Below are 115,343 nucleotides of genomic sequence, written 5' to 3'. Positions count from 1 at the left end.
GAAGTCGGTCAATTCGCTGCGTTGCTGCATGACGTAGGTGGGAATCCGGTGCGGTGACGACATCGGCTGAGGGTCCTTCGGCGGGTACGTGGGCGCGAATCATCTTGCAGGCAAGCCCGCGACGCAGCAAGCAGTCATACGATGACGTGAGCATCGGTAATTTTTTCCGCTGGAGAATGGCATTTCGCCTGTCCAAAAAACCAAAAGCCCTACCAAAACGTATTTCTGTTTTATTTCAATTGCTTATCAGATTCAGCAATCAGAATGGCGCTTACCGTTTGAAATTTTTTTCTTGGACAGGTTTAACCAGCGCTCCCGTTATAAGAAAAAACGTTCTAACCCCTGGCTTGATCTGAGGATGTTGTACGACCACTGTAATAGCCAACGCAGCCCAGCCTCCTCCAAAAACAATCAAAGGTGTGCACGTCATGATCCAGCCATTGCCCCTCGCCGCCCCTCCCGATCCCGCCGAACCGGCCTGCCGTGAGACGTACCTGAACGTCTGACGCCGGGCCTTCGTGCCGTTGCTTTTCAATGCCGATCTGTCTGCCCCGACGCTTGTGGGCAAGGCCTTCGGCTGCGCGAAAACCTCTCGACCCTTCTAACAATAACGAGGTCCGACCATGTCCAATTCCCATGCTTCTCAAGCCAGTGTGCCGCCGGTTATTGCCGGCGCGCGCGACGCCGTGGTGCCGCAACGCCTGCCCTCGCGACGGCGCTGGTTCATGTTGTCGCTGTTGCTGATCGCGACCATCATCAACTACATCGACCGGGTCAATATCTCGATCGCCGCACCGTTCATGGCCAAGGATCTGGGCCTGGACAAGATCGAGATGGGCCTGATCTTCTCCGCGTTCGCCTGGACCTATGCGCTGGCGCTGGTGCCGGCCGGGTTCATCGCCGACCGCTTTGGTTCGCGCTTCACCTACGGGGTGTCGCTGATCAGTTGGTCGACGGTCACCGTGTGCCAAGGCTTCGCCACCGGTTTCGCGTCGCTGTTCGGCCTGCGTCTGGCGGTCGGCGCCATGGAAGCTCCAGCGTTCCCGGCCAACAGCCGCGCGGTGACGGTGTGGTTTCCGGCGCGCGAACGCGGACTGGCGAGCAGCATTTATGTCTGCGGCCAGTACCTCGGCACGGCGCTGTTCACCGGCGCGCTGCTGTGGCTGGCGACCACCTTCGACTGGCGCCACGTGTTCTATAGCACCGGCGCACTGGGCATCGTGTTCGGTGTGTTGTGGCTGTACCTGTATCGCGATCCGCTCAATTGCAAAAAGGTCAGCAAGGCCGAATTGCAGTACATCGAAGCGGGCGGCGGTTTGGTCAAAAGCAGTCAGGAACGCACCCGTTTCAACTGGCGGCAGATCGCCGAACTGTTTAGCTACCGTCAGGTCTGGGCGATCTGCATCGGCAAGTTCGCCAGCACCTCGGCGCTGTACTTCTTCCTGACCTGGTTCCCCACTTACCTGATCGAAGAACGCCAACTGACGATGATCAAGGCCGGGATCTTCGCCGTGTTGCCTTTCGTCGGCGCCACCGTCGGCATCCTGCTCGCCGGGATCGTCTCAGACGGATTGATACGCCGCGGCTACTCGATGTCATTCGCGCGCAAGTTGCCGCTGGTGGTCGGGTCGATGCTGGGCATGTCGATCGTGCTGGTGAATTTCACCGACTCGAACACCATCTGCATTGCCGTGCTGACCATCGCTTTTTTCGCCCAGGGCATCGCCTCGTCTTCGTGGGCGGCGGTCTCGGAAGTCGCGCCCAAGGAATTGATCGGCCTGACCGGCGGCATCACCAGCCTGGCGGCGAACATCGGCGGCATCGTCACGCCGATCGTGATTGGCGCCATCGTCCATGCCACCGGCTCGTTCGCCTGGGCGTTCTGGTTCATCGGCGGCGTGGCGCTGATCGGTACCCTCTCCTACTCGCTGCTGCTCGGCCGGCTGTACCGCATCGAACTGAAACCGCGCTGAGCGCAACAGCACCGTTTTCTCCAAGCCGAAGCGGCAATCGTCCAACTACATCGACGCGCGCCGCCGTAGGCTGATCTCACACACAGGACCTCACAGGATGAACATGACTGAATACGTTTTCACTCCGGATCTGCCCGCGACCTTGCCGGTGCTGGGCAGCGCGCAACGCTTTCCTGTCGGTCGGGTGTTTTGTGTCGGTCGCAACTACCCGTGGCCGGACAGCCAGGGCCAATCGCGCCAGCCACCGGTGTTTTTCATGAAGCCGGCGAGCAACGTTATCGACGCCGTCGGTGAAGTGGCCTACCCGCCGCTGACCGATGAATTCGTCCATGAAATCGAACTGGTGGTGGCGATTGGCGAAGGTGGCGCGAACATTCCCGAAGACCAGGCGCTGGCCTATGTCTGGGGCTACGCCGCCGGGCTCGACCTGACCCGCCGCGACGTGCAACTGGCGGCCAAGAGCAAGGGCCTGCCATGGGAAGGAGCCAAGGTTTTTGATGGTGCCGCACCGATGACGGCGATAGTGCCGGTCAGCCGCGGCGGCCATCCCGAGGGCGAGTTGTGGCTCAACGTCAACGGCGAGGAACGCCAGCGCGACAGCCTCGACAACCAGATCTGGTCGGTCAGTGAAGTGATCAGCCGCATCTCTCGTTCGGTGGCGTTGCGCGCCGGCGATCTGATCATGACCGGCAGCCCGGCGGGCGTCGATGCGCTGCAACCCGGCGACCTGATCAGTGCTGGCATCGACGGCATCGGTCAACTGGAAATGCGCGTCGGCGCTCGCCCTCAGCCATTTGCATAAGGAGTACCCGAGCATGTCCAATTCTTCACCGCTAAAGGTCGCGCTGGTCACCGGTGCCGGCAGCGGCATCGGTCGCGCCGTGGCGCTGGGCCTGATGGCCGACGGATTCACCGTGGTCGCCGCCGGGCGCCGCGCGGAACCTTTGCAAGCGCTGGTCGAACTGGCGGCGAGCGAAGGTCACCAAGCGCTGGCAGTACCCACTGACGTGCGCGACCCGGCCAGTGTCGACGCGCTGTTCGCAACCATTGCCGAGGTCTACGGACGCCTCGACGTGGTGTTCAACAATGCCGGGGTCAATGCCCCTGCCGTGCCGCTGGATGAACTGACGTTCGAGCAGTGGCGCAACGTGATCGACACCAACCTCAACGGGGTTTTCCTGTGTGCCCGCGGCGCCTTCGGCCTGATGCGCCGCCAGCAGCCACAGGGCGGACGCATCATCAATAACGGTTCGATTTCCGCGCACACGCCGCGCCCGTTCAGCAGCGCCTACACCGCAAGCAAACACGCGGTGCTGGGCCTGAGCAAATCGCTGGCGCTGGACGGTCGCGAATTCAATATCGCCTGCAGCCAGATCGACATCGGCAATGCGTTGACCGAGATGTCCGAGCGCATGACCCGCGGCGTGCGCCAGGCCAACGGCAGTATCGCTGTCGAGCCGATGGTCGACGTCAAGCACGTCGCCGAGGCCGTGCGCTACATCGCTGGCCTGCCGCTGTCGGCCAACGTTCTGAACATGACCGTCATGGCCACCGCCATGCCGTTTGCCGGTCGCGGTTGAGCCGGCCTTTTTATTCGGTAAGTGAGGTTTACATGAAGCCCGAAGTCTTGCAGTTGAGCCCGATTCTGATCCCTGAAATCAACGCCCGTCTCGATGAACTGTTCACCGTCAGACGCTATTTCCAGCAGGCCGACAAAGCCGCTTATTTGCGTGAGCACGGCGCCAATATTCGCGGAGTGATCACCGGCGGGCACACCGGCATCAGCCAGGCGTTGATGGCGCAACTGCCGCGGCTGGAAGTGGTGGCGGTCAATGGTGTCGGCACCGACGCGGTCGACCTGGCGTACGCCCGTGATCGAGGCATTCGCGTGACGGCAACCATCGGCGCGTTGACCGAAGACGTCGCCGACCTCGCCATCGGTTTGCTGATCGCCGTGTGCCGTGGACTGTGCACCAGCGATCGCTACGTGCGCTCGGGTGAATGGCCGCACAGCCCGACGCCGCTGGCGCCGCTGCCACTGGCGCGACAGGTATCGGGCATGCGCATCGGCATTGTCGGCATGGGCCGGGTCGGTCGTGCAGTGGCCAGCCGCGCCGCCGCGTTCGGCTGCCCGATCAGTTACACCGATCTGCAGCCGATGAGCGATGTCAGCCACACCTTCGTCGCCGATCTCAAGCAGTTGGCGCGCGACAGCGACGCGCTGATACTCGCCGCCGCGGCCGACAAGGCTGAAGCGATTATCAACGCTGAAGTCCTGCAAGCGTTGGGCAAGGGTGGTTATCTGATCAACGTGGCGCGCGGCAAACTGGTCAACGAAGCGGATCTGTTGGCGGCGTTGACGGCCGGCGAAATCGCCGGGGCCGGGCTGGATGTGTTTGTCGATGAGCCGAATGTGCCAGAAGCCTTGTTCAGCAACGAACAGGTGGTGCTGCAACCGCACCGCGCCAGCGCCACCTTGCAGACGCGTACGAGGATGGGCGAAATGGTGGTCGCCAGCCTGCTCGACAGCTTTGCCGGCAAGGTGCCGCAGGGGTGTGTCACCGGGTAAGCGCCGCGGCTGAAATGGCAGCCCTGCACCAGCCCGAGCGCCCCAACCTGATCATTCCCACGCTCCGCGTGGGAATGCCTCTTGTGACGCTCTGCGTCACGCTTCTGGACGCAGAGCGTCCGGGGCTGCATTCCCACGCGGAGCGTGGGAACGATCAGGTCGACTCGGTCGGCTCCCTCTCCCTCTGGGCGGTCCGACGTTTCGGGAGGGCTGGGGTGAGGGGCTGCTGTTGACGCGATTGACCGCCGCCTCACAAGGTGTAAGAAATCCCCACCTGCACCGTCCGCGGCGCGCCCGGATAGGCGTAAACGTTGCCGAACGCCCCTTCCTCATAATCACGATCAAACAGATTCTTCAGATCAAGGTTGAGCCGCACCTTGTCGTTGACCTTATAAAAGCCCAACAAGTCGACCACCGTGTAGCTGCCCATCGAAAACGCGGTATTGGCGGTTTGCCCGGCGCGTTCGTCGACATACTTGAGCCCGGTGCCGAGGCCCAGGCCTTTGAGAGCGCCGTCCTGGAATTCATAGACGTTGAGCAGACTGAAACTGTTTTGCGGAATGTTCAGCAGGCGTGTGCCGGAGCGGATCGTGTTGTCCTTGGTCACTTCGGCATCGACATAGGCATAGCCGCCGATGACCCGCCATTCCGGGGTCAGGTTGCCGGCGACGTTCAGGTCGAAGCCACGGCTGCGCACCTCGCCGGCCGCGACGCTGAAGGTCGAGTCGACCGGGTCGGTGGTCAGCACGTTGCGTTTTTCGATCTGGTAGATCGCCGCATCCACGCTCAACTGGTGATCCAGCGCCTCCCACTTGAGGCCCATCTCATAGGACTTGCCTTTCTCCGGGGCAAAGCCGCCACCGACGCGGCTGGCGCCGGTGTTGGGTTTGAACGAGCGCGCGGTGTTGGCGTAGACCGCAAGGGTTTCGGTCAGATCGTAGGTCACGCCCAGCCGCGGGGTCACCGCGTTATCCGCAGCCTGCCAGTTCTTGCCGCCCGGCACGTAGGTCTCGTAGTCGTGTTCGAAACGCTCGAAGCGCGCCCCGGCCAGCACTTTCAGGCGCTCGGTCAATGCCACCTGATCCTGGACGAAGGCGGCGTAGGTCTTGAGGTTTTCCTTGTCGTGGGTCGGCGTGCGGGTCAGGGCCGGGCGCGGCTGGCCGTAGACCGGAGCGAAGATGTCGATCGGGTAGGCGCCGACCGCACCGCTGGAGCGCTGGATGATCGACTTGTAGTCGTAATCTTCGTATTCGATGCCGGTGAGCAAGGTGTGCTGCAGGCCGCCGGTGCTGAAGTGCCCCGTCAGATTCAGCTGGGTGTCCTTGTCGGTCCATTCCAGCTTGCGGTAGTTGAAGTTGCGCCCCAGGGTGCGACCGTCAGCGGCGATGCCGTTGGCTTCGATCGCGTTGCCTTGCAGCGAGCCGTCGAGCCACTGAAAACCGCCGCCGAGGGTCCAGTCGTCGTTGAGCAGATGCTCGAAGCGCAATTGGGCCATGTTGTTGTCGTTGTGCAGTTTGCCGACGTCCTTCTCGCCGAAGAAGGTATCGCGCGAGGCGGTGCCGATCTGCTTCGGATAGCGCGTTACGCCACGGTCGAGCGGCGCATTGTTGCGCATGAAATCGCCTTCGAAAATCAGCTTGGTCGCGTCGGTCGCCTGCCAGCTCAGCACCGGCGTGATGCCGTAGCGTTCGGTCTCGACGTGATCGCGAAAGGTATCGCCGCCCTCGCCTACGACGTTGAGCCGATACGCCAGGCGCCCCTCTTCATCGAGCGGTCCGGAAGCATCGAGGGTGCCGCGTTTCATGCCTTGGTCGTTGAGCTGGCTACCCAGGGTGACAGTGCGCTCGGCCAGCGGTTGTTTGGACACCACATTGAAGGTGCCGCCGGGATCGCCGCGACCGTAGAGCGTGGTCGCCGGGCCGCGCAGCACTTCCAGACGTTCGATGGTGTTGGCGTCGGGCATGTTCGGGTAGCCGCGGTTGATCGGGAAACCGTTGCGATAGAACTCGCCGGTGGTGAAGCCGCGCACGGTGAAGGTGGTCAGGCCCTGGCCGCCGAAATTGTTCGCGCGGCCGACGCCGCCGGCGTAATCCAGGGCGTCCTGCAAGCGCGTGGCACCGATGTCCTCGACCGCATCCTTGGTCACCACGCTGATCGATTGAGGGGTTTCATGAATCGCCGTGTCGGTGCGCGTGGCACTGGCCGAACGCGTCGCGCGATAACCCTGCACCGGGCCGTCGGCCCGTTCGTAATCTGCCGTGCCGACCACATCGGTGGCGTCCAGCTCAAGCACTGAGGAGGTGGAATCGGCCTGTTCGGCCCACGCAGAAGAAGACAACGCCTGCAGCACGCAAATGGAAAGCAGAGTACGACGCATGAAAAGGAAACCTTTACGAATAGGCCAGAACGGATGGCAGAACTGCCAGCGAAACGGCGCGCATGGTATACCAGTGCAATGCGTAATTGAAACTTATTCTTATTTGTAATGTTGGTCAGGATTGCTGACTGCCGGGGTTTCGAATCAGTGGCCCAGTAGCTGCGTGGTCATCGCCATCGAGGTTTGCAGCGACTGCCCGGTGCGCTGCAACTTGTTCAACAGACTGGCGCCCAGCCACAGTTGATACAGGGTTTCCGCCAGATGCCGGGCATCGCCCTTGGGCAGGCTGCCGTCCGCCTGGCCCTGTTCGAGGCATTCGGTGATCCGCGACACCACGCGCTCGGCACCATCACGCAAGGTCAGGCGCATCGACTCGGAGAGGTCGGCGACCTCAGCGCTGAGTTTCACCACCAGGCATTCATCGCCGTGGCCTTCGAGGGTGCAGCGGTTCTGCCAGCCCTGCCAGTAATCCATCAGCCGCTCGTAGGCGTTGAGCCCCGGCAGCGTCAGGCGGCGCTCCATGTCGGCGAGGTAGCCGACGAAGTAATCCTCGAGCAGCGCCTGGCCATACAGCTCTTTGGATTTGAAGTAGTGATAGAACGAGCCCTTGGGCACACCGGCGGTCTGCAGGATCTCGTTGAGGCCAACGCTGGTGAAGCCCTTCTCGGCCATCATCCGGTGGCCGGTGTCGAGCAAGTGTTGGCGGGTGTCGTCGTAGGTCGGTTTCATGGGGCGCGAATTAGCTGGCAATAGACCAGTCGTATGCTGAGAAGGAAGGCGAGTTTGCCATAACTGACAACGAAAAAACCAAAGATAAAAAATTACTAGACGACTGGTCTAATTGAGATCTATGCTGCGCCCCGACAAACGATTTCTGCCGGGTGCCAGCGATGGGCGAATCCCTCTCCCACGAAACACCTGACTCACACAAAGGTGCGTTATGAAAATCCTGATGGTGCTGACCTCTCACGACCAACTGGGCAACACCGGCAAGAAAACCGGTTTCTGGCTGGAAGAATTCGCCGCCCCCTATTACGCCTTCAAGGACGCCGGTGCCGACGTCACGCTGGTCTCGCCGGCCGGTGGTCAACCACCGCTCGATCCGAAAAGCGACGAGCCCGGCGCGCAGACCGCTGAAACCGATCGCTTCCGCCAGGACCCGGCCGCCCAACAGGCACTGGCAAACACAGGACGCCTGGCCGAGGTCAGCGCAGACGATTTCGATGCGGTGTTCTACCCAGGTGGCCACGGCCCGCTGTGGGATCTGGCCGAGGACAAGCACTCGATCGCCCTGATCGAAGCCTTCGACCGCGCCAACAAGCCGCACGGTTTTGTCTGCCACGCACCGGGCGTGCTGCTTCATGTGGTTCGGACCAACGGCCAGCCAATCGTCAAGGGCCGCAACGTCACCGGTTTCACCAACGCTGAAGAAGCAGCGGTCGGCCTCACCGACGTGGTGCCGTTCTTGATCGAAGACGAGTTCCAGCGTCTGGGCGGTCAATACTCGAAAGTCGCTGACTGGCAGGTACACGTGGTCGCCGACGGGCAACTGGTCACCGGCCAGAACCCGGCCAGCTCCGCCGCCGTCGCCGAGAAACTGCTGAAACTGCTCGGCTAAGTTCGATCCAAACCACAAGAACGCCGTGCGCGGTTGGCCCGGCGTTTTTTTCATTCGATTAATAGTCGACTGGTCTAATTACACCCAAGGTCCCCCCATGAAGCACAACCCGTTTTTTACCCCCGTCACCCTCGGCGGCCACACCCTGAAAAACCGTATCGTCCTGCCGCCCCTGACCCGCCAGCGCAGCACGCAACCAGGCAATGTCGCCAACGCGCTGATGGCCGAGTATTACCAGCAACGTGCCGGCGCCGGCCTGCTGATCACCGAAGGCACGCAGATCGAACCGCGCGGCCAGGGTTACGCGTGGACGCCGGGCATCCATACCCCGGAACAAATCGCCGGTTGGCGCAAGGTCACCGAGGCCGTGCACGGCGCTGGCGGGGTGATTTTCGCCCAGCTGTGGCACGTCGGCCGGGTCTCGCACAGCGCATTGCAACCCGGCGGCGCGGCCCCTGTATCGGCTTCGGCGGTGGCGACCGATCGGGTCAGCGTGTTCATCGAAACCGCGCCCGGCTCCGGTGAACTGGTCAGCCCTTCGGCGCCGCGTGCACTCAGCACGCTGGAAGTCGAAGAACTGGTGCAGTTGTATATCCAGGCTGCGCGAAACGCGATGGACGCCGGTTTCGACGGCATCGAGTTGCACTGCGCCAATGGTTATCTGGTCAATCAGTTCATCTCGGCGCACAGCAACCTGCGCGACGACCAGTACGGTGGCTCGCTGACCAATCGCCTGCGCTTTCTGCGTGACGTGGTCGCCGGCGTCGCCGAATGCATTGGCAAGAACAAGGTCGGCGTGCGCTTCGCGCCGCTGTTCACCACCACTGATGAAGCACGGACGTATCTGGGCCTGGTCGAAGACGATCCGCACACCACCTACATCGAAGCGATCAAGATCCTTGAGGACGTGGGCATCGCCTATCTGTCCATCGCCGAAGCGGACTGGGACAACGCCCCCGAAATGCCCGTGACTTTCCGTCAGGCCGTGCGCGACACCTTCAGCGGCGCGATCATTTATGCCGGGCGCTATACCGCCGAATCCGGCGCGCGCTTGCTGGAATCCGGCCTGGCGGATCTGGTCGCGTTCGGCCGTCCGTTCATGGCCAACCCTGACCTGCCGGCGCGCATCGCCAACGGCTGGCCGCTGAATGTGCTGAACCCGGCGACTGTCTACGGTGGTGGCGCTGAAGGCTATACCGATTACCCGGCGTATAGCGGCTAGCGTGTGCACGATTGAGGCAGGGCCAGGTTCTCGATGAAGTAGCGCGCAAATATCTATACACGAACTACAATCTGTATAAGTATTCGCAGCCAAAACAACGAACCCCTGGCCGAGCACCTGTTGCTGCTCCTTACCTGAACCCGTGCACATGAACACCACCCATCGGCTCTGTCTGGTATTGGGCGACCAGTTGTCCTTCGACCTCGCTTGCCTCGCCGATCTCGACCACGCGCACGACGCTGTGCTGCTGGTCGAGGTCATGGAAGAGGCCACCCACGTCGCCCACCATCCGCAAAAGATCGCGCTGATCTTCAGCGCCATGCGCCACTTCGCCAAGGCCCTGCAAGACCAGGGCATGCGCGTGCATTACGTCACCCTCGACGACCCGCAGAACAGCGGCTCGGTGCCCGGCGAACTCAAGCGCTGGCAGGCGCTTTTGCAAGCGCAGCAAGTGCACCTCACTGAATGCGGCGACTGGCGTCTGGAACAATCAGTGAAAGATTGCGGACTGCTCATTCACTGGCACGCCGACCGGCGTTTTCTTTGTTCCCGCGATGAATTCCGCGCCTGGGCCGCCGGAAAAAAACAGCTGCGCATGGAGTACTTCTACCGCGACATGCGCCGCAAGAGTCGCCTGCTGCTCAACGGTGACGGCACGCCGGTCGGCGGCGCCTGGAACTTCGACAGCGACAACCGCAAAGCCCTGCCCAAGGGCGCCAAGCCCCCCTACCCCGCACGGTTCGGCAACGATGCGATCACTCGCGAGGTGCTGGCACTGGTCGCCGAGCGTTTCGCCAGTCACTACGGCAGCCTCGACGATTTCAATTACCCGGTGACCCACGCCGACGCGCAGGCACTCTGGGCTTATTTTCTCGACTACGGTTTGGCCGGTTTCGGTGACTATCAGGATGCGATGGCCAGCGACGAGCCGTTCCTGTTCCATGCACGCATCAGCGCTGCGTTGAACATCGGTCTGCTCGATCTGCGCCAACTGTGCAGCGACGTCGAATCGGCGTACTGGTCCGGCGCAATCGCGCTGAATGCCGCCGAAGGCTTCATCCGCCAACTGATCGGCTGGCGCGAATACGTGCGTGGCGTGTACTGGCTGAAAATGCCCGAGTACGCCGACGGCAATGTCTTCGCCAACCAACGTGCGCTGCCGGAGTTCTACTGGACCGGCGCCACGCAAATGAACTGCATGCGCCAGGCCATCGGCCAAAGCCTCCAGCATGCCTACGCCCACCATATTCAGCGCCTGATGGTGACCGGCAATTTCGCCCTGCTCGCCGGCATCGCACCGAGCCAGATCTGCGACTGGTATCTGGCGATCTACATGGACGCGTTCGACTGGGTCGAGTTGCCCAACACCCTCGGCATGGTCATGCATGCCGACGGCGGCTACCTCGGTTCCAAGCCGTACTGCGCCAGCGGCCAGTACATCAACCGAATGTCCGACTACTGCCGCGACTGCGCCTATTCGGTACGTGAAACCACAGCTGACAATGCTTGCCCGTTCAACGCCCTGTACTGGCATTTCCTGATGCGCCACGGCGATCGGCTGCGCGGCAATCAGCGGATGAGCATGCTGTACAAGAACCTCGACCGCATGCCGCTGGCCAAACAGCAGGCGCTGTGGCAACGCGGGCAGAACCTGCTCGAGCGGCTGGATCACGGCGAAGCGTTATAGCTGCGCGGACATGCAACTTAAATGTGGCGCGCCGGGTCAATGCTGACACAGCGTCTAGCTCAGGGAGGTTCGTTGCGGCGTGCCGTTCGAATACAGAGCCGACCATCAATAAGGCATGAGGAGTGGATGTCCTGAAACAGCTTTCTCGCGAGCAGCTCGAATCCGAGGTCACGCGCCTGCGCCTGGCCGTGGAAGCCACCTGCGACGCCGTCTGGGACTGGGATCTGAAAACTGACCGGATCGTCTGGAACGACTCCTTGCAGCAGGCCTACGGCTATGGCGCCGAGGCCATCGAGCCGACCTGCGACTGGCGTTTTGCGCAGATTCACACCCAGGACCGTGCCCGGGTGACCACTTCGATTCGCTCGGCAATCGACGGCAAGGGCACCACCTGGAGCGCCGAGTACCGCTTTCGCTGCCACGACGGTTCCTATGCCGAAGTGCTCGATCGCGGTCATTTGATCCGCGATGCCGCCGGCCAGCCTGAGCGAATGATCGGCGCGATGCTCGACCTGACCCGCTCGCGCAGTGCGGAAAATGCATTGCGCTTGAGTGAAGAACGCTTCAGCACAATCCTCGAAACCATCGAAGCGGCGTTTGCCATCGTCAAGGTCAAATTCGATGCGGAAGACCAGCCGATCGATTATTTCTTCGTCGAAGCCAACCCGGCGTTCGAGCGTCAGGCCGGGGTCAACCTGCGCGGCAAATGGGTCACCGAGTTTGCCCCAAACCTGGAACGGTTCTGGTTCGAGACCTACGGTCATGTGGCCAGGACCGGTGAGCCGGCCAACTTCGAAAACTATGCCAATACCTTCGAACGCTGGTTCGACGTGCGCGCGGTGCGCGTTGGCGAGCCGGCCGATCGGCAGATCGCCATTCTGTTCAACGACGTCACCGAACGCCGCAATGCCCAGGAACGGCTGCGCGTCAGCGAGGCCGTGGCCCGCGAAAATATTGGGCGTGTGCAACTGGCCCTCGCCGCCGGCGCGATCATCGGCACCTGGCACTGGCACCTGCCCTCCGATGGTTTTTCCGTCGATGAAGCCTTCGCCCGGGTGTTCAACCTCGACCCGGCGCTGGGCCGCGATGGCCTGAGCCTTGAGCAAATCGTCACCAGCGTGCACCCGGACGATCGTGAGGGACTGATCGCCGCGATCAACGAAGTGATCGCCCGTGGCGGTGCCTATTCGCACCAGTATCGCGTGTGCGGGGCCGACGGCAAATACACCTGGATCGAAGCCAACGGTCGCGTCGAGATTGCCGAGGACGGCACGCCGCTGCGCTTTCCCGGGGTGCTTATCGACGTCGAAGAGCGGCGCAATGTCGAGGCCGAGCGCGACCGCGCCACCGCCGCCCTGCGTGCACTGAATGACACCCTCGAACAACGGGTTTCGGCACGCACCGCCGAGCTGATGCAGGCCGAAGAGAAGTTGCGTCAATCGCAGAAAATGGAAGCGGTCGGGCAACTCACCGGCGGCCTCGCCCATGATTTCAATAACCTGCTGGCGGGGATTTGCGCCTCCCTCGAACTGGTCGACAAACGCATCAGTCAGGGGCGTCTGCAGGACATTGGCAAGTACATGGAAATCGCTCAGGACGCGGCCAAGCGTGCAGCCGCCCTGACCCATCGCCTGCTGGCATTCTCCAGGCGCCAGACCCTCGATCCACGCCCCACCGAAGTCAACGCACTGATCGCTGGCATGAGCGAATTGATCCAGCGCACCGTCGGCCCGAGCATTCGCCTGAAAACCGTGATCGCTGCCGATCTATGGCCGGCGCTGGTCGACGCCAGCCAACTGGAAAACGCCCTGCTCAACCTGTGCATCAACGCCCGCGACGCGATGCCCGATGGCGGGCGCATTATCGTTGAAACCGCCAATCGAACGCTGGATGCCGACGCCGCGCGGGCGCTGGACATGCCCGCCGGGCAATACCTGTGCCTGTGCGTCACCGATACCGGTACCGGCATGAGCGCCGACGTCATGGCCAAGGCCTTCGATCCGTTTTTCACCACCAAGCCACTGGGCCAGGGCACCGGGCTGGGGCTGTCGATGATCTACGGTTTCACCAAGCAATCCGGCGGTCAGGTACGGGTGCAGTCGCAGGTCGGCCAAGGCACCGAAATGTGCATTTACCTGCCGCGTTACCGCGGTGCGGCGCAGCACAATCATGACGACGGGCAGAGCACCAGCACGCCGTTTGCCAAGGCCAGCGAGACCATTCTGATCGTCGATGACGAACCTTCGGTGCGCCTTCTGCTCAAGGACATTCTCAACGACCTCGGCTTCAGCCTGCTCGAAGCGGCCGACAGCGTTGAAGGGCTTGAGGTGCTGCGTTCCAGCGCGAAGATCGATCTGCTGATTACCGATGTTGGTTTGCCGGGCGGCATGAACGGGCGGCAGATGGCCGATGCCGGACGGGAAATCCGTCCGCAGCTGAAAACCTTGTTCATCACCGGTTACGCGGAAAACTCGGTGATCGGCAGCAATCAGCTCGGCCCGGGCATGCAGGTGCTGACCAAACCCTTTGCGGTCGACACGCTGGTGTCACGGGTCAGTGGGCTGATGGCCGCGCCCTTCGAGTGACGGCTCCCCCCGGTACGCAGCGAAGCCGTTGCGCCCGGCGGCTTTCGCTTGATACAGCGCCTGATCGGCGGCTTCGATCAGGCTTTGCACGGCGTCCAGTTGCGCCCCCTGCCCTGCGGCGACGCCGATGCTCACGCTGACCCGTGCCAGTGGACTGGAGGGATGCGGCAACTGCGCCTGTTCAAGCCGATCGACGAGCAGTTGCGCCACCACCGCCGCGCCCTCCGCATCAGTGTCGGGCATGATCACCGCGAATTCCTCGCCGCCGTAACGCGCGACCAGATCCGACGGACGCCGCACAGAGTCTTCCAGCAGTTTGCCGACTGCCTGGAGGCACGCGTCGCCGGCGACATGCCCGAGCGAATCGTTGTACAGCTTGAAGTAATCCAGATCGATCATCAGCAAGGCCAGCGAGCCGCCGTCGCGCTGGGCCCGGCGCGCTTCGGTGGCGAGGGTCTCATCGAAGCAGCGCCGGTTGGCCAGCGCGGTCAGCGCATCCTTCATCGCCAGCAATTCCAGCTGTCGATTGGAGGCGAGCAACTGCTGCTGGGCGATTCGCAACTCTTCTTCGATCTGGGTGCGCCGACGAATATCGCGATAGAGAAACCAGCCGATGACACCGGTCAGCCCCAACAGGCTGGCGACCACCACCGCTGACAGCAAGGCCTCCGTGCGCCACGCCGCGAGGGATTCATGCTTGCCCAGCGCGACGGTGGTGACCAGCGGCAGCTTCTGGCTTTTGCGAAACGCATAGAGGCGTTCGACGCCGTCGAGGCTGGAAGTGAACGACGCGGTGCCCACCGAGCGCTCGACGAGATATTTGGCGTAGATCGGCGATGTGGAAAAGTTGCGGCCCATGTCCTGCTCGCGGAACGGGTAGCGCACCAGCAGCGTGCCGTCGGTGTACGACAGGCCGATCGCGCCGTCCTGACCGACATCGAGTTTGCCAAACAGACGCAAAAAGTTCTGCACGCCCAGCGTCACCGCGACCACACCGGCGAACTCGCCCTGATCATCATTGAAGCGGCGACTGACGGTGATCACCCACTCGTCATTGCTGCGGCTGCGAATCGGCGGACCGATGAAGGTCTCGCGGCTCGGATCGGCGCGATGATGAATGAAATAGGCGCGGTCGCTGCTGTCGGCGCCCTGGGGAATTGGCCGGTTCGAGGACATCAGCCAATGGCCGTGACGGTCGTAAATGGTGATGCCGCTCAGTTGCGGCATCAGCGGTTGCTGACGGTTGATCAGCGTCCGCAAACGCTCGATGTGCGCCGGGCCGCTGCCTTCGGTTTCCAGGCGTTCGACCAGGCCGAGCAACAGCAGCGAGCTCTGGCGGACGATGCCTTCGGAATAAGTCGCCAGTGCTTGCGTCAGGTTCAGGCTGTGGACGTCGATTTCTTCCAGTGCACGCTCGCGCGAAGCAAGGACTTTCCAGATGGTCAGAGACGCCAGGGAACAGCCGATCACCAATAACAGGAGGATGACGAGATGGGTATCACGCTTCACGAAAGCACCTTATGGAAAGTCCGGTTTCCCGTTCCTGCTGTCAGCGGATCGAGGCCCTGACAGCGACCGTATGTCCTCGGCTGGGGCAAGGATACAAGCAGTCCAGGCAACGCGCAGCATCATCCTGCGCAATATCCTGTGGGAGATTGTCTGCAAGCGATGGGTTTCTTTCAGGCGGTGAGTTTGGGGTGCATATCCGTTGCTGCGGTGATGGCGACTTAGGGTTTCGCCCTTACGGCGAGGCACTTTTTCCAGACGCCGAAAAAGTACCCAAAAAGGCTTGCTCCTACGTACGGCCCTCGCAGGCTCGGGTCCCTTCGCTGCGGGATCGATCCGGGCGCAGCGGCTACGGTTTGCTGCGCTGCACCTCCTTCCGCTGTGTCTGGCTGCGCCAGACGGTCGCTACGCTCCCACGCCCGGATCAATCCCTTCGCTCAGCCTTCCGATGTCGCTGGTTAGTCAAAAGCACTCGAGCTTCGCTCATTGTAATGAGTGGTGAGAAGCGGTTGTTCGGCTTGAGATTTGTGGTGGCTTTACCCCTCACCCCAGCCCTCTCCCCCTGGAGAGGGAGCCGAGCTGCGTTGGCTTTGAAATCGCGTACGACTCGGTATTTCAGGTCAGCGTATATCTCACATCCACCCGGGTCAGTCCCCTCTCCCTACGGGCGGTCCGACGTTTCGGGAGGGCTAGGGTGAGGGGCTTTTGATTTTCGCGTCTTGACGCTCATCCCCCGAACGTCGCTGCCCGCGCAATGCGACGATGTCGCGCTTGGGCGCGGCGCCGAAGAGGCGGCTGTATTCGCGACTGAACTGCGACGGGCTTTCATAGCCGACCTTGAAGGCGGCGCTGGAGGCGTCCTGCTGTTCGTTGAGCATCAGCCGCCGCGCTTCGGTCAGGCGTAGCCACTTCTGATATTGCAGCGGGCTCATCGTGGTCAGTTGGCGGAAATGATGGTGGAAGGTCGGCGCACTCATCTGCACTCGCGCGGCCAGTTCCTCGACTCGCAACGGCGAGGTGTAGTTGATTTTCAGCCAGTCGATGGCTTTGGCGATGCGGTAGCCCTGCCCGTCGACCGCGGTGATCTTGCGCAGGCGCGTCGCCTGATCGCTTTGCAGCAGGCGGAAGTGGATTTCCCGCTGAATCAACGGCGCCAGCACCGCGATTGCCTCCGGCTCGTCGAGCAGTGCGAGCAAGCGTTGGAACGCCAGCAGCATCGGCGGGGTGACCGAGCCGATGCCGACGCTCTTGCGCTCGGCACCGTCGCGGTATGGCGGTGGCTCACTGTGCGCGGCCAGCTCGGCGAGCATCTGCACATCGAGTTTGAACGACAGGCCCAGACAAGGCTGCTCGGGGCTGGCCTGCAACACTTCGGAATTGGCCGGCAGATCCAGTGAGGTCAGCAGGAATCGCGAGGTGTCGTACATGAAGCCCTCGCCGCCCACCCACAGTTGCTTCTCGCCCTGCGCTACCAGAATCACGCTGGGTTCGACCATGCACACCAGCGGCGACGAGGGTTGCTCGCGGCGGAAAAAGCCGAGCCCGGCGATCGCCGTGGGGAAATCGCCCGGCACCTCGGCATGGGCGCCGATGGTCTGCGCCAGCTCGGCTTGCAGCGATAAATAGGGGGAAAGTGTCATGGTCATAGGGTTCCGTTACCTCTGCGCTGAACTTTAGCGTGCCGGCGCGCGAGCGTCCCGCGCAAATGCCGCGACTCAGCGGATCAGGCAAGAAATCCAGCGAATCGCGCTACAGCCGTGCGCGCCTGGCCGGGACAATGGGCGCTTTGCGCAACACAGGATTCGACAATGACCGTGACCACTTCCGCCCCGCCGCAATCGCACGCCTCATGGGGCGCGGTATTCGCCATGTCGCTTGCGGCCTTCGTATTGGTGGCCTCGGAGTTCATGCCGGTCAGCCTGCTGACACCGATCGCCAGCGACCTGCACATCAGCGAAGGCCAGGCCGGCCAGGGCATTTCCGTGTCCGGGCTGTTTGCCCTGCTCACCAGTCTGCTGATTCCGTTGCTGGCCGCAAGGGTCGATCGCAAGCCGCTGCTGCTGTCGCTGACCGGGTTGATGATCGTCTCCGGCAGCGTGGTCGCGTTCGCACCGAACTACCCGGTGTTCATGCTCGGTCGCGCACTGATCGGTGTGGCAATTGGTGGCTTCTGGTCGCTTTCGGCAGCGACAGCGATGCGTTTGGTGCCGGATGAACAGGTCACGCGGGCGATGGCGATCGTCAACGGCGGTAATGCGCTGGCAACCGTGATTGCCGCGCCGCTGGGCAGTTTTCTCGGATCGTTGATCGGCTGGCGCGGGGCGTTTTTCTGCGTGGTGCCGGTCGCCCTGTTGGCCGGGGCCTGGCTGATGTTCAGTCTGCCGTCGATGAAAGCCGCTGGCGGCGCCGCTTCGGGCAATGTCTTGCGCTTGCTCAAACGCCCGCCGGTGGCGTTGGGCATGCTCGCGGTCAGTGTGTTTTTCATGGGCCAGTTCATGCTGTTTACCTATCTGCGACCGTTCCTTGAAACGGTCACTCAGGTCAGTGTCTCAGTGCTCTCGCTGATGCTGCTCGGCCTCGGCGTGGCCGGGCTGGCCGGGACTTTCCTGATCGAAGGTTTTGTGAAAAAGAGCCTGCATCGCACGCTGATCGTCATTCCGCTGCTGATGGCGGTGATAGCGATGGCGTTGATTACCTTCGGCAGTTCAACGGTCATTACCGCAGTCTTGCTCGGTTTGTGGGGTCTGGTGGCAACCGCTGCGCCGGTGGGCTGGTGGACGTGGCTGGCGCGGACCCTGCCGGACGCGGCCGAGGCTGGCGGCGGTCTGATGGTCGCGGTGGTGCAATTGGCTATCGCCTCGGGGGCGATTGTCGGCGGCGTACTGTTTGACATGAGCGGCTATCGCGCGACGTTCGAATTTAGCGCCGGTTTGCTGGTGGTTGCGGCAGTATTGGCGTTACTGGCCGCGCGTGCGGCGTCACGGGTGCCGCAGCCATCGATGAGCCTGACCTGACTCGTCGTCCTGAATCCTCAAATGACAAAAGCCCGCTTTCAAAGCGGGCTTTGTTGTGCAGCGATACCGATTACTTCTGCTGAGCCGTCAGCGCCGTATAGCTGTTCATCAGGTTGCGATAGTTGGAAATACGCTGCGACAGCAGGTTACCGAGGCCTTCGATGTCGTTGCGCCAGTCGCGGTGCAGCTCACAGGCCACCGAGAACCAGTTCATCATTTGTGCGCCAGCCTGGGTCATGCGGCTCCACGCGGCTTGCTGCACGGTGGTGTTGAAGGTCCCGGAAGCATCGGTGACCACGAACACATCAAAACCTTCCGCCAATGCCGACAAGGTCGGAAACGCTACGCAGACATCGGTGACCACGCCGGCGATGATGATCTGCTTGCGGCCGGTCGCCTTGATCGCTTTGACGAAGTCTTCGTTGTCCCAGGCGTTGATCTGGCCTGGCCGAGCGATGTACGGCGCGTCCGGGAACATTTCTTTCAGTTCCGGGACCAGCGGGCCGTTCGGGCCTTGTTCGAAGCTGGTGGTGAGGATGGTCGGCAGTTCGAAGAACTTCGCCAGATCGGCCAGGGCCAGCACGTTGTTCTTGAACTCGTTGGGCGAGAAGTCCTGCACCAGGGAAATCAGACCGGTCTGGTGGTCAACCAGCAGCACGATGGCGTCGTCTTTGTTCAGGCGGTTGTAGGTTGGAGTGGTCATGGTGGGCATCCCTTTTCAAGTTTGAAGTGTGTTGTTGCGTTCAAGTTGGGTACAGATTACTGACCCATCGAAAAAGGATAAATCGGTTGAAACGCGTTTCACCGTCCACTCAAACGAGACAATCCACACCCGCTGATCAATGCCATTAGTCCACGCACTGTTAAGTTCATGGAACACATCGATGCACCCCGGCATCACTCGTCTTGCAACTTACCCACTTCATCTGTCCGAGATTGTGGAGGTATTTATGCCTGTCGATATCAGCCGTTTGCGCATCACCACACCCGTTGCTACTTCGCCGACCAACCCGGTTGCACTGGAGTTGATGGGCGATGAGGCCTTGTTGCGATTGCCCGAAGTGATCAGCCGCCAGCCCGATGGCAGCATCCGTTTCAGCGCGCCTACCCTTGGCGCTTCGAGCAAAAGCACCCGCCGCACGCGTTGCGAATGGAAAGAGCCGATTTACTGGGGGCTGGAAAGCGCAGCGCTACACGTCAACCGCCAACGCATGACGCTCACACAAGTCAACTCCGCGCAAAAAGTGGTGATTGCGCAGATGCACGTCAAGGACGACGACAGCCCGGCGATCAAGGTGTTCTGGAACAAGAACAAAATCACCTGGGGCTTTCGCCAGAGCTTCAACCAGCCCGACCCGGTCAACAGCACGATCGCCAGCAATATTGGCCTCAACGTGCCCTTCACGGTCGAGATCAACGTCAGTGCCGCGGGGCTGGTCAACGTGCTGGTGATCTGCAACGGCGTGACCACCTCGGCGCCGCCGCAGCAGATGGACAGCAGCTGGGCGAGCCAGCGTTTCAACTTCCATGGCGGTGTCTATAACCAGATCGATTACAGCGCCACCACGGCGGCAACCGATGGTTCGGTGTGTCTGATCCACGACTTGCTGCTGAGCCATTAACCGCTCGACCGCTTATCGGGCAACTGTAAAACAATCAAAACGATTCCAGCTTTGGCGTTATCCGAATTAGTGTCCGTTACGTAAACGGACAGCAAGTACCCTCACTTTTGTCGGAGAACCACCATGACTACCGGTAATAAGAATCAGGGCAATAACAAGACCTCCACCAGCGATAAAAAAGGCTCGTCGGGCGGCGGCAATGGCGGCAACTTTGCCAACGACCGAGAAAAAGCCTCGGAAGCCGGCCGTAAAGGCGGGCAACACAGCCATGGCGGCGGACGCAAGTCGTAAGCGCCAGTTCGGGGGCGGCCTCGCTGCCCCTTTCATATTGAGGTCTGCCATGAAAGCGCCTGTCGAAAATCACCACTGCGCCATGCAAATGGAGAAGGCTGAAGAGCCTGCCCACGAAATGGAGCTAAGCTCTCCACCAGGCCTGACATTGGCAGAGGATCAGCCTCAACAGCCTGTCAGTGCGCCAGAGCCGCCACGCCCTGTTCCCGCGGTGGCGTCGCGCAGTTGCTACGAGCGCCTGCAAGGCGCCGCTCAGGCCGAGCGCCAGTGCGGGGCGACGCACACCCGACCTGTTTGCGAGCGGGGTTACTGAGCAAGCCAGTCAAAGCAGTCTGTTGACCCGCATCGTCAAAACGCCTTTCAACAGCGAGGTGACTCATGCCCGTTCACGTCATCAATTTCACGGGGCCGATCAACGCGTCCACCTGCGGTCAATTGATCGACAAAGCCTCAGTAGCCGTACAGCAAAAAGCCTCGAAGCTGATCGTCAACATTGCGACGATGGGGGGCGAATGCAGTTACGGTTTCACCATGTATAACTTTCTCTTGTCGCTGCCGATTCCTGTGCACACGCACAATCTGGGCACGGTCGAGTCGATGGGCAACATCGTGTTTCTTGCCGGCGAGCGCCGCTCGGCGTGTACCCACAGCAAGTTTCTCTTCCACCCTTTCCACTGGCATTTGCAGGGCGCGGTGGATCATTCGCGCATGTCGGAATACGCCATGAGCCTGGATTACGACTTGTACCTGTATGCGCGCATCGTCGCCGAACGCACGGAAGGTGCGCGGGAAACGCTGGAAACCGAGAAATACCTGACGGCGGCACCGCGCATCATCGACCCGTCGCAGGCCATGCTGTGCGGCTTGATCGACGCGATCGAGGCGCCGGTGATCACGGCCGAATCGGTGAATTCGATCATTCACGGTTAACGGCGCCGCCGTTGCCCTTCAGCCCTGCCCTTCGAACCAGCGAGGTCATCTTTTCTTACACCTTTTATGGCGCTATCCCACACCATCCAGCGATCCGTGGCCGGCGCCTGCCTGCAGTTTGGTATCATGCGCCGCTTTTACGGTTAACCCCCCGCCAGTCCTGTCGACTGACGGGCTGCAAAAGGCGGTATTAGATGACGGCTTTGTTGACTCGCCGCAAGGTACTTGCGGGAATGGGCGTGCTCGGGCTGGGCCTGCTCGCCGGCTGCGACACCCGCGGCCAACTGTCGTACAAGTACGGCAAGGATCTGAGTAACAAGATCATGGGGCGCACCTTCAAGCTGAAGAACACCGACGGCGAAACCATGACGCTGTCGAGCTTTCGCGGCATGATGCCGATGGTATTCTTCGGTTTCACCCAGTGCCCGGCCGTGTGCCCGACCACCCTCGCCCGCGCGGCGAAAATCAAGAAGCTGATGGGCGCCGACGGCGATCGCTTGCAGGTGATCTTCATCACCCTCGATCCCGAGCGCGACACCCCTGAAATCCTCGACGCCTACATGAAAGCCTTCGACCCGACCTTCGTCGCGCTATACGGCACGCTTGAAGAAACCCAGGCCACGGCCAAGGAATTCGACGTGTTCTACGAGAAGGTTCCGGCCGGCGACACCTACACCATCTCGCACACTGCGACCAGTTACGTCTACGACTCCAACGGCGGTTTGCGCCTGGGGCTGTCCACATCGCTTTCGGCAGAACAATGCACGGAAGATTTGCTCACTGTTATGGAGGTCTGCTGATGCGTCCTGTCTTGAACCACATCAAACGCGCTGTATGGGGTCTGTCGTTGCTGGGCCTGGCTTTTCAGGCCGCGGCGCAAACCACAGTCGACGACGCCTGGGTGCGCGCCACCGTGCCGACCCAGACCGCCAGCGGGGCGTTCATGACCCTCACCGCTGACAGCGACAGCAAGTTGCTCAGCGTCGCTTCGCCGGTCGCCAAGGACGTGCAGATCCATGAAATGACCATGAAAAACGACGTCATGAGCATGGGCCCGGTGAAATCGGTCGACCTGCCGGCGGGCAAAGCGGTGGCGTTTGATCCCAATGGTTATCACGTGATGTTGATGGGGCTGACCGGCCAGCTCAAGGAAGGCGAAAGCGTACCGCTGACCCTGACCGTGGAAAACGCCAAGGGCGAGAAAGAGACCCTCGAAGTCAAGGCGCCGGTGCGTGCGCTGACCAATATGCAGGGGCATGATCACAGCAAGATGCATTGATTGCCGAGTGATCTGAAAGGGGCGGCTTGATTGATCAGGCTGCCCTTTTTTTACGTTTGATGTTCGACCATTGGTAAATGGCACCAGACATGTTTCTGCATCACGTGCCACTCGTCGTACTGTTAATCGAACGTCATCGCAACAAGCGCATTCGCGCTTGATTAAACGCATGTTGAAACGTTGTACTAGGATAGGATCCAAACCTGCAGGGAATTTTACCGGCCCGGCCAGGGAGCACGCGCCGGGACTGCAGGGATACGAGCCGCTCAATGCCACTCACGGATGAAGACATGAACTCACACCTGTTTCCGCACATCGGCAAGGTCATTGCCAGCACCGGCAGCCGCCATTTCCCGCGCATGCTGCATGACCTGATTCGCACGCAACTGGCGGTGGACGCTACGCATATCCGGCAGATGCGTGTCGAACCGGTGACGCAGCGCTGCGCACCCGAGCCGACGAGGGAGGCGGCGTTGCGCGCCGACACGCTGTTCAGCGAACACAGCGACCGGCCGCCGCCCGAGACATCGCCAACCGCCGCCGACGCTGCGCAACTGCACCTGACCCGGCGCAAGGACGGTTACCGCTACGTGATTTCGGTGTACCGCAACGATCAGTCGGAACGTTTTTCCGCCCAGGAGCGCAGCCTGCTGCAGGACATCTCGCCGGTACTGCTGCCGATGGTCGAAAAACACATCAACGCCGTGCAGCCGCTGGAAATCGACCCGCAAGCTCTGGCCCCCACCACCGAAACCAGCGGCCTGGAGACCCTGCGCCTGCGCTTCAACGAACGCTTGCAGCAACTGGGTTTGAAGCTGTCGAACCGCGAAAGCGCGGTGTGCATCGGCCTGCTCGCCGGGCACACCGCGCCGGAACTGGCCGCGCAGTTGCAGCTCAAGGTCAACACCGTGGAAAGCTACCTCAAGCGCGCGGCGATCAAGCTGGGCATCAGCGGCCGGCATTCGTTGATGAAGTGGATGTATTCGCCGCAGGACAGCGCGGCAGCCCCCACCCCCTGACCCAGCGCGATCAATCCCGCGCCAGCGCTTCGATCGGGTCCAGCCGTGAAGCGTTGCGCGCGGGTACGAAACCGAACACCACGCCGATCAGGGTCGAACAGAACACAGCCGTCAGCACCGAGCCCATGGAAAACACCATCTCCCATTCCTTGATGAACACCGAGAACAGATGGCCGATGGCATACGACAGGGAAATGCCGATGGCGCCACCGAGCAGACAGACCATCACCGCTTCCACCAGAAACTGCTGACGAATGTCCGACTGGCGCGCGCCCACCGCCATGCGGATGCCGATCTCGCGGGTCCGTTCGGTCACGGAAACCAGCATGATGTTCATCACGCCGATGCCGCCGACCACCAGCGAAATCACCGCAATCAGTGACAATAGCAACGCCAGCGAGCGGCTGGTTTTCTGCACGGTCTGCATGATGCTGTCGAGGTTGTTGGTGAAGAAATCCTTGCTGCCGTGACGCTGCAGCATCAACTTGTTGACGTTGTCCTCCACCACTTTGCTCGGCTGGCCGTCCTTGATGCGCACGCTGATGCTGTCCAGATAGCGCTGGCCGAGCAGCCGCCCGGCAGCGGTTTCGTAGGGCACCCAGACGTTGAGCGACTTGCTCGCGGCAAACAGGTTCTTGTTCTCCGCCGCGACACCGATCACGGTGCACGGCAGATTACCGATCAGGATCACCTGCCCCAGCGGATCGACCTGCTCGCCGAACAAGCGCTGACGGGTCTTGTGATCGATCACCACCACCTGAGCCTGACGCCGCGCATCGCTTTCGCTGAAATGAATGCCCGCCGCCATCTTGATCCCGCGCACCTGGAAATACAGATCGCTGACGCCGTTGACCTGAGCATCGACATCGATATTGCGGTAACGCAACAGCAGATTGCGGCCCACCACCGGTGTCGCGCTGTCGACGTAATACAGTTGATTGAGCGCCGCGACATCGGCGGGCACCAGGGTTTCGATGGCGGCGGATCGGCTGTCGCCGAAACTGGTTCCGGAATAGATATCGATGGTGTTGCTGCCGATCGCCTGAATATCCTTGAGCACATAGCGCTTGGCACCCTCGCCGATCGCCGAAATGGACACCACCGAAGTGATGCCGATGACGATGCCGAGCATGGTCAGCAAGGTGCGCATGCGGTGCGAAATCAACGCGACCCAGGCCATGTTGAAGGCTTCCTTGAACAGCCCGAGGCTGGCGACCAGACGCCGTGCTGCGGTGGCTTGCGGCGCCACCCGGTCGTCGCTCACCGATGCTTCGCCGTCGGGGACATTGCGCCGGTCGCTGAGGATCTCGCCGTCGCTGACTTCGATGATGCGCTGGGCATTGGCCGCTACTTTCGGGTCGTGCGTCACCAGAATCACCGTGTGCCCGGCGGCGTGCAGCTCCTGCAGAATGTGCATGACCTCCTTGCCGCTGGTGGTGTCGAGGGCACCGGTCGGCTCATCGGCAAGGATCACCTCACCGCCGTTCATCAAGGCGCGAGCAATACTGACGCGCTGTTGCTGGCCGCCGGACAGCTGGCTGGGCCGGTGCGTCAGGTGCCGTTCCAGCCCCAGCCGCGCCAACAGCTCGCGGGCGCGGGCATGGCGTTGCGGCTCCGGGGTGCCGGCGTATATCGCCGGGATCTCGACGTTGTGCATGGCACTGAGATGCGGCAGCAAGTGATAGCGCTGGAAAATGAAACCGAAGTAGTCGCGGCGCAGTGCTGCCAGCGCCTCGCTGTCGAGGTCGCGGGTTTCCCGGCCGTTGATCTTGTAACTGCCGGCGGTGGCGTAATCGAGACAACCAAGGATATTCATCAGTGTCGATTTGCCCGAGCCGGACGCACCGATGATCGCCACCATTTCCCCGGCATGGATCGTCAGATCAATGTCCTTCAGCGCGAGGAATTCACGATCGCCGGCAATGAAGCTGCGGGTGATGCCGCTCAGTTGCAGCAGAGCCTGGGCCATGATCAGGACCCCGCCACAGCAGACACCGGATCACCGATCACCACGCGATCACCCTCGATCAGACCTTCGTTGATCTGCACTTTGACGTTGTTGTTGATGCCGACCTGCACGGTGCGTGGCTGGGCCTGCCCCTTGGCATCGAGCACACGCACCGGATAGCTGCCGTCACTGTTGCGCGCGCCGAGTGCCGCCACCGGAATGGTCAGCGCTGACTTTGCCGTGTCGAGCACCACGCGCACCTGCGCGGTCATGGAAATGCGCAAGCGATGATCCGGGTTCGGCACCTCGAACAAAGCGTTGTAGAACACCGCAGTGTTCTGCTTCGGCGTGCCGGCCGGCGGTGTTTCGAGGAAGTTCTGCGGTGCCGGCTCAGTGCCGCGCAACTTGCCGTAATAACGTTTGTCTTCACCGAGAATGGTGAAATACACCTCCTGCCCCGGCGCGATGTGAATCACATCCGCTTCCGACACCTGCGCCTTGACCGTCATGGTGTCCAGATCGGCCAGTTTGAGCAGGATCGGCGCCAACTGGTTAGCGATCACGGTCTGGCCTTCCTGCGTAACGATGCCGACCACATCGCCGTCGATGGGAGCAATGATCCGCGTATAGGCCAGATTGACCTTGGCGGTGTCGATCTGGATATGCGCACTCTTGATCTGCGCGTCCAGTGACAGCAGATTGGCCTGCTGCACTTCGTAATTCGATTGCGCGGTTTCGAAATCCTGGCGGGAGATCGACGCGTCCTCCTGCAAATTCCGGTAACGCTCGAACAAGGCCTTGGTCTGGCGCAATTGCGCCTGGGTCGCACGCTTTTGCGCTTGCAGGTTTTCTTCATCGACCTGGGCCTGACGCAGGGTGTTCTGCAACACCAGTGGATCGATTTCCGCCAGCCACTGGCCCTTCTTCACCTTGTCGCCCACCTTGACCTTGAGCGACTTCAATTGCCCCGACACCTGCGCCCCGACATCGACCTGCTTGATGCCCTCGAGCAGCCCGGTGGCGAGCACCGCGTTCTCGATGTCACCGCGTTCCACCGTGGCGGTCAGGTACTGCGGCGCTTGCGCCGGCGCCTGTACCGCGTACAGCAACAAGCCGGCGACCGCCGCCAGCGCTACACCCAAAGCGACTTTGCGCAACTTCGACTTTTCCATAAATAAACCACAAATCCGTTCAGGGTTGAGCCCGGCCAGCGACCGGGCTGCAAGACGTACACATCAATCAGGAGAACATTGCCTTGGCCGGTTGCTTGTGACCCTCGTGCCACCACGCGGCGAAACTGAACACGTTGGGCGCCTTGAGCAAGGTGAAATGGTTGCCCGGCCCGTACCACACCGTCAGATCCGCGACCTCGCGGCGCCAGCCTTCAACCATCGCCGCTTGCTCGCGCTGATTGCCCGCCGCATCGAGCGTCGGATCGTCCACCAGCGCCAACCGCACCGGGCCGCTGTAGCGCTGACGCGGTTGATACACCGTGCGCAAGGCACTGGCGAACGTGCGCGTCGAGCCGAGCAAAGACTGCGGCGCAGATCGCGCCGACAGCACGCCCGCACGCACCATGCCCTCGTGCAGCAGACGTAGTTGCGTGGCGTCATCGGCCGCGGCGAACACCTCGGCATCGATGCCCAGTGAGGCGCCGGCCGACAGTTGCAGCGCCTCGATCAGCCGCTGTAACGCCGCGGTTGCGGTGTAGGGTTTGCCGATCACGCCGTTGCCGCCGGGTGATTCGCTGTCAATCAGCGTGAGCGACGCCACTTCGCGCCCCTCGGCCTGCAATTGCGCGGCCAGGGCGTGCGCCACCCAGCCACCGAAGGAGTGCCCGAGCAGGTGCACAGGGCCTTGCGGACAGAGCTGCTCGATCGCCTGCCGGTAACAGCGCGCCGCCGCCTCGACCTGACTGTGCGGCACCGCGTCGCCGTCGAGCCCGCGCGGTTGCAGACCATGAACCGGCCACTCGGGGCCGAGGGCTTCGGTCAGCTGAATGAAGCCGGTAACACTGTCGCCGGCACCCGGCACGCAGAAGATCGGCGCCCTTGTACTGTCGCCAGTCTGGATGGTCAACAGCGGTTGATAGACCGGCAATGTCGGCGCCTTTGCTTGCACCAGTGCCTGGCTGAGCGCCTGACCCAGCGCTTGAATATGCGGAGCTTTCATCATGTTCTGGTGATCGCCGGGCACGTCGATGCAACGCAACTCGGCATTGGGCAATTCTTCGGCCCAGCCGAGGGTCGGGCTGAGCTGCGCCATCGCCGCCGAACGTTGCTGCGCGCGAAACACATGCAGCGGCACCGGCAGCGGACTGACCCGGTAATGCGCCAGCGCATGCCCGTGGGCAACCTCGCGATCAAGGTAATGCCAGGTATCGGCTGCCGAGGCTGTTGCCAGCTCCGGATGGAGCAATTGCTGCTGCTGGCAGCGCTCCAGCAGTTCGGCGAACGAGCGCGCCTCAAGCTCGCTTTGCAACGCTGCCAATGCCGTCAATCCGCGCTGGCCATCTTCGCCAAGGCCCAGCCAGTGCGCAGTGCAATGCAGGAGCAACTGACGCTTGTGCACGTGGGCATCGTTCCAGCGTGCCTTGTGCGGATCGGCCAGACGCGGCACGTAGCTGTCGATCAGGCCGATGAACTCGACCACTTCGTCCTGCCCCAGCAATTGCTGCGCGACTTCGTAAGCCAGTACACCGCCGAACGACCAGCCAGCCAATCGATACGGCCCCTGAGGTTGTCTGTCGCGAATGATCCCGGCCATGCGTGTCGCCAGGCATTCGAGGGTGCGCAATTGCGCCTGGCCGAACTCGATACCGGGCAGACCGTAGATCGGGAAATCACCCTCGATATGGCGGCCCAGCGCCGGGAAATACACATCGCGACCGCTGAATTCATGCACCAGAAACAGCGGCGTACCTTGACTGCCCGCGCGGACCACGATGAGCCCCGGTTCCGCCTCGCTGATCCCGTCACGCTCAGCGAGCAGCGCAGCCATCGCCTCAATGCTCGGGTGCTGGAACAGCTCGGCAAGGGTCATCGGCAGATTGGCCTGCTGCATCTGGCTGACCAGCCGCACCGCCAGCAACGAATGCCCGCCCAGTTCGAAGAAGTTGTCGTGGCGACCGACCCGGTCGATCTGGAGGATTTCGCTCCACAATCCGGCGAGACGGCTTTCCAGTGCGTTGCCCGGCGCCTCGTACACGCGGTTGAGCAAAGCCTCCTGGGTCGGCTCCGGCAAGGCCTTGCGATCGACCTTGCCATTATTGTTCAGCGGCAGATTCTCCAGCCGCACCCACGCCGAAGGCACCATGTATTCCGGTAACCGTGCCTGTAACAACGCGCGCAAGGTGGCGCTGTGCAGTTCGGCATCGTCAGCGCTGAAATAGGCCACCAGACGGGTAGTCTGCGCGCCGTCACGCCGCGCCAGGACCACGGCTTCCCTGACCCCGGGACAGCTGAGCAGGCGGTTTTCGATCTCGCCCAGCTCAATGCGGAAGCCGCGGATTTTCACCTGGTCGTCATTGCGACCGATGCACTCAAGCTGCCCCGGCGCCAGCCAGCGCACCAGATCGCCGGTGCGGTACATCACCGCGTCGGGCCTGCCGCTGAACGGGTCCGGGAGAAATTTCTCTGCGGTCAGCTCGGGCCGATTCAAGTAGCCCAGGGCAACGCCCTGCCCGCCGATGTACAACTCACCGGTCACGCCGAACGGGACCGGTTGCTGGAAGGCGTCGAGCACATACACCTGGGTGTTGGAGATCGGCCCGCCGATCGACACGCTGTCGGCCTCTTCGGCGACATTCTGCACGGCAAACGTAGTGGCGTAAGTGGTGGTTTCCGTCGGGCCATAGCAATGCACCAGACGCACATCCGGCGCCACGGCGCGCAACGTGCGAAACGCCGCCGGATCGCCGCGCTCGCCGCCGCAGAGCAGGATGCGCAAGCCCTTCAGGGCGTCGGGAATCAGCTGCACATACTGGTTGAACAGTGCGGTGGTGACGAACAGGATGCTCGCGCCGCTGCGCTTGAGTTCGGCGCCGAACGCCTGCGGGTCGAGCAACGTCGCGTGATCGATGATCGCCACCCGCGCGCCGTTGAGCAGCGCGCCCCAGACGTCCATGGTGCTGGCATCGAACGCCGGATTGGAGGCAAACGCAACGCAATCCTGGCGATTGAAATCGGCGTAGCCGTTATTGATCACCAGCCGCGTGATCGCCCGATGCGGGACCATGACGCCTTTCGGCATGCCGGTGGAGCCCGAGGTGTACATGATGTATGCCAGCGACTCGGCCGACTGCGGCAGATCCGGGTTATGGCTGGGCTGAGCCTCGAGCGGCAGCCGATCAAGATCGATGCGCCGTGCGGCAAAGGTCAGCGTGGTGGTGCTGTGCGTCAGCAGCGCGGCGGCCTGGCAATCCTCGATCATGAACGCCTGGCGCTCGCTCGGTGCGTGAACATCCAGCGGCACCCACGCCGCCGCGCACTTGCCGATCGCCAGTTGCGCGATCAGCAGGTCCAGCGAACGCGGTAACAAGATCGCCACCGCGTCGCCAGGTTTTACCCCTTCGCTGAGCAAATGATGCGCCAGCCGATTGGCCCGACGGTTCAACTCGGCATAACTCAGGGTCTGCTCGCCATGCAGCGCTGCGACGGCGTCGGGTTGTTGCACGACCAATGTTTCGAACAGATGCTGCACGGTGTGGTTGTGCGGGTATTCCCGTGCGGTGTCGTTGAAATCCACCAGCAAACGCTGGCGCTCTTCATCCGTTATCAATGGCACCTGGGCGAGCGGCGCCTGATCGTTGCTGACCATGGCCTGTAGCAGTTGCTGCAGGTAACCGGCAAACCGCTGCACCGTGGTTTCATCGAACAGTGCCGTGGCGTATTCCAGCCAGCCGCCGATGCCTGCGCCGGTGTCGCCGAGGGTCAAGGTCAGGTCGAACTTGGCAAAGTGGCTCGGCTCGGCCACCGCCTCAAGGGTCAGCTCACCCAGGGCCAGTGCCGGGCCGTCGCTGTTGCGCCAGTTGAACATGGTCTGGAACAGCGGACTGTGCGCCAGGCTGCGCACCGGCCGGGTCAGCTCCACCACTTGCTCGAACGGCAGGTCCTGATGCGCCTGAGCCTGCAAGGTCAGGGTCTTGACCCGCGCCAGCAGCGCTTCGCCGGTCAGCTCGCCAGAGGTGTCGATACGCAGGGCCAGAGTGTTGACGAACAGGCCGATCATGCCCTCGACTTCCGCCCGATTGCGGTTGGCCACCGGCGAACCGATGACCACGTCGGTCTGCCCGGCCAAACGCCCGAGCAGCAACGCCCAGGCACTGAGCAAGGTCATGTACAACGTCACCCCGTGGCGCTGACTCAAGGCCTTGAGCCCGGCGCTCAGACGATCGTCCAGTTGCAGCGCAATGCTGCTGCCGGCGTAGTCCTGCTGCGCCGGTCGCGGCCGGTCCGTCGGCAAGGTCAGCAAGGCCGGCACTTCGCACAGGGTGCGTTGCCAGTATTCGCTTTGGCGCTGCAACACCTCGCCGCTCAACCAGCGCCGCTGCCACACCGCGTAGTCACCGTATTGCAGGGTCAGCGCCGGCAACGGATCGTCTTCGCCCTGACTGAAAGCCCGGTACAGCGCCATCAGTTCGCGGGTCAGCACGCCCATCGACCAACCGTCGGAGATGATGTGGTGCAACGTCAGCAGCAGCACATGATGATCATCGGCCAGCCTTACCAGACGTCCGCGAATCAGCGGGTCGTCAAGCAGGTCGAACGGCCCCGAAGCCTCGCCCTGAATCAGCGCCTGCAACGCCTCCTCCGCCTGTGGGTGCTGGCGCAGATCCTCGACCCGCAACAGCAGGCCGCTGTCGACCGGCGCGATCAACACCTGAGCGTCGCCAGCGAGCGGTGCGAAACGACTGCGCAGCGTCTCGTGGCGCGCGACGATACGGGCCAGCGCGCGTTGCAGGGCATCGTCGTCCAGGGCACCGCGCAAGCGCAGGGCAATCGGGATGTTGTAAGCAGTGTTGGCGCCCTCCATCTGCGCCAGAAACCAGAAGCGCTGCTGCGAAAACGACAGCGGCAATGCTGTTTCACGGGGCGCCGGCAGGATCGGCGGTTGCGTGCAGCGTCCGGCTTCGGTCAATACCTGCGCCACCGCTGCCAGTTCGGCGTTGGCAAACAGATCGCTGAGCACCAGCTCGACGCCGAGTCGCTGCCGGACCTGAGCAACCATGCGCATCGCCAGCAGCGAATGCCCGCCCAGTTCGAAGAAATGGTCTTCGCGCCCTACCCGCTCGACCTGCAGCACATCGGCCCAGATGTCGGCCAGGGCGATTTCCACTTCGCCTTGCGGCGCGGCGTATTCACGGGTGAACACGGCCGAGCGCTCAGGCTTGGGCAAGGCCTTGCGGTCGAGTTTGCCGTTGGCGGTCAGCGGTAATCCGTCGAGTTTGACGAAGGCAGACGGCACCATGTATTCCGGCAACTGCGTCAGCAACAACGCGCGCAATTCCCCAACGGCCAACGCCTGCACCTGCGCCTGCTCGGTGAAATACGCCACCAGCCGCGGCTGTCCCGGCTGATCTTCGCGCGCCAGCACGACCGCCTCCTGAATCCCCGGCAACTGATTGAGGCGATGCTCGATCTCCCCCGGTTCGATGCGCACGCCGCGAATTTTCACCTGATCGTCATTGCGCCCCAGGTATTCGAGGGTACCGTCGCTGCGCCAGCGCGCGAGGTCGCCGGAGCGGTACATGCGCGCCTGCGCGGTATTGCTGAACGGATCGCGCAGGAAGCGTTCGGCCGTCAGCTGCGGCTGGTTCAAGTAACCTCTGGCCACCCCACTGCCGCCGATGTACAGCTCGCCGACCGCACCAATCGGTACGGGGCGTTGTTGCTCATCGAGCAGATACACCGTGGCATTGCTCACCGGTTTACCGATGTGCAACGCGTCATCGCTGTCGATGCGCCCGGAGGTCGCGACCACCGTGGTTTCGGTCGGGCCGTAATTGTTGATCACGTCGAAACGCTGGTTGCGCGAGAACTGCCGCAAACGGTCGCCGCCGATCAGCAGCGTGCGCAAGGTCGGGTGTTCCAGGTGTTGGCTAAAGGCGTATTCGGCCACAGGCGTGGGCAGGAAACTCACGTCCAGCGGCTGCGCGCGCCACCAGTCGAGCAACGCGTCGATGTCTTCGCTGCCGTCATGCGCCTGGGCGATGTGTAGCGTGGCGCCCGCGCACAACGCCGGCCAGATTTCCCAGGCCATGGCGTCGAAGCCGAAACCCGCGAGGCTCGAGGTGTGACGGCCGGCAAACAGGTCGAAGGCCGCGCAGTGCCAGTCGACCAGGTTTGACAGCGTGCCATGTTCGACCATCACGCCCTTGGGCAAACCGGTCGAGCCAGAGGTGTAGATCACGTAGGCCAGATGGCTCGCCTGCAGATTCGGCAGGTGCGGGTTGCCGGTGATGCCCAGCGGCCAGGTGCGCGGGTCGAGATTGAGCACCGGCACCGCCAGCCTCGGCAGGCGTTCACGCAGATCAGCGCTGGTCAACACCGCCACCGGCGCACTGTCGCGCAGCAAATGCAGCAGGCGTTCGGCCGGGTGCGCTGGATCGACCGGTACGTAAGCGGCGCCGGCCTTGAGGATCGCCAGCAAACCGGTCAGCGCTTGCAGACCGCGGCGGGCGACGATGGCGACACGATCATCAGGTTGCACGCCCAGATCGAGCAACTGGTGGGCCAGCGCATTGGCCTTGTGGTTCAGCTCGGCAAAGGTCAGCGACTCGCCCATGTGCACCGCGGCCAGCGCATCCGGACGCGCCAGCACCTGCGCTTCGAACCGCTGATGTATAGGCTGCGCTGGCGGGTAAGCGACCTGGCTGGCATTGAACCCGCGCAACAGTTGCTCGCGCTCGGCGGTCGGCAGCACTGACAACTGATTCAGCGGCGTCTGCGGCGCCTGTTCGAGTGCCGACAGCAATTGCTCGATCGCACACAACAGATAGGCGCACAGACGCTGACCGCCGACGGCGCGAGTGGCCAGCAACGTCAGGCTGAAGCGCTCGCCGAAGTCGTCAATGCTCAGGGTCAGCGGATAATTGGTGCGTTCTTCCGAGCGCAGCACACTGATGCCCTCCCAGGCGGCGAGTGCTTCGGCGCTGGCGTTGGCGCTCGAGGCGCTGTGGCGATAGTTGAGCAGCGTGCTGAACAACGGCGATGAGGCGACCACACCACTGCATCGCTGCGCCAACGCCAGCGGCGCGTGTTCGTGGCGCATCAGCGTGGTCAGCCGGGCGTGGGTGGCCTTGATCGCTTCAGCGACGGCCAGCGCGGCGATGTCGACCCGCAGCGGCAAGGTGTTGATGAAGATGCCCAGCGCGCGTTCGGTGCCTTCGGCGTTGTGCATGCGCCCCATCAACACGGTGCCGAAAACCACGCTCGATTGCCCGGTCAGGGCACTCAGCACCTGGCCCCAACCGAGGTGAAACAAGCTCGCGACGCTGACGCCCTGGCGCCGCGCCTGTGCGCGCAAGCGGCGCTCAAGTGGCGGGTCGAGCGCCTGGCTGAATTCGACAATATCGCTGCCATCGCCGTGCACACCTTGCAGGCCATAGGGCAAGGTCGGTTGGTCGATGTCGGCGAGCATCTCGCGAAAAAACCCTTCGTGTTGCGCCTCGCTGATGCCCAGGCGTGCCTGCGCCACGTAATTGCGAAACGGTACAGGCGCGCCCAGCCGCGCGGCCTGTCCGCACAGGCAGGCCTGCAATTCCTCGCTGACCACCGCCAGTGCCGAGTGGTCCATCGCCATGTGATGGAACAGCAGCATCGCGACGATGCGTTGCTCGCGTGCGTCCCAGGCATGCGCCAGGCGCAACAGCGGCGCGCGCGTCACGTCGAGGCGGAACTGGCGGGCGTCGAAGCGTTCGTGCAGTTGGCTCAGCGCATCGCCGCCCTCAGCCTCCAGCAGCAGTTCTTCGAGCGGCAGGCGGGCATCGCGCAGGACCACTTGCAGCGGCGTGTCGAGGCCTTCCCAGACCACCGCCGTGCGCAGAATGTCGTGACGATCGATGACCGTTTGCAAGGCGTCGACGAATGCCTGCAAACGCACCGCGTCGCTGAAGGCGAAATGCGCCTGCATGACATAGGGATCGCCGTGCTGCGCGCTGACGTGATGATAGAGAATGCCTTCCTGCAACGGCGTCAGCGGATAGATGTCCTGCACGTTAGCTGCGCCGCCGGGGATGCCTTCGAGCAGTTGGTCGATAGCGTCCTGGCTCAGCTGCGTCAGGGTCAGCATCGCCGGGGTGATCCGGGTGCAACCAGGCGCAATACCATTGGCCGGCACCTCGACTTGACCGACGCGGGCGGCGGAGTACCCGCCGGCCTTGATCAGCTCGATCAGTGCCGCCTTGTGCTCACGCAACGACGCCAGCAGCGCCGGATCGCCAAGCGCCTGCTTGTTGCCATTGACGCGCAACTGGTCGTCCGTAACGGTCAATTGGATGTCGCGGGCTTTAAGGGTTGCCAACAAGGGATTCAGGCTCACAGGACGATCTCCATTCTTTCCGTGATTGCTGCGTAACCGGCCAGCGTCGGGTGTTCGAACAACGCCCGCACGTCAGCCTCCATGCCTTGCTGCTGCAGCCGGCCGACCAGACTCACCGCCAGCAGCGAGTGCCCGCCCAGCTCGAAAAAGTGGTCGTGACGGCCGACCCGTTCGACATTGAGCAATTCGCACCACAGCCGCGCCAGGGTGATTTCCACCTCGCCGATCGGCGCCTCGTAAGGTCGGCTGACCAGCGCATCCTGATTCGGCGCGGGCAGCGCCTTGCGGTCGAGTTTGCCGTTGGGGCTCAGCGGCAGACGGTCGAGGTGGACGTAGGTCGCCGGGACCATGTAGTCGGGCAAGCCGTGCAGTAAAGCGGCGCGCAGGATGTCGATGTCCAGCCGCGCACCGGTGTAATAGGCCACCAGGCGCTTGTCCCCCGGCACGTCTTCGCGGGCCAGCACCGCCGCTTCCTGCACGCCGTCGATCCGGGTCAGGCTCGCCTGGATTTCCCCCAGCTCGATGCGCAGGCCGCGAATCTTCACTTGGTCGTCGTTACGGCCCAGGTATTCGATATTGCCGTCGGCACGATAACGAGCGATATCGCCGGTGCGGTACATGCGCGCTTGCGCCTGCGGGCTGAACGGGTCACGCAGGAAGCGTTCGGCACTCAGTTCGGCGCGGTTCAGATAGCCGCGCGCGACCTGTACGCCACCGATGTACAGCTCGCCGAGCACACCTTGCGGCACCGGTTGTTGCTGCGCGTCGAGGATGTACATCCGCGTATTGGCGATCGGCTTGCCGATCGGCGTATTGTCCGGCGCGTCCTGCAACGGCCCGGCGCAATGCCACGCGGTGACGTCCACCGCCGCTTCGGTCGGGCCGTACAGGTTGTGCAACTGGCTGGCCGGCAATTGCTGTTTGAAACGCCGCACCAGACTGCCGGGCAACGCCTCGCCGCTGCACATCACCTGGCGCAAGCCGGCACAGCGTTCGGTCTGGCCGTGGGCAAGAAACACGTCGAGCATCGATGGCACAAAATGCACAGTGCTGACCTGTTCGCGCTCGATCAGCGCGCTCAGGTACGCCGGCTCCTTGTGCCCGCCGGGGCGGGCCAGCAACAGGCGCGCGCCGGTCATCAGCGGCCAGAAGAATTCCCACACCGACACGTCGAAACTGAACGGGGTCTTCTGCAACACGGTATCCGCCGCCGTCAATGCATAGGCGTCCTGCATCCACAGCAAACGGTTGACCACCGCACCGTGCTCGTTGGCCACACCCTTGGGCTGACCGGTAGAGCCGGAGGTGTAGATCACGTAGGCCAGATGCGCCGACGTCAGGCGCTCGCATGGCGGATTGTCCGCCGGCATGTCGCGCCAGATTTCCTCGTCCAGATCGATCACCGGCACCGCCAGTGCGCCGGCCCGCGCGGCCGTGCTGCCCTGCACCAGCAGCGCCACCGGCGCACTGTCGGCAAGCATGCAGGCGATGCGTTCGGCCGGGTAGTCCGGGTCCAGCGGCACATACGCGCCACCCGCCTTGAGAATTGCCAGCAGGCCAACGACCATGGCGAGACTGCGCTCGACGCAGATCGCCACCCGCGAATCCGCCTGCACGCCGAGCCCGATCAGGTGATGGGCGAGGCGGTTGGCGCGCTCGTTGAGCTGGTGAAAACTCAGGCATTGAGCGTCGATCTGCACCGCGACGGCGTGCGGGGTGCGCAGCACTTGCGCTTCGAACAGCCCGTGCAGGGTTTGCTGCAAGTCGTAATCGACCGCCGTCGCGTTGAAGTCGAACAGCAAGCGCTGATGCTCGGCCTGCGGCAACACCGACAGCTGCTCGATCGGTTGCTGCGGCGTCTGCTCCAACGCCTCGACCAGTGTCTGCAACGCCGTCTCCATGTAGCTGCAGATGCGCAACGCACCGACCTCGGCGGAGGTGATCGCGGTGAGCCTGAAATCTGTACCGAGATCGTCGACGTTGAGGCTCAGCGGATAATTGGTGCGCTCCTCGCTGTGCAGGGTTTCGATGCCGTGCCACGCGGGATGCGCCTGCGCAGGCGTCGCGCTGCCATGCCGGTAGTTGAGCATCGCACTGAACAACGGCGCCGGTGCAGCGATCCGGCTGCAACGCTGGGCCAGAGCCAGCGAGGCATGCTCATGCGCCAGCAGGCCGGTGAGCCGCCCATGGGTGGCCGCCAGCGCGGCGCGCACCGGTTGCGCGCCGAGATCGACGCGCAGCGGCAGGGTATTGATGAACATCCCCAGCCCGCGATCCGCCCCTGCCCCGCCCTGCATGCGGCCCATCAGCACCGTGCCGAACACCACCCGCTCCTGCCCGGAAGTGGCGCCCAGCACCTGCGCCCACGCCAGATGAAACACGCTGGCGACGCTGATGCCCAGCTGTCGTGCCTGGCGGCGCAGGCGCTGTGCCAGGGCATCGGGCAGTGCCAGCGCGGCTTCTCGTAAGTCCCCGCCGCAGCGTTGACCTCCTGCAAGCCGAACGGCAGCGTCGGCTCATCGACATCACCGAGCATGTTGCGGAAGAACCCTTCGTGCTCCGTCTCACTGATGCCCAGCCGCGCCTGTGCCACGTAGTTGCGGTACGGCGCCGCCGGCGGCAGCGAACGCTGTTCGCCAGCGAGGCTGATCTGCATTTCTTCGCGCACCACTTCGAGCGCCGTGTGATCAAGAGCGATGTGGTGGAACAACAGCAGGCCAGCCACTTGCCCGGTGCCCGGATCGCGCGCATGCAACAAGCGGATCAGCGGCGCCTGAGCGAGATCCAGCGAGCGCGTCGACAGTTGCTCGAACGCGACCTCCTCCACTGGCAATTGCGCCTCGCGCCACACCACCTGCACCGGCGCAGCCAGGCCCTGCCAGACGATCGCCGTGCGCAGGATATCGTGGCGCGCCATGACCTGACGCAACGCGCTGGCGAAGGCCTCGACCCGCTCGACACTGGCGAACATCAGTCGCGAATGCAGCACGTACGGGTCGTGTTGCCCGGCCGTGATGTGATGATAAAGAATGCCTTCCTGCAATGGCGCCAGCGGGTAAATATCCTGCACGTTGGCCGCGCCGCCCGGCACCGTGGCGACGATGCGTTCGATGCTGGCCTGGTCCAGTTCGAGCAGGCTGAGCATGCTCGGCGTGATGTATGCGCAGTCTGCGGCAATGCCGTTGGCCGGCACCTCGATCTCGCGGCCGCTACCGACCGCCGCCGCCAGCGCCGCCATGGTCGGCTGGCTGAACAGCACGCGCACGTCGGTGCTCAGATCAATCTGGCGCATGCGTTCGATGACGCTGACCGCCAATAACGAGTGCCCGCCCAGTTCGAAGAAGTTGTCGTGCCGGCCGACCTGTTCGACCTTGAGCACTTCGCGCCAGATCTGCGCCAGCGCGGTTTCCACCGGGCCTTGCGGCGCCTGGTACTGACGGCTGAGCCAGGCGCTTTGATCCGGTTCCGGCAAGGCCTTGCGGTCGAGTTTGCCATTGGTGGTCAACGGCAACGCGTCGAGGCGCACGTAGGCCGCCGGCAGCAAGGCCTGCGGCAAGCGCGTCTGCAGGTGCTGGCGCAAGTCGTCGATCTCCACTGCACCGCGCGCGGTGAACCACGCCAGCAACTGACCGTCGCGCACCTGTGCCACGGCGTCCTGCAGCGCCGGATGACTGGCCAGCGCGGCTTCGATTTCGCCAGGTTCCACCCGCACGCCGCGCAGTTTGACCTGATCATCGTTGCGCCCCAGATACTCCAGCGTGCCGTCGGCACGCCAGCGCACAAGGTCGCCGGTGCGATACATGCGCGCGTCTGGTTCAGTGCTGAACGGGTCAGCAACAAAGCGCTCGGCGGTCAATTCATCGCGGTTCAGATAACCCCTGGCCACGCCTGCGCCGGCGACGTACAGCTCGCCTGTGCCGCCCACTGACAGAAGTTTCTGTTGGCCATCGAGGACATACACCCTGGCATTGGCGATGGGTCGACCGATGTGCAACGCCTGCCCCGCCTCGATGCGACCCGAGGTCGCCACCACCGTGGCTTCGGTCGGTCCGTAGTTGTTGATCACCTCGAAGGTCTGATCCCGCGGGAACTGCCGGAGCTTGTCGCCGCCAATCAACAGCGTACGCAAGGTCGGATGGCCCAACTCGCGGCTGAACGCGTATTCGGCCACCGGCGTCGGCAGGAAGCTCACCTGCAACGGCTGCGCCTGCCACCATTCAAGTAATTCGTCGAGGTGTTCATTGCCGATCGACGCCGGCGGCAAGTGCAGGGTCGCGCCGACACACAAGGTCGGCCAGACCTCCCAGGCCATGGCATCAAAGCCGAACCCGGCAACGCTCGCGGTATGGCTGCCGGCGTGCAGGTCGAACGCTTGCGCGTGCCAGTGCACGAGGTTTTCCAGACTCTGGTGTTCGACCATCACGCCTTTTGGCTGGCCGGTGGAGCCGGAGGTGTAAATCACATAGGCCAGATTGCTCGCGGTCAAACCGGCCACTTGCGGATTCTGCTCGGGCAAGTCCTGCCAGCGCTCGTCGCCAAGATCGATCACCGGCACGTTCACCGCGCCCGGTTCCACACCGGACACCAGCAACGCCAGCGGCGCACTGTCGGCCAGCAGGTAAGCGATGCGCTCGGCCGGATGCGCCGGGTCGATCGGCACATAGGCTGCGCCGGCCTTGAGCACCGCCAGCATCGCCAGCAGCATGTGCGGTCCGCGCCGGGTGGAAACCGCCACGCGCGCGTCGGGCCGCACGCCCAACTCGATCAGATAATGCGCGAGGCGATTGGCCTGTTGATTGAGCTGCGCGTAGGTCAGCTGTTGCACACCTGCTTGCACCGCCACTGCCTGCGGATTGAGCAAGGCCTGCGCTTCGAAGAGGCGGTGCACGGTTTGCGCAGGCGGGAATGCCCTGGCGCTGGCGTTGAACTGGCTGAGTACTCGCTCGCGCTCTGACGGCGGCAGGATCGCCAGGCGATTCAGCGCCTGTTCGGGATTTTGCTCCAGCGCTGACACCAGCGCCGCCAGCGTGCTGTGCATCAAGTCGCAGACCCGTTGCGCGCCGACTTCGGCGGGTGTCAGCATCGACAGATCGAAGCCTTCGCCAAGATCGTTGATGCTCAGCGTCAGCGGATAATGGCTGCGCCCATCGTGAGCGAGAAATTCGATCCCCTGCCACGCTGCCTCGTCGCAATGACCCGCCGCGCTGTGACGATAATTGAGCACTGAGCTGAACAGCGGCGACGGCGCAGCCACCGCACTGCAGCGCTGCGCCAGCGCCAGTGACGCGTGTTCGTGACCGAGCAGCGCAGCCAGCCGCTGGTGCACACCGCGCAGCGCTGCACCGACACTGGCCTCGGCGACATCGACGCGCAATGGCAAGGTATTGATGAACATGCCCAGCGCACGATCAGCGCCGGCACCGCCCTGCATACGACCGAGCAACACCGTGCCGAACACTACGTTCGACTGCCCGGCCGTGGCCGCCAGCACCTGCGCCCAGGCGAGATGGAACAGACTGGCGGCGCTGACCCCGAAGCGGCGCGCCTGCGCTCGCAAGCGCTGGCTCAACTCCACTGGCAATCCGCTGACAAACGCCTCGATGTCGTCGCCCTCACCTTCGACTTCGCGCAGTCCGAACGGCAAGGTCGGCTCGTCGATGTCGCCGAGCATCTCTGAAAAGAACGTTTCGTGTTCCTGCTCGCTGATGCCGTGGCGGGCCTGCGCCACGTAATTGCGGTACGGCGCGGCTGCCGGCAGCGGCTCAATGGCACCGAGCAGACTGGCCTGCATTTCCTGACGCACCACCGCAAGCGCGGTGTGATCGAGGGCGATGTGATGGAACAGCAGCATGGCGACGACGCGCTTGTGCACGGGATCGGCGGCATACACCAGACGCATCAACGGCGCCTGGCCGAGGTCGAGGCGCCATTGGCGGGCAGCAAAACGCGCTCGCAACTGGGCGAGCACGTCGCCGTCTGCCGGGTCCAGCGCCACGCCGTCAACCGCTAATGGCGCACGCCGCCAGACCACTTGCTGCGGACTCGGCAACCCTTCCCAGACCACGCTGGTGCGCAGAATGTCGTGGCGCTCGATGACGCCTTGCAGGGCGTGGACGAAGGCGTACAGGCGGTCAATGTCGGCAAACGCCAGACTCGATTGCAGCAGATACGGATCGCCCTGGCCGGCGCTGAGGTGGTGATAAAGAATGCCTTCCTGCAACGGCGCCAGCGGATAGATATCCTGCACGTTGGCCGCGCCGCCCGGCACCGTGGCGACGATGCGTTCGACACTGGCCTGATCCAGTTCGCTGAGGCTCAACATGTCGGCGCTGATGTGGCCGCAGTCGGCGGCAATGCGATTGTCCGGCACCTCGACTTCGCGACCGCTGCCCAGCGCAGCCGCCAGTGCGGCGAGGGTCGGCTGGCTGAACAGCACGCGGACATCGGCACTCAGCCCGAGCTGGCGCAGACGTTCGATCAGGCTCACGGCAAGCAGCGAATGCCCGCCAAGCTCAAAGAAATTGTCGTGACGGCCGACCTGCTCGACCTTGAGCAGATCGCTCCAGATCTGCGCCAGCGCCTGTTCCAGCGGACCGTGCGGCGCGGCGTATTCATGGCTGAGCCAGGCGCTGTGATCCGGCTGCGGCAAGGCTTTGCGGTCAAGCTTGCCGTTGGCGGTCAGCGGCATCGCCTCGACGCGCACGTAAGCGGCAGGAATCAGCGCCTCCGGCAATCGGCTCTGCAAGTGCCGACGCAAGTCGGCAATATCTACGGCGCTGCGTTCGCTGAACCAGGTCAGCAAGCGCCCGTCACGCACCAGCACCACCGCGTCTTGCACGGCGCTATGCGCGCGCAGCGCGGCTTCGATTTCCCCCGGCTCGATGCGCACGCCGCGCAGTTTGACCTGATCGTCATTGCGTCCCAGGTACTCGAGCGTGCCGTCTGTGCGCCAACGGGCGAGGTCACCGGTGCGGTACATACGCGCGTGCGGTTGATCGCTGAACGGGTCATCGAGGAACATCTCGGCGGTCAATGCCGGGCGATTCAGATAGCCGCGCGCGACGCCGGCGCCGCCAACATACAGTTCGCCCAGAACACCGACGGGCACCGGTTGTTGCTGACTGTCGAGCAGATAGACTTTGCCATTGGCGATCGGTCGACCGATGTGCAACACCTGCCCGGACTCGATGCGACCCGACGTTGCCACCACCGTGGCTTCGGTCGGTCCGTAGTTGTTGATCACCTCGAAGGTTTGATCACGCGGCAACTGCCGGAGCTTGTCGCCGCCGATCAACAGCGTGCGCAGGGTCGGGTGGCCGAGTTCGCGGCTGAACGCATATTCGGCGACTGGCGTCGGCAGAAAGCTCACCTGCAACGGCTGCGCCTGCCACCACTCGAGCAACTCATCCAGGTGGTGATTGCCGATCGAGGCCGGTGGCAGGTGCAGGGTCGCGCCCACGCACAAGGCCGGCCAGACCTCCCAGGCCATGGCGTCAAAACCGAACCCTGCAACGCTGGCCGTATGGCTGCCAGCCTGCAGGTCGAACGCTTCAGCGTGCCAATGCACCAGGTTTTCCAGGGTGCGGTGTTCGACCATCACGCCTTTCGGCTGGCCGGTGGAACCGGAGGTGTAGATGACATAGGCGAGGTGCGCCGGGGTCAGCGCCGGCAATTGCGGGTTGGCGTCGGACAAATGCGCCCAGCCGTCGCTGTCCAGATCGATCCGCGGCACCGTGCCGAGCAAGCCGCAGGTGGCGGTCTCGGCGAGTACCGCCAGCGGCTCGCAGTCCTGCAACAGATAGGCGATGCGCTCGCGCGGATGAGCCGGATCGACCGGCACATAAGCCGCGCCGGCCTTGAGAATCGCCAGCAGCGCCACGAGCATTTGCGGGCTGCGGCGCAGGCACACCGCGACACGGTCATCCGGCTGTACGCCGAGACCGATCAGGTGGTGGGCCAGGCGGTTGGCGCGCTGATTCAGCTCGGCATAACTCAGACGCCACTCGCCCTGCACCGCCGCCCACGCCTGGGGATTGGCCAGTGCTTGCGCTTCGACCAGACGCTGCACCGTCTGCGCTGGCGGGAATGGCCGCGCGGTGGCGTTGAAGCCGAACAACACCTGCTGGCGTTCGCTCGGCGAGACAATCGACAACTGCTGCGCGGGCATCTGCGGCGAGTGTTCAAGTGCATTCGCCAGACTGTGCAACGCAGTCTGCAAGTAATCGCACACCCGCGCGCCATCCACTTGCGGCACGGCCTGCACATTCAAGAGAAAACCGTCGCCGAGGTCGTCGACGCTGACCACCAGCGGATAATTGCTGCGCTCGCGCGAGCAGAGAATGTCGATGCCATCCCATTTCACTGCGGCCGTGTCCGCCGGGCTGTGGCGGTAATTGAGCAGCGTGCTGAACAGCGGCGACGTCGCTGCAACAGCGCTACAGCGCTGGGCCAAGGCCAGTGAAGCCTGCTCGTGCCCGAGCAACTGCGCCAGGCGTTGATGGGTGGCGCGCACGCTGTCCTGCACCGAGTCAGCGGCGACCGTGACACGCAACGGCAAGGTGTTGATGAACATGCCCAACGCGCGATCCGCGCCCGCGCCGCCCTGCATGCGCCCCAGCAGCACGGTGCCGAACACCACGTCCTGCTGGCCGGAAACCTGCGCCAGCACTTGCGCCCAGGCCTGATGCACGAGGCTGGCAATGCTGATCCCCAAATGCCGGGACAACTCGCGCAGGCGCCGGCCGAGACCCGCGTCGAGGGGCAATTGGCTGTCGACGCTGGCGCTACCGTCACCGAGCACATCCTGCACACCGAACGCCAGCGTCGGTTCGCTGATGTCGCCCAGCATGTCGCGGAAAAAATCTGCGTGCGCTTGGTCATCGACGCCCGCACGGGCCTGAGCCACGTAATTGCGGTATTGCACCGCTGGCGGCAGATCGTTGGCGCGCCCGTGCAGCAGGTCGCTCATTTCCGCCACCAGCACCTCCAGCGCGGTGTGGTCGAGGACGATGTGATGCATCAGCAGGATGCCAACCCAGCGCTGCCCGGCGCGGTCTTCGGTGTAGGCAAACCGCAGCAGCGGCGCATGCTTGAGATCGAGGCGATAGTGCCGCGGATCGAAACGTGCCTGCATTTGCTCCAGCACATCGCCGCTGAGCTCGTCGGCATCGATTCGCTGAAGATGCAGCGGCGCCTCGCGCCAGACCACTTGCACCGGTTCTTCCAGACCTTCCCAGACCACGCTGGTCCGCAGGATGTCATGGCGGGCAATCACGCTGTTCAGGGCGCGCACGAAGCCTTTGATCTGCGCCAGGCCATCGAAGGCGAACTGCGCCTGCAACACGTAGGGATCGCCGCTGTGGGTGGCGAGGTGGTGATAAAGAATTCCCGCCTGCAGCGGCGCCAGCGCGTAGATGTCCTGAACATTGGCGACACCGCCCGGCACGCTGGCCAGCACTGTGTCGATGCCGGCCTGATCGAGATCGGCCAACGGCAAATGCTCGGGGGTAATCGCCGTGCAGCCGGGTTCGATGCGATTGGCCGGTGCCGCATGCCCCTGCGTCGCGCCGAGACTGGCCGCCAACGCCGCCACGCTCGGCTGCCCGAACAGCACCCGCACATCGCAGTGCAAGTCGTGCTGACGCATGCGTTCGATCAACTTGACTGCCAGCAGCGAATGCCCGCCCAGCTCGAAAAAGTTATCGTGCCGCCCGACCTGTTCGACGCCGAGCACGCTTTGCCAGATCTCGGCAATCAGGCTTTCCACCGCGCCTTGCGGCGGCTCGAATGCGCCTCGCGCAAACGCATCACTGTCCGGCGCCGGTAAGGCCTTGCGGTCGAGTTTGCCGTTGGCGGTCAGCGGCAAGGCCTCGAGACGTACGAACGCGCTCGGCACCATGTAATCCGCCAGCGCGCCGAGCAGTGTCTCGCGCAGTTGCGCCACGCTCGGTTCCTCACCTGCATCAGCGGTCCAGTACGCGACCAGGCGCGGTTCGCCGGGGCTGTCTTCACGGGCAATCACCACCGCGTCGCGGACACCGGTGCAGGCCGACAGGCGCGCCTGAATCTCGCCGAGTTCGATACGAAAACCGCGGATCTTCACTTGATCATCGTTGCGCCCCAGGTAGTCGAGGCTACCGTCGGCGGCCCAGCGCGCCAGGTCACCGGTTTTATACAGGCGCGCGTCGGCAGCGTGGCTGAACGGGTCACGAATGAAGCGCTCGGCGGTCAGATCTGGACGGTTGAGGTAACCGCGTGCTACCCCCGCTCCCCCCACGTACAACTCGCCGGTTACACCGACCGGCACTGGTTCGCCGTGAGGATTGAGCACGTACAGGTGCAGGTCGGGGATTGGCCCGCCAATCGGGCTGACACCCACCAATTGCGCATCGGCAGCCTGCAACGGCCGATAGGTCACGTGCACGGTGGTTTCGGTGATGCCGTACATGTTCACCAGGCGCGTGCCGGCGTTGCCGACTCGGGCATACCACGGTTTGAGCAGCCCCGGTTCCAGTGCTTCGCCGCCGAAAATCACTTCGCGCAACGAATGCTGCAGCACACTGCGGCCCTGTGCGGCGATCAACTGGCGGAACGCGCTCGGCGTCTGGTTGAGCACAGTGACACCGCTGCGGCACAGCAACGCATAGCACTCATCGGGCGCCCGGCTGATGGCTTGCGGCACCAGCAGCAGTTGCCCGCCGAACGCCAGCGCGCCCCAGATTTCCCACACCGAAAAGTCGAAGGCGAACGAGTGAAACAGCGCCCAGACGTCGCGCTCATTGAAGTGAAACCACTGCGCAGTCGCGCCAAACAGCCGTGTCACGTTGCGATGTTCGACCATGACGCCCTTGGGCAAACCGGTGGAGCCGGAGGTGTAGATCACGTAAGCCAGATGCGCCGGGCTCAACCCGGCCACCTGCGGATTACTGTCGGATTCGGCGCGCAGCGGCTGGCTGTCGAGATCGATCAGTGGCACGTGCGGCGCGCCGACTCGATCCCGTGTCGCGGCTTGCAGCAGCAGCGCCACCGGCGCGCTGTCCTGCAGGGTGAAGTGGATACGCTCCTGCGGATAGGCCGGGTCGATCGGCACATAAGCCGCGCCGGCCTTGAGCACGCCGAGCAGGCCGATGATCATTTGCGGGCCACGCTCGACGCAGATCGCCACACGGTCGTCGCGGCGGACACCCAGTGCCAGCAGGTGATGAGCCACCTGGTTGGCGCGGCGATTGACGTCGTCGTAGCTGAAGGTTTGCTCCTCGAACAGCAACGCCGTGGCGTGCGGTCGGGCCTGGGCGTGAGCTTCGAACTGCTGGTGGATCAACGGCGTGACGGGAAAATGCGCGCGCGCAGTATCGACGCCGTGCAACCGTTGTTCGCGCTCGGCCGCCGGCAGAATGCGAATGCTGTGCAGTGGTGCCGGCACGCAGGCGTGCAATGCATCGACCAGACCTTGCAGCGTGGTCTGCAGATAAGCGGCGATGCGTTGCGCCCCCAGGCTGGCTTCGGCCAGTGCGGTGATGCGCAGGTCTTCGCCCAGATCATCGATGTTAACGGTCAATGGATAGTTGGTGCGTTCGCGTGCGCCCAGCACCTGCACGCCTGGGGCGATTTCAACGACTTCGGCCACTTCATCGACGCTGCTGTGGCGGTAATTGAGGATCGCGCTGAACAGTGGCGTCGGCACCGCCACGGCGCTGCAGCGCTGGGCCAGCGCCAGCGAGGCTTGCTCATGGCCGAGCAGCGCGGTCAGCCGGCGGTGGGTCAGCAACACGCCGGCGCGCACGTCATCGGCGCCGACATCCACCCGCAGCGGCAAGGTATTGATGAACATCCCCAGCGCATGTTCACCGCCCTCGCCGGCCGCCATCCGCCCAAGCAGCACGGTGCCGAACACCACCGCCGTACGCCCGGACAACTCGCCGAGCACCCGCGCCAGCGCCAGGTGCATGACACTGGCCACGCTCACCCCGAGTTGCCGCGCCTGCTCGCGCAATTGCCGGCTCAGGGCTGTGTCGAGCATCAGCGAGGCTTCTTCGATCGAGTGCCCGTCACCCTGCACGTCGCGCAATCCGCACGGCAGTGTCGGCTCGTCGATATCGGCGAGCATTTCCCGGAAGAACGCCTCGTGGGCCGACTCGTTCGCGGCCAGTCGCGCCCGCGCCAAATGATCGCGATACGGCACCGGCGCCGCCACATGCGCGCTGTGCCCGAGCAGAAAGGCTTGCGCTTCGCGGCGGATCATGTCCAGCGCCAGGTGATCCATGATCAAGTGGTGGAACAGCAACAAGGCAACCACGCGGCCATTGGCCGGATCGTCAGCAAACACCAGGCGCAGCAGCGGCGCCTGCTGCACATCGAGACGGAAATGCTGCGGATCGTGGCGCTGCAGCAGTTGGTCGAGCACATCGCCGCTGGCGCTCAATTCGAATTCCTGGCAATGCAATGTCGCCTGGCGCTGGACCACTTGCAGCGGTTCGTCCAGGCGCTCCCAGACAAACGCCGTGCGCAGAATGTCATGACGGCCGATCATCCATTGCAGCGCATCGGCGAAGGCTTGCAGGCGCTCGCGACTGGCAAAGGCGAAGCGCGCCTGCGAGACGTAGGGGTCGCCCGCCGCTGCCGATAAATGCAGATAGAGCATGCCCTCCTGCAGAGGCGCCAGGGGATAGATGTCCTGCAGGTTCGCCGCTGCGCCCGGCACGCCGGCGACGATGCGGTCGAGGCTGGCCTGATCGAGCGTCACCAGCGGCAGCATGTCGGGAGTGATGCGATACGCCGGGCTCAACCAGTCACCGTTGTGCCGGGCGACCAGCTCCAGCAACTGCGTCTTGTGGGCGGCGAGGCCGTCCCACAGCTCATCGTCCAGCGCGTCGTCACTGCCCAGGATGACCAGGTCTTCATCTTCCTGTTGAAGGCGGATCGCATGGGTCGAAATAACTGCCATCAGTTCGCTGAAATGCATGAGATAACCTGCTGTAAAGACTGGAAAAAAGCTGCACGCAGTGGCGAGTCCGTGGCGACCGCGCGCAACTGGCAAAAACTAAAACATCGGCGCCGCACTGTCTGACATGGGAAGCCGGGACAAGCCCCGCTGCGCAGACGCTTGTGCGCCGGCGCAGAGGTGCTTGCCCGGTCAGATCCGGCGCTTGCGGTTGAGCTGTGGAATGGTGGTCGGCGCGATGTCGACCTTGTGTGTCTGCCGTGAGGTCTGCGCCGCCAGTGCTGCCAGCGTCGGCTGACTGAACAGCGTGCGGGCATCGACATGCAGCCCGGCCTGACGCATGCGCGCCACCAGACTCACCGCCAATAACGAATGCCCACCCAATTCGAAGAAATTGTCATTGCGCCCGATCTGTTCGATGCCCAGCGTCTCGGCCCAGACCCGCGCGACCGCCTGCTCGATGTCGCCTTCGGGCGGCACGTAGGCGCGGCTGAGCAAGTGTTCGGCGCCGGGGGCCGGCAAAGCCTTGCGGTCGATCTTGTCATTGGGCGTCAGCGGCATGGCGGCAAGCCGCACGAACGCGGCGGGCACCATGTATTCGGGCAATTGCTGCAAGACGTGCTCGCGCAGTGCCTCGATCGAAGGTGCAACGTGACCGTCGCTCACGGTGAAGTACGCCACCAGGCGCTCGTCGCGTACCAGCACCAGCGTCTCGCGTACGGCGGCATGTGCAATCAGCCGCGCTTCGATTTCCCCCGGCTCCAGACGCAGGCCACGCAGTTTCAGCTGGAAGTCGGTGCGGCCGAGGAATTCCAGATTGCCGTCCGCCTGATAGCGCACCCGGTCGCCGCTGCGATACAAGCGATCCCCGGCCACAAACGGACTGTCGATAAAGCGTTCGGCCTGTATTTGCGGCAATCGGTGATAGCCACGCGCGACGCCGACGCCACCGATGTGCAGTTCGCCGCTGACGCCCAAGGGCACCGGCTGATCGTTGCGATCGAGCACGTACAGCCGCGTATTGGTCAGGGCCTTGCCGATCGGGATGACCCGCTCGGGCACTGGCTCGTGGGGTTCGAGGGTCCAGGCGCTGCTGTCGACCGTGGTTTCGGTCGGGCCGTAGACATTGTGCAGGCGCACCCACGGCAGGCGTTCGCGCACGGCACGGGCCATGGCAACGGTCAGGTCGCCACCGCCGCAGAATACGTCGGTGAGACTGCTACAGGTGCTGACATCATCCTGTTCGAGAAACTGCTGCAACAGCGCCGGGACAAACTTGACAACGCTGATACGTTGTTCGCGAATCACTTGCGTGACGTAAGCCGAATCGCGGTTACCGTCAGGCCGTGACAGCACCAGGCGCAGGCCGGCGCTCAATGGCCAGAAAATCTCCCACACTGAGCTGTCGAAGCTGAACGGCGCCTTTTGCAACAACGCGCCATCGGCGGTTGGCGGGCGAATCTGCGAGCCCCAGTGCATCAGGTTGCAGACACTGCGGTGCTCGATCATCACACCCTTCGGCGTGCCGGTGGAACCCGAGGTATAGATCATGTAAGCCAGATTCGATGCACCGAGATCCGGCACGTGCAGATTGTCGCTCGGTGCCTCGTCCCAGGCGCAGCGGTCGAAGTCGACCACGGTCATCTGCGTGTCACCCAGCAGATCGCGGGTCGCCGCATGCAGCAGCACCGCCACCGGCGCGCTGTCACGCAACATGAATTGCAAGCGCGCCAGCGGATAGTCCGGGTCCAGCGGCACGTAGGCACCACCGGCCTTGAGGATCGCCAGCAGGCCGACCACCAGTTCAAGACCGCGCTCAACGCAGATCGCCACCCGCGTATCCGGGCGTACGCCTTGTTCGCGCAGGTGATGGGCCAGACGGTTGGCCTGTTCGTTGAGTTGCCGCCAGCTCAGTTGCGCCTCGCCGGCCTGCAACGCAATGGCGTCCGGGTGGCGTTGCACCTGTTGCTCGAACAACCTGTGCAGCGGTTGCTCGATCGGGCAATCGACTGCGGTGGCGTTGAATCGGGTCAGCAACTGATCGCGCTCTGCCGGCGAGAGGATCGGCAGTCGGTCCAGGGGCAGATCCGAGTCTTGTTCCAGTGCCTCGACCAGCCCGTCCAGGGCCAGGTGCATGTAATCAGCAATGCGTTGCGCGCCGATGCTGGCGACTGCCCTGGCGGTCAATTGCAGGCCATCGCCGAAGTCGTCGACGCTCAGGGTCAGCGGGTAGTTGGTGCGTTCTTCATTGGCCAGGGTTTCGATGCCTGGCCAGTGCGGCCCATCGGCCTGACCGTGCTGACGCTCGCTGTGGCGATAGTTGAGCAGCGCGCTGAACAGCGGCGTCGGCGCGACCACACCACTGCAACGCTGGGCAAGCGCCAGCGATGCGTGTTCGTGGCCGAGCAATCCGGTCAAGCGCCGATGGGTGGCCTGCACCGCGGTTCGCCCGGGCGCCGCAACATCGACGCGTAACGGCAGGGAATTGATGAACACCCCCAGCGCACGGTCGGCACCCGCGCCGCCCTGCATGCGCCCCATCAGCACCGTGCCGAATACCACCCGCTCCTGCCCCGAGGTCGCCGCCAACACGCGCGCCCAGGCCAGGTGAATCAGGCTGGCGACGCTGACACCGAACCGGCGGGCCTGCTGCCGCAGACGGCCGTCCAGTTCGTTGGCGAGTGATTGCTGCGACTCCTCGATCCCCCGGCCATCGCCTTGCACATCGTGCAAGCCGAACGGCAGCGTCGGCTCATCGATATCGCCGAGCATCTCGCGGAAAAACGCCTCATGTTCGGCCTCGCTGACGCCCAGCCGCGCCTGCGCGACATAGTTGCGGTACGGCACCGACGGCGGCAAAGGCTCGCGTTGCCCGGCAAGGCTGGCGGATATTTCGCCGCGCAGTACGTCCAGAGCAATGTGATCGAGCGCCAAGTGATGGAACAGCAGCACACCGACGATTCGTTCCTTCAACGGGTCGCGCGCCACCAGCAAGCGCAGCAGCGGTGCCTGACTGACATCCAGGCGATAGCGGCGCGCATCACAGCGCTGATGCAATTGCTCAAGCACGTCGCCCTGCGCCGGGTCGATGTCGATTACCTGCACCGGCAGCTCGACATGCCGCAGCACCACTTGCACCGGCGTGACCAGCCCCTCCCAAACCACAGCGGTGCGCAGAATATCGTGCCGGGCCATGACCGCGCGCAAGGCGTCGGCGAAGGCCTCGACGCGCTCCAGACGGGCGAAGGCCAGATGCGACTGCAGCAGATACGGATCGCCCTGCGCGGCGGTGATGTGGTGATAAAGGATGCCATCCTGCAACGGTGCCAGTGGGTAGATGTCCTGCACATTGGCCGCGCCGCCGGGCACGCTGGCGACAACACGGTCGAGGGTGGCCTGATCCAGTTCGATCAGCGTCAGCATGTCAGGGCTGATCGAGGTGCATTCGGCGGGTATGCGATTTGCCGGCACGTCGATCTCGCGCCCACTGCCGACCGCCGCCGCCAGCGCGACCAGCGTTGGTTGGCCGAACAACACCCGCACATCACAGCTCATGCCGAGCTGACGCATGCGTTCGATCAGGTTCACCGCCAGCAGCGAGTGCCCACCCAACTCGAAGAAATGGTCGTGGCGCCCGACCTGCGGCACCTGCAGCAGCTCCTGCCAGATCTGCGCCAGGGCGTTCTCAACATCGCCCTGCGGCGCTTCATAGTCGCGGCGGATCAGCGCGTCCGGCCCCGGTGCCGGCAAGGCCTTGCGGTCGATTTTGCCATTGGCGGTCAGTGGCATCGCCGTCATGCGCACATACGCCTGCGGCAGCATGGCACTGCTCAGGCGAGCCTGCAGATACGCGTGCAACTCAAGGACATCCACCGGCCGGCGTTCGCTGAACCACGCCAGCAACTGCCCGTCGCGCGCCAGCACCACCGCTTGCGCAATCGCCTCGTGACGACTGAGTGCCGCCTCGACTTCGCCCGGCTCGACGCGCACCCCACGGATTTTCACTTGATCGTCGTTGCGCCCCTGATATTCCAGCGTGCCATCGGCGCGCCAACGCACCCGATCGCCGCTGCGATACAGACGCGCCGCCGGGTCGGCACTGAACGGGTCGCGCAGGAAGCGTTCGGCGCTCAGGTCCGGGCGATTCAGGTAACCACTAGCAATGCCGGCGCCGCCAACGTAAAGCTCGCCCGTGACACCAATCGGCAGCGGCCGCTGCTGTTCGTCGAGGACGTACACCGTTGCGTTGCTCACCGGTCTACCGATATGCAGCGCCCGTCCGGGCTCGATTCTGCCGAACGTCGCCACCACCGTGGTCTCCGTCGGGCCGTAATTGTTGATCACCTCGAACGACTGCGCACGATTGAACTGGCGCAAGCGATCACCGCCAATCAACAGCGTGCGCAAGGTCGGATGCTGCAGTTTGCGACTGAACACATATTCGGCGATTGGCGTCGGCAGGAAACTCACATCCAGCGGTCGCGAGCGCCACCACGTCAGCAGCGCATCGATGTCTTCGCTACCGTCGTGGGCCGGCGCCAAATGCAGCGTCGCACCGCCACACAACGCCGGCCAGACTTCCCAGGCCATCGCGTCAAAGCCGAACCCGGCGAGACTGGACGTGTGCTGGCCGGGGCCGAGGTCGAAGGCCTGACAATGCCAGTCGATCAGATTGCCCAGCGCGCGATGTTCGACCATCACGCCTTTGGGCAGCCCGGTGGAGCCGGAGGTGTAAATCACGTAAGCGAGGTTGGCGTCGGTCAATCCCGCCACCACCGGGCCAGCCTGGTTGGCGGTCGGCCAAGCGGCTTGATCGAGCTCGATCACCGGCACTTGCAACAGCGGCAAGCGAGCGCGCAGATCACTCTGCGTCAGCACTGCCCGGGGGGCGCAATCGCTGAGCAAATAGCTCAAGCGCTCGCTCGGCTGCGCCGGATCGATCGGCACATAAGCGCCGCCGGCCTTGAGCACGGCAAGCAGTCCCGCCAGCGTATCGAGGCCACGACGGGCGACGATGGCGACGCGATCATCGGGTTGTACACCGAGCGCGATCAGGTGCCGAGCAAGGGCATTGGCCTGGCTGTCGAGCTGGCCATACGTCAGTGGTTGCCCTTGATAAAGAGCGGCGACAGCGTCGGGGCGCTGCGCAACTTGCGCGGCGAAGCGTTGCGCAACCGTTCGGCCTTGCGGGAAGTCCACCCGCGTGTCGTTCCATTGCTGCAACTGCCGCGATTCGTCGGCGGTACTCAGGCAGAAATCCGCTGTCGACAGCTCCGGCTGCTCCAGCCCCTGTTCAAGAATCAACAGCAACCGTGCGCCCAGCGCCTGAACGTCCGTGGCGTCAAAGTACGCCTGGTCGTAGACCAGATGCAGCCACGCCTGATCGTTGAAGCGATTGCTGCGCAGATGAATTGCCAAGGGAGTCGCTTCATGACCATTGGAGACCTTGACCGTGTGCGCCGAGGCCGCGCCGTAGCGGTAGTCGTGATCGTCCTGCTCGTACGACACCGACACTTCGAACAACTGGGCGCGGTCCTCGCGCAGCAGACCGAGCGCGCGATTCATCTCACTGAGGGAAAAGCGCTGATGACGCAGGTCCTGTTTCAGCTGTGTCGCGATGGCCCGCACCAAGTGCGCAAATGGCAAATTCCGAGCAAAATCCAGGCGCACCGCACTGACCTGGGCGAACAAGCCTAAAGTGGTTTTGAAGCGTGCACCCGCGCGGTTGAGAATCGGCAGGCCCACCACCCACTCGTCACGCTGCGCGGTGCGGCTGAAATACACATGCAAGGCCGCCAACAGGACGTGAAACGCCGACGCCCCAAACGGTTGCGCCGCTTGCTGCATGCGTTGGTGCAGCAGCGCGGGCATCGCTTGCACATGCGCCTGCGACGGTCGCGTCAGTTGGCTGGAATCCTGATGATGGCGCGGCAGCAGTAGCGGCTCCGGCTGCGTACGGTACTTGTCGAGCCAATAATCGCGATCACGGGCGTGGCGACCCGAACCCTGATAGCGCGCATCGTCGGCAATGAATTCGACATAGGACGGCGCCGACATCGCAGGTGTTTGCCCCTGGCTCAGCGCGCTGTAAATCTCGCCCAGCGACTTGAGCATCTTCGAGCCAGTGACGCCCCTCGTCGAGGCGAATCAGACTGAAGCGCAACAGCGGCTGGCCATCGAGACGATAAACCTGCTCCATCTGCTGTTGCAGCAATGCCTGCGCCGCCGCGTGGGCATCGTCGAGTCCGGAAAAATCAAACAGCGGCATCGCCACAGCCATCGTTGGCGCAAAAGCTTGCCGGGGCATGCCATCCTCGCCGACGCCAGGCAGCAAGACGGTGCGCAATGCGTCGTGGCGGGCGATCAGCGATTCCAGCGCTGCCTGCATCAGTGCCTGATCCAGCGGTCCGTCAAGCTCGACATAACCACCGATGTTGTACAGCGGCGAATCACCGCGACTCAGCTGATCCAGCCAGATATCGCGCTGGGCGGCGGTCAGGGCAAAGGTTTCGCAAGGCACGGACAGATCGTCCGCTGCTGGAGCAGAAGTAGGCTGCATAAGATCCATCTCATGTGATTTGCCGGGTATTCAAGCATCGGCCCTGCTCACGGCATGACACCTGAAACCCGGACAAGCGCAGCGCGCCCCTGCCCCGCTTTCCCTGACAGCCTGTGCGTGGGCACGCCCTGCCCGGCTGGTGGAGCAACGGCTGAAAAATCTGTAGGAAAAACACCATGCCACGGTAGTGCTTTTCGCCGGGCAGTCGGCACCGGAGAAAGCTCGTCTGCCGACATTCCGGGCCCTGACTTGACCCGTCAGTCACGCAGGCGAATGACAGGCGCAATCCTGGCCCCGGCAAGTCGGTGGAAATAGTGGCATTTTGTGTCCCTGTTTTCCCCTACAGACGCAGGACAAATGCATCGGTTTAATTGCGCTGCAGATCAGTTCAAGGAGAAATGACTGAGTGGTCGCGTGTGCATGAATGGCAGACGAAACGGTGATGACTCTGAACCAGGGATGAGAAGGATATGAATCTGACCGGCAGTATTCGCAACATGGAAAACCCGCACTTCTACTGGCAACTGGGAGAGCTGATAGCCAGTACCGGCGACGATCATTTCGCCAGCAACATGTTCCAGCTGGTGGACACGCTGGTGCCCGTCAACCGCCTCGACCTCAGCGAATGGACGCTGGATGAGCGTCAGGCCAGTGTGGTCGAGATCAAGCCGCTGGGCTGTGCGGGCCTGCCCGTGGCCAGCCACTGCCACGCGACGCTCGAACGGCCGGATGATCATCCGCTGCTGCAGAAAATGATCGAGATGAACGACTCGCTGCTTATTCAGCTGAAAGCTTCACTGTTACCGCGCCATCCGCAACACGGCGTGCATCAGTGCAACCTGGTGTCACGCACCTCCAATCGCCGTTGCGTGATCTCGGTGTATCGGCCGCATACCCAGCGGGTGTTTTCCCTGCCGGAACTGGCCTTTCTGAAAAGCCTGTCCGACACCTTGCTGCCGCTGATCGAGCGGCATGCGCAAATGACCCGTCAGAGCCTCGCCCGCCAGCCTCGCCCGGCGTTGGCCGAGCTCGATCAGGCGCCGCTGTCGCAAGTCTTCGATGAGCGTTTGGCGTTGAGTGACGTCGTCTTGTCGGCACGCGAAAAGGAAGTCTGTCTGGGCCTGCTGACTGGCGGCACCGTGCCGCAAATGGCGGAAAAACTGCGGGTCAAGAACAGCTCGATCGAGACCTATCTCAAGCGTGCCGCGGCCAAGCTCGGCGTCAGCGGAAGGCATGGGCTGGCGAAATGGATGGCCGGGGCTTGAACGGGTCTCGAGCGTTACCGCGTCTGGCGCGCAAACGCAGTGGTGCGAAGTCCGGGTTGCGCCTGCCCCTGCTGTGCACAGTGGTGCTGATGGCCGGGTGTTCGTTGATGCCGGATTATCACCAACCGCCCTCGCCGACTGCTGCGCAGTACCCCACTGCAACGCAGCCAGCGACCCGCCATGCAGACTGGCGCACGCTGTTCAACGACCCGGCGCTCAGGCAACTGATCGAAAGCGCGCTGGCCAACAATCGCGACCTGCGCGTGGCAGCGCTGAATGTTCAGGCGTTCCAGGCGCAATACCGCATTCAACGCGCCGACCTGGTGCCGGCGGTGGCGGCCAATGCCAACGAGTTGCGCCAGCGCATGCCGTCCAGCGTCACCGGCGGCCCGGCGCAGATCACCTCGGCGTATACGGTCAACCTGGGCATCAGCGCCTATGAGCTGGATCTGTTCGGTCGGGTGCGCAGCCTCAGCGAGCAGGCCTTGCAAAGCTGGCTGGCCACCGAACAGGCGCGGCGCAGCGCCGAGTTGAGTCTGGTGGCCAACGTCGCCAATGCCTACCTGACCTGGCGCGCCGATCAACAGTTACTGGAACTGAGCCGCGACACCCTCGCTACCGACGAACAAAGCCTGCACCTGACCACGCGCAACCGCGAAGCAGGCAAATCCTCAGCGCTGGAACAGGCGCAGGCACGCACGAGCGTCGACAGCTCGCGGGTCAATCTGGCGCGCTACCAGCGTCTGGTCGCACAGGATCTGAACAGCCTGACGCTGCTGGTCGGCGCGCCGCTGCCAGCGCAATTGCCGGCGCTGCCGCTGGCCAGTGAACTGGTATCGCCGCTGCCGGCCGGGCTGCCATCGGATCTGCTGCAACGGCGCCCGGACATTCTGCAGGCCGAATACCAGCTCAAAGCCGCCAACGCCAATATCGGCGCAGCCCGTGCAGCGTTCTTTCCCAGTGTGAGCCTGACGGCCAGCGCCGGCACTGCCAGTCGCGATCTTTCCGGGCTGTTCAGCGCAGGCTCCGGCGCGTGGACGTTCCAGCCACAGATCAGCCTGCCGATTTTCAATGCCGGCAGCCTGCGTGCCAGTCTGGATTACGCCCAGCTGCAGAAAGACGTCGCCATCGCCGAGTACGAAAAATCGATTCAAACGGCGTTTCAGGAAGTCGCCGACGGTCTGGCGGCACGCAGCACCTATGAACAGCAGTTGCAGGCCCAGCGCGATCTGGTCCAGGCCACCCAGGATTACTACAACCTCGCGCGGAACCGTTATCGCAACGGTGTCGACAGCAGCCTGACGTTCCTCGATGCGCAGCGGTCGCTGTTCAGCTCGCAACAAGCCTTGATCAGCGACCGCCTGGCGCAGTTGGTGGCCGAGGTCAACCTCTATACCGCGCTGGGTGGTGGCTGGCGGGCAGGTGAAGCGGTGGCGCGGTGATCTTCGGTGGCTTCCATGATGAGCATGGGTGTTCGGCTTGAGTTTCAGGGTGGAGCTACCCCTCATCGGAACGCCGCCCGCCCAGCCCTCTCCCCCAGGAGAGGGAGCCGATTTGTGGGCCGTTCAAAACTTTCGTTCGACTCGGTATCGCAGGTTGGCGTATCTCTCGCATGCACCTCGGTCAGTCCCCTCTCCCTCTGGGAGAGGGCTAGGGTGAGGGGCTTTGCTTTTCAAGCCTTAGCCGGCGCGGAACATCAACTCCCCGCCCCACCATGCGCCTCTTCAAAGAAGTAATCCTTCCAGCTCCCCGCCTTGTTTTTCAGCACACCCAACTCCTGCAATTTCTCGGCATAGATAAACGTACGTTGCGGTACCACCGTGAAGTCGATCTCCGGGTCGTTGACGATCTGCTCGACCAGCGCCAACGGCAGTTTCGACTGTTCGACCCGAATATAGGCCTGGGCCGCTGCCGGTTTGTCAGCCTTGATGATTTTCTCGGCTTCGGCCAGGGCGTCGTAGAACGCCTTGTAGGTCTTGGGGTTTTCGTCGTGGAATTTTTCCGTGGTGTACAGCACGTTGAACGTTGCCTGGCCGCCGAGTACGTCGTAGGAACTCAGCACTTTGTGCACGTTGGGGTTTTGCAACGCCTGGTACTGGAACGGCGGACTGGAGAAATGCGAGTTGATTTCCGAGGCGCCGGCAATCAGCGCAGCCGTCGCATCGGGGTGCGGCAGGCTGACGGAAATGTCGTCGAACTTCTTGTATTGAGCATCACCGAACAGCCTGGCGGTTTCGATCTGCAAGGTGCGTGACTGGAAGCCCACCCCTGCCGCCGGCACGGCGATGCGGTCTTTGTCGCCGAAGTCCTTGAGGGTTTTGATATTCGGATTGTTGGTCAGCAGGTAATTGGGCATCGAGCCGAGCGCGGCGATGGCCTTGACGTTCTGTTTGCCTTTGGTGCGATCCCACACGGTGAGCATCGGCGGTACGCCGGCCGAGACCACGTCGAGCGAACCGGTCAGTAGCGCTTCGTTCATCGCGGTGGCGCCAGAGATACTGTTCCAGTCGACCTTGATGTCCAGGCCCTGGGCTTTACCGTGTTTTTCGATCAACTGCTGGTCGCGAACTACATCGAGAATCAGATAACCGATGCCGAACTGCTGGGCGATGCTGATCTTGCCTTCGGCCTGAGCGGCCGAGCTGAACAATGCGGTGCCCGCCAAGGCGGCGGCCAACAGGGTCAATGCGGAACGTTTCAACGGTGTGGCCATGACAACCTCGCAGCAGGGGGTGGTTTGCTGAAAGGCCTGACTTTATCGCTATAAAAAACAGAACTTAAATACCTTTATTGCATATCCATAGCACCGGACGTGGCCGGATGCCTTGGGATGCTCCTGCGATGATCGTTAACAGCCTGACACAATAAAACCCCGACAAAATCCGCCTCAGCAAACAGGCCGTTCGCCGCGCTTTACCAGCAGCCATAGGGGTTTACAGAGATTTTTAAACGCGCGCCAACGCCTCTCCATGCGCATCACCCGAGCGTTTTAAAAGGCAATCAGATGGCCGAGCCTTGCTATCATCGCCCACACTTTTATGACGATTTGATGGCTGGAAGGTCTTTTTGTGAGCGCTCTTTTCAACCGGTTGCGGCAACCGCACGCCCGACTGTTTTCTCTGCTGCTGTTGGTATTGATCGTGCCGATGGGCCTGCGCGCGGCGTTGGGCTGGTCGAGCCCGTTGGGTTATCTGTCGGATCTGGCCGTGGGCAGCCTGTTGCTGGTTTTGCTGCATCGCCGCGCGTGGTGGCTGGCTCTGCCGGTGCTGCTGTTGTGGGGTGTGCTGGCGGTGGCGACCGCGGAACTGGTCAGCGCGGTCGGTCGGTTGCCGACGCCTTCCGACATTCATTACCTGATCGACCCGCAGTTCGTGGAAAACTCCACCGGCGGCGGTCTGGCGCATCCCGCATTGGGCCTGACATTACTGCTGGCACTACTGGTGTGGCTGCTGACCCGCTTCGCCGGCCGGGACCGACCGCTCACTGCCCTGCCCCGTGCAGCCTGGGGCGCGCCGCTGGTGTTGTTCGCCGCGCATTGGGGTGCGCAGAACCTGTGTCCTAACGAAGCCGACCCGTGGCGCCTGTACAACTTGCCGCATCAACTGCTCGCCAGCGAAGTGGCCGACGTGCAGATTCGCGCCGAGGAATGGCTGGACGGCGATGCCGAAGAACCCGCACCGGCGATGGCCGGGCTGACCGATGTCGACCTCAACGGGGAAAAACTGCTGACCGCACCGGGACAGGCGCGCAACGTGCTGATCATCGCACTGGAGGGCATTCCCGGCGCGTACATCCGCGCCAACCGCGAGGCCATCGGCAGTCATTATCAGGAAGACCTGATGCCCAATCTCAGCCGCTGGGCCGAGCGCGGCATGAACACCCCGGATTACGTGCTGCACACGCACCAGACCATTCGCGGTCTGTACGCCATGCTCTGCGGCGACTACGACAAACTTAACAACGGCACGCCCAAAGGCGTGGAAATGCTCACCCTCAACGAGCGCAATCAGGCCTGTCTGCCGGCACAACTGCGCGACCACGGTTTCAGCACGCATTACCTGCAAGGTGCCGGGCTGCGCTTCATGGCCAAAGACAAGATCATGCCGCACATCGGCTTCGACGCGACCCATGGCCTGGAATGGTTCAGCAACAGCAACTATCTCGAATTCCCGTGGGGCAAGGATGACAAAGCGTTCTTCGAAGGTGCGCTGGATTACGTCGGCCAACTGAAAAAACACAAACAGCCTTGGATGCTCACCCTGCTCACCGTGGGCACTCACCAGCCCTACTCCGCACCGGACGACTATCTGCAGCGCTATGAAACGCCGAAGCAGGCCGCCGTCGGTTATCTCGACGATGCGCTGGATCAGTTTCTCAATGGTCTCGAACGCAAAGGCGTGCTCAAGGACACGCTGGTGGTGATCACATCGGACGAATCCCACGGCATCGACGGCGTGCGTCTGGCCTCCTCGTGGGGGTTCAATCTGACTCTGGCACCTGAGCAGGCGCAACTGCCGCGCCTGAACAAAGGCGTCTATGGTCACGTCGATCTGAGCACTTCGATCCTCGACTACTTCGACCTGCCAGTGCCCTCCGCGCTGAGCGGTCGCTCGCTGTTCCGTGACTATGACTCCGGCCGCGAAATCATGTCATTCACCAACGGCAAGCTGCGCTATCACGATGGCCGCGGGATCTTCTCCGAATGCGACATGCCGCGTCGCTGCCGCTACTACCAAAGCCCTGGCTTCATCGCCGACAGCGCCATTTACAAGGGGCGCTACAGCGGTCATCCGGCCCGGCAGATCGCCGCCCGCGCCAATGCCCTGGACCTGTCGCTGCTGCGCACGCCGCTCAATCATCGCTACCAGTTCGGCAGCAACAACATCATCCCGCTGCAAGCGCAGATCAAGGATGACTGGGCCGACAACCTGATCGGTGCGCAGTATCTGGAAATGCCCAAGGGCTCGCACACCCGCGTCCGCTTGACCGTGCGCGCGGTCGACCCGCAGCAAGCGGCGTACATTCAACTCAAGGCCAAGGAATTCGAACAGGACGTGCAACTGGGCTTACCCGCAGAGATGGTCGCCACGGCGGATCAACCGCTGGAAATGGACTTCAGCTTTGAAAACCCGCAACAGCGCAAGGCGTTTTCGTTTCACTTGCTCGGTTACGGCCAAGGCGCGGTGGAAGTCAGTGACTTCAGCGTGATCACTGAACTGCCGGGGCAAGAGGACATTCTCGACGATGTGCCCGATGACGACACGGCGCAATCGAGCTGATCTGACTGATCAGAAGCCAGCGCAGCGCTGAGAGAGTTTGCCTATCAGCACGCAATAGCTGCGCTATTAGCTGGTTTGCCAAGTCGGGTCTAGCCTTACCAGTCCGAAGTCGGCACCAGCCGGCCGCAGCAGACCTGATAGGGACTCGAACATGGCAAGCGAATCGAAATGCCCGTTCAACCACGCCGCCGGTGGCGGCACGACCAACCGTGACTGGTGGCCGAATCAACTCAATCTGAAAATCCTCAGTCAGCACTCGCCCAAGTCTGACCCGCTGGGCCAGGACTTCGACTATGCCAAGGCGTTCAAAAGCCTGGATTTTCAGGCGCTGAAGCAAGATATCAGCGCATTGATGACCGATTCTCAGGACTGGTGGCCAGCCGACTTCGGCCACTATGGCCCGCTCTTCGTGCGCATGGCCTGGCACAGCGCTGGCACCTATCGCACCGCCGACGGCCGCGGTGGTGCCGGCTCCGGTCAGCAACGGTTCGCCCCGCTGAACAGTTGGCCGGACAACGTCAGCCTCGACAAGGCCCGCCGCCTGCTCTGGCCGATCAAGCAGAAATACGGCCGCAACATTTCCTGGGCCGATCTGATCGTACTCACCGGCAACGTCGCGCTGGAATCCATGGGCTTCAAGACTTTCGGCTTTTCTGGCGGCCGCGCCGATGTCTGGGAACCGGATGAAGACGTGTACTGGGGTTCGGAAACCGAATGGCTGGGCGGCGACAATCGTTACGGCAAGAGCAACGGCCCGGTACAGGAACCCGGTGACGGTACGCTGGTAGCCGAACCGGATCTGCACGGCAAGGAAGAAAGCCGCACCGATCAGGGCGAACGCAATCTGGAAAACCCGCTCGCTGCGGTGCAGATGGGCCTGATCTACGTGAACCCGGAAGGTCCCGAGGGCAACCCGGACCCGGTCGCCTCGGCCAGGGACATACGCGAAACCTTCGGCCGCATGGCCATGAACGATGAAGAAACCGTGGCGCTGATTGCCGGCGGCCACGCGTTCGGCAAGACCCACGGTGCCGGCCCGGCCGACAACGTCGGCCCTGAGCCGGAAGCGGCCGGCCTCGAGCTGCAAGGCCTGGGCTGGAAAAACGCATTCGGCACCGGCAAGGGCGCAGACACCATCACCAGTGGTCTGGAAGTGACCTGGACCACCACGCCCACCCGCTGGAGCAACAACTACCTGGAAAACCTGTTCGGCTTCGAGTGGGAACTGACCAAGAGCCCGGCCGGGGCGCATCAGTGGCAACCGAAAAACGGCGCCGGCGCCGGCACGGTTCCGCATGCTCACGACCCGAGCAAAAAGCTCTCGCCGAGCATGCTCACCTCTGACCTGGCATTGCGCTTCGACCCGGCTTACGAGCAGATCTCGCGGCGCTTCCTGGCCAATCCCGAGCAATTGGCCGACGCCTTTGCCCGCGCCTGGTACAAACTGATCCACCGCGACATGGGCCCGCTGTCGCGCTACCTCGGCCCGGAACTGCCCAACGAAGAATTGCTCTGGCAAGACCCGTTGCCGGACGTCAGCCATGCATTGATTGACGACAGCGATGCCGCTGCGCTGAAAAGCAAAATCCTCGCCTCAGGCCTGTCGGTTTCGCAACTGGTCTCGACGGCGTGGGCGGCGGCCTCGACATTCCGCGGCTCGGACAAACGTGGCGGTGCCAACGGCGGGCGTCTGCGTCTGGCACCGCAGAAGTTCTGGCAAGCCAACCAGCCGGAGCAACTGGCTCATGTGCTGCAAACCCTGGAGGGGATTCAGAGCGAGTTCAATGGCAGTGCCGACGGCAAGAAAATCTCGCTGGCGGACCTGATCGTGCTGGCGGGCAATGCCGGGGTCGAGCAAGCCGCACAGAACGCTGGTCATCCAGTGAGCGTGCCGTTCTCGCCCGGGCGCGTGGATGCCTCGCAGGAGCAGACCGATGTCGAATCGTTCGGCTTCCTTGAACCGATTGCCGATGGGTTCCGCAATTACAGCAAAGGCAAATACACCGTCGCAGCTGAAACCCTGTTGATCGACAAGGCGCAACTGCTGACCCTAACCGCCCCGGAAATGACCGTGCTGCTCGGCGGCCTGCGGGTGTTGAATACCAACGTCGGGCAGACCCGGCATGGAGTCTTCACCGATAAACCCGAAGCGCTGAGCAATGACTTCTTTACGAACCTGCTGGACATGGGCGTGGAGTGGCAACCGACGACGCGCGATGCTGATGAATTCGAGGGACGGGACCGCAGGACCGGCGCGCCGAAATGGACCGCAACGCGGGTGGATCTGGTGTTCGGCTCCAATGCGCAGTTGCGCGCACTGGCCGAGGTGTATGCCAGTGCGGATGCGCAGCAGCCGTTCGTCAATGACTTCGTCAAGGCCTGGACGAAAGTCATGAACCTCGACCGATTCGATCTGAAGTAAAGGCAAAGGAAAACGCCGCTGGTTCAAGCGGCGTTTTTTTATGCGTTGGATTTGATGATTGTTCCGTCCGCCAAGCGCGGTATCAAACGATTGCCGCATACCCCTCGATCTGATCCGGCCACGCCGTCAGCACTTCAAACCCCGTCTCCGTCACCGCGACCATGTGCTCCCACTGCGCCGAAAGCGAGCCATCCTTGGTCAGCACCGTCCAGCCATCGGGCATGTTCTTTACGTGGCGTTTGCCGGCGTTGAGCATCGGTTCGACGGTGAAAATCATTCCCGCCTTGAGCTTCATCCCTTGATTGGGGAAGCCGTAATGCAGAATCTGCGGTTCATCGTGGTAGATCTTGCCGATGCCGTGGCCGCAATATTCGCGCACCACGCTAAAGCCTTCCTTTTCGGCAAGGCACTGAATCGCGTAACCGATATCGCCCAGCGTGGCGCCCGGTTTGACCGCACGAATACCTGCGCACATGGCGTCATAGGTGGTCTTGATCAGATGTTGCGCTTCAGGCGTGGCCTCACCGACCACGTACATGCGGCTGGTGTCGCCGAACCAGCCGTCCTTGATCACGGCGATGTCGAGGTTGAGGATATCGCCGTCCTTCAACGGTGTAGCAGAAGGAATGCCGTGGCAGACCACGTCATTGACCGAGGCGCAGACGGTTTTCGGAAAGCCGTGATAACCGACGTTGGCCGGCACCGCTTTCTGCACATTGACGATGTAGTCGTGGCACAGCCGATCCAGTTCATCGGTAGTCACCCCGGCCTTGACGTGGGGCACCAGCATCGCCAGCACTTCGGCGGCCAGTTTGCCGGCCGCGCGGGATTTTTCGATCTCGGCCGGGGTGTTGAGCTTGATCTGGTTTCTCATGCGAGGGCGACTTCCTGTGTCAGTTGGTGCAGGTCGAGCCCGCCGTTCTGTTCGGCGCGGATCAGCAAACGGCAGATCGCGCTGTGGTCGAGATTGGGGTGCAACTCGGCGAGCATGCCGATGCGCATCCAGTGCTCGGCCTGCGCGTTGATCGAGCGGCTGAGTGCGTTGCTGGAGATGCGCAGGTTTTCGTGCATGTCTTCGGAAATTTTTACGATGCCCATGGCGGTAATCCGATACGGAATGTATATGGATCGTATATTAGCGTTGGGGGTTCGTGGATTGCAAATCAGGGTTGTGTGGTTTTTTCAGGATCGGGAGGTTGGTGGTCAAAAGCATGCGTTCGGCTTTGGCCTTGTAGTGACCCGGCCCCTCACCCCAGCCCTCTCCCCCTGGAGAGGGAGCCGATTTCGGTTGGTTTTGAAATTTGCATTCGACTCGGTATTTCATGTCGACGTAGCCCTCGCATCCACCGCGGTCAGTCCCCTCTCCCTCCGGGAGAGGGCTAGGGTGAGGGGCTTTTCAACAGATTGATCTCCCCCTCAACCGCCCAAATCGTCTACCATGCCGCCGCCGGTTTCCACACGGGATTAATAGGGAATCCGAGGTGCTTGCTCAGCATCGATCGGAACTGCCCCCGCAACTGTAGGTGCCGAGCCTGCTCCTCGACTGCCACTGGGTAACCCCCGGGAAGGCCGGAGCCAGGCGATGACGCATCAGTCAGGAGACCTGCCGGCACAATGACTACTAACCGGCGGGGTGTCCGGGAAGGACATCGTGCCGTGCGCTTTTTTGCGCGATGACCGGCCTTGCGCTGTTTGCTGACAGCGCTTGATGGTGTGTTTCCAAACCGTACCCGCCCTCCCCGTACGGTTCCATTGGAGACTGCCCCATGCTGCTGCCCCGTATTGCCACCCTGTTCACCGGTCTGGGCCTTTGCGCTTTCGCGCAAGCGGCGCCCACGGTTTATCCGCTGACGATCGAGAACTGCGGCAGTACCCTGACCTTCCAGCACGCCCCGGCACGCACGGTTACCATCGGCCAGGCCGGCACGGAAATGCTCTATGCCCTGGGGCTGAGCGACAAAGTCGTTGGCACTTCGCTGTGGTTCAACGACGTGCTGGCGAACTACAAGGCGCAGAACGAAAAGATAGAGCGCCTCGCTGATAACGAACCGAGCTTCGAAGCGGTGATCGGCAAGCGCCCGGAACTGGTCGCCGTGGAGCTGGAATGGATGGTCGGCCCGCAAGGTGCGGTCGGCACCCGCGAGCAGTTCCATGAGTTGAAGATTCCGACCTACCTGCTGCCCTCCGACTGCGAAGCCAAGGACAATCTCGTTGGCTCCGATGGGACGCGCCTTGCACCGTTTCGCATCGACAGCATTTACAAGAGCGTGAGCCAACTGGCGGCGATTTTCGATGTGCAGGCGCGTGGCGAACAGCTCAACGAACAGCTCAAGGCCAGCCTCGCGCAATCGATCGCCACGGCGAAAACCCAGCAGCGCAAAGACGTCAGCGCAGTGGTCTGGTTTTCCAGCGCCGAGATGGACATCGAGCCGTTTGTGGCCGGTCACAAAGGCGTTCCGGATTTCATGCTGAGCACCCTGGGCGTGCGCAATGTGGTCGAGTCGGATGAAGAATGGCCAACCGTGGGCTGGGAAACCATTGCCAAGGCCAACCCGACTTTCCTGGTCATCGCGCGCATGGATCGTCGGCGTTTCCCGGCTGACGATTATCAGAAGAAACTTGCCTTCCTGCGCAGCGACCCGGTGACGCGCAACATGGACGCGGTGAAACACAACCGCATCATCATCCTCGACGCCATGGCCATGCAGGCCAGCCTGCGCACCTTCGACGGCCTCGCGCAACTCGCCGCCGCCATCAACGCCTACGACCTGGCGCCATGAGCAGACGCCTGATCCGTTCGCTGCTGGTTGTGCTGACGCTCGCGCTCGCGCTCATGGGCGGCGTGGCGATCGGTGAGACTTCGATCGAGCCGGGCGTGGTGCTGCAGGTGCTGGCCAACAAGCTGTGGGGCGCCGGTTATGTGCTCGACCCCATCGATGAAGGCATCGTCTGGAATTACCGCCTGACCCGCGCCTTGGTCGCCGCAGCCTGCGGTGCCGGGCTGGCAACGTGCGGGGTGATCTTGCAGTCGCTGTTGCGCAATCCGTTGGCCGATCCTTATTTGCTGGGCATCTCCGCCGGGGCCTCGACTGGCGCGGTAATGGTCGCGTTGCTTGGCGTCGGTGCCGGGCTGGTGTCGCTGTCGGCCGGTGCGTTTGCCGGTGCGGTGACGGCGTTCGTGCTGGTGATTCTGCTGGCACGGGTCAGTGGCTCGGCCAACGGTACCGGGCAGATCATTCTGGCCGGGATTGCCGGATCGCAATTGTTCAATGCGCTGACAGCGTTTTTGATTACCCGCTCGGCGAGTTCCGAGCAGGCGCGCGGAATCATGTTCTGGCTGCTCGGCAACCTCGGCGGGGTGCGCTGGCCATCGGTGTGGCTGGCGGTGCCGGTGGCCCTGCTCGGGCTGGTTGTGTGCCTGTGGCATCGGCGGGCGCTGGATGCGTTTACCTTTGGCGCGGACTCGGCGGCGTCGCTCGGCATACCAGTGCGCCGCGTGCAGATTCTGCTGATCGGTTGCGCGGCGTTGGTCACGGCGGTGATGGTCTCGATTGTCGGTTCGATCGGTTTTGTCGGCCTGGTGATTCCCCATGCGGCGCGGTTGTTGCTTGGCACCGGGCATGCTCGCTTGCTGCCAGCGAGTGCCTTGGGCGGCGCGGTGTTTCTGATTGCCGCCGATGTGTTGTCGCGGACCCTGATCAAGGGCCAGGTGATTCCGGTCGGGGTGATTACGGCGCTGGTCGGCGCGCCGGTTTTTGCGCTGATTCTGGTGGGCCGGAGGTCGGCGCGATGAACGCGGTATTGAGCTGCTCGGGCTTGAGCTTCAAGGTACGCGGCGCCGAGTTGCTGAAGGCTGTCAGCCTTGAGGTGCAACGCGGCGAAACGTTGGGCATTGTCGGGCCGAACGGTGCGGGTAAATCGACCTTGTTGAAACTGTTGGCCGGCCTGCGCGAGCCGAGCGCTGGCGAGGTACTGCTCGACGGTCAGCGCCTGGGCAAAATGGCGCGCCGCAGCGTTGCGCAGACACTCGCGGTGGTCGAGCAACAGGCTGACACCGATGACGGCATTCGCGTGTTCGATGCGGTGGCGCTGGGGCGGACGCCGTGGTTGTCGGCGTTACAGCCGTGGTCGGCTGCGGACGCTGCCATCGTTGAGCAGGCGCTGGTGGATGTGGATGCGCTGCACTTGCGTCAGCGCATCTGGTGCAGCCTGTCGGGTGGTGAGCGGCAACGGGTGCACATTGCCCGTGCACTGGCGCAGCGGCCGCAGATTCTGTTGCTCGACGAGCCGGCGAACCATCTCGACATTCAGCATCAGTTGACGATTCTGAGTGTCGTGAGGGCTTTGCCGGTGACTACGTTGATTGCGCTGCATGATCTGAATCAGGCGCTTAAATGTGATCGTCTGGCGGTGCTTGAACGGGGGGAGTTGGTGGCGTTGGGCAGGCCGCTGGAGGTGTTGACGCCGCAGCGTTTGTGGGAGACGTTTGGGGTTCGGGCGCGGTATTTGATTGATCCGTTTGATGGTGAGCGGATTTTGCGGTTTCACTCGTGACGTTGGGGGGCAGGACCGCTTTTTTGATTGGGGGCATATCCGTTGCTGCGGGTGCTGCGGCTTAGGGTTTCGCCCTTACGGCGAGTCCCTTTTTCAGACGCCAAAAAGGAACCAAAAGGCTTTGCTCCTACGTTCGGCCCTCGCAGGCTCGGGTCCCTTCGCTGCGGGATCGATCCGGGCGCAGCGGCTACGGTTTGCTTCGCTGCACCTACTTCCGCTGTGTACGACTGCGTCGTACGGTCGCTGCGCTCCCACGCCCGGATCAATCCCTCCGCTCAGCCTTCCGACGTCGCTGGTGACGCAAGATCAAGAGCACTCGAGCTTGCGCTCATTGTTGAGTGGTCAGAAGCGTCGCATGGCTTGGGCTTTGCGGTGAATTCGCCCCTCATCGGAACGCCGCCCGCCTAGCCCTCTCCCCGAGGAGAGGGAGCTGATTTTGGTTGGATTTGAAATTTGTATTCGACTCGGTATCTCAAGTCGGCGTAGCCCTCGCATCCACCTCGGTCAGTCCCCTCTCCCTCTGGGAGAGGGCTAGGCGGGCGGCGTTCCGATGAGGGGCTTGTAACTGGATGACCGCGCTCCAACTGAAGAAATGCAATCAAATGTGGGAGCTTGCCTGCAAGCGATGACGGCCTGATAGCCGACCCGTCTTTGGGAATGTACTCAATCCACTGGTAGGAGTGAGCCTGCTCGCGATGGCGGTGGGTCATCCAGCACTTCGGCGACTGACGGATAGCCTTCGCCAGCAGGCTGGCTCCCACAGTGGATCTGCGTGTTGCCCCAAGCCTTGCCTGCACCGCGAAACCGGTGCGAGAAGCGGGTGGTTGGCTTTGGATTTGTGGTGTGGCGGCCCCTCACCCCCGCCCTCTCCCGAGGGAGAGGGAGCTGATTTGTGGCCATTTCAAATTCTGCATACGACTCGGTATTTCAGGTCGGCGTACCTTTCGCATCCACCACGGTCAGTCCCCTCTCCCTCTGGGAGAGGGCTAGGCGGGCGGCGTTCCGATGAGGGGCTTTTAGTTGGATGACCCCGCTCCAACTGAAGAAATGCAATCAAGTGTGGGAGCTTGCCTGCAAGCGATGACGGCCTGGCAGCCGACACGTCTTTGGGAATGAACCCAATCCATTGGTAGGAGTGAGCCTGCTCGCGATAGCGGTGGGTCATTCAGCACTTCGGCGACTGACGGATAGCCTTCGCCAGCAGGCTGGCTCCCACAGTGGATCTGCGTGTTGCTCCAAGCCTTGCCTGCACCGCGAAACCGGTGGGAGCCAGCCTGCTGGCGATTTGGGCAGTCTCCGCCCACAAAACGCTGTAGAAAATCTCCTTGATGTTCAAGCAATTCACGCTTCTATGCCGCCCTTCCGAAACTCAATGACGCGTCTGTGTAAACCCGTTCAAACCCGTCCGCCACGGCGCTAATTTCGTTCTATCGTTAGATCAAACTGGCTGCATCAACGCAGGACTAAAGGTTGCGACGGATCATCGCTGAGCCTATGTTGCACGCGAGTCTTTCTTCGCGACTGGAACGCGATCAACACCATCATGAGGTGAAGAAATGTCAAAGGAATCACGCCCTGCCGTGCTTGGGCTGATAGGCAATACTCCGCTGGTTCAGGTCACCCGTTTTGATACCGGGCCGTGCACGCTGTTTCTCAAACTTGAATCACAGAACCCCGGCGGTTCGATCAAGGATCGCATCGGTCTGGCGATGATCGATGCCGCTGAACGCGACGGCCGTTTGCAAGCGGGCGGCACCATCGTTGAGGCGACAGCCGGCAACACCGGCCTCGGCCTGGCACTGGTCGGCCGCGCGAAGGGCTACCGGGTGGTGCTGGTGGTACCGGACAAAATGTCCACCGAGAAAGTCCTGCATTTGAAGGCCATGGGCGCCGAAGTGCACATCACCCGCTCCGATGTCGGCAAGGGCCATCCCGAGTATTACCAGGACGTCGCCGCGCGTTTGGCGAAAGACATTCCCGGCGCGTTTTTCGCCGATCAGTTCAACAACCCGGCCAACCCGCTGGCCCACGAATGCAGCACCGCACCGGAAATCTGGGCGCAGACCGAACATGATCTGGATGCGATTGTGGTGGGTGTCGGTTCGGCCGGTACGCTGACCGGTCTGAGCCGTTTCTTCAAACGGGTGCAACCGGATCTGGAGATGGTGCTGGCCGATCCGGTCGGTTCGGTGATGGCGCAATACAGCCGCGACGGCACGCTACCAACGCCCGGTTCATGGGCGGTTGAAGGAATCGGTGAGGATTTCATCCCGTCGATCACTGACCTTTCCAGCGTGCGTCACGCCTACTCGATCAGCGATGCCGAAAGCTTCGATCACGCGCGCCAGTTGCTCAAGGCTGAAGGCATTCTCGGCGGCTCGTCGACCGGCACCCTGCTCGCCGCTGCGCTGCGTTATTGCCGCGAGCAGACCGAGCCGAAACGCGTGGTCAGTTTCGTCTGTGACACCGGCACGCGTTACTTGTCGAAGGTCTACAACGACCAGTGGATGACCGATCAGGGCCTGCTGCAACGCAAAGGCTACGGCGATTTGCGCGACCTGATCGCTCGGCGTTTCGAGGACGGCCGGGTAATCAGTGTCGGCCCCGACGACACCCTGCTGACCGCGTTTCAGCGCATGCGTCTCGCCGATGTTTCCCAACTGCCGGTGCTGGTCGAAGGCAAGCAACTGGTGGGTGTGATCGATGAATCGGACATCCTCATGGCGGTGCACGAAGACGCCGCGCGCTTCAGCCAATCGGTGTCCAGCGTGATGACCGACAAACTGCAAACCCTCGCCCCTGGCGCGACGCTGGCCGAGCTGGAAGCGGTGCTCAGCCGTGGCCTTGTCGCCATCATCGCCGATGCATCGGGCTTCCATGGCTTGATCACCCGCACCGACATGCTCAACCAATTACGGAGATCCCTTGCATGAGTCAGCACGACGATAAATCCCAAGGCTTCGCGACCCGGGTGATCCACGCCGGACAACAACCGGACCCGACCACCGGCGCGCTGATGCCGCCGATCTACGCCAACTCCACCTACCTGCAAGACAGCCCCGGCGTGCACAAGGGTTTCGACTACGGGCGCTCGCACAACCCGACGCGCTTCGCCCTCGAACGCTGTGTGGCGGACCTTGAAGGTGGCACCCGCGCGTTCGCTTTCGCTTCGGGGCTGGCGGCGATTTCCACGGTGCTGGAATTGCTCGATGCCGGTTCGCACATCGTCTCCGGCAATGACTTGTACGGCGGCACGTTCCGCCTGTTCGACAAGGTCCGCCAGCGCAGCGCCGGGCACCGTTTCAGTTTTGTCGATCTGGCCGATCTGTCGGCGTTCGAAGCGTCGTTGCAGGATGACACGCGCATGGTCATGGTCGAGACACCGACCAACCCGCTGTTGAGCCTGTCGGATCTGGCCGCGATCGCCCGCATCTGCCGCGCCCGCGGGATCATCTGCGTGGCCGACAATACGTTTGCCAGCCCTTACATTCAGCGCCCGCTGGAATTGGGCTTCGACATCGTGCTGCACTCGACCACCAAGTATCTCAACGGTCACTCCGATGTGATCGGCGGTATCGCGGTGGTCGGGCAGAACGCCGAACTGGCGGAGAAACTCGGCTTCCTGCAAAACGCGGTCGGGGCGATCTCCGGGCCGTTCGATGCCTTCCTGACGTTGCGCGGGGTGAAAACCCTGGCGCTGCGCATGGAGCGGCACTGCAGCAATGCGCTGGATCTGGCGCAGTGGCTCGAGCAACAGCCGCAGGTCAAACGCGTCTACTACCCGGGCTTGCCGTCACACCCGCAGCATGAACTGGCGAAACGGCAGATGCGCGGTTTCGGCGGGATGATTTCCGTGGACCTCAACAGCGATCTGGCCGGCGCACGGCGGTTCCTCGAGAACGTGCAGATCTTCGCTCTGGCCGAAAGTCTTGGCGGCGTGGAGAGCCTGATCGAGCATCCGGCAATCATGACCCACGCGACCATCCCGGCCGAAACCCGCGCAAAGCTTGGAATCGGCGATGGGTTGGTACGGCTGTCGGTAGGCGTCGAAGACGTCGAAGATCTGCGTGCCGACCTGGCCAGGGCGCTGGCGAACATCTAGCACTGCACTGACGTAAAGCCCTGAAGATCGGACTTTACGTCAGTACGTTTTCGCAGGATTCGCCTCGTCGATCACGCAGGGCGCGCAGCGTCGTGCGTAACTCGGCGGGGTGCACCGGTTTCGACAGAATCGCAATCTGCCGATCGTGCAAGGCCGCCTGAATCCTTTCGACGTCGTGGCCGGTAATGATCATCGCAGGCACCGCCCAACCGCGCTGCCTGCGCACTTCATCGATGCATTCGATGCCCGTGGCATGGGTGCCGAGGTCATAATCGGCGACAAGGATGTCGCAGTCGGTGACCAGGTTTTCGGCCGACCATTCGGCTTGCACGACACAGCCCCAGCGCTCGAGCAACGTCGACGTCGCCAGCAACACGTTGCGATCATCCTCTACCAGACACACCTTCAGCCCCGTCAACAAACCCACCTGTCGCGCTTCACCGCGGACAAGCCGTGACTGCGGCGCCGCTACGATTGGCAAACCGGCAAGTGTCACCGCCGTGCCGCACCCTACCCGCGAGCGCAGAGCGACGTCCACATCGATCAGTTCACCCAGGCGCTTGATGATCGACAGGCCCAGCCCGACACCCTCGACGTCTTTATCGCGTACCTGCCGCACCCGATAAAACTCCTCAAACACCTTGTGCAGGTGCTCTTCGGCAATGCCATTGCCGCAGTCATGGATGACGATAGCCAGCCCTGCCCCGCGTTTACGCACGCCGATCAGCACCGGCCGCTGAGCGCCGTATTTGAAGCAGTTGGAGAGCACGTTCTGCACCATGGTCGCCAGCAGCGCCGGGTCGGTTCTGACCCAGTGGTAACAGGGACGCAAACGCAGTTCGACACCCGCCCAACGCGCCGCTTCCTGATGTTGGCGGACGATGTCCGCGAGCCATCCACCGAGGTTCAGCGTTTGCATTTTTGCTTCGACCCGGCCGTTATCCAAGGTGTAGAGGTCGAGGATCGAACGGAACAACTGCGAAACGTTGAGCAGTGAACGGTCGATGTTATCGACCAGCCTGCGTTCGCTATCGCCCAGGCGTGACTCGCGCAGACACGCGGTGAACAAACCGATGGAATGGATCGGCTGCCGCAGGTCATGACTGGCCTGGGCGAGAAAGCGTGACTTCTCCAGATTGGCCGCCTCGGCCTCCTCCGACGCCTTGCGCGTACGCTCGAGCAGCAGGTGTGCGTAAAACGGAATCACCGTGCTGGTGATCATCAGCATCAGCACCATGAACGGTTGCGCCTGCCAGTACGGCGTCAGGCGATAGACCGCCAGCAGCGCCAGCAACGCCAGACCGGTGGCGACCGCCAGATAGCGCGAGCCATAGCGCATGCCATTGCCGAGGTTGACCCAGACCATCACCGCGTACAACGGCAGCGCGGCTTCGCCGCCGACTACCAGACCGAAACAGGTGCCGGTGTAATCGTGGATCATGGCGAAAATCCGCCGCGCCGGATAATGCCCGGGCCAGCGCGCAATGGCCTGACGAAACACAATGGAAGCCAGCAAAAACAGGCTGATGTAGGTAATGACCGGCAGGTAGGTATCGACGCGATGGCCGGGCACAAAGCTCAACCCGACCATGTAAACCACGGCGATGGCCGCGATGATGATGCGCAGATTGGCCTGATCGAGTTCGGTGTTTTTCTCGAATTTCATGGTAAACGTCCTTGTGCAGCGTTCGTCAGTTTCGGAAGCAGCCTACAGGCAACCTTCGCGTCCGATGCTAAGGTGCCGGCCTTGATTAACGCTTGACCCAGGGAGGGTCGCGCCATGGCATGCCGGATCATCATAGCCGACGATCACCCACTGTTTCGCGAAGCGATGGTGCGCACTGTGCAGCGCTTGCTGCCCGAGGCGACTATTGACGAGGCCGGCGACCTCGACGCTGTCACCGCACTGCTGGGCAGAGAGCCGGACACGTTGATACTCGACCTGCGTTTTCCGGGATTGACCTGCATCGGCCAGCTCGCCGAGCTGCGCCGACGCTTGCCGCGCACCACGCTGATCGTGGTGTCGATGGTCGATGACCAGGCGCTGATCAGCGAAGTCATGAGCGCGGGCGCTGACGGTTTTATTGGCAAGAACATTGCCCCGGATGAAATCGGTCAGGCGATTCTGGCGATCCGCGCCGGCGAGGTATTGGTCAAGTTTGCCCCGTCAGGCTTGCTGCCGCTGGAACCCGTCAGCACGCTCACCCCTCGTCAGCAGGAGGTTTTACGGCTGATCGCGCAAGGCAAGACCAACAAGGAAATCGCCCGTGAGCTGGACATTTCGCCCTTCACGGTGCGCATTCACGTGTCTTGTTTATTACGCGTCCTCGATGTGCCTTCGCGGGCGGCGGCTGCCGTGAAGTATCTCGGGCTGGTGTAGGCGCAGCTTGTCCCGCGCCTACAAGCAATGGTCGTGTTGCTGCAGGATGGCCCGGGCTTGCCGGGTGAAGCGGTAGTTCTTGTCCTGTTCCAGGATGATCAAGCCTTCGAGGCAGAGGCGCTTGAGCACTTCACGCACACTGATGAACGACAACTGCGGTGACGACGAGGCCACCCACGCATGCACGCCATTGACTCCCGTTGAATAGCCATCACGGCTGGCAAGCAGCAGCGCATTGAGCACCTTGAAGCGGATCAGGCTGCTGCGCAGTCCGAAGTGGCTCAGCAAATGACGAATATGTTGATTGGCACTGCGATCGAACTCGCGCGGCAGCGCAGAGGACACGGGCCGAACGACAAGCGCCGCAACGCCGGGATGGTTCAACATGACGAAGGCTCCTTTTCTAAGATGCTCAAACCGCTCTCTATATAGAAGAGGCAGTCGCCGGATGACCGGACAACTGCCCCGCTGCTGTCATCAGAAATCGACGGTGGCCGACAATTGCAGCGTGCGCGGATACCCCGGCGAGAACGCGCCGTAGGAAGCCACGCCCGACCAATACTCGCGATCGAAGACGTTCTGCACCGTGGCGCGGAACGTGGTCGGCCGGCCTTCGATTTTCGTCGCATAACGCGCACCGGCGTCGAAGCGGGTCCAGGCATCCAGTTCCTGCGTGTTGGCCTGATTGACGTATTGGCGGTCGGTGTAGATAGCGCCGCTGGTGAGGGTGAAGCCTTCGAGCCACGGCGTATCCCATTCAGCCCAGAGGTTGGCCTGCACGTCCGGCACGCCGACCGGCTTGTTGCCGCGATTGGCTGCCGTGGCCGAATCGGTCAGCTCACCGTCAAGCACGGTGACGCCGCCCATCAGGCGTGTGCCTTTGGCGACCTCGCCATACATGCTCAACTCGACGCCGCGGTTGCGTTGTTCGGCCTGCACCGAAAACACATTACCGGCGCCAATTTCGCCGCTGGGTTTTTCGATCTGGAACAAGGCCAGCGTGGTCATGAACGTGCCGTGTTCGTACTTGACGCCGATCTCATGCTGCTTCGATTCGTATGGGGCGAAGGTCTCGCCCGCGTTGCTCGCCGTGCCCGGCGCGATGTCGCCTTTGGACAAGCCTTCGACATAGTTGTAGTACAGCGAAACGTCCTGCCACGGCTTGACCACCACACCAACCAGCGGCGTCGTCGCGTTGTCGCTGTACTTGGAACTGACCGCACCGGCCGCGTTGTAATTGCGCGACTCGATGTCCTGGCGGCGTACGCCGAGGGTCAGCTGGAAGCGGTCATCGAGCATCGACAAGGTGTCGGTCAACGCCACACCGGACAGCTCCGACTCGGACACCCGCTGAACCTTCGGCGAGCTGAGGTACTGCTGCGGCACGTCAACCGGGTGATAGATGTTCGACAGGATCGCGGTGCCATTGGTGATCCCGCGTGACAGCTCATCCTGATAACGGGTGGCCATGATCGTCGTGGTATGCGTGACCGGGCCTGTGGCGAATACGCCGCGCATGCCGACATCGGCAGTCGAGCGGTCGACATTGAATTTGTAGTAGCCGGGAATATTGCTGGTGTCGCCGGCGTCATTGAGGATTCTCGGCACCTGATCGGACAGGCGCTTGACGTCGGATCGGCCACCGCCGGCGTGAGCGAACACCGTGACGTTGTCGCTCAGGTCATATTCGCCACCGAGCAGCGCCGATTGTTCCTTGGTGTCCGACCAGCCCCAGTCCTGCGGCAGGTTGGTGCGGCCGTTCGGTGCGGACGGCACGTCGACACCCGGTGCGATGGTGAAGGGCCGCGAGGCGGCTTCCCAGCTCTCTTTCTGGCTGATGTAGTCGAGATTCAAGCGCAGACGCTCGCCGCGATAATCCAACGCGATGGCGCCGACGCCGAGGTCGCGGTGCTGATCATCGACCGCCGTGTCGCCGCCTTGCAGATTGCCGTTGAAACGCACGCCGAACTGGTTCTCCGAACCGAAGCGCCGGCTCAGATCCAGATGCCCGCCCACTTGCGAGTCGGATGCGTAGCTGCCGGTGAATCGGGTCAGATCTTCGTCCAGCGGACGCTTGGGCACGATGTTGATCACCCCGCCGACGCCACTGTTCGGCGAGATACCGTACATCAGCGCGCCGGGGCCCTTGAGCACTTCCACCCGTTCGGCGTAATCGGTAAATACCCGATAGTTCGGCGCCACGCCGTAGACGCCATCGAACGCCAGCTCGCCGAGGTTGCCTTCGCCAATCGGGAAGCCGCGGATGAAAAACGAATCGACGATGCCGCCCGTCTGGCCGGTCGATCGCACCGAAGGATCGCGCTCCAGCGCATCGGCGACGGTCACGGTCTGCAGGTCGGCAAGGGTTTTCGCGGTGTAACTGGTGACGCTGAACGGCGTGTCCATCACGTCTTTGTTGCCCAGCATGCCCAGCCGTGCACCACGCGCCACCTGCCCTCCGGCGAGGGTTTCCGGCAACGCCGTGGCGCTGTTGTAACGAGCGTTGATGTTGGTGGTGTCGAGGGTCAGCGCGTCCTTGCTGTCATCGGCCGGCGCGGTGGACGCGGCGTTCGATGTCTGGGCGGCGACGTCGGTCTGCCCGGAGCCAGCGGCCCAGGCATTGGCGCTTCCTGCGACCAGAACGAAATTCAGCATGGCGGTACGCACGGCGAGTGTTAACACCCGCTCACCGCAAGGACGACTGACAACAGGCATGACGTGAGGATCCTTTTCATCGAGGGAAAATGGTAATCACTCCTATTGCCAGTCGATTTGCGAAAAAGTATCACCCGCAGTCAGTTTTATTTTTTTGCACTCGCTGCAGGTCAGGCGTACAGGCGCTCCAGCGGTATCGCCACCACCGGCAACGCCGGGTCAAAGGCGTGCCGGGTGGTCTTGTACGGGAACATCTCGCCACGGGCGATGGTGCGGAAAATCCGCTCCACCTCGAACACCTGCCCGGTCTGCCAGTGCCGCACGCAGACCCGCGGATCGCCGTAATCGAGCTGGATGCACGGCACCCGCTTCAGGCCCAGTTGCAACGCCGCGGTGAAGCGGTGATTGCCATCCATCACGATGCCGCGCGAGCGCTCGACGATGATCGGCTCGAGCCAATGCCCGGCGCGGACAATCGACTCGCACAGCATCGTCACGTTGGCCGGATCGACCTGCTCGGACTGCAGCACCTCGCAAAGCGGCCGCAGCGCAATCTGATAACCGTGTGCCATGGTGATCTCCTGTGCGCCGCGATTCAGCAAGCATCGGCGCGAACAATCGGCGCGTGCTGGCGGGCGACGTCAAGCAGGCGCTGGGCGTGTTCGATCAACGGCAGATCGACCATCTCGCCATCGACTTGCACCGCATGGCTGCCGGAGGCCACGGCGCGCATCACCCGGTCGGCCCAGGCCAACTGCCGCGAATCCGGCAGGAAGGCGCGTTGCACCGTGGCCAGTTGGCCGGGGTGGATGCACAGCTTGGCGCCGAACCCCAGCGAGCGGGCGTAGTGCGCGTCCTTGGCGACCACCGTCAGATCGCTGATTGCCGGCGTCACGCCATCGATCGGCGCCGGCAGATCGGCCGTGCGCGACGCCAGCACGATGCGGTTGCGGGCGAACAGAAACGCCTCGGGAATCTGGCTGCAATCGATGTCCAGAGCGAAATCCAGCGAGCCGAACGCCAGTCGCGCCAAGCCGGGAATCGCGGCAATCGCTTCGACCTGTTGCAATCCCTTGGCGGTCTCGATGATCGCAATGACGTGCAATTGCGGTTGCCACGCCAGCAGGCGCTCGACCACCGCCGCCAACGCTTCGGGGCATTCGGCCTTGGGCAGGAAGATCCCGTTGCAGCGCTCGGGATAGCGCATGTCGCTGAGCCAGGTCAGGTCCTGGCGAAACAGCGCACTGCTGACGCTGTTCAAGCGGATGTAGCGCTCGCAGGCAACGCTCGGCGCGCTCTCCTGCCAGGCCCAGATGGCGGCGCGGGCCGCGGCCTTGCTGTCCGGGTGAACGGCGTCTTCGAGGTCGAGAATAATCGCGTCCGGCCCTGCTTCGACCGCTTTGGCAAAGCGCTCGGGACGGTTGCCCGGCACGAACAGGTAGCTGATCGCGCGCCGGGTTTTGCAGTTGAGTCGATCCGATTGCATGGCGTTGCTCCTTGGTGTGAACCAGTCGTGGTTTGGGAAGATTCCCGCAGCCCTCGAACGGGACTTTTCGCCTGCCGTTGCGGGGCTTGTCGCGACAACCGTTAATGCCTTTTCTATCAAGCAATTAACCGTTGTTTTAATTTCCGGGCGAACGAGTCCTTGAGCGTGTTAATACACGTCCATGGGTTCGCCTTGCGCTGGGCTTTATTCAAAAATATTTGAAAACCTTACTTGATAATCGTTCCTGTTCGCAATATTGTTCACGCCGCCAACAGGAACTATCGGCGTTTCAAAGCAAGTCAGTGACAGCTGGAAAAATACCGCTCAGCTGATGTCACTTAAACATCAGTCTTGGTATTCCAAGAGTATTGGCCGAGAACTAATGGCCAGTTAGCACCTTCGTGCAAACCTTATGGATCGGGGTTCTTATGCAAGCGCTTGATGAATTATTTATGACGTCGGGTATATCGGATCCAACCACTGCCTTCATTTGGCATCCGCCACCTGCCGATATAAAAACCCGTCTCTGACGAGCAGCGACACTTCATGATTCGATAACGGCTTGTTGTCGATATTGCTATGGCGAAGTTATTTTTCCGCGCCAGAGGTTAACGATGCCTGGAATAAATACCGCAACTTACGAGCAGGGCGACAAAGTCCATTATCCGCTCATGTTACAGCCATTGGTCGATCCGGTTATTACCACGTTTATCAAGCACTTCCCGCATACACTGGGCAATTTGCTGGAACAACACGGATCCCCTCTGAATCTGGTCTGGCCGCATGCGTTTGAAGCCAATGCACAAGCGCTGATGAATGTGTTGAAACGGTTCAAGATTGCCCACGCAATCTTCTATGGCGCCAAGGCCAACAAGTCGCAAAGCCTGCTCGGCGCCGCAGCCAAGTCAGGCATCGGTGTCGACGTGTCGAGCCTTCACGAACTGCATGACGCGCTACGCGCTGCCATTCCCGGCGAGAAGATCTGCGCCACCGGGCCGGCGAAAACGGCGCTGTTCCACCAGGCGCTGATCAGTGCCGGTTCGCTGATTTGCCTGGACTCGCTGGAGGAATTCGACCACCTGCGCAGTGTACTGAAAGCGCAACAAAGCCCAGTAAAATCAAGGGTTCTGCTGCGTTACCGGCCGAAGAACAGCGGCACAAGCCGTTTCGGAATGGGTGCTGAAGACCTGCTCGAATGCCTGCAACGATTGGCCAGACACCCTGAAATTTTCCGCTTCGAGGGGTTTCATTTTCACCTCGGCGGCTACGGCTTCGAATCCCGCGCTCAAGCGTTTTGGGAACTCACTGGATTCGTCGAAGCGGCACGGGAAATGGGCCTCCATCCGCAGATGATCGATATCGGCGGTGGATTACCGATTCGTTATGTAGAGCCACAGACCTATGCCGGCTTCCTGCAAAACGACAATAACCCCAGCCACTATTACAACCAGAAAGTTCCGGCCAATTATTACCCTTACGGCAGCGACCTGACGGCGCCACAATGGTTGACATTATTCCTCGAAGCCGAACATTCGCCGGGACGGTCAATTGCCGCTTACTTACGGGAACAGTCAATAACACTGGCACTGGAACCGGGACGAAGTCTGGTGGACCAGGCGGCGATTTCGGTCTTCCGCATTACCCGGACAAAAAAGCTTGCCGACAACAAAACCGTCATCTTTGTTGAGGGCAGTAGTTTCAGCGCCTGCGAAACCTGGTTCGCCTCGGAATATCTGGTTGATCCGCTGTTGATCAGCGCAGAACCACGCCCCGCCGCCCCGAGCCAGGCCTATATTGCTGGGCATAGTTGTCTCGACGACGACGTTATCAGTTATCGATTGATCAACTTCGCAACACCCCCCGAAAGCGGCGACTTATTGGTTTACATCAATACCGCCGGCTATCAGATGGACTTGCTGGAAAACCAGTTTCATCGCCATCCCCTGCCCCGGCGGTTAACGGCAACCTGTTGTACGGAAGGTAATTACGCGTTCACACCTGACTACTGAAGGGACTAACAAAATGATCTTGAATAAAGTTTCCGATCTTATCGGTAATACACCGATGCTGGCTATTGACGTGCCGGACACCAGCGCCCGGTTGTTGTTGAAAGTTGAAAAGAACAACCCCGGCGGCAGTATCAAGGATCGCATGGCGCGCAACATGGTGCTGGCGGCGCTCAAGTCCGGGCGCCTGAAACCCGGCGGCGTGGTGGTCGAGTCGTCGTCCGGCAACACCGGGATCGGCCTGGCCATGGCGGCGGTCGAGTTCGGTCTGCATTTCATCGCTGTGGTCGATCACCACGCCGCGCAGGACAAGATCGCGGTGATGAAAGCACTCGGCGCCGACGTTCGCTTCGTCAAAGGCGCCTATCGCGAAGACGAAGTCGCAGTCGTCGAACGGCAACGAATGGCTGCCGAACTCGCGGCGGAAATTCCCGGCGCGGTGTTCATGAACCAGTCCGACAATGCCGCGAATGCCGGCGGCTACAGCGACTTCGTCCGCGAAACCGTGGCTCAGGCTGAAGGCCTGATCGGTGCGTATGTCGGTTGTGTCGGTACAGGGGGGTCGATGACCGGCATTGCGCGCGGCCTGAAAGTGCACAACCCCGACACCGTAACCGTCGGCGTCGAACCGGCCGGCTCGATTGTGTTCGGCCATCCCGGCTATCCCTACTATCAATCGGGCACCGGCACTCCGGCCGGCGACACCGTTGGCCTGGTCCTCGATTACAGCTGCATCGATCTGGGCGTGCAGGTCACCGACTCGCAAGCCTTCGAAACCGCACGCTACATCGCGCGCAACTTCGCCTTGCTGGTCGGCGGTTCGACTGGCGGGGCGATTTTCAAGGCGCTGGAGCTGATTCACAAAGGTGTGCTGCGCGGCAATGTCGTGGTGCCGATTGCCGATGGCGGCGAGAAATACCTGCACACCGTATTCGACGACCAATGGCTGCAAGAGCGCGACCTGCTCGATCCGGGCATCAGCGCACAACTGGACATCTGGCTGGGCAAGACCCAATGGCTGGAATCCGTTTCCGCGCCGCTGCAACTGAGCGTCGCATGACCCACCCTTCACACAGGAACGCCTCTCGATGAATCTGTTGAAAGTCGCCATCTGTGGTGGCGGCAGGACCGGCCATCTCAACGCCATTCTGTTCAAGCAACTGGCCGACGTGCAGGTGTCGCTGCTCACCCACAACCCCGAGGTCATCGAACAGCACGCGCGGCAGACGCCGATGCAAGCGCTGTTGCCGGATGGCTCGTTATTGAGCGCCCGCCTCGACCGGGTCACGGCGGATGCGCGTAGCGCGGTGGAAGATGCCGACCTGGTCATCATCACCGTGCCCGCTCACGTGCGCCAGCAAACCCTGCAAGCCATCGCACCGCACCTGAGTGCGAGCAAACCGGTGTACGTCGGCGCGATTCCGGGCTTCTGCGGGTTCGACTGGCTGGCCGAGGTGACGCTGCCCGAGCGGCCGAATGTGGTGATCTGGGGCATGAAGGATGTGCCGCACACTGCGTTCGAGCTGAATCCTGGGCGCTCGATCAAAATGGGCGGCGGCAAAAGCCAGCTGTACGTGGCAACCCACGCCCGTGAATCGCAGGCGTCGCGACATCAGCTTCAGGCCATTCTCACGCGGCTGTATGGCCCCTGCGTAACGTTGCTTGAGCACTATCTGGAAATCACCCTGACGCCGGGCAACCCGATCATGCACAGCTCGGTGATCTACGGCTTGATCGGCCCGTACGGCCAGTGGCATCGCAAGATCTTCCCGCAGCGCATGTGCTGGTGGACCGAATGCCCGGAGCTGGGCGCGTACTTTCTCGAGCGCATGGACGAAGAAAGCCAGGCGCTCTGCGCGGTGATCAGCCAGCGTCTGGGCATTGACCTGTCGTCGGTGAAATCGCTGAAACAGGAAATCGTCGAGGCCTACGGCGAGCAGATCCGCGACACCAGCAGCATGCTCTCGATCCTGCGCACCAATCAGGCCTACAACGACATTCTCGCGCCGATGGTGCCGGCCGCCGACAACCGCGCGGGCTACGTGATCGAACGCGAAAGCCGTGCCTTCAACGAAGACGTCGCCTATGGCCTGGTGCTGTTGGTGGAGATGGCCCGGCGCTTCGAAATCAAGGTGCCCCACATCGAGGAAGTCCTGCAGTGGAGCGTGGCTTATATGCACGGTCTGCGTGACTCGGCCCTCGACTATTTCCCGCGCCAATGGCCACACACGGCCAGCGCTGCGGCATGACCTTTTCACTCATTTTTCGACGAGCAGACCGCTGATATGGATGACTTCAAGACACTGATCGCCTACTCCCGCCGCAACGCCATGCGCCGTCTGGTGCGCTGCCTGTTTGCGGAAAACATTCTCGACCGTGCCGCCCTGAGCTTTTCCGCCGGAGGCAACCAGGCCACCTACCCGCTCAAGGGCGGCCGCGCGCACCTGGCGTTTTCCGAGATTGCCAAAGGCCCGGCCGACACCGTGGTCAACGACGGTGAGGTAGTGCTGGTCACCGACGAAGGCGTACGCCAGACCATCACCAGCCATCAGGACATGCTCGACGTGCTGCGCGACAGCTTCGATTTCGCGCCGACGGACGAAGGCGTGGCCGGGCTCAAGGCCGACATGGAAAACAGCCTGACCAACGACGCTCACGCCCGTCAGCACCGCCAGCAGTGGAACGCACGGCTGCATCAGGCCGCGAAGGATCAAGGGCTGGACAGTTTCACCGATTACCTGCGCCAGCACGCGAGCACCAAAGACGCGGCGATCCTGCTCGACCAATGGGGTTCGCTGGAAGGCCATCCGTATTACCCGACCTGGAAAGCCCGGCCGGGCCTGAGCGATGAGGAAGTCGCGCAACTGTCGCCCGAGTTCAACGCGCAAGTGCCGCTGCGCATCGCCGCGTTGCGCGCCGAACATGCGCAAAGCGAAAGCATGCCGCACGTGAGCAGCTACCGCGACTGGTTCGCCGCCAACTTCCCCGCGCAATGGGAACAATGGAAAGCGGCGCTCAACCGCAAGGGTCTGGATGAACGCGAATGGCTGCCACTGCCGATTCACGGCTGGCATCTGCAGGCCTACGTGCTGAAGACGTTCGCCGCGGAAATCGAAGCCGGGATCCTGATCACCGACGGCCCGGACCTTGTGACGCTGCCGACCATGTCCTATCGCACGATGATGCCGGTTCTGGACGTTTGCGCGCCGCTGATCAAGCTGCCGATCGCCGTGTGGATGACCAGCGAACTGCGCAGCCTGCAAGCCAAATCGATTCACATGGGGCCGCGCATCAGCACGGTGATCAGCCAGATTCTGCAAGCCGAAAACGGCTTCGACCAACGCCTGGAAATCTTCCCGGAAGAGATCGGCGTGCGTTACAAGAACGCCGTCACCCAGGACGATCACCCCGGCCGACATCTGTCCGTGGTCTATCGCGCCAGTGCACCCGCGTTCGAACGCGCCGATGCCTGCCTGCCGATTACCGTGGCGTCGCTGTTCACCCGTTTGCCCGGCAACGGTCGCCCGCTATTCACCGACCTGATCGAACGTGACGGCGTACGCGCAACTGCCTCTCAGGTGGAAAACTGGTACCGCGAATACGCGAAAGTGGTCACTCACCCGGTGGTGGCGATCTATCTGCTGTATGGCATCGGTCTGGAAGCGCATCAGCAAAACACCATGGTGCTGTTCTCTGCCGACGGCAAAGCACGTAGTCTGCTGATCCGCGATTTTGGCGATGGCCGCACCTATGCGCCGCTGCTCGAAGGTCGCGGCTACAGCCTGCAACCGCATGTCCAGCCGGGTATCCTGCCAACGGTGTTCAGCGGTGACATCGAGCCGGTGCGCATGTTTGTCCTGGACGCGGCGTTCCTCACGCACCTGCATGAACTGGCCCTGTGGCTGACCAAGGAGTATGGCTTGAACGACACGCGCCTCTGGCACATTCTGCGCGAAGAAACCGACCTCGCCTTCGACGCAGTGCGCGAGCGCGTCGCGCCGCAAATCTGGGAAACCGAGCACCGCGCGTTCGTCGAAGAGCCCTGGCCGACGCGTTCGTTGCTGCGCATGCACCTGATGCAGTACAGCAACTATCGTTTGCAACACACCCTGAGCAACCCGCTCGCCAGCGTTTAACCGAGGCCGACTCATGTCCCATGCAGGTGCCATCCAGGGTTCACGTGTACGAATCCTGATTTATCTTCTGTTCGCGATCCAGCTGGTGTCGATGGGCGCGATGGAAATGAGCGGGCCGTTCTGGCCTGTCCACCTGCGTGGGCTGACCGACTCCGAGACGGTTTTCAGCTTCGCCAGCATCGCCGTGTATGTCGGGCCGATGCTGGGCATTATTCTGACCAGTGCGTTCTGGGGCCGCATCGGTGACCGCTACGGTCACAAACTGATGATGATCCGTGCGCTCGCCGGGTTGTCATTGACCCAGTTGGGGCTGGCCCTGTTCAGCGATATCTGGGCGATTCTGATTCTGCGTTTTCTGCAAGGTGCTTTCGCCGGTTACATCGCCCCGGCGCAGGCGTATGGCGTGAGTATCGAAGCGCCGTCGCGACGGGCGCGGCTGTTCGCGATCCTGCAGATCTCGACCAACGTCGGCTCGCTGCTCGGTGCCGTGGTCGGCGGGCTGATCCTCGATTACGCGACATTCTTCTGGATCAACATCATCGCCTCGGCACTGTGTGCGGTGTGTACGGTGATCGCCGCGGTGACGCTGCCGGACGTGCCGCCGGTGAAGAAAGCCGTGGTCAGCGAAACCGCCACGCCTGCACGCCGCGCCAGTCTCTGGCAAGGCTCGCCGTTGCTCTCGCTGCTCGGCGTGATGGGCATTCTGCTGCTGGCGCGCATGCTCCCGCAGACGTCGTTTTCGCTGTACGTCAGCTCGGTGTTCGAGGTGAGCAATTCGGTGGTCGGCCTGTGTTACGGCTTGCTGGCGCTGGGCTTCATTCTGTCGGCGACGGCGTGGTCGCGATATTTCGAACACCGTGGTCAGCAGGACACTTTGCAGCGCATGACCTACGTGGTGATCGGCTGCATCGCGCTGACCGCCGTCGCAGGCGTCACGCGTAATCCGTTGGTTTTCGTTGTGGCCTATTTCATCTGGGGCGTGTTGCTGGGCGCGACCACCCCGGTGCTGATGGCGCTGATCTCGAAAACCGCCGACAGTTCGCAACAGGGGCATGTGCTGGGCATCGCGCAGGGCACCGCGCAATTCGCCTCGATTGCCGGGATATCGGCTGGCGGCCTGCTCAGTCAGGTCTACGGTTTGCAGTACACCTACCTGTTCGTGTGCCTGGCCTATGGGGTCGCGCTGATCCCGATTGTCGCCCTGCGTTACTGGCCTGCGGCGATGCAACCGAGCGCCGCGCCGCCCGCGGACTGATCAAGGAGTGACGTCTTGAACATTGAACAACTGCGCGCCGACACTCCCGCCGTCGCGCAACTGATCCATTTCAACAATGCCGGCGCGGCGCTGATGCCGACGCCGGTGATCGAGGCCGTGACCCGGCATATCCAGCTCGAAGCCAGCCTTGGCGGCTATGAAGCCGCCGGGCAGCAAGCGGCCGAAATCGAGCAGGTTTACGGCTCGATCGGTCGCTTGCTCAACGCCACACCGGATGAAATCGCGGTGATCGAGAACGCCACCCGTGCCTGGGACATGGCCTTCTATTCCCTGCCATTGCAACCCGGCGATGTGCTGCTGACGTCGGCCACCGAATACGCCGGCAACTACATTCCGTATCTGCAACTGAAACAGCAGCGCGGTATCGAGATTCGCATCATTGCCAACGATGAACACGGGCAGGTCTCGTTGTCGGCATTGCAAAAGATGCTCGAGGACGAGCGCGTGGCGCTGATCTCGCTGCCGGTCATCGCCACCAACGGCGGGCCGGTGCAGCCGATCGAACAGATCGGCGCCCTCGCCCGGGCGGCCGGCGTGCTGTATCTGCTCGATGCCTGCCAGGGCGCCGGGCAGATGCCGCTGGATGTGCAGAAGATCGGTTGCCACATGCTCACCGCCACCAGCCGCAAATACTTGCGCGGACCCAGGGGGATGGGCTTCTTGTACATCGAAAAAGCGCTGTGCCAGAAGCTTGAACCGGTGTTTCTCGATTTGCACGCGGCGTCGTTGCAAAGCGCCGACAGCTACACGGTCCGCGCCGATGCCCGGCGGTTCGAAAACTGGGAATGCAACGTCGCGGCAAAACTCGGCCTTGGTGCGGCGGTGGAGTACGCATCGGCGCAAGGCATCGAGCCGATGTGGCTGCGGATCCAGCAACTGGCCGATCATCTGCGCCAGCACTTGAGGCAAATCCCCGGCTTCACGCTGCAGGATCCGCCTATGAACAGGTCCGGTATCGTCACCTTCAGTCATCGCCAGCACAGCGCCGCGCAGGTGCAACAGTGGCTGGCCGGGCAGGACAAGCGCATCAACGTCAGCACTTCAACCTTTCGCTCGACCCTGCTGGATATGCAGCACAGGGACTTGCTGGAAGTCAGCCGCGCCTCGCTGCACGCCTACAACACCGAAGCGGAAATCGAAGCGATGATTGCCGCTTTACAGGCTTTGCCGCGCCTTTGAAACGGCAGGCCAATCGGCGCTTGCATCGCACAGGCTTTGTAAACTAGCATTGGGAATACTTCTCAATTGCATGAAAATCTGCAGCCATGAGCGAAACCCTTCCCGCGAATAACGACAAGCATCTGCGCGCGATCGAAGCCCTGTACAGCGGCCATCACGGCTGGCTGTACGCGACGCTGAGAAAAAAACTGGGTAACGCCATGGATGCGGCGGATCTGGCGCAGGACACCTTCACCCGCATCCTCGCCTCGCAGGTCACGGTGATCGAGCAGCCGCGCGCTTACCTGAGCTGCGTGGCCAAGGGCATTCTGGTCAACTGGTATCAGCGCAAGGCGCTCGAACGCGCCTATCTGGAGGCGCTCGCACATTTGCCCGCGCCCGAGGTGCCCTCGCCGGAACTGCGCTTCATGGTGCTGGAAACCCTGCACGAAATCGACGCGATGCTCGACGCCCTGCCACCGCTGGTCAAACGGGCGTTTCTGCTGTCGCAGATCAGTGGTTTGAAATACGACGACATTGCCGAGCAATTGGGCGTGTCGTTGATCACGGTCAAGCGCTACATGAAGCAAGCCTTCGTGCAATGCCTGTTGCTGGTGGAGTGAATGCTCGCCCGGCGCAATGAAGCGCAACCCGCTCCTCAGGCATTGGAAGAAGCCGCTGACTGGCTGATGCGCATGAGCGAGCGCGAGCTGAGCGACAGCGAACGCGGCGAATGGGAATTGTGGAAAGCCAGCAGCCCCGAGCGCACACGTGCCTGGGCGCGTGCGCAGTTGTTGCAGGGCAAACTCGGCGGCTTGCCGCCGTCACTGGCCATGTCGGCCCTCGACCGGCCCAGCAGCCCGGAACGCCGTGCGGCGATTGGCAAACTGGCGATGCTGCTGGCGCTGGTCCCGGCCGGCTGGGGTGGCTGGAAGCTTTCGCAAACCCAGCAATGGTCAGCCGATTACCGTACGGCCGTCGGCCAGCAACGCGAACTGACCCTCGCCGACGGCTCAAAAATCATCCTCAACACTGATTCCGCCATCGACGTGCTGTTCGACGCCAGTCAGCGCCTCATCCACCTGCGCGAAGGCGAAATACTGGTGCAGACCGCAGCGGATATCTCACCGATGGCGCGGCCCTTCGTGGTCACGACCCGGCAGGGCCGGATGCAGGCGCTGGGCACGCGGTTTACCGTGCGCGCGCTGCCTCCGCAGACGCACCTCGCGGTCCTGGAAGGCGCGGTGAAAGTTGAACTCGCGGACAATCGCCAACACACGCCACTGATTGTCAACGCCGGGCAGCGCACCGACTTCTCCTCTTCGAGCTTTGGCGCGGTCAGTGCGACCGACCGATACGCCGGTGCCTGGAGCCAGGGCATGCTGATGGCCGACAAGATGCGCCTTGCCGATTTCGTCGCGGAACTGACGCGCTATCGTCGCGGTTTCATCCGCCTCGATCCGGCGATTGCCGACTTGCGCATTTCCGGGGCGTACCCGATCAGCGACAGCCAGCGCACCTTGAACATGCTGGCGCAAACCTACCCGATTCTGGTCAGCGGCCACTTGAATGGCTACTGGGTCATGCTCTCCCGCGCCTGAGCGGAAAAATATTTGCCGCCGTGCTGATACTTTTTCCGATCTCGACTGGCTATGAGGGAGATGCATTTTTTCGTCCTGTTCATAGGCTCATCCATCCATGCCCGCTGCACGCCTCCTGCGCCCGGATCGTCCGTTCAAACCCGCTATTCGCAGTGCGTTGCTGAGCCTGGTCCTGATCGCTGTCGCCTGCCCGCTGGCCATCGCCGGCGAGCCTGCGCAACTGGACACGCTCGCCCTGCGTGCCTACGACATCCCGGCCGGGCCGCTCGGTGCGACCCTGTCGAGTTTTGCCGTGGACGCCGGCATTGCCCTGTCGTTCCAGCCCGCGCTGACCGACGGCTTGAGCAGCCCGGCGCTGATCGGCCGCTACTCGACCCAGGAAGCGGTCAATCGCCTGTTGGCCGGCAGTGGTCTGGACATGGTGCGGCGCAGCGACGGCAGTTACACGCTGGTTGCGCGCCGGGTCACGCTGGATGAAACCGCGGTGATCGGCACCGACCGGCGCAGCGATGCGCTGCCAGCGGTGTATGCCGGCGGCCAGGTCGCCAGCGGCGGACGTCTGGGCCTGCTCGGCAACACCGACGTGATGGACGCGCCGTTCAGTGTCAGCACCTACACCTCAGCGCTGATCAAGGATCAACAGGCCGTCACCGTCGGTGATGTGCTGGAACGCGATTCCTCGGTGCGCTCTACCGGGCAGACCGGCGGCATCGTCGACTCGTTTTTCATTCGCGGCTTTCCGGTGGGCGAAGGCAACCTCGGTGAACTGGCGTTCGATGGCGTCTACGGCGTCGCGCCGAACTACCGGGTATTTACCGAATACGCCGAGCGCATCGAACTGGTCAAAGGGCCCGGCGCCCTGCTCTACGGCATGTCCCCCAACAATGCGGTGGGCGGTGTGATCAACGTGGTGCCGAAACGTTCGCTCGACGAAGACCTCAGCCGTTTCACCGCCAGTTACGCGATGAATGCGCAGCTCGGCGGGCACCTTGATGTCAGCCGGCGTTTCGGTGAAGAGCGGCGCTTCGGTGTGCGCATCAATGGCAGCACGCAACTGGGCGACACGGCGATCGACAAGCAGTCTCGCCACGTCGACATCGGCGCGATCGCCCTCGATTATCAAGGCGAGCGCCTGCGCACCAGCTTCGACTGGTTGCGGCAGAAAGAACGCTTCGATGCCGCCTCGCGGCCGTTTCTGATTGCCCCGGGCGTGGACATTCCCTCCGCCGCCAACGGCCGGACCAGCGTGAGCCAGGACTGGGGCTGGTCGAAAACCCAAGACACCTCGGCGCTGCTCAGCGGCGAATACGACCTCAGCGAGGCGCTGACGGTGTTCGCCCATGCCGGCGGCGGCAAATCGGCGGTGGCGCGCATGTCCGACCAGACCCCGACCATCATCAACCCGGCAGGCGACACGTCTTCGACGCCCGGTTATTACAAATTCGAGGTCAAGCGCTACACCGTCGACACGGGGGCGCGGCTGCGCTTCGACACCGGGCCGGTCAGCCACCGCACCGCGGTGCAGGTCAGCCGTTATCGCGATGTGCTGTCACGGGGGATCATTTCCGCCGCGCCGATCCTGTCGAACATTTATCACCCCGTGGATCGCCCGGAGCCTTACATTCCTGAGCCCGCCACGCCGAAAGTCTCCGAGAGCGAACTGACCGGCGTGGCCCTCGCCGACACCCTGTCGATCCTCGATGACCGCGCCCAGGTGACCTTCGGCGTGCGCCAGCAGAACATCAAATCGGACAATTACAACGCCAGCGGCGTGGTCACCACCTCCTACGACGACAGCCGCGCCACGCCGCTGTTTGGCGCGGTCATCAAGCCCTGGGATCACGTCGCGCTCTACTACAACTACATCGAAGGCCTGAGCAAGGGCGACATCGCGCCCTCCACCGCGAGCAATGCGGGGGAGATCTTCGCACCGTACGTTTCGCGCCAGCATGAAGTCGGGGTCAAGGCCGACTACGGCAGCTTCACCTCGACCCTGAGTCTGTTCCAGATCACCAAGCCCAGCGGCGAACTGGCCGCCGGGGTGTTTTCGGTGCAAGGCGAGCAGCGCAACCGCGGTCTGGAGCTGAACGTGTTTGGCGAAGTGACGCCGGGCACGCGGTTGCTCGGTGGCGTGACCCTGCTGGACGCCGAACTGACGAAAACCGCCGTGGCCGGAAATCGCGGCAACACGCCGGTCGGCGTGCCGTCGGTGCAGGCCAACCTCTGGGCCGAATGGGACACCTCGTGGCTTGAAGGGCTGACCCTGACCGGTGGCGCCATCCACACCGGCAGCCAGTACGTGAACCAGGCCAACACGCAAAAACTCGATGACTGGACGCGCTTCGATGTCGGTGCGCGTTACACCACGCGCATCGATGAGCGGCCGACCACGTTCCGCGCCACGGTGCAGAACGTATTCGATCGAGAGTACTGGTCGGGCGTTGCCTCTTACGGCGCGTTCTCCCAGGGCTCACCGCGCACTTTATTACTGTCGGCGACTGTCGATTTCTGAAACGTTCAGCGTGGCGACGGCAGGCGCCGAGGGCCGCGCTGACTTTGGCAAAGGTTGGACCATGGCGATTTTCGATCGACGCAGCCAGGCGGTTGCTGCGCTGTTACTGGCAGGCGTGCTGAGCCTGTTTTCCCTCGCGCCGCGCAGTGCTGACGCCGCTGACAGCGACGCTGCGCGCACCGAGGTGACCGACCTGCTGGGGCGCAAGGTCAAGGTGCATCTGCCGGTCAGGCGGGTGATCCTCGGTGAAGGCCGGCAGCTGTATCTGGTCGCGGCGCTCGATACACAGAACCCGATCGAGCGCATCGTCGGCTGGCGCAAGGACCTGATCCAGTCCGACCCGGACACCTACAACGCGTACCTGCGCAAATTCCCCGCCATCGCGAAAATTCCCACTTTCGGTGGCTTTGAAGACGGCACCTTCGATATCGAGCAGGCCATCTCGCAACGCCCGGACGTGATCATCCTCAACATCGAGGCGCAGCACGCCACGGAGGACGCGCGTTACATCGAAAAGCTCGACGCCCTCGGCATCCCGGTGGTGTACGTCGACTTTCGCAACAACCCGATGCAGAACACCGAGCCGACCATGCGCCTGTTCGGCCAATTGTTCGGCAAGGAGCAACGGGCCGAAGCGTTCATCGATTTTCGCAACCAGCAGATCCATCGCGTCACCGACGTCATTGAAAAACAGCACCCGCCTCGCCCGAGCGTGTTCATCGAGCGCATCGGCGGCTACACCGATGATTGCTGCCTGAGTTTCGGCAACGAAAACTTCGGCCTGTTCGTCGACATGGCCGGAGGCAACAACGTCGCGCGCGGCATCATTCCGACCACGTTCGGCCAGTTGAATCCCGAGCAAGTCATCGTCGCCAATCCGGCGCACGTAGTGGTCACCAGCGCCAACTGGGAAGCGTTTGCCCCCGGTGGTCATTGGGTCGGCGTCGGCCCCGGCGCGGACATGGCGCAGGCACGGAAAAAACTCGCCTGGTATACCCAGCGCCCGGCCTACGCCGGCATCAAGGCCCAGGAGCATCACGCCTTCCACGCAATCTGGCACCAGTTCTACAACAGCCCCTACCAGTTCGTGGCCATCCAGCAATTGGCCAAATGGTTTCACCCGGAACTGTTCGCCGATCTCGACCCGGACGCAGCGTTCCGCGAACTGCACGAGCGCTTCCTGCCGGTGCCTTACGAATCAGGCTACTTCGTCAGCCTGGGCGACACCGAGGTCAAGCCATGAGCTCAATGACCGACACCGTGGAAGTCCAGCGCGAAACCTATCGCCGCCTGGTCCTGCGCAAGCGCCTGATCCTTGCGGGGCTGGTGTTTTTACTGCTGTGCAGCGTGCTGCTCGATCTGGCACTCGGCCCGGCCAGCTACAGCCTGCGCGAAGTGCTCGGCGCGCTGTTTTCACCGGACAGCGCCTCGCCGCAAGTGCGCGTGGTGATGTGGGACATTCGCCTGCCCGTGGCGTTGATGGCGGTGGCCGTCGGCGCGGCGTTGTCGCTGGCCGGCGCGCAGATGCAGACGATCCTCAATAATCCACTGGCCAGCCCGTTCACCCTGGGCATTTCCGCCGCCGCCAGTTTCGGCGCCGCGCTGGGCCTGGCCTTCGGCGTCGCGCTGTTTCCGCTGGCCGCGCAATTCATGGTGCCGCTCAATGCGTTCATCATGGCCATGCTGTCGGCGCTGCTGATTCACTTTCTGAGCATGCGCCGCGGGGTCACCGCCGAGACCATTGTTCTGCTCGGCATTGCCCTGGTCTTCACCTTCAACGCGCTGCTGGCGCTGGTGCAGTTTTTTGCCACCGAGCAAGCCGTCGCCGCCGTGGTGTTCTGGACCATGGGCAGTCTGACCAAAGCCACCTGGCCAAAACTTGGCATCATCTGCCTGGTGATCCTTATCACCCTACCCATTTTCGCCCGCCGCGCCTGGGCCTTGACCGCCCTGCGCCTGGGCGACGACAAGGCGGCGAGTTTCGGCATCAACGTGCGCAGCCTGCGCTTTCAGACGCTGATCATGGTCAGTCTGCTCGCCTCGTTTCCCGTGGCGTTCGTCGGCACCATCGGCTTCATCGGTCTGGTCGGCCCGCACATCGCACGCATGCTGATCGGCGAAGACCAGCGCTTCTTCCTGCCGGCCTCGCTGCTCACGGGCGCGCTGATTCTGTCGGCCAGTTCGGTGGTCAGCAAGACCCTGATTCCCGGCGCGATTTTCCCGATCGGCGTGGTCACCTCGCTGATCGGCGTGCCGTTCTTCATTTCACTGATTCTCGGCGGGAAGAAAAACTCATGGTGAAGCTGCAGCTGGACAATCTGGGCGCCCGCTATGGCCAGCGCGAGATCATCCGCGGCGTCTCCACCGCGGCGTTTCTGGGTGGTCAGGTGGTGGCCGTGGTCGGGCCGAATGCGGCCGGCAAATCGACGCTATTCAAACGCATGGCCGGGCTGATCGACGGCCCCGGCCAAGTGATCCTGCAGGACTCGAAAAAAGGCCCGACGGGGATCAGCTACATGCCCCAAGGCCTGAACGCCAGTGCCCGCCTGACCGTGTACGAATCGGTGCTGCTGGCGCGCAAGCAACTGACGCCGGGCTGGGTCGTGCATGACGACGAGCTGAAACTGGTCGACGACATTCTCGCCGCACTGGGCATCACCGCCCTGTCGTTTCGCAACCTCGGAGAACTCAGTGGCGGGCAGCAGCAATTGGTGTCGATCGCACAGACGCTGGTGCGCGAGCCGGAAATCCTGCTGATGGACGAACCGACCAGCGCCCTCGACATGCATCGACAAGTGCAGGTGCTGAACTTCATGCGCAGCCTGGCGCGGCAACGCGAGGTGATTGTGTTCATTGCGATTCATGATCTGAATCAGGCGCTGCGGTTTGCCGATCAGGTGCTGGTCATCGCTGATGGCACCACCCAGGGCAGCGGCCCGAGCAGTGAGGTCATCACCGAGCAGATGCTGCGCAGCGTGTACAAGGTTGAAGCGCGGATCGAACAGTGCAGCCGCGGGCTGCACCATATTCTGATCGACGATATCGTCTGAGGCGCAGCGCTCAGGGATCGACCTGCGCCATCAACTCCGGCACCGATACTGGCCGGCGCGCATAACGCTGGGCCAGTACCGCGCAGACCATCAACTGGATCTGATGGAACAGCATCAGCGGCAGGATCAACACGCCGATGGTGCTGCCGGCGAACAACACCTGCGCCATCGGCACACCGGTGGCCAGGCTCTTTTTCGAACCGCAGAACAAAATAGTGATGCGGTCCTCCTGATTGAAGCCAAACGCCTTGCCGAGCAGGATCGACGCCAGCAGCACCAGCGCCAGCAGGATGCAGCAGACCACGATCAACCCGAGCAATTCGAACAGCGGAATCTGCTGCCAGATGCCCTCGTTCACCGCCTCGCTGAACGCGCCGTAGACCACCAACAGAATCGAACCCTGATCGACGAACTTCAGCCAGTTTTTGTTGCGCCCGACCCAGGCGCCGATCCAGCGCCTAGCGATCTGCCCGGCAATGAATGGCAGCAGCAATTGCACGCTGATTTTCACGATGGCATCGAGCGTCGAACCGCCATCACCGTGAACATTAAGCAACAGCGTGACCAGCAACGGCGTCAGGAAAATCCCGAACAGACTCGACGCCGCGGCGCTGCAGATCGCCGCCGGAATATTGCCCCGCGCCAGCGACGTGAAGGCAATCGCCGATTGCACCGTGGCAGGCAATGCGCACAGGTACAGCATGCCCATGTACAGCTTGTCGCCGATCAACGGTGACAGCAGCGGTTTGAGCGCCAGCCCCAATAGCGGGAACAGCACGAACGTCAAACCGAACACCAGCAGATGCAGGCGCCAGTGACCGGCGCCGGCGATGATCGATTCGCGAGACAGTTTGGCGCCGTGCAGGAAAAACAGCAGCGCGATGGCGAGGTTGGTCAGCCAGCCGAAACCGACCGCGACCTGGCCGCTGGCCGGCAGAAAACTCGCCAGCAGGACCACGCCGATCAGCGTCAGGGTGAAGTTGTCAGGTAGAAAACGTGGACGTGTCATGGTCGTTGATCCGGGGTTGCCAGTGCGTGCGGAGGACTTTAACGTGACTGGCAATTACCGACTAACGCCGAAGAGCCGCAAGATGCCGCCTAAAGGACATAGCAACAGCGTTCGCCGCAGCATTCCCGGGCTGCCCAGCCTGCCGCGTCCGCTGTACGGCAGAACCGAATCGCTGCCCAATCGCGCCCTGACCCGCCGCCACAGCCACCCGTGGGTGCAGTTGTCCTACGCGATCCAAGGCGTGCTCGAAGTGCAGACCAGCGCCGGGCGTTTCGTCGCGCCGCCGGAACGCGCCGTGTGGATTCCCGCCGGCGTGCCGCATCGGGTATTCAGCGCGCCACACACGGAAATGCGCAGCCTGTACATCGATTGCAGCGTTTCGAGTTGGGCCGCCAGGCATTGCCATGTATTGGCCGTCAGCGATCTGCTGCGCGAACTGATCCGCGCGTTCAGCCAAGCGCCGGTGGAATACGATGAGAACGGCGCTCATGGGCGTCTGGCGCAAGTGATCCTCGACCAGCTCGCCGAAGCGCCGCCGATCGACCTGATGCTGCCGCTGCCACAAGATCCGCGCTTGAAGCAGATATATCAGAGCCTCCAACAGCACCCGGAACAACAAACCACCCTCAGTCAATGGAGCGAGCAGTTCGGCATCACCGAAAAAACCCTCACCCGCCTGTTCCTGCGCAACACCGGCCTGACCTTCCGCGCCTGGCGCCAACGCCTGCGCCTGCTCGGCGCGCTGACGCCACTGGAGAAAGGCCAACGGGTGACAGATGTTGCGCTGGCCTGTGGGTATGACTCGACGTCGGCGTTCATTGCGGCGTTTCGGCAGCAGTTTGGGCAGACGCCGGGAGAGTTTTTCCGTTAGGTAAATTTCTGATACTTCGTTTTTCTCGAACCATTGCCCAGAAATAAACGATTTTTCCTGCGCATTAATCCGTCGTTAGCATGGCCCTGTCTGACCTCAAGCCCATCGACAGGGAGCGTGACATGCCAGCGACCAACCTCAATATTGGCGAACCGTGGATGTGGGGCGCCTTCATCGTTTTTGTGCTGGCGATGCTGGCACTGGACCTGTTTGTGTTTGGCGGGCGCAAAGCCCACCGGGTGTCAGTGCGTGAAGCGCTGGCCTGGGTGATTGCCTGGTGCCTGCTGGCGCTGAGCTTTGCCGGTTTGCTCTGGTGGTATCTGCACGGCGAATTCGGCGGCGAGATCGCCCGGCAGAAAACCCTTGAATTTCTCACCGGTTATCTGATCGAGCAATCGCTGTCGATCGATAACATGTTCGTCTTCGTGATGATCTTCAGCTACTTCGCCGTGCCACCGGAATTGCAGCGACGGGTGCTGTTGTACGGGGTGCTCGGGGCGATCGTGATGCGCGCGGTGATGATCTTTGCCGGGGTGTGGCTGGTGTCGCAGTTCGAATGGCTGCTGTATGCGTTCGGGGTGTTCCTGATCATCACCGGGATCAAGATGCTGGTGTTTGCCGAGCAGCAACCGGACCTGGAAAAAAACCCGCTGCTGCGCTGGGTCCGCAACCACATGCGCATCACCAGTGGCTTTCACGGCGAACGGTTCTTCATCGTGCAGAACGGTGTGCGCTGGGCGACGCCGATGTTTCTGGTGCTGGTGCTGATCGAGGCAAGCGACCTGATGTTCGCGGTCGACAGCATCCCGGCAATCTTCGCGGTGACCACCGACCCGTTCATTGTCTTCACCTCGAACATCTTCGCGATCATGGGCTTGCGTGCGCTGTACTTTTTGCTTGCGGACATGGCTGACCGCTTTCATTTGCTCAAGTACGGACTGGCGATTGTGCTGGTGTTCATCGGCGGCAAAATGGTGCTGATGCCATGGTTCCACATGCCGGTTGAATGGTCGCTGGCGGTGGTCGGCGCGGTGATTCTGGGCTCGGTGTTGCTGAGCCTGGTGATGACGCGAGAGGGAGAACGCAGGACTGAATGACACAACACAAAAATTTGTGGGAGCCAGCCTGCTGGCGATGGCGGTGTGTCAGCCAACACAGATGTTGGCTGGACCGGCAAAATCGCTAGCAGGCTAGCTCCCACAGGGGTCTTATTCGGTTGATAGTTATTTATCTGACTTGATGCTGGTCCACACGCGGGTCCGTACGCGCTCGAGTTTCTGTGGCAACGGCTGAACCACGTAGAGTTTTTTCAGCGCCTCGGGAGTTGGCGTCAGGTTCGGGTTGTCGGTGATTTCCTTGTTGATCAACGCCAGCGAATCCTTGTTCGCGTTCGGGTAACCGAGGAAATCACTGATCGGCGCGATCACTTTCGGGTCGAGCAAGTGGTTGAGGAATTCGTGGGCCTCGGTAACGTTTTTCGCGCTTTTAGGAATGGCGAAAGTATCGAACCAGATCGGCGCGCCTTCCTTCGGCAAGCGCCAGTCGACCACAACACCATTGCCCGCCTCTTTGGCGCGGTTGCCGAACTGGTAGAAGCTGCCCGAGTAACCGATTGCCACGCAGATGTCGCCGTTGGCGATGTCGGTCATGTACTTGGCCGAGTTGAAATAGGTCACGTACGGGCGAACCTTGAGCATCAACGCTTTGGCTTTTTCATAATCGGCGGGGTTCTGGCTGTTCGGGTCGAGACCGAGATAGTGCAGCGCCAGCGGCAGGATTTCCGTCGGCGAATCGAGCATCGCCACGCCGCAGGATTTGAGCTTTTCCATGTTCTCCGGTTTGAACACCAGATCCCAGCTGTCCACCGGCGCGTTGTCGCCCAGCGCCGCTTTGACCTTGGCCGGGTTGAAACCGATCAACACGGTGCCGACCATGTAAGGCACGCCGTACTGGTTGCCCGGATCGTTCTTGCCCAACAGTTTCAATAGTTCCGGGTCCTGATGGCTCCAGTTCGGCAATTTCGACTTGTCGAGTTTCTGGAACACACCGGCCTTGATCTGCGTTTCGAGGAACTGGTTCGACGGCACCACCAGGTCGTAACCGGAGTTGCCGGTGAGCAGTTTGGCTTCCAGCGATTCGTTGGTGTCGAAGGTGTCCCAGGTCACTTTGATGGCGGTTTGCGCGGCGAAATCCTTGGGCACGGCGGGCAGGATGTAATCAGCCCAGTTGTAGACGCGCAGCTCGCGTTGCTCGGCCTGGACGGCGCTGGCCAACAGCGTCAGCCCACACACAGTGGCACCCAGAATACGTTTCATCGTGACCATGGTTGTTCCCCGAAAGCGGCGTGAGTTCGATGGTTTTTATGTTCTGTACACGGCAGTGGCCGAAATGGCGGCCAAGGGTAATAAGGTCGAGCGTTTCGTTGTGCCTTTGATTCTTGCCGAGAGCGCCAGGGGATCACAGTGGGGCATCGGCCAAAAGGGGATCGATATGGCCAATTTAGATGACCGCCAGGATGCGCAACGACAATGCCCGGCACAGGCCGGGCATTGATTGAACAGCGGAGCGACTCAGTCGGTATCCATCACCTTAGTCGGTAAACCCCAACTTCGCCGCCCTGCTCTGCTGCGCCTGGCCACGGGTGGCCAGGCAGTAATACAGCGGCACGGTGACCACCAGGCCGACCAGCCACGACAAGTCGGCGCCTTCAACCAGATTGGCGTACGGTCCGACGTACAGCGAGGTGTTGGCGAACGGCAACTGCACGATGATGCCGATGAAGTAGGCAATGATTGCGTGCAGGTTGAAGCGTCCGTAGATCCCGCCATCGGCGCGGAAGATCGAACTGATGTCATAGCAGCCGCGCTTGATCAGATAGAAGTCGATCAGGTTGATCGACGCCCACGGCACCAGCACCAGCAACAACGCCAGAATCAAACCGATGAACTGCGAAATGAAATCCGCCGATGCGCCCAACGCGACCACGCAGCAACCGGCGAGCACTACGCTCGACAACACCACGCGCACCTTGATGCTTGGCGTCCACTGGCTGGCGAAGGTCTGGATCGAGGTGATGATCGACAGCACTGCGCCGTACAGATTCAGCGCGTTATGGCTGATGATGTTGAGCAGAAACAGCACCATCAGAATCGGCCCCAGCCAACCGGTCGACTGCTTGACCGCCGCCATCGCTTCGGTGCCCTCCGGGGTGGCCAGCACCGCAACGGCGCCGAAGGCAAACGACAGAATGGTCCCCAGCGTCGCGCCCAGATAAGTCGCCCAGAACGGCTTGGCAATGCCGATATCGGCCGGCAAGTAACGCGAATAATCGGACACGTACGGCGAGAAGCTGATCTGCCAGATGATCCCCAGCGACACCGTCGCCAGCCAGCCGGACAGATTGAAGCTGCCGCGGGTGAAGAAGTCTGCGGGCAGATCATTGGCGAAGATGTAAATGAAGCCGGCGAGCAACGCGCCGCCCATCACCCAGGTGCCGATGCGGTTCAGCGTGTGGATGAAGTTGTAGCCGATCACCCCGATCGCCGTGGCGGCCAATGCACCGATCAGAATGCTCAGCGGCGCCGGCACCGACGGCGCAATGCCGACGATCGATTTGCCCGCCAGGACAATGTTGGAAATGAAGAAACCGATGTAGATCAGCGCCGCAAAAAACACGATCAGCAGCGCGCCATAACGGCCGAACTGGCCGCGACTCTGGACCATTTGCGGAATGCCCATGCGCGGACCCTGGGCCGACGCCAGCGCAATCACCACGCCGCCGATCATGTGCCCCAGCGCAATCGCCAGCAGCCCCCAGAACAAATCAAGATGGAACACCTGAACCACCATGGCGCCGGTGACGATGGGCAGTGGCGCAATGTTGGTGCTGAACCAAAGGGTGAACAGGTCGCGGGCCTTCCCGTGGCGTTCCGCGAGTGGGACGTAATCGACCGTGTGATTCTCGATCAACGGATCTTGCCGGGACATCTGGGACATATGCATGAACTCGAGTTTGTCTGTTCTTATCTTTGTATGAAGCCAAACCGGGGGGACTCTCTGGCCGCCCCTCAGATGCGGACCATATTATGGTATTCCAAACTTTTCACAAGACTGATCCGTGATTTACCGCGCCATCTGATACGCCATCCTCACCCAAAGTACCGCTGGCAAACCAGCCGAAAGCCCCGTAAATATTGAGTTTCCGACGAACGTGGCACGTTTATCGGTTCAGCTGGAAAGCTCTTGCAAACTCAGATTTCTGGTATACCATCAGACCATTAATTCAATAAAAACCGCTGCTCACACCCGAGGAATGACCAATGATCGATGCGGCCATTTACAAACAAGTCATGGGCTCGTTCCCGTCCGGCGTCACGGTGATCACCACGCTCGACGATGACGGCCAGATCGTCGGCCTGACCGCCAGCGCCTTCAGCTCGCTGTCGATGGACCCGGCACTGGTGCTGTTCTGCCCCAACTACAGCTCCGACTCCTACCCGGTACTGATCAAGAACAAGCGCTTCGCGATTCACGTTTTGTCTGGCGGCCAGCAAAGCGAAGCCTACGCCTTCGCCCGTAAAGGCAAGGACAAGGCGCAAGGCATCGAGTGGACGTTGAGTGAACTGGGCAACCCGATCCTCGCCAATGCGACGGCAGTGATCGAGTGCGAACTGTGGCGCGAATACGAAGGTGGCGACCATGCGATCATGGTCGGCGCGGTGAAAAACCTGATCGTGCCCGAGCACGTGGCCGGGCCGCTGGTGTATTGCCACGGCAAGATGGGGACGTTGCCGGTGCTGGTTTGATGGCTCACCGCAATCAACTGTAGGAGTGAGCCTGCTCGCGATAGCGGTGTGTCAGTTGACTTATATCTTGGCTGACACACCGCTATCGCGAGCAGGCTCACTCCTACAGGGGTTCGGTGTTGTTTGAGCTACCGGTTACGTACGAAACCGGCTCACCAACTGATTCAACGTCTGCGACAGCGCCGTGAGATTCTGCGCGTCCTGACGGGTCGAATCCGCCAGGCTCGCCACCAGCTGCGCATCACCATGAATCTGGCTGATGTGCCGATTGATATCCTCGGCCACCTGATGCTGCTCCTCGGCCGCCGTGGCGATCTGCGTGTTCATGTCGCGGATCACGTCAACCGACTCGCGAATCAATTCAAAACTCGCCCGCGCCTCGTTGATCGACACCACGGTTTCCTGGGACACCTCGAGGCTGGCATGCATCTGCTTGCCCATCTGATGAGTGCGCCGGGCCAGATTGCCCAGCAGTGCATCGATCTCGCCGGTTGAATCCGAAGTGCGTTTTGCCAGCGCCCGTACTTCATCGGCCACCACCGCGAAACCCCGCCCCTGCTCGCCCGCGCGCGCCGCTTCAATGGCGGCGTTGAGCGCAAGCAGGTTGGTCTGCTCGGCGATCGAGCGAATGGTGCCGAGGATCGACTGGATATCGTTGCTGTCCTGCTCCAGTTGCTGCATCGACTCGGCGCTGTGACCGATTTCCTCGCTCAGACGGCCGACATTGCTCACCGCCGCATCGATCTGCTGCTGCCCGGTGTGGGCCTGACGCTGGCCGTTGTCTGCCGAGTCCGCGGCCTGGCTGCAAGAGCGCGCAACTTCATTGGAAGTAGCGACCATTTCATGGAACGCGGTCGAGACCATGTCCACCGCCTCACGCTGACGCGACGCGACTTCAGCCATCTCTGCCGAAACTTCGGTGGCGCTGCCGGAGCTGCTGTGGATCTGCCCCGCCGCCTGGCCGATGCGCTGAATCAAGGTGCGGATCGCTTCGAGAAACTGGTTGAACCAGCCGGCCAGTTGCGCCGTTTCGTCCTGCCCGCGCACTTCCAGGCGCGCGGTCAGATCGCCTTCGCCCTGGGCAATGCCTTCCAGACCACTGGCGACGCCGCGAATCGGCTTGACCATCAACCCGGCAAACCACGCCCCGGCCATGGCAAACAGCAGCGCACAGACGACAGCGATAACGCCGATGATCCAGGTCAGCCGCGTGGCCCCGGCCATCACTTCACTGGCTTTGACCAGCCCGACAAACCGCCAGCCCAACGCCTCGGACGGCCACACCAGCGCCATGTAGCGCTCGCCGGCCAGCTCCACTTCAACCAGGCCTTTGCTCGCTTCGGCCAGTTGCCGATAGCCATCGCCCAGATCGGTGAGTTTCTTGAAGTTGTGCGCCGGATTGCTCGGATCGACCAACACGGTGTTGTTGGCCTCCATCAGCAGCAGATAACCGCTGTCGCCGAGGCGGATCTGCTTGACCAGATCGGTCAGTTGCTTGAGCGAAACGTCGATATTGACCACGCCGGCATTGCTGCCCAACTGGTTGTTGAAGCTGCGCACGGTGCTGACCAGCACCACGTCATCGGCCGCCCAGTAATAGGCTTCGGTGCGCAAGGTTTGGCCGGGATTGGCCATTGCGGTTTTGTACCAGGGCCGCGTGCGCGGGTCGTAATTGGCCAGTTGCGCATCGCCCGGCCAGAACAGGTAACCGCCCTGCTCGGTGCCCAGCGACAGATAGGTGTACGCCGGATGCGCCTTGGCCAGCCCGGCGAACAGCTTGAATAACTGCTGATCCTGCGGCCCCATGGACACTTGCGCGGCATCGCTGCTCAGATAGCGTTTGAGGCTGGCGTCGATGCTCTGCAATTGCGGATGCTCGGCCAGATAAGCGACGTTCTGGCTGATCCCCTCAAAGAACAATTGCATCGCATTTTCGACCTGGCGCACTTCGCGTCCGGTGCTGTCGACGAAATTGTCCCGCGCCCCATCGCGGACATTGAGGATGATCAGTGCCGCCACCAGCAACACCGGCAGACTGGCGATCACGGCGAATGCCATGGTCAGTTTTTGTTTGATGTTCATCTGTTGCGCCTTCCTTGTTCGAAGTGTCGGTCAGAAATATTTTGCGGATATCCCGTATTATGGTATACCAATATTCATTCAACCGACCAGCCGTCCTCGAAGGCGTGCCTGAAGGGTGATAAAACTCGCGAGCGTTCAGCGCTCACGGCAGTTCGACAGGCCAGCACACGACCGGCCAATGACAAAAGACTCGAGGTAGCGTCATGAAATTTTCCCTGTTCATCCACATGGAACGCTGGGACGAAAGCGTCAGCCACCGCCAACTGTTCGAAGACCTCACCGAACTGACCCTGATGGCCGAGGCCGGCGGTTTCAGCACCGTGTGGATCGGCGAACACCACGCCATGGAATACACCATTTCGCCGAGCCCGATGCCGCTGCTGGCCTACCTCGCGGCGAAAACCACCACCATCCACCTCGGCGCCGGCACCATCATCGCGCCGTTCTGGCACCCGCTGCGCGTCGCCGGCGAATGCGCCCTGCTTGACGTGATCAGCAACGGCCGCATGGAAGTCGGCCTCGCCCGTGGCGCCTATCAGGTCGAGTTCGACCGCATGGCCGGCGGCATGCCCGCCTCGAGCGGCGGCCAGGCCCTGCGCGAAATGGTCCCGGTGGTCCGTGCCCTGTGGCAAGGCGACTACGCCCACGACGGCGACATCTGGAAATTCCCCACCTCGACCAGCGTGCCGAAGCCGATCCAGAAGCCCAACCCGCCGATGTGGATCGCCGCCCGCGACCCGGACTCGCACAACTTCGCCGTGGCCAACGGTTGCAACGTGATGGTCACGCCATTGATGAAGGGCGACGAAGAAGTCGTCGACCTGAAGAACAAATTCCAGACCGCACTCGACAACAACCCGGATGTGCCGCGCCCGCAACTGATGGTGCTGCGCCACACCCACGTGCACACCGCTGATGACCCGGACGGTTGGAAAGTTGGCGCAAAAGCTATCTCGCGCTTCTATCGCACGTTCGATGCTTGGTTCGGCAACAAGCAAACCCCGGTCAACGGCTTCCTTGCGCCGAGCCCGGAAGAGAAGTTTGCCGGGCGTCCGGAGTTTGAACTGGAAAGCCTGCACAAGACGGCGATGATTGGTACGCCGGAAGAGATCATCCCGCGGATCAAGTACTACCAGGAACTGGGGGTGGATGAGTTCAGTTTCTGGTGTGACAACAGCCTGCCGCATGCGGAGAAAAAGAAGTCGCTGGAGCTGTTTATCAAGCATGTGGTGCCGGCGTTTCGCTGACAGCGCGTTGGCCTGATGCGCAATAAAAAAGGGGCGAATTCATCGACATGAATTCGCCCCTTTTTTTTGCGTGTCTGCAAGGAATCAGCGCAAACAACGGCGCCATTTTACCCTTCGCCGCCTTGAGACTCGTAGTTGCGCAGGATAAAACCAGCACCTGCGTACAAGTGCAAAGCTCATCTTGCGCAGATAGTGAACGCTGCCCATTCGGCATTCAGTCATACCCACACACGATCACAAGGAGTTTTCATGAGCACCTTCAAGACCCAAGACGGCACCGAGATCTATTACAAGGACTGGGGCAGCGGCAAACCCGTGCTGTTCAGCCACGGCTGGCCACTGGACGGCGACATGTGGGAATACCAGATGGAATACCTGAGCAGCCGCGGCTATCGCACCATCGCTTTTGACCGTCGCGGGTTTGGCCGCTCGGATCAGCCGTGGACCGGTTATGACTACGACACTTTTGCCGATGACATCGCCGGCCTGATCAACCATCTGGACCTGCGCGACGTGACCCTGGTCGGTTTCTCCATGGGTGGCGGTGACGTCAGCCGCTACATTGCCCGCCACGGCAGCGAGCGTGTGGCTGGCCTGGTGTTGTTGGGTGCGGTGACGCCGCTGTTCGGCAAGAAGCCCGACTTCGCCCAAGGCGTCGACAAGTCGGTATTCGACGGAATCAAGGCTGGCCTGCTGAAGGACCGCGCGCAGTTCATCGCCGATTTTGCCGCGCCTTTCTATGGCACCAATCAGGGTCAGACGGTCTCCGACGGCGTGCTCACGCAGACCCTGAACATCGCGCTGATGGCGTCCTTGAAAGGTACCGTGGATTGCGTCACCGCGTTCTCGGAAACCGACTTCCGCCCGGACATGGCCAAGGTCGATGTGCCGACGCTGGTGATCCATGGTGACGGTGACCAGATCGTGCCGTTCGAAACCACCGGCAAACAGGCCGCTGCGCAGATCAAAGGCGCCGAACTGAAAGTCTATGCCGGTGCGCCGCACGGTTTTGCCGTGACCCATGCGCAGGCGTTGAATGAAGATTTGCTGGCGTTCCTGCAACGCTGATCAATCGGCATGAACGAGAAGAGCCCGCCTGAGTGCGGGCCTTCTTTTTTCTGCTGTGCTATGTATTGGCTTGTGTCGACTCTCGGGAAGGACAATCCATGTTGCGAATACTCGGAAGGGCTTCATCGATTAACGTGCGCAAGGTGCTGTGGACGTGTGCCGAATTGGGCATTCCGTTCGAGCGCGAAGACTGGGGATCGGGGTTTCAGTCGACGCAGACCCCGGAGTTTCTCGCGCTCAATCCGTGCGCAATGGTGCCGGTGATTCAGGACGATGATTTCACCCTGTGGGAATCGAATACGATCATTCGTTATCTGGTGACGCGTTATGGCGGCGCGGCGCTTTATCCCGTTGAAGCGCGGGCGCGGGCACAGGTCGATCAGTGGATCGATTGGCAGGCTTCAGAGCTGAACCGGTCGTGGTCGTATCCGCTGATGGCGCTGGTGCGCAAGTCCGCGGATTACCAGGACAGCGCTGCGCTGGCCGCGGGTTGTCGGGATTGGGCGCGGAACATGGAGATTCTGGATCGACAGCTGCAGAAGACCGGGGCTTACGTCAGCGGGGAGGCGTTTTCTCTGGCGGACATTCCGATCGGGCTGTCGGTGAATCGCTGGTTCGAAACGCCGCTGGCGCATCCTGATTTTCCAGCGGTCAGCGCTTATTACGAGCGGTTGAGCTTGCGTGAGGGGTATCGGTTGTATGGGCGTAATGGTACGCCGTGAGCCTTTGGGTTTGATGTGTTGCTCGGGATCTGTGCGCACCGCAAAAACCTGTGGGAGCGAGCCTGCTCGCGAAGGCTTTCTTTCAGGCGGTGAGTTTTTTGGTTTGGGTACATATCCGTTGCTTCGGGTGCTGCGGCTGGCGGTTTCGCCCTTACGGCGAGTCCCTTTTTCAGACGCCAAAAAGGAACCAAAAGGCTTTGCTCCTACGTACGGCCCTCGCAGGCTCGGGTCCCTTCGCTGCGGGACCGATCCGGGCGCAGCGGCTACGGTTTGCTTCGCTGCACCTACTTCCGCTGTGTCTGGCTGCGCCAGACGGTCGCTGCGCTCCCACGCCCGGATCAATCCCTCCACTCAGCCTTCCGATGTCGCTGGTTAGGCAAGATCAAGATCAAGGGCACTCGAGCTGGCGCTCATTGTTGAGTGGTTAGAAGCGGGTGGTTGGTTCGGGATTTGTGGTGGATTCGCCCCTCATCGGAACGCCGCCCGCCCAGCCCTCTCCCGAGGGAGAGGGAGCCGATTTGTGGGCTTTTCGAGTTTTGCGCACGACTCGGTATCTCATGTCGGCGTAGCCCTTGCATCCACCCCGGTCAAGTCCCCTCTCCCTCTGGGAGAGGGCTAGGGTGAGGGGCTTTTGATTCTGCCCTCAAGCGATGGCAGCGCGTCAGCCAAGCATTCTCTTTGCTGGTCCAACCAATCCAAACTGTGGGAGCCAGCCTGCTGGCGATAGCGACGTTCAGATAAAGCAACTGCAACTGACACTCCGCCTTGGCAAACAGTATCGCTCCTGCAAGGGTCGTTGTTTGCGTGGCTATCTGTTTTTGAACGCCTCCCGCCGCCCTTGGCGTTCGGCTACATAAGCCTCTTGCGGCTGGCTGATCAGATCTTCTCGACGCAATGGTTCGCCGCAATGCGCGCACACCGGCCCGAGGCCTGCGGGGTGGTTGCAGGGTTTGTGGGTGAAGACCACTGCCAGCCCTTCCTCGGGGGCTTTGCACCAGGTTTCGCCCCAGGCGCGCAAGGCCAGGATCACTGGGTAGAACGCTTCGCCCTTCGCGGTGAGGTGATATTCGTAGCGTTTCGGCCGTTCGTTGTATAACCGCCGCTCGACCAGTCCGTCCGCCTCCAGGCACTTGAGCCGCGTAGCAACCATCTGTGGGGTGCCGCCGGTCTGCGCCTGGATCTCGTCGTAGCGATGGTTGGCCATGAACAGCTCGCGCAGAACCAGCACGGTCCAACGGTCACCGACGATGTTTTCGGCCCGTGAAATCGGGCACAGCGTGTCGGGTGCGCTATCGTCTTCAGCCATCGGAGCTTGCCTCTTTTACTGTTACTATGATTATCATATCAACACGATGCCGGGACAAGCCCTGCGCACCGCTCTTTCCTTTTGCCGGAGCAAGCCGCCATGTCAAACCCTCTCTATCCGCTGGACCGCACTGCCTATCTGCTGGTCGATCCGTACAACGATTTCCTTTCCGAGGGTGGCAAGGTTTTCCCGCTGATCAAACCCATGGCCGAGCAGAACGGCCTGCTCGACAATCTGCGCAAACTCGACCGTGCGGTGCGCAGCCTGCGCATTCCGGTGGTGATCGTACCGCATCACCGTTGGGAAGAAGGCGATTACGAAAGCTGGGATCACCCCACGCCCACGCAGTGCAAGATCATGCACATGCATCATTTCGCCCGTGGCGAATGGGGCGGCGAATGGCATCCGGATTTTGCCCCGCAGGACGGCGACATTGTCGTTCAGGAGCATTGGGGCTCCAGCGGTTTTGCCAACACCGACCTGGATTTTCGCCTGAAGCAGCAAGGCATCACCCACGTCATCATCGTCGGTCTGCTGGCCAATACCTGCATCGAAGCCACCGCCCGCTATGCCGCGGAACTCGGCTACCACGTCACGCTGGTCCGCGATGCGACCGCCGCGTTCAAAGAAGAGATGATGCACGCGGCCCACGAGCTCAACGGCCCGACCTTCGCCCATATCATTACCGACACCGACGCGTTGATCGCCAGCCTCGAGTCGCAATAAGCCCACGCCTGACCGCGGCTGAGTTGCAGCCGCGGTCAGGCATCTGCCGGCACCACCCCACGCTCTTCGAGCAAGCGCACGAACATGATCAAGCTGCGCGACACCGTGCCGCGACGCCAGACCAGCCACGTCGTCAGGTAACGAAAATCCGTGGTCAATGGCCAGACGCTGACGGTCGCGCTGCCGGGCATGCTTTGCAGCATTTTGCGCGGCATCAGCGCCAGCCCGGCGCCGGCACTGACGCAGGCGAGCATGCCGTGGTAGGACTCCATTTCGAAGATCTTGCCCGGCACGGCGGCATCGGTGCTGAACCATTTTTCGAAGTGATGGCGATAGGAGCAATTGGAACGAAAGGCGTAGATGTTTTCCCCGTTCACATCTGCCGCTCGCTGGACGGGCGCGTGGTTGAGCGGCGCGATGATGACCATTTCTTCCTCAAAAGCCGGCACGCCTTCCAGCGTCGGGTGCAGCACCGGGCCATCGACGAACGCCGCCGCGAGGCGCCCGGACAGTACGCCGTCGATCATGGTCCCCGATGGTCCGGTCGACAGGTCCAGATCGACTTTTGGATGCAGTTGGTTATACGCCGCGAGCAGTTCGGGTATGCGCACCGCCGCCGTACTCTCCAGCGAGCCCAGGGGAAACGCACCCTGCGGTTCTTCACCCGCCACCGTTGCCCGCGCCTCCTGCACGAGATCGAGAATCCGCCGCGCATACTCAAGAAAACTCCACCCGGCCGGTGACAGGCGCAAACGGCTTTTCTCACGAATGAACAGATCGACGCCCAGGTCTTGCTCCAATTGCTTGATCCGCGTGGTCAGGTTCGACGGCACGCGATGGATTTGCGCGGCCGCGGCGCTGATGCTGCCGTGCTCGGCCACGGCTTTGAAGATTTCCAGTTGCACCAGGTCCACAGACATTCTCCAATCGTGAAAGAAACGATCTTTATTATTCAGTTTCCAGAAAACAAACGCCACCCTACTCTAGGCCCATCCACTGAACACGCAGGACGACGCCATGAGCCAGATTTCCAGCCAGACCCACGCCATTTCGATCAACCCAGCGACCGGTGAGCAGATCGGCCACTACGCCTTCGAATCCGCTGCCGACCTTGATGCTGCGTTGACCCGCGCTGCCTGCGGCTTCGGCAAGTGGAAGCGCAAGCCGTTGCAGGACCGTTCACGCTTGCTGACCGCCCTCGCCGGCGCGCTACGCGACACCGCTGACGCCATGGCGACCATGATCACCCTGGAAATGGGCAAACCGATCGCCCAGGCCCGTGGCGAAATCGAAAAGTGCGCCAAACTCTGCGAGTGGTACGCCGAACACGGCCCGGCCATGCTCGATGCCGAACCGACTCAGGTCGAAGGCGGCAAGGCGCGCATCGAATACCGTCCGCTCGGGCCGATCCTGGCGGTGATGCCGTGGAACTTCCCGATCTGGCAAGTGCTGCGCGGCGCCGTGCCGGCGCTGGTTGCTGGCAACACCTACGTGCTCAAGCATGCGCCGAACGTGATGGGCAGCGCTTACCTGCTGCGCGACGCGTTCACCCGCGCCGGTTTCGCCGATGGCGTGTTTGAAGTAATCAACGTGACGCCAGAAGGCGTATCGACCGCCATCGCCGATTCGCGCATTGCTGCGGTTACCCTGACCGGCAGCGTTCGCGCCGGTATGGCCATCGGTGCTCAGGCCGGTGCTGCCCTGAAAAAATGCGTGCTGGAACTGGGCGGCTCCGACCCGTTCATCGTGCTCAATGACGCCGACATCGATGAAGCCGTGCAAGCTGCCGTCATCGGCCGCTACCAAAACTCCGGTCAAGTCTGTGCAGCGGCCAAGCGCCTGATCATCGAGGAAGGCGTGGTTGAGGAATTCACCCGCAAATTCGTCGAAGCCACGCGTCAGTTGAAGGTCGGCGATCCACTGGCTACCGACACTTACATCGGTCCGATGGCACGTTTCGATCTGCGTGATGAACTCGACCAGCAAGTACGCGACACCCTCGAAGAAGGCGCGACGCTGCTGCTCGGTGGCGGTAAAGCGGCAGGCCCGGGCAATTATTACGAGCCTACCGTACTGGCGGACGTCACCGACCGCATGACCTCGTTCAGACAGGAACTGTTCGGTCCGGTCGCCTCGATCATCACCGCCCGCGACTGCGCCCACGCCGTAGCGCTGGCCAACGACAGCGAATTCGGCCTGACCGCGACGATCTACACCGCCAACGTGCCACTGGCCCAGCAACTGACCAGCGAACTGGACACCGGCGGTGTGTTCATCAACGGCTACTCCGCCAGCGACCCTCGTGTGACCTTCGGCGGCGTGAAGAAAAGCGGTTTCGGCCGCGAGCTTTCACACTTCGGCGTCCGCGAATTCTGCAATGCGCAGACTGTGTGGCTGGATCGAAAATAACCTTGTAGCACCTGCTGGCGATGGCGGCGGGTCAGTCGAATCAATTTCGACTGGTAAACCGCTATCGCGAGCAGGCTCACTCCTACAGGTAATGCGTTTCAGCTCTGTTGCGGGCACAACACAAAACACTGTGGGAGCCAGCCTGCTGGCGATGGCGGCGGGTCAGTCGAATCAATTTCGACTGGTAAACCGCTATCGCGAGCAGGCTCACTCCTACAGGTAATGCGTTTCAGCTCTGTTGCGGGCACAACACAAAACACTGTGGGAGCCAGCCTGCTGGCGATGGCGGCGGGTCAGTCGAAACAATTTTGACTGGTAAACCGCTATCGCGAGCAGGCTCACTCCTACAGGTGATGCGTTTCAGCTCTGTTGCGGGCACAACACAAAACACTGTGGGAGCCAGCCTGCTGGCGATGGCGGCGGGTCAGTCGAAACAATTTTGACTGGTAAACCGCTATCGCGAGCAGGCTCACTCCTACAGGTACTGCGTTGCAGCTCTGTTTCGGGCACAACACAAAACACTGTGGGAGCCAGCCTGCTGGCGAAGGCGGCGGGTCAGTCGAAACAATTTTGACTGGTAAACCGCTATCGCGAGCAGGCTCACTCCTACAGGTACTGCGTTGCAGCTCTGTTTCGGGCACAACACAAAACACTGTGGGAGCCAGCCTGCTGGCGATGGCGGCGGGTCAGTCGAAACAATTTTGACTGGTAAACCGCTATCGCGAGCAGGCTCACTCCTACAGGTACTGCGTTGCAGCTCTGTTTCGGGCACAAAACGAAACACTGTGGGAGCCAGCCTGCTGGCGAAGGCGGCGGGTCAGTCGAAACAATTTTGACTGGTAAACCGCTATCGCGAGCAGGCTCACTCCTACAGGTAATGCGTTTCAGCTCTATTCCGAGTACAACGCGAAACCCTGCTGGCGATAGCGGCGGTCAGTGCTTACAGATACTTCAACCAGGTCAGATCCCGGCGGCGCGCCTTCAAGTCCGAGAACCAGCGCACGGCCGGAAACAGTGCAATCGCCAGAATGATTGCGGCCACCCAGATTGCCGCCACTGACGAAAAGCCAAAATAGCTGCCCTGATTCAGCCCGAACAGCGCTACGCCGATCAGGTACAGCACTTTCAAGGCATACAAGTGCAGCAGATAGAAAAACATCGGCGCCGAACCGAACACCGTCAGCCAGCGGATCCAGCGCCGATCCTGCACGCGTTCGAACGCCAATAGCAGCAACAAGCCGATACTCACCGTCAACGCAATAAACAGCAGTGACGGCGGGTACTTGGTGATGTTGAAAAAGCTCATCAACGTCTGCACCAGCGTGTCGCCCGCGGCCCACGGCTTTTCCCCGTAACCGTTGAGCAGCCGCAGCGCGACAAAGCCCAGCAGCCCTGCGCTACCGGCGATCAGCAGGCGCCGTTGGCGCACAACGGCGTCGACGCCGCGAGCAAACCATGGCCCCAAGACGTAGCCCAGACCGATCACACCGATCCACGGCAACAGCGGATAGGAGGTGCGCAGACGCAAGCTGTCGCTGACATCGATCCAGCCGCGTTCATGCAGGATCGCCCATGGCACATGCAGCGCCGATTCCAGTGGGAAATGCACGCCGTCGAGCAGGTTGTGCCCGGCGATGATCAGCACGCTCAACGTCAGCAATAGCGCGCGCGGCAACCAGACCAGTACCGACAAGGCGATCATGCTCAGGCCGATGGCCCAGATCACTTGCAGATAAATCACACTCGGCGGCAGTTGGAACGTCCAGGCAAAGTTCACCCAAGTGAATTCCAGCACCACCAGAAACAACCCGCGCTTGAACAGAAACGCGCTGACATCGGCCTTGCCGGCATATTTCTCCCCGAACAGCCACGCCGACAACCCGGTCAACAGCACGAACACCGGGGCGCACAGGTGCGCCAGGGTGCGACTGAAAAACAGCGCCGGCTCCGTGCTGGCAATGTCCATCGGATCGCCAACCTGGCGGTGCAGCAGGAAGGTTTCACGCACGTGGTCGAGCAACATGAACAGGATCACCAGCCCCCTCAGCGCATCGATGGACAACAGTCGGCCGGACATAACCGGAGCAGAACGGGACAGCGCAATCGTCATGGATATTTCACACTCGAAGGAAAGACACCAGGCGGGAGCGACTGGCCGCCTGAAAAACTGCGTTACCTTATAACATCAAAAACGCAACATCCAAACCCGATCGAGAGTGATTCTCAGGAATTATCCATCGTATGCCCCGCTGCATTTGCCCAATCGCCTCAGACTTCTATAGTGATCAAGTCTCCCTGCCCTTGCGGCTGAATGCCGAGCGTGGTCCATGGTCAACACCGAACACCTGATCATCTGCGAGCACTGCGACTGCGTTTATCAAAAAGTCGTCCTCGCCAAACACCAGAAAACCCTCTGCGTGCGCTGCGGCGGCGTGCTGCAGCGCTACAACGGCCTGACCATCGAACAGCGTCTGGCCCTGACCTTCACGGCCGCGATGCTGTGGCTGTTCGCCAATTTCTACCCGGTGATGAGCATCAGCCTCAAAGGCCTGAAGAACAGCGCTACGCTGTGGGATTCGGTGCTGGCGCTGAGTCAGGGGCCGATCACCTTCATCGCCATGGTCGCGGCGATCGCGATCATCATCGCCCCGGCCTTCCAACTGGTACTGCTGATCTGGGTGCTGGGTTTTGCCCTGGCGTCGCGACGGGCGCCGGGGTTCAAGCTGTCGATGCGCTGGCTGGAAACCCTGCGCCCATGGAGCATGCTTGAAGTGTGTCTGCTAGGGGCGATGGTGGCGGTGTTCAAACTCGCCGGACTGCTCGATGTACTGCCGGGCATCGGCCTGTTCGCCCTGGCGGCGCTGAGCCTGATGATGATCCGCATTGCCGGGCGCGACATCCGCGAACTCTGGGATATTTTATGAAACGTCCACCGACCGCCGCCGAGCTCAACCTGTGCCTGTGTCACAGCTGCGGCCTGGCCTGCGACATGCGCGACGAACCGCATAATTGCCCGCGCTGCGATGCGCCACTGCACCGCCGCAAGACCAATTCGCTGACCCGTACCTGGGCCTACATGCTCGCCGCGCTGGCCTTCTACGTTCCAGCAAATCTGCTGCCGGTGATGAACACAATGATGCTCGGCAGCGGCGCCGACAGCACGATCATGAGCGGCGTGCTGGAATTCTGGGAAGCCGGTGCCTGGGACATCGCCCTGATCATTTTCATCGCCAGTATCGCCGTGCCGGGGATAAAGTTCGTCGCCCTGACCTTGCTGCTGATCACCGTGCAGCGCGACAGCGCCTGGGCACGCAAGGAGCGCTCGAAGCTGTACCGCTTCGTCGAGCTGATCGGTTATTGGTCGATGCTCGATGTGCTGGTGGTCGCGCTGGTCGCCGCGCTGGTGAAGTTCCAGACCTTGGGCGATATCGAGCCACGACCGGGCATTCTGTTTTTCGGCCTGGTCGTGGTGTTTACCATGCTTGCGGCGATGAGCTTCGATCCGCGGCTGATCTGGGACAAGGACACCGACGACAGCGTCAGCGACGCTGAGCCGCCAGCAGCACCTGTAACGGATGACGCAACGCCTGATCTGACTGGCGCTTGACCTGGCTGCGGCACGAATAACCGGTTGCCAGCGCTTCGCCCTGCTCCGCCGATGCGTCGACCTGACGCGCCCAGGACTGCTCGTAGATCAGCGCCGAGGTCTGGCGATTGCGCGCCTCGTGGCCGTAAGTGCCGGACATGCCGCAGCAACCGGTGGCCTGAGTCGCCAGTTGCAACCCGGCACGTTCGAACACCTGCTCCCATTGGCGGGTCGCGGCGGGCGCGTTGGTTTTCTCGGTGCAGTGGGCGAGCAGACGGAATTTCACTCCGCTCTGTTGCGGCGCCTGCTCGGGCATCACCTTGAGCAACCACTCCTGTACCAGTTGAACCTCTGGGCAGTCCTGCAGACCGGGAACCTTGAGGTATTCCTGGCGATACACCAGGGTCATGGCCGGGTCGAGCCCCAGCAACGGCACGCCGACGTCCGCCAGTTCACGCAACTGCCGCGCATTGCGCAGCGCCGCGCGATTGAATGCCGCGAGGAAGCCCTGCACATGCAACGGCTTGCCGTTGGCGCTGAACGGCGCCAGATAAACCTGATAACCAAGGCGCGAGATCAACTCGACCAGATCCGCCAGCAGCGGCGCTTCGAAATACCGGGTGAAGGCGTCCTGGACGATCACCACGCTGCGTTCACGCTGCGCCGGTGTCAGCGCTGACAGCGTCGCAACGGTTGCCGGCTGCACCTGCCAGCGGCGCATCGCGGCGTGAAAATCGAAACGGCTGAGCAACGGCACATCGACCATGCCACCGACTCGCTCAAGCAGACCGCGCACCCACGCCGCGCCCATCAAGCCGTTGTACAACGCCGGAATTCGCGCCATGTACGGAATGCTGTACTCCAGCGAAGCGATCAGATAATCGCGCGCCGGACGCAGATACCGTGTGTGGTACAGCTCAAGAAAACGCGAACGAAAATCCGGCACATTGA

75 protein-coding genes, 3 pseudogenes and 1 riboswitch (2 of these 79 only partly in view) are annotated in these 115,343 nt (G+C 62.2%); of the genes and pseudogenes, 48 read left to right on the top strand and 30 right to left on the bottom strand.

The window, feature by feature from the left end:
* Window positions 1-63 carry the 5' end (the start) of a helix-turn-helix transcriptional regulator gene (locus tag J3P75_RS11685; RefSeq protein WP_434710569.1) on the bottom strand. It extends 870 nt beyond the left edge of the window, so 63 of the gene's 933 nt are visible here — the first part of the coding sequence; it begins with the start codon at window positions 61-63; its stop codon lies beyond the left edge, outside the window.
* A gap of 560 nt (window positions 64-623) precedes the next feature.
* Between J3P75_RS11685 and J3P75_RS11680 the strand changes: the two genes are divergently transcribed.
* The 4 genes from J3P75_RS11680 (at window position 624) to J3P75_RS11665 (ending at window position 4,542) form a co-directional block, all read left to right on the top strand.
* On the top strand, window positions 624-1,973 hold the full coding sequence (locus J3P75_RS11680; protein ID WP_093100956.1) for an MFS transporter: 1,350 nt from the start codon (window positions 624-626) through the stop codon (window positions 1,971-1,973).
* A gap of 97 nt (window positions 1,974-2,070) precedes the next feature.
* On the top strand, window positions 2,071-2,775 hold the full coding sequence (locus tag J3P75_RS11675; RefSeq protein ID WP_434710567.1) for a fumarylacetoacetate hydrolase family protein: 705 nt from the start codon (window positions 2,071-2,073) through the stop codon (window positions 2,773-2,775).
* Window positions 2,776-2,788: 13 nt separating this feature from the next.
* Window positions 2,789-3,553, top strand: coding sequence for an SDR family oxidoreductase (locus J3P75_RS11670; protein ID WP_434710565.1), 765 nt, complete (start codon window positions 2,789-2,791; stop codon window positions 3,551-3,553).
* 32 nt (window positions 3,554-3,585) lie between these two features.
* Window positions 3,586-4,542 (top strand): 2-hydroxyacid dehydrogenase, encoded by a 957-nt coding sequence (locus tag J3P75_RS11665; RefSeq protein WP_434710563.1) that lies wholly within the window; start codon window positions 3,586-3,588, stop codon window positions 4,540-4,542.
* 250 nt (window positions 4,543-4,792) lie between these two features.
* On the opposite strand, the gene J3P75_RS11660 is transcribed toward J3P75_RS11665, so the two are convergent.
* Together J3P75_RS11660 and J3P75_RS11655 are read right to left on the bottom strand one after the other, a co-directional pair.
* Entirely contained in the window at window positions 4,793-6,919 is a 2,127-nt protein-coding gene (locus tag J3P75_RS11660) for a TonB-dependent siderophore receptor (protein ID WP_434710561.1), read from the bottom strand.
* Window positions 6,920-7,063: 144 nt separating this feature from the next.
* A complete protein-coding gene (locus J3P75_RS11655; RefSeq protein ID WP_434710560.1) occupies window positions 7,064-7,648 on the bottom strand; it encodes a TetR/AcrR family transcriptional regulator in 585 nt (194 codons plus the stop codon).
* 211 nt (window positions 7,649-7,859) lie between these two features.
* Between J3P75_RS11655 and J3P75_RS11650 the strand changes: the two genes are divergently transcribed.
* The 4 genes from J3P75_RS11650 (at window position 7,860) to J3P75_RS11635 (ending at window position 14,031) form a co-directional block, all read left to right on the top strand.
* Window positions 7,860-8,537: a type 1 glutamine amidotransferase domain-containing protein gene (locus tag J3P75_RS11650; protein WP_434710558.1), complete on the top strand. Its 678-nt coding sequence runs from the start codon at window positions 7,860-7,862 to the stop codon at window positions 8,535-8,537.
* 97 nt (window positions 8,538-8,634) lie between these two features.
* Entirely contained in the window at window positions 8,635-9,759 is a 1,125-nt protein-coding gene (locus tag J3P75_RS11645) for an alkene reductase (RefSeq protein ID WP_434710556.1), read from the top strand.
* Between the two features lie 148 nt (window positions 9,760-9,907).
* Window positions 9,908-11,446 (top strand): cryptochrome/photolyase family protein, encoded by a 1,539-nt coding sequence (locus J3P75_RS11640; protein WP_434710554.1) that lies wholly within the window; start codon window positions 9,908-9,910, stop codon window positions 11,444-11,446.
* A gap of 122 nt (window positions 11,447-11,568) precedes the next feature.
* Complete coding sequence (locus tag J3P75_RS11635; RefSeq protein ID WP_434710552.1) at window positions 11,569-14,031, top strand: PAS domain-containing protein; 2,463 nt, start codon at window positions 11,569-11,571, stop codon at window positions 14,029-14,031.
* On the opposite strand, the gene J3P75_RS11630 is transcribed toward J3P75_RS11635, so the two are convergent.
* Both J3P75_RS11630 and J3P75_RS11625 read right to left on the bottom strand, forming a co-directional pair.
* Entirely contained in the window at window positions 13,993-15,540 is a 1,548-nt protein-coding gene (locus J3P75_RS11630; protein ID WP_434710550.1) for a sensor domain-containing diguanylate cyclase, read from the bottom strand. The genes J3P75_RS11635 and J3P75_RS11630 overlap by 39 nt on opposite strands.
* 686 nt (window positions 15,541-16,226) lie before the next feature.
* Window positions 16,227-17,183, bottom strand: a complete 957-nt coding sequence (locus J3P75_RS11625) for an AraC family transcriptional regulator N-terminal domain-containing protein (protein WP_434710548.1) — start codon at window positions 17,181-17,183, stop codon at window positions 16,227-16,229.
* A 162-nt stretch (window positions 17,184-17,345) separates the two neighbouring features.
* On the opposite strand from J3P75_RS11625, the gene J3P75_RS11620 reads away from it, so the two are divergent.
* Window positions 17,346-18,551, top strand: a complete 1,206-nt coding sequence (locus J3P75_RS11620; protein WP_434710546.1) for an MFS transporter — start codon at window positions 17,346-17,348, stop codon at window positions 18,549-18,551.
* 70 nt (window positions 18,552-18,621) lie between these two features.
* Here J3P75_RS11620 and ycaC read toward each other — a convergent pair whose 3' ends face one another.
* Window positions 18,622-19,254: an isochorismate family cysteine hydrolase YcaC gene (gene ycaC / locus J3P75_RS11615; protein ID WP_434710544.1), complete on the bottom strand. Its 633-nt coding sequence runs from the start codon at window positions 19,252-19,254 to the stop codon at window positions 18,622-18,624.
* A gap of 247 nt (window positions 19,255-19,501) precedes the next feature.
* On the opposite strand from ycaC, the gene J3P75_RS11610 reads away from it, so the two are divergent.
* The 6 genes and pseudogenes from J3P75_RS11610 to J3P75_RS11585 all read left to right on the top strand — a co-directional run bounded on the left by J3P75_RS11610 (window position 19,502) and on the right by J3P75_RS11585 (window position 23,692).
* Complete coding sequence (locus J3P75_RS11610; protein WP_434710542.1) at window positions 19,502-20,173, top strand: polysaccharide lyase family 7 protein; 672 nt, start codon at window positions 19,502-19,504, stop codon at window positions 20,171-20,173.
* Between the two features lie 189 nt (window positions 20,174-20,362).
* Window positions 20,363-20,464, top strand: a pseudogene (locus J3P75_RS11605) (general stress protein); the annotation flags it as partial.
* Window positions 20,465-20,842: 378 nt separating this feature from the next.
* Window positions 20,843-21,394: an ATP-dependent Clp protease proteolytic subunit gene (locus J3P75_RS11600; protein WP_093100927.1), complete on the top strand. Its 552-nt coding sequence runs from the start codon at window positions 20,843-20,845 to the stop codon at window positions 21,392-21,394.
* Window positions 21,395-21,588: 194 nt separating this feature from the next.
* Window positions 21,589-22,194 carry an SCO family protein gene (locus tag J3P75_RS11595; protein ID WP_090284058.1) on the top strand — a complete coding sequence of 202 codons (606 nt, stop codon included), beginning with the start codon at window positions 21,589-21,591 and terminating at the stop codon, window positions 22,192-22,194.
* On the top strand, window positions 22,194-22,673 hold the full coding sequence (locus J3P75_RS11590; RefSeq protein ID WP_434710540.1) for a copper chaperone PCu(A)C: 480 nt from the start codon (window positions 22,194-22,196) through the stop codon (window positions 22,671-22,673). Before J3P75_RS11595 ends, J3P75_RS11590 begins: the two co-directional genes overlap by 1 nt.
* Before the next feature lie 290 nt (window positions 22,674-22,963).
* Window positions 22,964-23,692 carry a helix-turn-helix transcriptional regulator gene (locus tag J3P75_RS11585; protein WP_434710538.1) on the top strand — a complete coding sequence of 243 codons (729 nt, stop codon included), beginning with the start codon at window positions 22,964-22,966 and terminating at the stop codon, window positions 23,690-23,692.
* Between the two features lie 10 nt (window positions 23,693-23,702).
* Here J3P75_RS11585 and J3P75_RS11580 read toward each other — a convergent pair whose 3' ends face one another.
* From J3P75_RS11580 to J3P75_RS11550, 7 genes are all read right to left on the bottom strand, one after another.
* Window positions 23,703-25,661: a MacB family efflux pump subunit gene (locus J3P75_RS11580; protein ID WP_434710536.1), complete on the bottom strand. Its 1,959-nt coding sequence runs from the start codon at window positions 25,659-25,661 to the stop codon at window positions 23,703-23,705.
* A gap of 2 nt (window positions 25,662-25,663) precedes the next feature.
* Window positions 25,664-26,812 (bottom strand): macrolide transporter subunit MacA, encoded by a 1,149-nt coding sequence (gene macA / locus J3P75_RS11575; RefSeq protein ID WP_203418448.1) that lies wholly within the window; start codon window positions 26,810-26,812, stop codon window positions 25,664-25,666.
* A gap of 67 nt (window positions 26,813-26,879) precedes the next feature.
* Entirely contained in the window at window positions 26,880-35,180 is an 8,301-nt protein-coding gene (locus tag J3P75_RS11570) for an amino acid adenylation domain-containing protein (RefSeq protein WP_434710534.1), read from the bottom strand.
* Window positions 35,177-37,576 (bottom strand): non-ribosomal peptide synthetase, encoded by a 2,400-nt coding sequence (locus J3P75_RS11565; protein ID WP_434711269.1) that lies wholly within the window; start codon window positions 37,574-37,576, stop codon window positions 35,177-35,179. The genes J3P75_RS11570 and J3P75_RS11565 overlap by 4 nt, the downstream gene beginning before the upstream one ends.
* Complete coding sequence (locus tag J3P75_RS11560) at window positions 37,486-48,141, bottom strand: amino acid adenylation domain-containing protein (RefSeq protein ID WP_434710532.1); 10,656 nt, start codon at window positions 48,139-48,141, stop codon at window positions 37,486-37,488. The genes J3P75_RS11565 and J3P75_RS11560 overlap by 91 nt, the downstream gene beginning before the upstream one ends.
* A gap of 171 nt (window positions 48,142-48,312) precedes the next feature.
* Entirely contained in the window at window positions 48,313-54,177 is a 5,865-nt protein-coding gene (locus J3P75_RS11555; protein ID WP_434711267.1) for an amino acid adenylation domain-containing protein, read from the bottom strand.
* The gene (locus J3P75_RS11550; RefSeq protein ID WP_434710530.1) at window positions 54,104-54,679 is read right to left on the bottom strand and encodes a condensation domain-containing protein; all 576 of its coding nucleotides are present in this window, start codon (window positions 54,677-54,679) and stop codon (window positions 54,104-54,106) included. The genes J3P75_RS11555 and J3P75_RS11550 overlap by 74 nt, the downstream gene beginning before the upstream one ends.
* A 470-nt stretch (window positions 54,680-55,149) precedes the next feature.
* On the opposite strand from J3P75_RS11550, the gene J3P75_RS11545 reads away from it, so the two are divergent.
* Entirely contained in the window at window positions 55,150-55,944 is a 795-nt protein-coding gene (locus J3P75_RS11545) for a helix-turn-helix transcriptional regulator (RefSeq protein WP_336355554.1), read from the top strand.
* A gap of 89 nt (window positions 55,945-56,033) precedes the next feature.
* Entirely contained in the window at window positions 56,034-57,386 is a 1,353-nt protein-coding gene (locus J3P75_RS11540) for an efflux transporter outer membrane subunit (RefSeq protein ID WP_434711265.1), read from the top strand.
* A 254-nt stretch (window positions 57,387-57,640) separates the two neighbouring features.
* Here J3P75_RS11540 and J3P75_RS11535 read toward each other — a convergent pair whose 3' ends face one another.
* Window positions 57,641-58,657: an ABC transporter substrate-binding protein gene (locus J3P75_RS11535; protein WP_434710528.1), complete on the bottom strand. Its 1,017-nt coding sequence runs from the start codon at window positions 58,655-58,657 to the stop codon at window positions 57,641-57,643.
* A gap of 355 nt (window positions 58,658-59,012) precedes the next feature.
* Here J3P75_RS11535 and J3P75_RS11530 point away from each other — a divergent pair, with 355 nt between their 5' ends.
* Both J3P75_RS11530 and katG read left to right on the top strand, forming a co-directional pair.
* The gene (locus J3P75_RS11530; RefSeq protein WP_434710526.1) at window positions 59,013-61,223 is read left to right on the top strand and encodes an LTA synthase family protein; all 2,211 of its coding nucleotides are present in this window, start codon (window positions 59,013-59,015) and stop codon (window positions 61,221-61,223) included.
* A gap of 151 nt (window positions 61,224-61,374) precedes the next feature.
* The gene (gene katG, locus J3P75_RS11525; RefSeq protein WP_434710524.1) at window positions 61,375-63,645 is read left to right on the top strand and encodes a catalase/peroxidase HPI; all 2,271 of its coding nucleotides are present in this window, start codon (window positions 61,375-61,377) and stop codon (window positions 63,643-63,645) included.
* Window positions 63,646-63,727: 82 nt separating this feature from the next.
* Here katG and map read toward each other — a convergent pair whose 3' ends face one another.
* The gene (map, locus tag J3P75_RS11520) at window positions 63,728-64,519 is read right to left on the bottom strand and encodes a type I methionyl aminopeptidase (protein ID WP_434710522.1); all 792 of its coding nucleotides are present in this window, start codon (window positions 64,517-64,519) and stop codon (window positions 63,728-63,730) included.
* Entirely contained in the window at window positions 64,516-64,743 is a 228-nt protein-coding gene (locus tag J3P75_RS11515; protein WP_090284085.1) for a ParD-like family protein, read from the bottom strand. The genes map and J3P75_RS11515 overlap by 4 nt, the downstream gene beginning before the upstream one ends.
* Window positions 64,744-65,076: 333 nt before the next feature.
* A riboswitch (cobalamin riboswitch) is annotated at window positions 65,077-65,270 on the top strand.
* A gap of 141 nt (window positions 65,271-65,411) precedes the next feature.
* On the opposite strand from J3P75_RS11515, the gene J3P75_RS11510 reads away from it, so the two are divergent.
* The 5 genes from J3P75_RS11510 (at window position 65,412) to J3P75_RS11490 (ending at window position 72,301) form a co-directional block, all read left to right on the top strand.
* Window positions 65,412-66,425, top strand: coding sequence for an ABC transporter substrate-binding protein (locus J3P75_RS11510; protein ID WP_434710521.1), 1,014 nt, complete (start codon window positions 65,412-65,414; stop codon window positions 66,423-66,425).
* Window positions 66,422-67,438, top strand: coding sequence for a FecCD family ABC transporter permease (locus J3P75_RS11505; protein WP_434710519.1), 1,017 nt, complete (start codon window positions 66,422-66,424; stop codon window positions 67,436-67,438). Before J3P75_RS11510 ends, J3P75_RS11505 begins: the two co-directional genes overlap by 4 nt.
* The gene (locus J3P75_RS11500; protein ID WP_434710517.1) at window positions 67,435-68,199 is read left to right on the top strand and encodes an ABC transporter ATP-binding protein; all 765 of its coding nucleotides are present in this window, start codon (window positions 67,435-67,437) and stop codon (window positions 68,197-68,199) included. Before J3P75_RS11505 ends, J3P75_RS11500 begins: the two co-directional genes overlap by 4 nt.
* A 1,556-nt stretch (window positions 68,200-69,755) precedes the next feature.
* Entirely contained in the window at window positions 69,756-71,132 is a 1,377-nt protein-coding gene (locus J3P75_RS11495; protein ID WP_434710515.1) for a pyridoxal-phosphate dependent enzyme, read from the top strand.
* A complete protein-coding gene (locus tag J3P75_RS11490) occupies window positions 71,129-72,301 on the top strand; it encodes a cystathionine gamma-synthase (RefSeq protein ID WP_434710514.1) in 1,173 nt (390 codons plus the stop codon). The genes J3P75_RS11495 and J3P75_RS11490 overlap by 4 nt, the downstream gene beginning before the upstream one ends.
* A gap of 34 nt (window positions 72,302-72,335) precedes the next feature.
* Here J3P75_RS11490 and J3P75_RS11485 read toward each other — a convergent pair whose 3' ends face one another.
* Window positions 72,336-73,967: an ATP-binding response regulator gene (locus J3P75_RS11485; RefSeq protein ID WP_434710512.1), complete on the bottom strand. Its 1,632-nt coding sequence runs from the start codon at window positions 73,965-73,967 to the stop codon at window positions 72,336-72,338.
* 114 nt (window positions 73,968-74,081) lie between these two features.
* Between J3P75_RS11485 and J3P75_RS11480 the strand changes: the two genes are divergently transcribed.
* A complete protein-coding gene (locus tag J3P75_RS11480) occupies window positions 74,082-74,681 on the top strand; it encodes a LuxR C-terminal-related transcriptional regulator (RefSeq protein WP_434710510.1) in 600 nt (199 codons plus the stop codon).
* 18 nt (window positions 74,682-74,699) lie between these two features.
* Here the strand turns inward: J3P75_RS11480 and J3P75_RS11475 are convergent, their stop codons facing one another.
* The 4 genes from J3P75_RS11475 to J3P75_RS11460 form a co-directional block, all read right to left on the bottom strand.
* Window positions 74,700-75,068 carry a fe2+ zn2+ uptake regulation protein gene (locus tag J3P75_RS11475; RefSeq protein WP_434710508.1) on the bottom strand — a complete coding sequence of 123 codons (369 nt, stop codon included), beginning with the start codon at window positions 75,066-75,068 and terminating at the stop codon, window positions 74,700-74,702.
* Window positions 75,069-75,158: 90 nt separating this feature from the next.
* A complete protein-coding gene (locus tag J3P75_RS11470; RefSeq protein WP_434710507.1) occupies window positions 75,159-77,396 on the bottom strand; it encodes a TonB-dependent receptor in 2,238 nt (745 codons plus the stop codon).
* Between the two features lie 110 nt (window positions 77,397-77,506).
* Window positions 77,507-77,908 (bottom strand): ParB N-terminal domain-containing protein, encoded by a 402-nt coding sequence (locus J3P75_RS11465; protein WP_203418465.1) that lies wholly within the window; start codon window positions 77,906-77,908, stop codon window positions 77,507-77,509.
* A gap of 23 nt (window positions 77,909-77,931) precedes the next feature.
* Window positions 77,932-78,822, bottom strand: a complete 891-nt coding sequence (locus tag J3P75_RS11460; protein ID WP_434710505.1) for an HpcH/HpaI aldolase/citrate lyase family protein — start codon at window positions 78,820-78,822, stop codon at window positions 77,932-77,934.
* Window positions 78,823-79,436: 614 nt separating this feature from the next.
* On the opposite strand from J3P75_RS11460, the gene J3P75_RS11455 reads away from it, so the two are divergent.
* From J3P75_RS11455 to J3P75_RS11400, 12 genes are all read left to right on the top strand, one after another.
* On the top strand, window positions 79,437-80,831 hold the full coding sequence (locus tag J3P75_RS11455) for a Y4yA family PLP-dependent enzyme (RefSeq protein ID WP_434710503.1): 1,395 nt from the start codon (window positions 79,437-79,439) through the stop codon (window positions 80,829-80,831).
* Between the two features lie 13 nt (window positions 80,832-80,844).
* A complete protein-coding gene (locus J3P75_RS11450; RefSeq protein ID WP_434710502.1) occupies window positions 80,845-81,888 on the top strand; it encodes a PLP-dependent cysteine synthase family protein in 1,044 nt (347 codons plus the stop codon).
* A 28-nt stretch (window positions 81,889-81,916) separates the two neighbouring features.
* Window positions 81,917-83,077 carry an NAD/NADP octopine/nopaline dehydrogenase family protein gene (locus J3P75_RS11445; RefSeq protein ID WP_434710500.1) on the top strand — a complete coding sequence of 387 codons (1,161 nt, stop codon included), beginning with the start codon at window positions 81,917-81,919 and terminating at the stop codon, window positions 83,075-83,077.
* Between the two features lie 36 nt (window positions 83,078-83,113).
* Entirely contained in the window at window positions 83,114-84,964 is a 1,851-nt protein-coding gene (locus tag J3P75_RS11440) for an IucA/IucC family protein (RefSeq protein ID WP_434710498.1), read from the top strand.
* A gap of 13 nt (window positions 84,965-84,977) precedes the next feature.
* Window positions 84,978-86,219: an MFS transporter gene (locus J3P75_RS11435; RefSeq protein ID WP_208937760.1), complete on the top strand. Its 1,242-nt coding sequence runs from the start codon at window positions 84,978-84,980 to the stop codon at window positions 86,217-86,219.
* A 15-nt stretch (window positions 86,220-86,234) separates the two neighbouring features.
* Entirely contained in the window at window positions 86,235-87,419 is a 1,185-nt protein-coding gene (locus tag J3P75_RS11430) for an aminotransferase class V-fold PLP-dependent enzyme (protein ID WP_434710496.1), read from the top strand.
* An 86-nt stretch (window positions 87,420-87,505) separates the two neighbouring features.
* Window positions 87,506-88,021, top strand: coding sequence for a sigma-70 family RNA polymerase sigma factor (locus J3P75_RS11425; protein ID WP_434710494.1), 516 nt, complete (start codon window positions 87,506-87,508; stop codon window positions 88,019-88,021).
* Complete coding sequence (locus J3P75_RS11420; protein WP_434710492.1) at window positions 88,022-88,999, top strand: FecR domain-containing protein; 978 nt, start codon at window positions 88,022-88,024, stop codon at window positions 88,997-88,999.
* A gap of 97 nt (window positions 89,000-89,096) precedes the next feature.
* Window positions 89,097-91,511, top strand: coding sequence for a TonB-dependent siderophore receptor (locus J3P75_RS11415; protein ID WP_434710490.1), 2,415 nt, complete (start codon window positions 89,097-89,099; stop codon window positions 91,509-91,511).
* 61 nt (window positions 91,512-91,572) lie between these two features.
* Entirely contained in the window at window positions 91,573-92,754 is a 1,182-nt protein-coding gene (locus tag J3P75_RS11410) for an ABC transporter substrate-binding protein (protein WP_434710488.1), read from the top strand.
* The gene (locus tag J3P75_RS11405; protein ID WP_203418475.1) at window positions 92,751-93,812 is read left to right on the top strand and encodes a FecCD family ABC transporter permease; all 1,062 of its coding nucleotides are present in this window, start codon (window positions 92,751-92,753) and stop codon (window positions 93,810-93,812) included. Before J3P75_RS11410 ends, J3P75_RS11405 begins: the two co-directional genes overlap by 4 nt.
* Window positions 93,806-94,561 carry an ABC transporter ATP-binding protein gene (locus J3P75_RS11400; RefSeq protein ID WP_434710486.1) on the top strand — a complete coding sequence of 252 codons (756 nt, stop codon included), beginning with the start codon at window positions 93,806-93,808 and terminating at the stop codon, window positions 94,559-94,561. Before J3P75_RS11405 ends, J3P75_RS11400 begins: the two co-directional genes overlap by 7 nt.
* Window positions 94,562-94,571: 10 nt before the next feature.
* On the opposite strand, the gene J3P75_RS11395 is transcribed toward J3P75_RS11400, so the two are convergent.
* Complete coding sequence (locus J3P75_RS11395) at window positions 94,572-95,570, bottom strand: bile acid:sodium symporter family protein (protein ID WP_434710484.1); 999 nt, start codon at window positions 95,568-95,570, stop codon at window positions 94,572-94,574.
* An 82-nt stretch (window positions 95,571-95,652) separates the two neighbouring features.
* Here J3P75_RS11395 and J3P75_RS11390 point away from each other — a divergent pair, with 82 nt between their 5' ends.
* Both J3P75_RS11390 and J3P75_RS11385 read left to right on the top strand, forming a co-directional pair.
* Window positions 95,653-96,441, top strand: coding sequence for an AraC family transcriptional regulator (locus tag J3P75_RS11390; RefSeq protein ID WP_434711263.1), 789 nt, complete (start codon window positions 95,653-95,655; stop codon window positions 96,439-96,441).
* Window positions 96,442-96,563: 122 nt separating this feature from the next.
* On the top strand, window positions 96,564-97,538 hold the full coding sequence (locus tag J3P75_RS11385; RefSeq protein ID WP_434710482.1) for a TerC family protein: 975 nt from the start codon (window positions 96,564-96,566) through the stop codon (window positions 97,536-97,538).
* 126 nt (window positions 97,539-97,664) lie between these two features.
* Here J3P75_RS11385 and J3P75_RS11380 read toward each other — a convergent pair whose 3' ends face one another.
* Window positions 97,665-98,765 carry a polyamine ABC transporter substrate-binding protein gene (locus J3P75_RS11380; protein WP_434710480.1) on the bottom strand — a complete coding sequence of 367 codons (1,101 nt, stop codon included), beginning with the start codon at window positions 98,763-98,765 and terminating at the stop codon, window positions 97,665-97,667.
* On the opposite strand from J3P75_RS11380, the gene J3P75_RS11375 reads away from it, so the two are divergent.
* Window positions 98,758-98,994 carry a hypothetical protein gene (locus J3P75_RS11375; protein ID WP_434710478.1) on the top strand — a complete coding sequence of 79 codons (237 nt, stop codon included), beginning with the start codon at window positions 98,758-98,760 and terminating at the stop codon, window positions 98,992-98,994. The two genes, J3P75_RS11380 and J3P75_RS11375, sit on opposite strands and share 8 nt — an antisense overlap.
* A 36-nt stretch (window positions 98,995-99,030) precedes the next feature.
* On the opposite strand, the gene J3P75_RS11370 is transcribed toward J3P75_RS11375, so the two are convergent.
* A complete protein-coding gene (locus J3P75_RS11370) occupies window positions 99,031-100,437 on the bottom strand; it encodes a purine-cytosine permease family protein (RefSeq protein WP_434710477.1) in 1,407 nt (468 codons plus the stop codon).
* Between the two features lie 323 nt (window positions 100,438-100,760).
* Here J3P75_RS11370 and J3P75_RS11365 point away from each other — a divergent pair, with 323 nt between their 5' ends.
* Window positions 100,761-101,246, top strand: a complete 486-nt coding sequence (locus J3P75_RS11365; RefSeq protein ID WP_434710475.1) for a flavin reductase family protein — start codon at window positions 100,761-100,763, stop codon at window positions 101,244-101,246.
* Window positions 101,247-101,381: 135 nt separating this feature from the next.
* On the opposite strand, the pseudogene J3P75_RS11360 reads toward J3P75_RS11365, so the two are convergent.
* Window positions 101,382-101,981 (bottom strand): annotated as a pseudogene (locus tag J3P75_RS11360) (methyl-accepting chemotaxis protein); the annotation flags it as partial.
* A gap of 306 nt (window positions 101,982-102,287) precedes the next feature.
* A pseudogene (locus tag J3P75_RS11355) lies at window positions 102,288-103,172 on the bottom strand (cache domain-containing protein); the annotation flags it as partial.
* A 359-nt stretch (window positions 103,173-103,531) separates the two neighbouring features.
* Between J3P75_RS11355 and J3P75_RS11350 the strand changes: the two are divergent.
* The 3 genes from J3P75_RS11350 to J3P75_RS11340 all read left to right on the top strand — a co-directional run bounded on the left by J3P75_RS11350 (window position 103,532) and on the right by J3P75_RS11340 (window position 106,365).
* Complete coding sequence (locus J3P75_RS11350; protein ID WP_208937775.1) at window positions 103,532-104,575, top strand: LLM class flavin-dependent oxidoreductase; 1,044 nt, start codon at window positions 103,532-103,534, stop codon at window positions 104,573-104,575.
* A gap of 249 nt (window positions 104,576-104,824) precedes the next feature.
* Entirely contained in the window at window positions 104,825-105,643 is an 819-nt protein-coding gene (locus tag J3P75_RS11345) for an alpha/beta fold hydrolase (RefSeq protein WP_332763466.1), read from the top strand.
* A 98-nt stretch (window positions 105,644-105,741) separates the two neighbouring features.
* Window positions 105,742-106,365: a glutathione S-transferase family protein gene (locus J3P75_RS11340; protein WP_434710473.1), complete on the top strand. Its 624-nt coding sequence runs from the start codon at window positions 105,742-105,744 to the stop codon at window positions 106,363-106,365.
* An 808-nt stretch (window positions 106,366-107,173) separates the two neighbouring features.
* On the opposite strand, the gene J3P75_RS11335 is transcribed toward J3P75_RS11340, so the two are convergent.
* Window positions 107,174-107,671: a winged helix-turn-helix transcriptional regulator gene (locus tag J3P75_RS11335; protein ID WP_434710471.1), complete on the bottom strand. Its 498-nt coding sequence runs from the start codon at window positions 107,669-107,671 to the stop codon at window positions 107,174-107,176.
* Between the two features lie 99 nt (window positions 107,672-107,770).
* On the opposite strand from J3P75_RS11335, the gene J3P75_RS11330 reads away from it, so the two are divergent.
* Window positions 107,771-108,397 (top strand): isochorismatase family cysteine hydrolase, encoded by a 627-nt coding sequence (locus J3P75_RS11330; RefSeq protein WP_434710469.1) that lies wholly within the window; start codon window positions 107,771-107,773, stop codon window positions 108,395-108,397.
* Window positions 108,398-108,432: 35 nt separating this feature from the next.
* Here the strand turns inward: J3P75_RS11330 and ptrR are convergent, their stop codons facing one another.
* Entirely contained in the window at window positions 108,433-109,311 is an 879-nt protein-coding gene (ptrR, locus tag J3P75_RS11325) for a putrescine utilization regulator PtrR (protein WP_434711261.1), read from the bottom strand.
* Between the two features lie 103 nt (window positions 109,312-109,414).
* Here ptrR and J3P75_RS11320 point away from each other — a divergent pair, with 103 nt between their 5' ends.
* Window positions 109,415-110,806: an aldehyde dehydrogenase family protein gene (locus J3P75_RS11320; RefSeq protein ID WP_434710467.1), complete on the top strand. Its 1,392-nt coding sequence runs from the start codon at window positions 109,415-109,417 to the stop codon at window positions 110,804-110,806.
* A gap of 940 nt (window positions 110,807-111,746) precedes the next feature.
* Here the strand turns inward: J3P75_RS11320 and J3P75_RS11315 are convergent.
* Window positions 111,747-112,916: a DUF1624 domain-containing protein gene (locus J3P75_RS11315; protein ID WP_434710465.1), complete on the bottom strand. Its 1,170-nt coding sequence runs from the start codon at window positions 112,914-112,916 to the stop codon at window positions 111,747-111,749.
* 217 nt (window positions 112,917-113,133) lie between these two features.
* Between J3P75_RS11315 and J3P75_RS11310 the strand changes: the two genes are divergently transcribed.
* Complete coding sequence (locus tag J3P75_RS11310; protein WP_434597401.1) at window positions 113,134-113,730, top strand: paraquat-inducible protein A; 597 nt, start codon at window positions 113,134-113,136, stop codon at window positions 113,728-113,730.
* On the top strand, window positions 113,727-114,413 hold the full coding sequence (locus J3P75_RS11305; protein ID WP_434710464.1) for a paraquat-inducible protein A: 687 nt from the start codon (window positions 113,727-113,729) through the stop codon (window positions 114,411-114,413). The genes J3P75_RS11310 and J3P75_RS11305 overlap by 4 nt, the downstream gene beginning before the upstream one ends.
* On the opposite strand, the gene ydiJ is transcribed toward J3P75_RS11305, so the two are convergent.
* Window positions 114,346-115,343, bottom strand: the 3' end of a protein-coding gene (gene ydiJ, locus J3P75_RS11300; RefSeq protein ID WP_434710462.1) for a D-2-hydroxyglutarate dehydrogenase YdiJ. The gene runs 2,029 nt beyond the window's last position; 998 of the gene's 3,027 nt are visible here — the last part of the coding sequence; its start codon lies off the right edge, out of view; its stop codon occupies window positions 114,346-114,348. The genes J3P75_RS11305 and ydiJ overlap by 68 nt on opposite strands.

This window comes from Pseudomonas sp. R1-1 (assembly GCF_051132135.1).
GTDB lineage: Bacteria > Pseudomonadota > Gammaproteobacteria > Pseudomonadales > Pseudomonadaceae > Aquipseudomonas.
This window is presented reverse-complemented; position numbering and strand designations above follow the sequence as displayed.

What these genes read in the sequence shown, in the direction of transcription:
- J3P75_RS11680 (WP_093100956.1), top strand. Translation starts at nt 624, where the DNA reads ATGTCCAATTCCCATGCTTCTCAAGCCAGTGTGCCGCCGGTTATTGCC.
- J3P75_RS11675 (WP_434710567.1), top strand. Translation starts at nt 2,071, where the DNA reads ATGAACATGACTGAATACGTTTTCACTCCGGATCTGCCCGCGACCTTG.
- J3P75_RS11670 (WP_434710565.1), top strand. Translation starts at nt 2,789, where the DNA reads ATGTCCAATTCTTCACCGCTAAAGGTCGCGCTGGTCACCGGTGCCGGC.
- J3P75_RS11665 (WP_434710563.1), top strand. Translation starts at nt 3,586, where the DNA reads ATGAAGCCCGAAGTCTTGCAGTTGAGCCCGATTCTGATCCCTGAAATC.
- J3P75_RS11660 (WP_434710561.1), bottom strand. Translation starts at nt 6,919, where the DNA reads ATGCGTCGTACTCTGCTTTCCATTTGCGTGCTGCAGGCGTTGTCTTCT.
- J3P75_RS11655 (WP_434710560.1), bottom strand. Translation starts at nt 7,648, where the DNA reads ATGAAACCGACCTACGACGACACCCGCCAACACTTGCTCGACACCGGC.
- J3P75_RS11650 (WP_434710558.1), top strand. Translation starts at nt 7,860, where the DNA reads ATGAAAATCCTGATGGTGCTGACCTCTCACGACCAACTGGGCAACACC.
- J3P75_RS11645 (WP_434710556.1), top strand. Translation starts at nt 8,635, where the DNA reads ATGAAGCACAACCCGTTTTTTACCCCCGTCACCCTCGGCGGCCACACC.
- J3P75_RS11640 (WP_434710554.1), top strand. Translation starts at nt 9,908, where the DNA reads ATGAACACCACCCATCGGCTCTGTCTGGTATTGGGCGACCAGTTGTCC.
- J3P75_RS11625 (WP_434710548.1), bottom strand. Translation starts at nt 17,183, where the DNA reads ATGACCATGACACTTTCCCCCTATTTATCGCTGCAAGCCGAGCTGGCG.
- J3P75_RS11620 (WP_434710546.1), top strand. Translation starts at nt 17,346, where the DNA reads ATGACCGTGACCACTTCCGCCCCGCCGCAATCGCACGCCTCATGGGGC.
- ycaC (WP_434710544.1), bottom strand. Translation starts at nt 19,254, where the DNA reads ATGACCACTCCAACCTACAACCGCCTGAACAAAGACGACGCCATCGTG.
- J3P75_RS11610 (WP_434710542.1), top strand. Translation starts at nt 19,502, where the DNA reads ATGCCTGTCGATATCAGCCGTTTGCGCATCACCACACCCGTTGCTACT.
- J3P75_RS11600 (WP_093100927.1), top strand. Translation starts at nt 20,843, where the DNA reads ATGCCCGTTCACGTCATCAATTTCACGGGGCCGATCAACGCGTCCACC.
- J3P75_RS11595 (WP_090284058.1), top strand. Translation starts at nt 21,589, where the DNA reads ATGACGGCTTTGTTGACTCGCCGCAAGGTACTTGCGGGAATGGGCGTG.
- J3P75_RS11590 (WP_434710540.1), top strand. Translation starts at nt 22,194, where the DNA reads ATGCGTCCTGTCTTGAACCACATCAAACGCGCTGTATGGGGTCTGTCG.
- J3P75_RS11585 (WP_434710538.1), top strand. Translation starts at nt 22,964, where the DNA reads ATGAACTCACACCTGTTTCCGCACATCGGCAAGGTCATTGCCAGCACC.
- J3P75_RS11580 (WP_434710536.1), bottom strand. Translation starts at nt 25,661, where the DNA reads ATGGCCCAGGCTCTGCTGCAACTGAGCGGCATCACCCGCAGCTTCATT.
- macA (WP_203418448.1), bottom strand. Translation starts at nt 26,812, where the DNA reads ATGGAAAAGTCGAAGTTGCGCAAAGTCGCTTTGGGTGTAGCGCTGGCG.
- J3P75_RS11560 (WP_434710532.1), bottom strand. Translation starts at nt 48,141, where the DNA reads ATGCATTTCAGCGAACTGATGGCAGTTATTTCGACCCATGCGATCCGC.
- J3P75_RS11555 (WP_434711267.1), bottom strand. Translation starts at nt 54,177, where the DNA reads ATGTCGGCGCCGTCCTATGTCGAATTCATTGCCGACGATGCGCGCTAT.
- J3P75_RS11550 (WP_434710530.1), bottom strand. Translation starts at nt 54,679, where the DNA reads ATGCAGCCTACTTCTGCTCCAGCAGCGGACGATCTGTCCGTGCCTTGC.
- J3P75_RS11545 (WP_336355554.1), top strand. Translation starts at nt 55,150, where the DNA reads ATGAATCTGACCGGCAGTATTCGCAACATGGAAAACCCGCACTTCTAC.
- J3P75_RS11540 (WP_434711265.1), top strand. Translation starts at nt 56,034, where the DNA reads ATGGCCGGGTGTTCGTTGATGCCGGATTATCACCAACCGCCCTCGCCG.
- J3P75_RS11535 (WP_434710528.1), bottom strand. Translation starts at nt 58,657, where the DNA reads ATGGCCACACCGTTGAAACGTTCCGCATTGACCCTGTTGGCCGCCGCC.
- katG (WP_434710524.1), top strand. Translation starts at nt 61,375, where the DNA reads ATGGCAAGCGAATCGAAATGCCCGTTCAACCACGCCGCCGGTGGCGGC.
- map (WP_434710522.1), bottom strand. Translation starts at nt 64,519, where the DNA reads ATGAGAAACCAGATCAAGCTCAACACCCCGGCCGAGATCGAAAAATCC.
- J3P75_RS11515 (WP_090284085.1), bottom strand. Translation starts at nt 64,743, where the DNA reads ATGGGCATCGTAAAAATTTCCGAAGACATGCACGAAAACCTGCGCATC.
- J3P75_RS11510 (WP_434710521.1), top strand. Translation starts at nt 65,412, where the DNA reads ATGCTGCTGCCCCGTATTGCCACCCTGTTCACCGGTCTGGGCCTTTGC.
- J3P75_RS11505 (WP_434710519.1), top strand. Translation starts at nt 66,422, where the DNA reads ATGAGCAGACGCCTGATCCGTTCGCTGCTGGTTGTGCTGACGCTCGCG.
- J3P75_RS11500 (WP_434710517.1), top strand. Translation starts at nt 67,435, where the DNA reads ATGAACGCGGTATTGAGCTGCTCGGGCTTGAGCTTCAAGGTACGCGGC.
- J3P75_RS11495 (WP_434710515.1), top strand. Translation starts at nt 69,756, where the DNA reads ATGTCAAAGGAATCACGCCCTGCCGTGCTTGGGCTGATAGGCAATACT.
- J3P75_RS11490 (WP_434710514.1), top strand. Translation starts at nt 71,129, where the DNA reads ATGAGTCAGCACGACGATAAATCCCAAGGCTTCGCGACCCGGGTGATC.
- J3P75_RS11485 (WP_434710512.1), bottom strand. Translation starts at nt 73,967, where the DNA reads ATGAAATTCGAGAAAAACACCGAACTCGATCAGGCCAATCTGCGCATC.
- J3P75_RS11480 (WP_434710510.1), top strand. Translation starts at nt 74,082, where the DNA reads ATGGCATGCCGGATCATCATAGCCGACGATCACCCACTGTTTCGCGAA.
- J3P75_RS11475 (WP_434710508.1), bottom strand. Translation starts at nt 75,068, where the DNA reads ATGTTGAACCATCCCGGCGTTGCGGCGCTTGTCGTTCGGCCCGTGTCC.
- J3P75_RS11470 (WP_434710507.1), bottom strand. Translation starts at nt 77,396, where the DNA reads ATGCCTGTTGTCAGTCGTCCTTGCGGTGAGCGGGTGTTAACACTCGCC.
- J3P75_RS11465 (WP_203418465.1), bottom strand. Translation starts at nt 77,908, where the DNA reads ATGGCACACGGTTATCAGATTGCGCTGCGGCCGCTTTGCGAGGTGCTG.
- J3P75_RS11460 (WP_434710505.1), bottom strand. Translation starts at nt 78,822, where the DNA reads ATGCAATCGGATCGACTCAACTGCAAAACCCGGCGCGCGATCAGCTAC.
- J3P75_RS11455 (WP_434710503.1), top strand. Translation starts at nt 79,437, where the DNA reads ATGCCTGGAATAAATACCGCAACTTACGAGCAGGGCGACAAAGTCCAT.
- J3P75_RS11450 (WP_434710502.1), top strand. Translation starts at nt 80,845, where the DNA reads ATGATCTTGAATAAAGTTTCCGATCTTATCGGTAATACACCGATGCTG.
- J3P75_RS11445 (WP_434710500.1), top strand. Translation starts at nt 81,917, where the DNA reads ATGAATCTGTTGAAAGTCGCCATCTGTGGTGGCGGCAGGACCGGCCAT.
- J3P75_RS11440 (WP_434710498.1), top strand. Translation starts at nt 83,114, where the DNA reads ATGGATGACTTCAAGACACTGATCGCCTACTCCCGCCGCAACGCCATG.
- J3P75_RS11435 (WP_208937760.1), top strand. Translation starts at nt 84,978, where the DNA reads ATGTCCCATGCAGGTGCCATCCAGGGTTCACGTGTACGAATCCTGATT.
- J3P75_RS11425 (WP_434710494.1), top strand. Translation starts at nt 87,506, where the DNA reads ATGAGCGAAACCCTTCCCGCGAATAACGACAAGCATCTGCGCGCGATC.
- J3P75_RS11420 (WP_434710492.1), top strand. Translation starts at nt 88,022, where the DNA reads ATGCTCGCCCGGCGCAATGAAGCGCAACCCGCTCCTCAGGCATTGGAA.
- J3P75_RS11415 (WP_434710490.1), top strand. Translation starts at nt 89,097, where the DNA reads ATGCCCGCTGCACGCCTCCTGCGCCCGGATCGTCCGTTCAAACCCGCT.
- J3P75_RS11410 (WP_434710488.1), top strand. Translation starts at nt 91,573, where the DNA reads ATGGCGATTTTCGATCGACGCAGCCAGGCGGTTGCTGCGCTGTTACTG.
- J3P75_RS11405 (WP_203418475.1), top strand. Translation starts at nt 92,751, where the DNA reads ATGAGCTCAATGACCGACACCGTGGAAGTCCAGCGCGAAACCTATCGC.
- J3P75_RS11400 (WP_434710486.1), top strand. Translation starts at nt 93,806, where the DNA reads ATGGTGAAGCTGCAGCTGGACAATCTGGGCGCCCGCTATGGCCAGCGC.
- J3P75_RS11395 (WP_434710484.1), bottom strand. Translation starts at nt 95,570, where the DNA reads ATGACACGTCCACGTTTTCTACCTGACAACTTCACCCTGACGCTGATC.
- J3P75_RS11390 (WP_434711263.1), top strand. Translation starts at nt 95,653, where the DNA reads ATGCCGCCTAAAGGACATAGCAACAGCGTTCGCCGCAGCATTCCCGGG.
- J3P75_RS11385 (WP_434710482.1), top strand. Translation starts at nt 96,564, where the DNA reads ATGCCAGCGACCAACCTCAATATTGGCGAACCGTGGATGTGGGGCGCC.
- J3P75_RS11380 (WP_434710480.1), bottom strand. Translation starts at nt 98,765, where the DNA reads ATGGTCACGATGAAACGTATTCTGGGTGCCACTGTGTGTGGGCTGACG.
- J3P75_RS11370 (WP_434710477.1), bottom strand. Translation starts at nt 100,437, where the DNA reads ATGTCCCAGATGTCCCGGCAAGATCCGTTGATCGAGAATCACACGGTC.
- J3P75_RS11365 (WP_434710475.1), top strand. Translation starts at nt 100,761, where the DNA reads ATGATCGATGCGGCCATTTACAAACAAGTCATGGGCTCGTTCCCGTCC.
- J3P75_RS11350 (WP_208937775.1), top strand. Translation starts at nt 103,532, where the DNA reads ATGAAATTTTCCCTGTTCATCCACATGGAACGCTGGGACGAAAGCGTC.
- J3P75_RS11345 (WP_332763466.1), top strand. Translation starts at nt 104,825, where the DNA reads ATGAGCACCTTCAAGACCCAAGACGGCACCGAGATCTATTACAAGGAC.
- J3P75_RS11340 (WP_434710473.1), top strand. Translation starts at nt 105,742, where the DNA reads ATGTTGCGAATACTCGGAAGGGCTTCATCGATTAACGTGCGCAAGGTG.
- J3P75_RS11335 (WP_434710471.1), bottom strand. Translation starts at nt 107,671, where the DNA reads ATGGCTGAAGACGATAGCGCACCCGACACGCTGTGCCCGATTTCACGG.
- J3P75_RS11330 (WP_434710469.1), top strand. Translation starts at nt 107,771, where the DNA reads ATGTCAAACCCTCTCTATCCGCTGGACCGCACTGCCTATCTGCTGGTC.
- J3P75_RS11320 (WP_434710467.1), top strand. Translation starts at nt 109,415, where the DNA reads ATGAGCCAGATTTCCAGCCAGACCCACGCCATTTCGATCAACCCAGCG.
- J3P75_RS11315 (WP_434710465.1), bottom strand. Translation starts at nt 112,916, where the DNA reads ATGACGATTGCGCTGTCCCGTTCTGCTCCGGTTATGTCCGGCCGACTG.
- J3P75_RS11310 (WP_434597401.1), top strand. Translation starts at nt 113,134, where the DNA reads ATGGTCAACACCGAACACCTGATCATCTGCGAGCACTGCGACTGCGTT.
- J3P75_RS11305 (WP_434710464.1), top strand. Translation starts at nt 113,727, where the DNA reads ATGAAACGTCCACCGACCGCCGCCGAGCTCAACCTGTGCCTGTGTCAC.